The organism is Nonomuraea endophytica, from assembly GCF_014203235.1.
Lineage (GTDB): Bacteria > Actinomycetota > Actinomycetes > Streptosporangiales > Streptosporangiaceae > Nonomuraea > Nonomuraea endophytica.
On sequence record NZ_JACHIN010000003.1, the window covers coordinates 538426 to 651305 of the forward strand.

The following is a 112880-nucleotide window of genomic DNA, read 5'->3' on the forward strand; positions in this document are numbered from 1 at the left end:
TGTGGCTGGCCGTCGTCGTGGCGCTGTCGGCCTCCAGCGAGCAGGCCGTCAGCGGGGCGCTCAACACGCCGGTGACGCTGCTGCTGTTCCTGTCGTCTGGGTTCGTGCCGGTCGAGCAGTTCCCCGGCTGGCTGCAGCCGGTGGTGCGGGCCAATCCGCTGTCGCTGGCCGGTGACGCGCTCGTCGGACTTTCGAGCGGCGGCGCCGTGCTGGTGCCCGTGCTTTTCACCGCGGCTTGGGCGGTGGCGGCGACCGCCATATTGGCGCCGCTCGCCGTCCGCCTTTACCGGTGAATTATCGCTGCTGGAATTCGAGGAGGCGGTATTCGATGTGCCCTTTTTCCGCTGCGCATTTGGCGGCGCGCAGCGGAACGGCCCGCCAGCCGTATTCAGCGGCCAGCGCGCGCACCCGGTTCTCGTCGCCCAGGTCGGTGAAGCCGAGCAGCAGCCGGCCGCCCGGCTCCAGGTGCGCCGCGGCGTCGCGGAAGTAGGCGGCGTGCGCGGCGTAGCCGGGATCGAAGAACGCGCGCTCCAGGGCGTCGGCGGGCTCACCCTCGACGAAGTTGGAGTTCCAGTAGATGAGGTCGAACCGGTCTTCGCTGGTCAGCGGCTCGAACAGGTCGCCCTGGGCCGTGTGGACGACCTCGTCGACGCCGTGCCGTACCGCGTTGAGGCGGGTGTTCTCCACGGCCGCCGCGCTGAGGTCCAGCGCGGTCACCGAGGCGCAGCCGCGCAACGCGGCCAGCACCGAGATGTAGCCGGTGCCGCTGCCGACCTCGCAGAACGAGCCGTGCAGGGGATAGGGCAGCCATTCGGCGTAAAGGGCCGACGACTGGGACAGGTGCGGCGCGTAGACGCCCGGCAGGAGATCCCAGTCGAGACCGAGCAGCTCGAAAGTCCGCGGGCTGGTTATTTCCCGATGGCGGGTGATGAGTTTCGCTGCGACTTCTTGCATGAATGAAATCATAGGCAATAGAGTTTCAACTGACCAGAGAATGGCAGGAGCAGATAATGCTCACCGAAAACGCAGTGGACCCGTTGCGGGAGTTCGCCCGCTGGGAGATGCCCGATTTCGCCGTGCTGGCCACGGCCGACCACCACGGCCGCCCCTCCGCCCGCTGGGTGGACGTGGCCTACGTCGACCACGGCTTCGTCTACTTCACCAACCACGCCAGCCGCAAGGCCGCCGACGTCGCGGTCAACCCCATGGCCGCCCTGTGCTTCGCCCTGCTGGAGAAGGGCCGGCAGGTCCGCGTCGAGGGCCTGGTCGCGCGGCTGGGCGAGGTCGAGTCCGACGCCCACTTCGCCACCCTGCCCCGCACTATGCAACTGCTGGCCTGGAGCAGTGACCAGCGCGCCGAGATCGGCGACCGGCAGGCCGTGCGCACCCGCTTCGACGACCAGCGCGCCCGCTTCACCGGCCAGGAGGTCCCGCGCCCCGTCCACTGGGGCGGCTACCGGCTCATGCCGCGCGAGATGGAGTTCTGGCAGCGCAGGGCCGACGAGATCCAGGACCGCCTGCGCTACCGCCGCGGCTCCGGCGGCTGGAACCTGACGCGGCTGGCCCCCTGAGGAGGACTCGCATGATCCCCGGATGCGTACCGTGGCCGGAGGAGAGCGCCCGCCGCTACCGCGAACTCGGCCTGTGGACAGGCCGGACCCTCGCCTCCCTGCTCCACGCCCACGACGGGCGCACCGCGCTCGTCACCGCCACCGGCGAGCGCCGCACCTACCGCGACCTCGCCGGGCGCGCCGCCCGCCTGGCCACCGGCCTGCACCATCTCGGCGTACGGCCCGGCGAACGCGTCATCGTGCACCTGCCGAACTCCCCGGAGCTCATCGACACCCTGTTCGCCCTGTTCACGCTGGGCGCCGCCCCGGTCCTGGCGCTGCCCCCGCACCGCCACGACGAGATCGGCCACCTCGCCGCCCGCACCGAGCCCGCCGCCTACGTCATCCCCGACCACCACCAGGGCTTCGACCACCGCGAACTGGCCCGCCGGATCCACGGCCCCGGCCAGGTGATCGTGGCCGGGCAGCCGGAGGAGTTCACCCCCCTCGACGCCCTCTACACCGAACCCGCCGACCTCAAGCCGCCCGACCCCGGCGACGTCGCGCTCTTCCTGCTGTCCGGCGGCACCACCGGCCGCGCCAAGCTCATCCCGCGCACCCACGACGACTACCTGTGCAACCTCCGGCTCAGCGCCGCCAACGCCCAGCTGACCGAGGACGACGTCTACCTGGCCGCGCTGCCCATCGCGCACAACTACGCGCTCGGCAGCCCCGGCGTGCTCGGCACCCTGCACGCGGGCGGCGCCGTCGTCCTCACCCCGACACCCAGCCCCGACGACGCCTTCCCGATCATCGAGCGCGAACGCGTCACCGTCACCGGTCTCGTGCCCTCGCTCGGCCTGCTGTGGGCCGAGGCGGCCGCGTGGACCCCGCACCGCCTGGACAGCCTGCGCCTGGTGCAGCTCGGCGGCGCCGCGGCAGGCCCCGAACTGGTCGCCGACGTCGAGGCCCGGCTCGGGCGGGTGCAGCAGTCGTTCGGCATGGCCGAGGGGCTGCTGAGCCAGAGCCCGCCGGACGACGGGCCGGAGCTGCGAGCCGGCGCCCAGGGCAGGCCGCTGTCGGAGCAGGACGAGATCCGGGTCGTGGACGAGTCGGGCGCCGAGGTGCCCGCCGGTCAGGCCGGTGAGCTGCTGGTGCGCGGGCCGTACACGATCAGGGGCTATTTCCGGGCGGACGACCACAACGCGCGGGCCTTCACCCCCGATGGGTTCTTCCGCACCGGCGACCTCGCCCGCGTCACCCCGAGCGGCCACCTCGTCATCTGCGGCCGGGTCAAGGACGTGATCAACCGCGGCGGCGACAAGGTGCCCGCCGACGAGGTCGAGGAACACCTGCTGGCCCACCCGCACGTGCGCGCCGCGGCCGTGGTCGCCGTGCCCGACCACTACCTGGGCGAACGCAGCTGCGCCTACATCGTCGCCGGGGACGAACCACCCACGCTCCCCGCCATCGGCGCCTTCATGCGCGAACGCGGCGCGGCCGCCTACAAGATCCCCGACCGGATGGTCGTCGTGCCCAGCCTGCCGCTCACCCCCGTCGGCAAGGTCGACAAGGCCCGGCTGCGGGGCGAGGCGTCGTGATCGCCGCCGCCCAGCAACCCGACTGGGACGACCCGGCGCTGCTCGGCCGGGTCGTCGAAACCCTGCACACGCTGCCGCCGCTGGTCCGCGCGCGCGAGTGCGACCGGCTCGCCGCCGCCGTCGCCCGCGCGGGCGACGGCGGCGGCTTCGTCCTCCAGGGCGGCGACTGCGCCGAGCGCTTCCGCGAGTCCGGCCCGTCCGACGTGCGCGCGAAACTCGCCCAGCTGTACGGCCTGGCCGCCACGATCACCGCGACCACCGGCGCGCCCACAGCCCCGCTGGGCCGCCTGGCCGGCCAGTACGGCAAACCCCGCTCCGCCCCGCACGAGATCACCGCCGACGGCACCCTCGTCCACTCCTACCGGGGCGACGCCGTCAACAGCCCCACCGGAACCCGCAGCGCCCGCCGCCCCGACCCGGAACGCCTGCTGCGCGCCCACCGCTGCGCCCGCGCGGTGCTGCGCGTGGTGCGCGAGTCCTGGCCCGGCCGCCCGCCGCTCGACCGCGCGTACGTCTCCCACGAGGCGCTGCTGCTCGACTACGAGCGCCCGCTGGTACGCGACGGCTACGCCGCCTCCGCCCACTCGGTGTGGATCGGCGAGCGCACCCGCCAGCCCGACGGCCCGCACGTCGCCTTCGCCCGGTCCGTCCGCAACACCGTCGGCGTCAAGCTCGGCCCCTCCACGACGCCGGCCCAGGCCGCCCACCTCAGCCGCCTGCTCAACCCCGACGCCCGGCCCGGCAGGCTGCTGTTCATCGTCCGCCTGGGCAGCACCCGGGTCCGCAGCCTCCTGCCGGAGATCGTGGATGAAGTCGGCAGGCGGGGTATGCCGGTCGTGTGGCTGTGCGACCCGATGCACGGCAACACGGTCCGCATGGGCACCGGGCCCAAGACCCGGCCCATGGCGGCGATCCTGGAGGAGGTCACGGCATTCGTCAGCGTCCTGCGCGCCCACCACCGCCACCCGGCGGGCCTGCACCTGGAGATGACGCCCGACGACGTCACCGAGTGCATCGCCACACCCGCGCCGTGCGCGCGGGCGCCCCGCCTGCCCCGCTACCGCACGGCCTGCGACCCCCGGCTCAACGCCGCCCAGGCGTTCGAGGTCGTCGAACGGTTCGCGGGACTGCTCTGAAACGGAGGGAACCCACCGTGCCCCTGACCGCCAAGGCCTTCGACTTCTACAAGCAGCTGGAAGCCGACAACACCAAGGAGTTCTGGCACGCCCACAAGGACGTCTACGAGCGGGCCGTACGCGAGCCGCTGGAGGAACTGCTGGAGGGGCTGGAGGACGAGTTCGGCCCCGCCAAGCTGTTCAGGCCCCAGCGCGACACCCGCTTCAGCACCGACAAGTCGCCCTACAAGACCAGCCAGGGCGTCACCGTGGCCGCCGAGGGCCACACCGGCTACTACCTCATGCTCGGCGCCGACGGCATCCACGTCGGCGGCGGCTTCCACGCCTTCGACACCGACGACACCCGCCGCTACCGCGAGGCCGTGGACGGCGAGGCGGGCGAGAAACTCCGCACGATCGTCGACCGGCTGGAGAAGAAGGGCTTCACGCTCGTGGGGGAGCGGGTCAAGACGCAGCCACGCGGCTACTCCGCCGACCACCCGCGCATCGACCTGCTGCGCTACAAGTCGCTGGGGGCCGAGAAACGCCTGCCCAAGTCGAGGACGACCGGCGGCCAGGCGCTCGGCGCGGTCCGCGACGCCTGGCGCGACCTGCGGCCGCTGATGGAGTGGCTGACCGGCCCCCGCGTCCGTTCCTAGACGCGGGGGCCTCTCGCGTCAGTGCCGGTAGATGTTCGGCGGGATCGGGTTGTCCTGCAGGGCACGCTTGTTGCCGTGCTCGTCCCACAGCTCGCGGACGTCCTTGACATGGCGCGGGGTGGCGGAGCCGGGCTGCCGGAAGACGATCCAGGTGACCGGCTTGTCGTACTCCGGCGTGGTGAGTGAGCCGGTGTAGCGGTAGAAGGTACGCCTGCCGGGCGGGGGAACCAGTGCCGCGAGGCTCACGCCGTGGACCCGCTTGGTGGCGCCGACCGTGGACGGCGGCTCGCGCAGGAGGTCGTCGTGCTCCGACCAGTCGTCGCGCCGGGCGTTGATCATCACCGACAGGACCAGGTAGCCCTGGGCGGGCCCGGCGAGCTCGTGGACCAGGTGGGCTTCCAGCGGCGCGAAGTCCTGCCCGGCGAACCTGTGCTCGGCCGGGCCGTGGTAGTGCACGTTCAGCAGGGTGTAGGTCCTGCCGCCGAAGACCACGTGAGAGGCGGAGCCGTTCGGGAGGAAGCGGATGTCGTCGTGTTCGCTCGGGGCGCCGCCCAGCGGTTCCCTGTCCTGGAGGGTGACGGTGCCGTCGACGACCGGCGCGTAGGCGATGGTGAGGCGGGGTAAGGCGGCCGGGCAGGCGGTCGCGGCGTCGATCTCGACGGGGCTGTCCACGGCGGCGTCGGTGCCGGTGCCGGGGCAGGCGGGCGATCGTGCCTGGGCCGAGGTGGTTAAGAGCGCGGGGATCAGGAGGGTGATCGCGGCTGTTAATCGGGCGATGCGCATGTGCGACCTTTCTATGGTTTTCTCCGTCAAAGATGACGTTGCCACCAGTCAAGGATCGCGTCGAATCGGGCAATTCGCCGACTGGGCCGGCCCGAACGGGACATGTCATGGCCTTCATCGGGAAACAGCAACATCTCGGTCACCACGCCGCGTAGCTTCAGCGCCACGAACAGGCGCTGCGCCTGCTCCACCGGTGCCCGCCAGTCGTGCTCGGAGTGGATGATCAGCATGGGGATGGTGATCCGGCCGGCGTGGGTCAGCGGGCTCTGGTGCGCCCAGGTGGACGGCTCGCCGTACAGGTCGAAGGGGAAGGCCCAGCCGATGTCGCTGCTGCCGTGGAAGCTGTCGATCGCGTTGAGCGCCCGCTCGCTGACCGCCGCCCGGAACCGCTCCCCGTGATGCGCCGCCAGCCAGGTGGTCATGAAACCGCCGTGCGAACCGCCCAGCACACCCGCCCTGGAAGCGTCCAGGCCGCCGGTCGCCAGCGCCGCGTCGAACAACGCCAGCAGATCCACCGCCGAGCGCCGCCCGACATCACCCACGATGTACGCGCCATGGGCCCGCCCGTAGCCGGAGGAACCGCGTGGATTGCCCATCACCACCGCGTACCCGGCCGAGGCGTACACCTGCGCCTCGTCGAAGACCCGCCAGCCGTACTGGGCGAAAGGCCCGCCGTGGATCATCAGCAGGACAGGATGCGGCCCCGCACCCTCCGGCCGCACGATCCACCCGTGCACCGGATACCCGTCCGGCGCCGTCGCGTTGACCTCCTCGATCGGCAGCACCTCTAGCCCCGCCCCGAACCCCGTCAGCCGCACCTCCACCCCGTCCCGCACCGCCACCAGCTCCGCCGGACTGCTCACGTCGCACACCACCGCCACGGTCGTCCCGCCCGCGTGCCCCAGCCCCCGCACCTCCCGCGGCCCGCCGACCACCACCACCGGCTCCCCGCCGTCATAGGGCACCCGCAGCAGCTCGACCGCGCCCCTGTTCTCGACCGCGCACAGGACCCCGTCCTTCGCCGGTACGGCCAGGCGCTCGTTGCCGATCGACGGCATGTTGTGCAGCTCGGCATCGGTCAGCCTTCGCGCCGGCACGGAACCATCCACCGGTACCGACCACACCCCGACCTGGGCGATCAACCTGCGCCCTTCGTCACCCGGATCCGCACCCACGAACACGAGCCCGCCGTCCGGCCCGAAACTCGGCTGCGTGGCCGTAAGGGCCGTTCGAGTCACCTTCCTCAGCCCGGTGCCGTCCGGAGCGCACACCCACACATCACTGAAGAAGTCCTCCCCGCGCCCCGGATGCCGTGCCGCACTGAAGGCCAGCAGATCCCCCGCGGGGCTCCAGGCAACCCCACCGTGATCGAAATCCCCCTCCGTCACCTGCAGGGGCGGCTCGTCCCCGAAAGGATCGACCACGAAGACATGCGCGAACCGCTCACCCGTGAACCCAACCCCGTCCCAGCGATACCGCAGAGTCGTAACCCGCCGCGGCCCCCGCTTGGCGTCCTCTTCGTTGCCCCGAGCTTCTTCGACCTGAGCCACAAAGGCCAGCCGCGACGAGTCCGGGCTCCAGACCGGTTCAGCGGCGCCGAACGGCTGCTCAGTGACCCGCCACGACTCCCCACCCGAGATCGGCATCACATGAACCTGAGCCTTGACCCCCGGCCCCGAACGCACGAACGCCAGCCACACCCCGTCAGGCGAGAAGACCGGCGCACTGTCCAGCGGCCCACGGGTGAGCCGCCGAGGCTCCGCCGACCCGTCCGTGGGCACAAGCCAGAGCTCCCCCCGATAGGCGTCCACCTCCAGATCAGGACGGGTAACCGCGACCACCGCACGGAGCCCGTCAGGCGAGACCGCAGGAGTACCAAGCACCGGTATCAAGGAAATATCCGAAGGTTCCATGACTGACTCCTTACCCTCGACCGCAGCCCGGATGACCTTGTTCCCACCCCTCCGGCCTCGCCGGTTAATGGCACAGAGAGGTCCGTCACCCGTGATAGTGTTTTCCACGCAAGGCCGCACGGAACGAGCTTCCAGCAGGGCCTTGGCGGGACGTAGCGCAGCTTGGTAGCGCACTTGACTGGGGGTCAAGGGGTCGCAGGTTCAAATCCTGTCGTCCCGACCACGCTTCGGCTGGTCGAGCAGGGTGTCACTCATCAGGTGACACCCTTTCGCGTTTCCTGAGTGACTACCGGGCGAAGATCTTGTCCATTGCCGCAGTTCCTTGGAGAGGTACGGGGCGGATCTGCTTGCGGTAGACGGCTTCGGTGATGGCCGTGCCACTGTGACCGACGAGGCGGGCGATGTCCTCCAGGGGGACACCCGAGTCGGAGAGCAGCGAGACGAAGCTGTGCCGCATCGCGCGAGGCGTCCAGTAGTAGGCAGGCATCCCGGCATCCTTCACGATCTTCCGGAAAGCTCGCCGTACGTTGTGGGCGTCGAGCGGCGTGCCGACGAGAGAGGCGAAGACCAGCCCGTGCTCCTTCCAGTTCTTGCCTGCCTCCTTGTCCTTGCGCTGCTGCGCTCGATGCGCCCTGAGCGCTTCCACGCAGCGCCGGGGAGCGCCAGAGAGCGTCGTGAGCGTTTGGTCTTGGTGTCGCCTCCTTCGCGGACCAAGCGCCACACGGCGATCCACGGCGGGATCTCCTTCCCGGATCACCGACGAGATTGACTTCGTTCGGTCTCCCTGGCCTTCGACCACCCCACGCCGCTCGCCCTCGCCACCCATCTGCTCGACCGCCTGGGCCTGAGTGAACAGACCGGATCCGCCGCGCTAATGTCCGAACTCGTGAACCTGGAGAAGGCATTCACCGAGCTGACCGTCGACAAGGACGTGCACAAGCAGGTCGCGGCACGTCTGGACACGCTGAGGAACACATGGGCGGCACTGGCACACGATTCCGGCGACACGGACCGCGAGCTCGACACGGTCACCGACACCGAAATGTTCGACATCCTCGACAACGAACTCGGCCTGCAGTGAGGCGAGGGGAGCGGGCCACATCATGAAAGCGGGAAACCTGGTCGCGGTGAGCGACCTGCACGTCGCCTATGCCGAGAACCGGCGCTTCGTCGAAGGGTTCAGGCCGGAGAGCGATGACGACTGGCTGATCATCGCCGGTGACGTCGGCGAGCGCGCCGCCGACATCGAATGGGCGCTCAGCCTGCTGGCACGCCGCTTCGCCCAGGTCATCTGGGCGCCCGGCAACCACGAGCTGTGGACGCCGAAGGACGACCCGGTCCAGCTCCGCGGCGACGACCGATACCGCTATCTCGTGCGGATGTGCCGCCGCCTGGGCATCCGCACCCCCGAGGACCCGTACCTGGTCTGGGACGGAGCCGGCGGCCCGGTCACCATCGCGCCGCTGTTCGTGCTCTACGACTACTCCTTCCGCGTGCCCGGCGTGAACACGAAGGAGGAGTCGCTGGCTCTGGCGTACGAGACCGGCGTGGTGTGCACGGACGAGCTGCTCCTGCATCCCGATCCCTACCCGAGCCGGGAGGAATGGTGCTGGGCCCGCGTGGCGGAGACGGAGCGCCGCCTGGACGCGTGCGACCCCGACGTACCGCTCGTGCTCGTCAACCACTATCCGCTGGTACGCCAGCCCACCCGCGTGCTGCGCTACCCGAAGTTCGCCCAGTGGTGCGGGACCGAACTGACCGCCGACTGGCACCTCAAGTACCGCACGGCCGTGGCCGTCTACGGCCACCTGCACATTCCGCGCACGACGTTCTACGACGGCGTCCGCTTCGAGGAAGTCTCCCTGGGCTATCCACGGGAATGGCGCAGACGGGGTACGGTCCCCAACCCGGCCCGGCAGGTCCTCGTGGCCCACGAGCTCACGCCATGATCGAGGCGCTGCTGCCCATCCCGGCGTCGCAGGCGACGATGAGCTTGCGGATGTCCTTGCTCTCGATGGTGCTCACGCGGCCACCTCGGCGCTCTCGATGGTGCTCACGCGGCCACCCCGGCGCTCTCGATGGTGCCCATGTGGCCGCTCCGGCGCTCTGGATGGTGCTCACTTGGCCGCCTCGGCCTGGGGCTCGGGTTCCTCGGCCTTCTCGCCTCTGCCGAATCCGAGCAGCACGGACGCGACGGCGAAGGTCACCGCCGCGGCGATGACGATGCCGAGCAGCACGCCGAACCAGCCGCCCTTGGGGGTGACGGCGAGGTAGGCGAAGATGCTGCCGGGCGAGGGGGTGGCGACCAGGCCCACGCCGGTGACCAGGAAGGTCGCGACGCTCGCCGCCCCGCCCGCGATCATCGCCAGGGCCACCCACATCAGTCCCTCCAGGTAACAGACACACCACCGTGCGCGACGTACGGTCGTGAGCATGGCCAAGGACGAGAAACCGGTGTGCGGCACCTGCCTCGGCGCGGGCGGGGAGTGGATGGAGCTCAACGGCACGAAGGACCTGGAGCGCAAGTGGGTCTCGTGCACGACCTGCCAGGGCACCGGCAGAGCGTGACCGACCCCATCGAGTGTCCCGAGTGCGGCGGCCGGAAGGGCCAGCGCGTCGGCGGCCTGTTCCTGGGCTGCCAGTTCTGCGGCGGCCTGGGCTGGGTCGGCGGGGACAACGAGCCGGCCGAGCGGGGCGGCGGCCTCACGCCGCCTCCCTTGCCGCCGGCGTGGCAGCACCGGGTGTGGCAGGACCCCTTCGTGTCCGCCGCCTTCCCCTGCAGGCTCTGTTTCGGGTCGGGCAGCCTCACCCACGTGGACGAGCGGCGGGGCACGCTGATCACCATCGCCTGTACGTGCGTAGAAGAGGTAAATGAGGTGTGACGCGGCGCACGTACCTCTATGGTCGAGTTCGTGACCAAGCTCAACCAGATCCTCGCCGTAGAGAAGGGCGTGAAGTCCGACGTCCAGCGCAAGGTGACCGACGCCTACCACCAGATCCAGAAGACGCCGCTGCTGTCCGGCATCTCCCGCACCTACCAGCCGATCGACGACGAGGGCGAGCAACTGCCGCCGGAGTCCACGCGCGTGCAGGTGCAGGCCGACGCGGTGCTGAAGGGCGTCGGCGCCACGCTGACCAGGCTGTTCGATGTCACCGCGACCAAGGACTGGGCCAACTGCCAGGCCAAGGCCAGTGTGCGCGTCGACGGGACGGTGCTGCTCGAGGACGTGCCGGTCACCTACCTGCTGTTCCTGGAGAAGCAGCTGACGGACGTGCACACGTTCATCTCCAAGCTGCCGACCCTCGACCCGGCCGAGACCTGGAACCAGGACGAGCACACCGAGGCGTGGCGGACCGAGCCGGTCAAGACGACCAGGACCAAGAAGGTGCCGCGCAACCACGTGCTGGCCGAGGCCACGGAGAAGCACCCGGCCCAGGTGCAGGTGTTCACCGAGGACATCGTGGTCGGCTACTGGACGAAGGTCGCCTTCTCCGGCGCGCTGCCGCAGCGCCGGGTCAACGAACTGCTGGCGCGCGTGCAGAAGCTGCAGGACGCCGTCAAGTTCGCCCGCGAGGAGGCCAACGGCACCGACATCGTCGACCGGAAGATCGGCGAGAAGGTGTTCTCCTACCTGCTCGGGTAGGACCCATAGACCCCCTCGCCTGCGTGCGAGGGTGCGCCAGGAGCGCAAGCTGAGGCTGAGGCTGAAGCTGACCAAACGGCCACAGTGGAGGTTCGACACCTCCCCGGGGCACTACACGTCCCGGTAGCCCAAGAGGTAGAGGCAGCCGATCACGTTCAGATTCTCGCTCCAGATTCAGCATTGTCCGTCGAGCGCCAGATCGACCGAGGTGGACTGTGATGGTTGAGGTGCCGGTTCAAATCCGGCCCGCGGCTCTTCGTGCCGCGGTGGCTCAATGGCAGAGCACACGTCGTAAGGATTGATCCATCCTCTTAAAAGCAGCTGGCGCCGCACATGGCGGCAACATCTAAGGCCCCCCGGCTTGGGTAGTCCGGGGGGCCGCTCCTTTTTATTGCCTGGCTTCCATACCATACGGTACGGTATGTGCCATGTCGCCATGGCCGCTTCGCCTTTGTTATGCAGGTGCCGCGCTGATCGGGTTGATCGGCGTGGCGCACCTGCTGATGTTCCATTCGCCGCTCACCGGGCCGCTTCCGGCGGGGGAGCGAGCCGTCGCTGATCTGGCCGCGGTCACCGCGAGTCCGATGTTCGAGAACGGGCGTCAGGTCACGGTGCGCGACTTCAACGACGGGACCAGCGCCGAGATGGGGATGCTGGCGATGATGTTCGCCGTCGTGGTGGTTCTCGCCGTCCGTGAAGCGCCGCGGCTGCTGCGGCGCTGGTCGCCTTTCAGCCTGGCGTGCACCGCGGTTTCGGGATTCTCGGTGTGGCTGTGCGTCGCGTACTTTCCCGAGCCGCTCATCGTGCTCACCGGGATGTCCACCGTGTGTTTCGCGCTCGTTTTCGCGGCGCCGTTCCGTCCGGTCGCGCTCAGATCGCCCTCGTATAGTTGACCTGCGGGAAGGGTGTGAATCCGAACGACTCGTAGAGGGCGCGGGCGGGTGCGTGGAAGGCGTCGCCGCCGGTGCCGATCGAGACCATCTCCACTTTCCCGGTGGCCTTGATCTGGGTCATGGCGTGCTCCAGCAGCGCCCGGCCGAGCCCGAGCCGCCGGTGCCCGGGGGTGACCGCCAGAATGTCGATCTCGCCGTGCCGTTCTGACTCCTGGACGACCCAGCCGACGAAACCGGCCAGTTGGTCGTCGACGAACGCGGCGGCGGCGAACTTGCCGTTGGCCGGGTCGTGCACACCGGCCAGGTGGCGGCGATAGTCGCCTTTCCAGTCGCCGTGCCGGTTGGCGAAGACGGTTTCGCCGACCACCGGCCGGAACGAGTCCAGATAGAACGGCCCGAACACCGTGCAGGCCAGATCCACCAGGGCCGGAAGGTCGGCGGGCTCTACGGGGCGAATGTCCATGGGAAGGGCGCCTTTCGCTGGGTCGCGGCATACTAAACGGTATTGTCCGGCGGCTGGGCCGTGAGGGCGAGTGTCGCGTCGAGCAGGGCAGACGTGAGTACCGGGAGCCGGTCCGGGGAGCCGTCCAGCAGGAAAAGCCAGGCGAAGATGGGGCCGACCACCAGGGCGTTGAGTATGGCCGGGTCGGGCCGCCTGGCGAGTTCGCCGCGCAGCGCCGCGCGGTCGAGGATCTCCTCGAAGGTCTGCCGCTGGGCGCCTACGTACCTCGTGACGAAACGCTGGTGGAGTTCGGGGTCGGCCTGGATGTCGGCCAGCAGGCCGGGGACCGTACCGGGTGGGGCGGAGGCGAAGCTGTCCGCGCTTTCGGCCAGCACGGCCGCCAGGTCGGCGCGGAGCGAGCCCCGGTCGGACGGCACCGGCAGGAACTCGCCCTCCACCAGGACATCGAAGATCATCTCCTGCTTGCTGGCGAAGCGCCGGTAGATCGCCGCCTTCCCCGCGCCGGAACGCGCGGCCACCTCGCCCATCGTCAGCCGCGCGTATCCGGTCTCGGAGAGCAGTTCCCGCACGGCGGCGGCGATGGCGTCGTCGACGCGGCTGTCTCTCGGCCGCCCGCCGCGACCCCGGGCTTGCTTTCGATCGGTCATGGATGCATGATACGGGACTAGGAGTTACGGAACTCGCAGTTACGGAACTCAATTCCTCGAAAATCGTCTGGGAAGGAATGGCAGATGCGCATCCCGGCAACCGCCCATCTCGCACAGCCATGGCGGATCCACGAGTTCACCCCCGACTTCAAGGTCGAGGATGTGTGGACCTTCCGCACCCCCGGCGCCGGCCCCGACGACTTCCCCGTGATGCTCGCCGCGCTCCGGGCCGCCTACGACGCCGGCGGACAGCCCGCCGTGGTCCGGTTCATGCTCGCGCTGCGCTGGAAGATCGGCGCCCTGTTCGGGTGGGACACCCCCACAACCGGACTGGGACACCGGGTCGCCTCGCTGCGCGACCGGCTGCCGCGTGACCTGGCCCGGACCGCCGACGACGTGCCCCCGTGCACCGATCCGTTCACGGAGGTGTATCTCCTGGACAACGAGGCCGCCCGCGAGCTGGCGAACAAGACAGTCCACACGATCATGCACCTGAGCTGGCTGCCGACCGGCGACGGCGAATACCACCTGCGGTGCACGGCCCTGGTCAAGCCCAACGGCCTCTTCGGCCGCCTGTACATGGCGGGTATCGCCCCGTTCCGTCACCTGATCGTCTATCCCGCGCTGACCCGTCAGTGGGAACGCGCCTGGCGCGAGCGGGGAGGAGTCAGGTGATCCGGCACATCGTCCCGCTGTTCTCCAGGGTACGGCGAGCCGCCGGCATACCCTAAGGTACGGTCGAGGTACGTACCGCAGAAGGAGCCCCGTGGCGAACCGACAGGACTGGCTGGACGCCGGGCTGGTGATACTCGCCGAGCACGGCGCACCGGGCCTGACCATCGAACGGCTGATGGCCCGGGTGGGACTGACCAAGGGCTCGTTCTACCACCATTTCAAGGGCATGCCCGGGTTCAGGACCGCCCTGCTGGAGCACTACGAGGCGACGATGACCACCCGCTACATCGAGACGGCGGTGGCGGGCGACCCGGCCCCGGAGGAGAAGATCAAACGCCTGCTGGAACTGGTGGTCAAGGAGTCCGCGTCGGACCCGGAGGTCGCGATCCGCGCCTGGGCGATGCAGGACCAGGACGTCGCCGCCATGCTGCGCCGAGTGGACCACACCCGGATCGAGTTCCTGCGTACGGTCTGGCAGGAACGCTCCGGCGACCCGGCCGCGTCCGAGGTGATGGGCAAGCTGCTCTACCTGATCCTGGTCGGCGCCAACCACATGCTGCCGCCGATCGGCGGCCAGGAACTACGCGCGCTGTACGCGGTGGTGCTCGGCGCGGACTTCCGGTGAGACGGCACCTGTCCATCGCTCTGCGGGGGCCGGCGGCCGAGCCGCTGGAGCGGTTGCGGCAGGTCTGGGATCCGCGCATGGCCGACGTGGTGCCGGCGCACGTGACCCTCGTCTATCCCGAGGAGACCCTCGACGAGAGTCTGCTGCTGGAACGCGCCGAGTCGCGTTTCGGCGAGCAACCGCCGTTCCGCCTGAGCCTGGGCGGCGTGTTCGCGATGGACGGCGGCGTGTTCGTCCGTGTTCTGGATGTGGACGGCGCCTGGGCCGGCCTGCGCCGCCTGCTGCTGGCGCCGCCCATGGTTCCCGTGGACTTCCCGCCCCACGTCACCATCGCCCACCCGCGCACGTCCGCGCAGGGTGCGCGGTGCCACGCGGCGCTCGCCGGGCGGGAACTGGCGGGGGAGTTCCGGGTGAAGGAGATTCAGTTCACCGAGACCGGTGCCGGGTCCTTCTCCGTGCTGCGTCAGTTCTGTCTCGGCTCCGCCCGCACGGTGTCAGGCGGCGCGGATCGCCTTCAGGGCCGGTTCCTCCAGTGATCTGACGCCGTCGCCCCTGGTCCAGGCCTCACCGGCCACGATCGTGTCCGCGCGCGGGGACGGCGTGCCGTACAGCCTCTTGGAGATCTTCTCCGAACGGCCCGCTGAACACGCACCTCCGCCTCGGGTGGGGTCGCTGGCCCTGGCGCCGAGGGCGCGCAGCAGGTAGTCGGCGAGTTTGTCGAGGTAGCCGGGTTCGGCGTCGGCCTACGCCGAGATGCTCGCCCGGATGGACGACGACATCAGCAAGGGCTCCGAGGGCCGTCCAGGACGTCACCGGACGTCCAGCCAGGTCGTTCGAGGCGTTCCTCGACGCGGAGGCGGGTTAGGTCGTGCCCGGGTGCTCGGCGCACAGGCAGCCGACCCCGCGTTCGATCCACTCCCGCATCCGCCACTCGGGATGCCGTTCCACCAGGAGGGCGGTGACCTCGCGCGCGATCGTCTCCTCCGGCACGGCCGAGTCCCGGCGCCGCCAGGTCTCCTCGCGCAGTTCCTTGAGGTAGTCCCGTACCTCGGCCAGCAGGCGCGCGTCGCCGACGGCGCCGTGGCCCGGCACCACCACCCGGGGCCGCTCCTCGGTCAGCCGTTCCATGACCTCGATCCAGCGGACGCCGGAGACGTCCGTGTCGTGCGGGGGAAACCACGGGAAGATGGCGAACTGCCCGGTCTCCGCCAGATCGCCGGTGAACATCACCCCCGCGTCGGGGACGGTGATCACCTGGTCGCCCTTGGTGTGCGCGCGACCGGTGGGTCGCAGGTGCACCACCCGGCCGCCGAGGTCGAGCTCGTAGGAGCCGTCGTAGGTGACGTCGGGCGCGGGGACCTGGGCGCCCTTCAGCTCACGTGCGACCGGCTCCCCCAATCCACCGAACATGGCGAGATATCCGGCGCCCTTCACGGCCATGTCGTCGGCCTGCGCCGCGTTGACGAGAAAGGTCGCCTCTTCACCGAACGCGCTCGCGCCGAACGCGTGCTCAGGATGGAAGTGGGTCGTGGTCAGGTACAGGCGGCGGCCCCTCGCGTACTCGGCGGCGAACGCGAGCACCTTCCCGGCGTTGCGCGGGCCCAGTCCCGTCTCGACGACCAGGACCGCCCGCGAGCCGCCGATCACGCCGATGTTCGGCACCAGCTCCACGTCCCGGTTGGGGATCACCACGAGGTCGAGGCCCAACTCCTGAACGTCCGTGACCTCCACGACGGGATCGGGATAAAGGTATTCGGACATGCAGCCGCTCTCCTTGACATATAGGACTGATCACTCCCAGTGCAGCACCGCACCGGGAGCGCCGTCCAAGACCGTCTAGGTGGCGCCGATACCGTGCGGGTATCGTCGCGGGTCATGGAGCTACGCACGCTGCGCTACTTCGTGGCGGTCGCCGAGGAACTCCACGTCGGCCGGGCCGCCGCCCGGCTGCACATGAGCCAGCCGCCGCTGAGCCGGGCCATCAAGCGGCTGGAGTCCGACCTCGGCGCCACGCTGCTGCGCCGGAGCGCCGCGGGCGTCACCCTCACCGCCGCCGGCGCCGCGCTGCTGGACGAGGCGCGCACCCTCCTCGACCAGGCAGAGAGGGTACGCGCCCGCGTGGCCGTGGCCGCAGGGGCGTCGACGATCACCGTCGGCTTCCTGAGCGACAGCGCCGACCGGGGCGCGACACGGCTGGCCACCGAGTACCGCCGGTCGCACCCCGGCGTCGAGGTCCGCATCCGCGACACCGACCTGACCGACCCGACCTGCGGGCTGCGGACCGGACTGGTCGACGTGGCGCTGACCCGCGGGCCGTTCGACGAGAGCGGCCTGACCGTGCACGAACTGCGCGCCGACCCGGTGGGCGCGGTGCTGCGCGCCGACGACCCGCTGGCCGGGCGCGACCACCTGACCCTGGCCGACCTGGCCGACCGGCGCTGGTTCCAGTTCCCCGGCGGGACCGACCCGATCTGGCAGTCGTACTGGAACGGGGGAGTGGCCAGGGAGGGGCCGGTGGTGCGGGCCGTACAGGAGTGCGTGCAGGCCGTGCTCTGGAACGGGACGGTCGGCATGACCCCGCTCGGCCACCACCCACCCGCGGACCTGGCCGTGGTCCCCCTGACCGACATGCCGCCCAGCCGCGTGGTGGTGGCCTGGAAAGAGGGCGATCCGAACCCCCTCATCCGCTCCTTCGTCCACACCGCCGTGTCCAGCTACCGCGACGGTCAGGGCCAGTAGCTGTCGGTGATCTTTTCGCCGCTCAGGAGTTCGCCGAAGAAGTCCTCCCACATCGGCATCACCACCTCGACCGCGTAGCCGGCGGCGGTACGCGCTGCCGCCGCGCCCATCCGGAGGCGTTCCTCGCGGTCGGACATGAGGCGGTCGAGGGCGGCGGCGAAGGCGTCGACGTCTCCGGGCGTGATGATGAGGCCGTCGCGGCCGTCGGTCAGGACGTCGGCCGGGCCGGTCGGGCAGTCGAAGGCGACGACCGGCAGCGCGTGCGTCATGGCCTCGATCATGACCATGGGCAGGCCCTCGAAGCGGGAGCTCAGGGCGAAGACGGAGGCGCCGGCGAGCTTGGCGTCCAGGTTCTGGGTCCGGCCCATCAGGCGGGTCTTGGTCTGGAGGCCGTGGTCGCGGATGAGGGTGGTCAGCTGGGGGTGTTTGGGGCCCGTGCCGTAGATGCGGAGCTTCCACTCGGGGTGCCTGGCCGACACCTGGGCGAAGGCGGGGATGAGCAGGTCGAAGCCCTTCTGGTGGACCAGGCGGCCGGCCGCGATCACCACGGGGTTGTTCTGCGTGGCGGCGGTGGTGTCGGCGGTGTGCACGGCGTTGGGGATGCGGACGACGGGGGTGGCGGGCAGGGCGGTGCGGTATTCGTCCCGGCTGGCGGCGGTCAGGACGGCGATGGCGTCGAGCCTGGCGTAGTGACGCAGGATCTGCGCGCGCACCGGCTCACGGTACGCCGACAGCGGCATGTGCTCCTGCGCGACGCGGACCACCCGGCGCGAACCCCGGCGGGCGGCGATCAGGCTCAGCGCGGGCCGGGTGGTGACCAGGACGCCGCCCCGCACACCGGCCACGTAGTCGATGACGGAGCGTTCCACACGCTCGGTGAAGTAGTCGGCGGCGAACTCACCGAGCGGCACGATCTTGCCGCGTACGCGCCGCCACGCCTTGCGGGCCGTGGAGTCGGCGGCGATCCCGTCACGCTGGTCGACCAGCGTGGACACGCGCAGGCGCGGCTCGAAGGGGAAGTGCGGCTCGTCGCGGCGGCGTACCACGCTGACGACCTCCACCTCGTGCCCGAGGCGGGCCAGCGCCCCGGCCTGGCCGAGTACGGTGCGGACGGTGCCGCCCATGCCATAGGCGTGCAGGAGCAGGTATCGGACTTTCATCGCGTGTATCCCCACGCCTCGCAGATGGGCCTGAGGAGCTCCGGGGTGCCGGCCGGGGCCTCGCGCGCGGGTTGCACGACACCGGAGGCGATCTTGTCCTTCCAGTCACCGAGGCCCTTGCGGATCACCTTGGGCCGGCCGTACTCGATCATGCCGGGCTCCCATGCGAGGCCGAGGAAGTCGCAGACGGCGCGGGTGGCGCGCTCGGGCGCGGCGGTGAGGTCCTCATAGCGGACGGTCGGTCCGGGCAGGGCCTTTCTGGCGCGCTGGACCGCGTTCATGTAGCGCAGCGCGTCGGCCGCCGCCTCCTCGCGGGTACGCCGGTCGGGCGCGGCCTCGTACCAGGAGGCGGCGATCGCGGCCGGATGCCGCACCAGGAACACGAACCGCGCGTCCGGCCAGCAGGTGGCGAGCCGCCGGTAGGCGAAGGCGTTGGCGGGCGTCTTGTCCACAAGGTACGGCTTGCCGCTGCGCACCAGCTCGCGATGCAGCACCCGGTCCCACAGCAGGTGTTCCAGATCGGCACGGTTGTGGCCGAGTTCGGTCATGGCGTGCTCCGCGAGCTTCGTACCGAATCCGACGGTCAGGCGGCGGATGTGCAGCTCGTGCGGGGCGTGCAGCTGGGAGTGCGCGTCGAGCATCGCCCGCAGCAACGTCGAGCCGGAACGCACCGGGCAGATCACGAACACCGGCGCGACGAGCAGCCGATCGGTGCCGGGATGGGCGGGCGGCCGGACGGTCCCGAGCTCAGCGGGAGGGGTTTCTTCCTTTTCCGGGCGCTTGAGTTGGTATCCCGTGTATCTGGCCAGCGCGGCGTTGAATCTGCGCTGCCATGTCATGCCGCCGGACGGTACTCCGCGAATCTGAAGCCCAGCTGGCAGCCATATCCTTTGCCCTTTTTAGGTTGTTTGCCGCGTCCCCATTGTTAAGAATCCTTCGAGAAACCCGGTCAAGGGAGTCAGGACAATGATCGCCTGGATTGTGTTGTTCTACGCAACGCTCACGGTCGTCGGAGTATGGGCGACCGTGCGGCTGACGTGTCCACGTCGCCAGAAGCTCCCCGCCCCGCCCGACCCCTCACGCGTCCCCGCCCGCACCTCCTAGCATCGCCCTGCCACGGGTAGGTGGCAGATCTTGGCTGGTCGTGCTGGTGGGGTGGTCGGGTGGGTGGCGCAACCTCGCCGTTATCCCCATTAACCTACCGGATTGCTAGGTTAAGTCGTGTGGAGACACGGCGACGGGCGGATCGGGCCCGGCAGGTGGCCGATCTGCTGCGCGGGCAGATCGTGGACGGGCAGTACGGGCGTGGCCGGCTGCCCAGGGAGGCGGCGCTGGCCCGCGACTTCCGGATCTCGCGCAACACCGTGAGGGCCGCCCTCGATCTGCTGCGGGAGGAAGGGCTGGTCGAGCGGTGCCCCGGCGTGGGCACGACGGTGGCGGCGGAGAAGTATCCGCACGGGCTGCACCGGCTGCTCGGCCTCGCCGAGACCCTCCACGAACACGGCGAGGTGGTCAACCTCGTCCGGACCATGACGCTCATCGAGCCCCCGGCCGCCGTCAGCCAGCGGCTGCGGGTCCCGCCGGGCGAACAGGTCGTCTATCTCGAACGGCTCCGGCGGCTCAACGGCGTGCCGCTCTCGCTCGACCTCACGTACCTGGTGCGCGAGGTCGGCGAGCCGCTCTTCGACGCCGACCTGGCGCACAACGACATCTTCGTGCTGCTCGAAGCCATCGCCGGGCAGCCGCTCGGCACGGCCGAGCTCAGCCTGGAGGCGGTCAACGCCGACGCCCACACCGCCGCCGCGCTCGAAGCGCCGCGCGGCGCCGCGCTGCTCATGGTGGAGCGGCTCACCCACCTGTCCGACGGCCGCCCGGTCGACCTGGAGTTCATCCGCTTCAGGGGCGACCGGCTGACCATGCGCGGCCACCTGAACCGGGAGTAGCCATGGCTCTGATCACCCAGCGGGTCGAGGTGCCCGTCACCATCGACGAGTCCCTCTGCATCGACGGCTGCACGCTCTGCGTGGAGGCCTGCCCGCTCGACTCGCTCGCGATCAGCGACGAGACCGGCAAGGCGTACATGCACGTCGACGAGTGCTGGTACTGCGGCCCGTGCGCGGCCCGCTGCCCCGTCGACGCCGTCACCATCGACATCCCCTACCTGCTGCGCTGAGCTGAAAGGACGAGCCATGCGCGTGGTACTCGCCGCCGCCCTCCTGCTGGCGCTCGCCGGCTGCTCCCTCTCCGGTACGGCCGCCGCCCCAGGCAAGAAGAAGCTGGTCGTCGGCTACCAGTCCAAGACCATCAACACCGTGACAGCCGGAACCCTGCTGCGCGAGCTCGGCTACCTGGAGAAGCGCCTGGGCGACGGGTACGCCGTCGAGTGGCAGGATCACGACACCGGCGCCCCGATCACCGCCAAGATGGTCGCCGGGAAGATCGACATCGGCTCCATGGGCGACTACCCGCTGCTGATCAACGCCGCCCGCGCCAAGAACACCGAGCTGGTCTCGATCACCGGCTACAACCTGCGCGGCGGCCTCAACATGGTCGTCGTCCCGCCCGCCTCGAAGGTCACCACGCTCGCCGGGCTCAAGGGCGCCAAGGTCTCGGCCAGCGTGGGCTCGGCCGGGCACGGCACGCTGGTCCAGGCGCTGGAGAAGGCCGGGCTCGACCCGGCGGCCGACGTCGAGGTGGTCAACCATCAGCCGCCGGTCGGCGCCTCGCAACTGGAGGCGGGCGGGGTGCAGGCGTACGCGCAGTTCGTGGCCTGGCCGGGGCTGCTGGTCTTCCAGGACAAGGCCAAGCTGATCTACGACGGCTCCGCCCTGGGGGTGCCGACCTTCCACGGGGTGGTGGTCCGCGAGCCGTACGCGAAGGAGAATCCGCAGGTCGTGGACGCCTTCCTGAAGGCGCAGCTGGACGCCACCCGCTACCTGCACGACAACCCGCTGCGCGCGGCCGAGCTGGTGGCGAAGGCGACCGGGCTGCCGCCCGAGGTGGTCTACCTCTACAACGGGCCCGGCGGCATCGCGACGTTCGACGCCACGCTCAAGCCGCAGCTGAAGGCCGCCCACCAGCACGACATTCCCTACCTCAAGCGCATAAGTCAGGACTTCGCCGGAGTGGACCTCTCCCGCTTCGTCAACGACTCCTACCTCCGCAAGGCGTACGGCCCCGCCTACGACGCCGACACCGCCTCGACCGCCAACCCCGCGAAGATCACCGGCACCGACCCGGCCTGCGGCGTCCCGGTCGCCGACCCGCGCACCGCCTCGGAACTCTGGCTGGTGGCCGGCGGCACCCAGCCCGCCGCCACCCCCACCTGCCTGCTGCGCCAGATCGCCGCCGCCGGAGCGGGAAAGGTGCGCGCCGCGTACGTGCCCGACGCCGCCACCGGCACCCGCTGGTTCGCCGACAAGTCGGTCTGGCTCCGGGAGAAGGACTCCTACCTGCCCTTCACCACTCGCGACGGCGCCGACGCCTACCGCGCGGCACACCCGGCCGCCAAGCCCGTCACCTACGCCGAAGCCCTGGAGAAAGAGGCGGCGCGATGAGACAGGCCGCCAGGATCGGCTCGCTGCTGGCCGCCGCCGCTCTCTGGCAGGTGCTCACCGTCACCGACGCCCGCCTGTGGCTGCGCTTCGACCGGCTGCCGTCGCTGGACGAGGTCGCGGTGCGCTTCGCCGCCGAGCTGACCACCTCCCTCTACTACCTCGACCTGCTGCAGAGCCTGCTGCGCATCCTCACCGGCTTCGCCATCGCCGCCGTGGCGGGGGTCGCGGCCGGCGTGCTGGTCACCCGTTCGCGCCGGGCGGGGCCGGTGCTGCTGCCGCTGCTGGAGGTGGTGCGGCCGATCCCGGCCATCGCGCTGGTGCCGATCGCGATCCTGCTGTTCCCCGCCGACGAGCAGGGCATCGTCTTCATCACCTTCGCCGCCGCCTTCTTCCCGATCATGGTGAGCACGCGGCACGCCGTACGCGCGCTGCCGACGCTCTGGGAGGACGCGGTCAGGACGCTCGGCGCCGGCCGCCGCCACGTGCTGTGGCACGTCGTGCTGCCCGGCATCCTGCCCGGCGTGTTCGGCGGGCTGTCGGTCGGCATGGGCGTGGCCTGGATCTGCGTGATCTCCGCCGAGATGATCTCCGGCGAGTTCGGGGTCGGCTACCGCACCTGGAACGCCTACACGCTGGTCGACTACCCGGCCGTGATCGTCGGCATGGCCACCATCGGCCTGCTCGGCTGGCTCACCTCCGCCGGAGTCGAGCTGGTCGGGCGCCGGGTCACCCGCTGGCTGCCGCGCGGGGAAGGGAGCCTCGCGTGACCACGCTGACCGAGCGGGCCCCCGCCGTGCGCGGGCTGGCCTTCGCCGTCGAGGCGCTCACCCTCGGCTACGGCCGCGCCCCCGTGCTGCGCGAGCTGGACCTGGCGATCCGGCCGGGGGAGGTGCTGGCCGTGGCCGGCGCGTCGGGGTCGGGCAAGTCCACGCTGCTGCGCGCGCTGGCCGGGCTGCTGGCCCCCGCCGCCGGCCGGGTCCTGGCCGACGGCGTCGTGGTGGCCGCCACCTCCGCCGACCGGGCCATGGTCTTCCAGGACGACGGCCTGCTGCCCTGGCGTACCGTCCGGCGCAACGTGGAGTTGCCGCTGGCGCTCAGGAAGGTGCCCCGGGCCGAGCGCCGGGCCGCGGCGGCGTCGTGGCTGGACCGCGTGGGGCTCACCGGGTCGGCCGACCTGCTGCCCCGCGAGCTGTCCGGCGGCATGCGGCAGCGGGTGCAGCTCGCCCGCGCGCTGGCCGGGGCGCCGCGGGCCGTACTCATGGACGAGCCCTTCGGCGCGCTGGACGCGCAGACCCGCGCCGAGATGCAGCGGCTCCTGCTCGGAGTGCTGCGTGAGACCCGCGCCACCGTCGTGTTCGTCACCCACGACGTGGACGAGGCGCTGCTGCTCGGCGACCGCGTCGCGGTGATCGGTGGCGGCTCGTTGCGCACGGTGATCGAGGTCACCCGAGAAGAGGTCACCCGAGAAGAGGTCACCCGAGAAGAGGTCACCCGAGAAGAGGTCACCCGAGAAGAGGTCAACGGAGAAGACGACCTGCGCGCCCGCGTGCTGAAGGAGCTGTAGATGGAGATCCCCGAGCTGAGCGAGCGCCTGGAGCTGGAGTGCGAGGTGCTCGTCGTCGGCGGCGGCACCGCCGGCACGATGGCCGCGATCACCGCCGCCGAGCGCGGCGCCCGCGTCCTGCTCCTGGAGAAGGCCCACGTACGGCACAGCGGCGCCCTGGCCATGGGCATGGACGGCGTCAACAACGCGGTCATCCCCGGCAAGGCCACCCCCGAGGACTACGTCGCCGAGATCACCCGCGCCAACGACGGCATCGTCAACCAGAAGACGATCTACCAGACCGCCACGCGCGGCCACGAGATGGTCCGCCGCCTGGAGCGCTACGGCGTGAAGTTCGAGAAGGACGAGTACGGCGAGTACGCCGTGCGGCGCGTGCACCGCTCGGGCAGCTACGTGCTGCCGATGCCGGAGGGCAAGGACGTCAAGAAGGTCCTCTACCGGGTGCTGCGCAGGCGCGACATCCGCGACAAGGTTCGCATCGAGAACCGCGTCATGCCCGTCCGGGTCCTGGTCGAGGACGGCCGGGCGGTGGGGATCGCCGGATTCGACACCCGCTCGGGCGCCTTCGTCACGGTCAGGGCCGGCGCGGTGATCCTGGCCACCGGCGCCTGCGGCCGGCTCGGCCTGCCGGCCAGCGGCTACCTGTACGGCACCTACGAGAACCCGACCAACGCCGGCGACGGCTACGCGATGGCCTACCACGCCGGGGCCGAGCTCAGCGGCATCGAGTGCTTCCAGATCAACCCGCTGATCAAGGACTACAACGGGCCCGCCTGCGCGTACGTGGCCAACCCGTTCGGCGGCTACCAGGTCAACAACCGGGGCGAGCGCTTCGTCGACTCCGACTACTGGTCAGGCCAGATGATGGCGGAGGTGGCGGCCGAGATCGCCTCCGCCCGCGGCCCCATCTACCTGAAGCTGACCCACCTGCCGGACGAGACGATCAGCGCGGTGGAGACGATCCTGCACTCGACCGAGCGGCCGACCAGGGGCACCTTCCACGCCGGGCGCGGGCACGACTACCGCACCCACGACGTCGAGATGCACATCTCCGAGATCGGCCTGTGCGGCGGCCACTCCGCCTCCGGCGTCTGGGTGGACGAGCACGGCCGGACCACCGTGCCCGGCCTGTACGCGGCCGGCGACCTGGCCTGCGTCCCCCACAACTACATGATCGGCGCCTTCGTCTTCGGCGACCTGGCCGGAGCCCACGCCGCCGCCGCTGCCACGCCCGTCCCGGCGACACTGCCCCACGACCAGGTGACCGCCGCCCACGAACTGGTCTACCGCCCGCTGCGCAACCCGGATGGGCCGCCCCAGCAGCAGGTCGAGTACAAGCTGCGCCGCTTCGTCAACGACTATGTCGCCCCGCCCAAGACCGCCGCGAAGCTGGACCTCGCGCTGGAGTCGTTCGAGCGCATGCGCGAGGAGATCGCCGCGATGGGCGCCCGCACCCCGCACGAGCTGATGCGCTGCGCCGAGGTGGACTTCATCCGCGACTGCGCCGAGATGGCCGCCCGCGCCTCCCTGACCCGCACCGAGAGCCGCTGGGGCCTCTACCACGACCGCGCCGACCTGCCCGCCCGCGACGACGGCGAGTGGCTGTACCACCTGAACCTGCGCAAGCGCGCCGACGGCGCGATGGAGTTCCTCAAGCGCCCGGTCGAGCCCTATCTGGTCCCGGTCGAGGAGTTCGCGCCGTCCGCCGCCGCCCCCGCCGTCCTGGCCGCGCACACCTCGGCCCCGGTACGGCGCGCCGCCCCGGTCACCGCCGATCGCACCGGCGTGGGCCGCCGCTCCCCGCGCATCCTCGAACTCCATCGCCTGGCCGAGGAACAGCCCACCACCGGGCAGCTCGCCCCCTACCTGGCCGACCCCGACCCCAAGGTGCGCAGGGCCGCGATCGCCACCCTCACCGAGACCGTCCCCGACGGCGCCGGCCCCGCCCTGGTCGCCGCGCTCGCCGACGACCACGGCACGGTACGGCGGGCCGCCGCCACCGGCCTGCGCGAACTCGCCGAGGTGCTCAGCCCGCCGCTCGCCCTGGACGCGGCGCTGGCAGGCGGCGACGCGCTCGTCCGGGCCACCGCCCTGGACCTGCTGCGCGCGATGCGCCTGGGCGACAGAGAGGTCTTCGCCGCCGCGACCGCCGACGCCGACCACCGGGTGCGCATCGAGGCCATCCGCGGCCTGGTCTCGCTGGACGAATCCGACCTGGTGGCGGCCGCCGCCGATGACCCGTCGCGGGAGGTACGGGTCTGGGTGGCCAAGGGGCTCGGCATCATCGGCAAGCCCGCGCCCGTGCTGGAGACGCTGGCCGCCGACGCCGACCCGCTGGTCAGGGCGGCCGCCCTGGAGTCGTCGGGCAGCGCGGGCGGGCCGCTGGTGGCGCTGGCCGTACGGGCGATGGACGACCCGCGCTGGCAGGTGCGGGTGGGCGCGGCCCGCGCGCTCGCCGCCGCCGACCGCGCCAGTGCGCTGGCGCCGCTCGTGGCGGCGCTGTCGGATGAGAACCTCGACGTGCGCAAGGCGGCCGTGCTGGCGCTGACCCGCTGGGCGGACACGGCCGAAGCGGGTGCGGCGCTGGAGGCGGCGCTGGGCGATCCGGACGCCGACGTGCGTGCTTACGCGCGACGGGCGCTGGCCGGGTAGCGCCGCCACGCCGCCTCTCCATCCCTCAGGTCGGTCAGCCGGTCGACTCGGGCTCGGCCGACGGCGAGACCACGCTGCCGTCGTCCGCGTTGATCTTTACCTTGGCCTTGGTGCCGTCGGCGGCGCTGACGTCGGCCTCCCAGACCACCGTGCCGTTGTCGCGGTCGAGGGACAGCTCGGTGATCTTGCCGTCCGGGTACTCGGCGGCGACCTTCTCGGCGGCGTCGGTGTAGGTGGTCTTGGCCGCCTCGGCGCGCGCCTTGTGCTTGGCCTTCTCCGCCTCGTCGTCGGCCTCCGCCGAGGGCGTGCCGACGACCTTCCAGGTCATGGCGTCGACCCGGACCTTGCTCTCGGCGCCGTCCGCGCCGATGACGGTGACCTTCCACACGCCGTTGTCGGAGTCCAGGCCGGTGACCGTGCCTTCCACGGCGGCCAGCGCGGCCTCGCCCGCCTTCTTGATGTCGTCGGCGCCGACTCCGGCGCTCGGCGAGCCCATGTCGCTGGGATCGGCCGGCGGTGTGGCCGGGCTCTGGACGGCGAGGCCGGCGGTGTTCTGGGCGCCACCGGAACCGCAGGCCGTGATCGTGAACAGCGCGGCGGCGAACGCGGCCGCGCGGATAGCGTGCTTCTTAGTGTTTTCCCCCATGACGTGCACGCTGCCCCGAATATCTCCTAGGCATTCCCGCAGGTCAGTAGATCATGAAGGCATACGGCCGGGCCCGCAGTGCTCCGGATATGCCACGATAGGTCCCGAAATAGGCGACGGCGGACAGAGGAAGCCGGTGTGAATCCGGCGCGGTCCCGCCACTGTGATCGGCGAGCGAGTCCCGACGAAGCCACTGCCCCCGCGGGCGGGAAGGCCGGGGTGAGCGTTGACCCGAGAGCCAGGAGACTCACGCGGTCGCCACCTCACGACCTTGGGGCGGATCTCCCCATGAGAGGAACGGTGGACGGCATGCCCATCCCCGCGAGCCCGCGCGCGCTCGTAGCCCTTCTCGTCACCTCGGCCCTGGTGGCCGGCTGTGCGAGCACCCCCGCGCCCGCCGCCGAGCAGCCGGCCGGAGCCCCCGCCGGATTCCCCCTCACCGTCGTCAGCTGCGGCGTGAGCACCACCTACGAACGGCCGCCCCGCCGGGCCGTCGCGCTCAACCAGCACGCCACCGAGATCATGCTCGCGCTCGGGCTGGAGAAGTCGATGGTGGGCACCGCCTACCTCGATGACGCGATCTTGCCCGAGTACAAAGCCGCGTATGACCGGATCAAGGTGCTGGCCAAGGAGTACCCTTCCTTCGAGGCGCTGCTCTCGGCCGAGCCGGACTTCGTCTACGGCGGCTTCGAGAGCGCCTTCGACGCCAAGGAGGGCCGCGGCAGGGACGTGCTGGCAAGGTCCGGCATCGACACCCACGTCAACTCCGAGGAATGCCCGAACGGCCCGGTCACCGCGGCCCAAGCCGAGGAGGAGATCCGCACCATCGGCCGCGTCTTCGGCGTCGGCGAGCGCGCCGAGCAGCAGGCCGGCGCCATGCGCACCGTCCTGGACGGCGTGAAGAAGAGGCTCGGCGACGTCGACCCGGCCAAGGTGTTCGTCTACGACTCCGGCGACAAGACCGCCTTCACCGCGGGCGGCGCCGGCATCGGCAATGAGATGATCAAGCTGGCCGGCGGCGCCAACCTCTTCGCCGACCTGCCCAAGGCGTGGGGAAACGTCTCCTTCGAGCAGGTCGCCGAACGCGCGCCCGAGATCATCGTCATCTACGACTACGGCCAGACCACGGTCGAAGCCAAGAAGAAGTTCCTGCTGGCCAGCCCGGCGCTCAAGGACGTGCCCGCGATCAAGAAGCAGCGTTTCGCCGTGCTGCCCCTGTCGTCGGCCGTGCTCGGCGTGCGGGTGCCCGCCGGGGTGGAGGCGCTGGCCCGGCAGATCCATCCGGACCGGTTCAAGTGACGCAGGCGGTGCGGCGTGCGCCGTACCCGCTGATCCTCGTCGTGCTCGCCGCGCTGCTGCTGCTGGCCGCGACGGCGGGCGTCGCGGCGGGGTCGGTCGGCCTGCCGTTCGGCGAGGTCTGGTCGATCCTGCTGCACCGGCTCCGGCTGCCGCTCGGCGAGCCCACCTGGCCGGCCGTCCGCGAGACGATCGTCATGGACGTACGGCTGCCGCGCGTGCTGCTCTGCGCGGTCGTGGGCGCCGGGCTGTCGGTCTGCGGCATGGCCCTGCAGGCGCTGGTGCGCAACCCGCTGGCCGACCCGATGCTGCTCGGCGTCTCCTCCGGCGGCACCGTCGGCGCGGTCGCCGTGATGGTGCTCAACCTGTCGGTCTTCGGCGCCCTCACGCTGCCCCTGGCCGCCTTCGCCGGCGCCCTTCTCGCGCTCTTCCTCGTGTACGGCCTGGCCAGGGCCGGCGGCCGGATGACCACGATCCGGCTGGTGCTGGCCGGAGTCGCCACGGCCGAGGTGCTGTCGGCCGTGGCCAGCTTCCTCATCGTCACCTCCAACGACCCGCACAAGGCCGACTCGGCGCTGCGCTGGATGCTGGGCGGCCTGGCCGGCACCACCTGGGACCTGCTCTGGATCCCGGCGGCCGCGGTCCTGCTCGGCACCGCCGTGCTGCTGGGCGTCAGCCGTCCGCTCAACCTGCTGCTGGCGGGGGAGGAGGCCGCCGCCGCCCTCGGCCTCGACGTGCACCGCTTCCGCGGCGCGATGTTCGTGCTGGTGGCGCTGATGATCGGGGCGATCGTCGCGGTCAGCGGGTCGATCGGGTTCGTCGGGCTGATGCTGCCGCACATGGTCAGGCTGCTGGTCGGCGCCGACCACCGGCGGGCGCTGCCGGCCGCCGCGCTGATGGGCGCGGCCTTCCTGATCGCCGCCGACCTCGCCGCCCGCAGCCTCATCGCCCCCGAGGAGATCCCGATCGGCATCCTGACCGCGGTGACGGGCGGCCCGTTCTTCCTGTGGCTCATGCGGAGAAAGGCGGCCCGATGACCCCCGGTGAGCTGCGCGCCGAGAGCGTGAGCGTCGTGGTGAACGGGCGGGCCCTGGTCAGCGAGGTCAGCCTGGGCGCCGCGCCGGGGGAGGTCGTCGCGCTCGTGGGCCCGAACGGCGCGGGCAAGTCCACCCTCCTGCGTACCTTCTACCGGGCCATGCGGCCCACCTCCGGCCGGGTGCTCCTGGACGGGCACGACATCTGGCGCATGCCGGCCAAACGGCTGGCCCGTACGCTGGCCGCCGTGCTGCAGGAGGCGCCGGGTTCCTTCGAGCTGACCGTGCACGACGTGGTCGCCATGGCGCGGACGCCGTACAAGAAGCCCTTCGAGGGCGACGACGACTCCGACCGGCGCATCGTGCTGGGCGCGCTGACCGAGCTGGACGTCGCCGACCTGGCCGAGGCCCCCTTCGACCGGCTGTCGGGCGGGGAGAAGCAGCGCGTGCTCATCGCCCGCGCGCTCGCCCAGCAGCCGGGCACGATGATCCTCGACGAGCCCACCAACCACCTCGACCTGCGCCACCAGCTCGACGCCCTGCGGCTGGTGCGGCGGCTGGGCGTCACCGCCGTGGTCGCGCTGCACGACCTCAACCTCGCCGCCGCCTTCTGCGCGCGCATCTGCGTGATGGACGGCGGGCGGCTCGTCGCCGACGGCCCGCCCGCCGAAGTCCTCACCGAGGACCTGCTGGCCGAGGTCTACCGGGTCAAGGCCGAGATCCGCCCCCACCCACGCACCGGCATCCCACAGGTGAGCGTCCCCGGCGACTAACCCAGACCCTGCCCCGCGCCCTGGCTTGGTGACTGGCCGAGCAGGGCCCTGTGCCCTGGCTCGGTTACCGGCCGAGCAGGGCTCGGGCCCGGGTCGCCAGTGAGGTCATGCCGCTGGGGAGCGCGGTCTTCAGGACCTGCTCCACCAGGGGCGCCGCCTCCTCCGGCCGGCCCTCCAGCACCAGCGCCCTGGCCTGGTCGTAGCGGAGCCTGGCCAGCTGTGGGCCGACGCCGCCGGTGAACTCCCGCGCCGTCCGCAACCGGCTCAGGGCCAGGTCGCGATCGCCCGCGGCCATCGCCGCCACCGCGCCGAACCGGGCCGCCGGGCCCATCAGCACCGTCGGCCACCCGGCCAGCGCGATCTCCCGCTCGTGCGGGGTGAACAGCTCCGACACCCGCGCGGCCAGCGCCGTCAGCTCGCTGCCGCCCGCCCCGGCCTCGTGCAGGTTCCCGCACGACTCGGCCAGCAGGCTCAGCGTCGGCACCCGCCAGCCCTGCGGCGGGAACGCCGCGAAGCCCCGGGTGTCGTCGGCCAGCTCGGTGAACCCGTCCATGGCCTCGCCGTACCGGCCGGTCTCGGTGTGCGCCAGCACCAGCGCGGCCCGCCAGATCGGGAAGTAGCCGTGCTGCTCCACCCGGCCGGCCAGGTCGGAACGCAGCAGCACCTCCAACTCGCCGCGCTCGCGCAGCAGCCAGTAGACCTGGCCGTCCCAGGTCTGGCGCAGCGTGCCGGCGGGCAGCACCCGGGCCTCCTCCAGCTCCTTGACCGAGCGCTCCGCCTCGCCGAACAGCCGGGCCGCCGCCTCGTCGAACCGGCCCCGCCACAGGTCCATCAGCGTGTCGAGCGCGGTCTGCAGCCACTCGCCCAGGACCCGCGGGTGGTCGGCGATATGACCGCGGTGCCGTTCCACCAGGGCGGCGGCGGGCTGCAGCGCGCCCAGCCGCATCTGGTCGATGGCCAGCGCCACCAGGGCCTCGCTGTGGAAGTAGGCCGAGCCCGCACGGATGCCCGCGTCGTGCAGGGACTTGGAGATGCCCAGCAGCTCGGCCGGCGGCGCGAAGTCGTACAGGCCCCAGCGGCACTCGTTGAGCACCTCGCAGCGCACCTCGGGCGGGCAGCCGGGACGGAGTTCGGCCAGAGTACGGCGGGCCAGCTCCGGTCCGTCCAGCCACTCCCCGGCGACCGTGCCGGGGCCGACCGCCATCGTCGCCTTGTGCGCCAGGTGCGCGCTGAGCTGGGAACGCAGGTCGGCGGCCTCCTCCTCGTCGTCGTCAGCCAGCGCCTCCATGGCGTCCTGCAGCAGGCGCAGCAACTGCTCGTCGACCTGTCCCGGGTCCGTCCAGCGCCTGGCCAGCAGGACAGCGGCGGTCGCGCGCAGCCGGGGCAGCTCCACGGCCGTGTCGTGGGCGTCGCGGTAATGGACGCCGGCCGTGTGCATGTCGCCCTGGGCGTTGCGGACGTCGCCCAGCGTCATGAGAAGGCCGAACCTGGTGACCGGGCCGCTGGGCAGGCGTATGCCGTACTCGGCCCAGGAACGCGCGGAGCTGACGCCGAAGGCGGCGAGCTCGGCGCGCGCGGCGGTCAGGCAGGCGGTGGCCACCTGCTCGTCGGGCACGTCGGGGCGGGCTGCGCGGGCGTGCACGGCCATGCGCACGGGAAGGTCGGCGGTCACCCGTTCGGCCGTGCGCAGGTGCTCACCGAGCACCTCGAACGCCCTTTTGTGCAGCCTCCTGGCCAGGGCCGGGTCCTCCTCCAGCGTGGCCAGGACCTCCTCGCGCCACAGCTCGTAGCGGAAGCGCACGCCGCTGTGCGCCTCGACCGCGCGCTGCTTGACGGCCTCGGCCTGCTGCCTGTCGGCCTCGGCCGGCTCCAGCCCGAGCACGGCGGCGACCAGCGCGGTGTCGATCTCGCCGCCGCCGCAGGTGATCGCCGCCGCCGCCAGCCACGGAAGCAGCGAACCCGGCCGCCGGCCGAAGCCGGGTAACACCGACAGCTCGCCCTCGGAGTCGCGTACCTCGCACAACCGCTGCGGCAGCCCGCCCGTCAGCCGGAACGCCTCGGCGACTTCCCGCTCGGACGGCTCGCGCCCCCAGACGGCGGCCAGCCACGCGGCCACGTCCAGCGGGCTCAGCGGACCCACGGTCACCGGCGACGCCGGGGCCTCCCGCCACGGTCCCTCCGGCCGTCCGGCCAGCACGAAGCCCACGGCCGCCTCGCCGAGCCCGCGGCGCACCTCGACCAGCAGGTCGCAGGCCGCGCGGCTGAGCAGCTCCGAGTTGTCGAAGGCGACGATCAGCCCGCCGCCCCTGGCCGCCCAGCGCAGCAGGCCGGACAGGAGCGACAGCAGCCGCTGACGGAAGTCCTCCAGGCCCGTGGGCGCGGCGGAGCCGGGCATGGCCGAGATGAAATCGACGAGCGTGCGGTGGTCGGCGGGGGCCAGCGGGTTGTCGCCCGTGCCCAGGTCACGCTGGAGGCGCGCGTACAACATGCCGGCCAGCGAGCGCCACGGCTGGAGTTCGCCACTGTCCTGGCAGCTCACCACCACCGCGCGCGGACGGCTGGCGGCCGTGCGCGCGGTCAGCTCGGTCAGCAGCCTGCTCTTGCCCGCGCCCGGCACGCCCCGCACGGCCAGCAGCCCCGGCAGGCCGGTTCGCAGCGCGAGCAGGGCGGCGAGATGCTCCTGCCTGCCGACCAGTTCGCCGGGCACCTCGGGCGCCCGGGTCTCGGCGCGGGTGCCGTCCGGCGGCCGGTGCACGTCCACGCCGTGCTCGTGCAGCAACAACAGCGAGAACGCCCGGTCCACGGCCTCGTCGCGCGGGTGCCGATCCTCCAGGAGGCTCTCCGCCGCAGCCGCGCCCTCGTCGCGCAGCGTGCGCATGAAGCGCAGCAGCCAGACCGCGGGCAGGCCGTCGTGTCCCTCACCCACCGGCCCGGCCAGCAGCGCGGCGACCTCGTCGTAGCGGGCCAGGCGCAGCGCGGTCTGGGCGAGGTTGCGCACGAGGTCCAGGCGCAGCCGTTCCAGCCTGCGCGCGTGGCGCGCGCACGCCTCCGGAAGACCTTCCCGCCACGACGCGTACGGCCGGCCGCGCCACTCCCCGGCCGCCTTCGCCAGTACGGCCAGCGCCCGCGCGTCCTGCCCGGCCCCGAGCCCGCGCAGGCCCTCCTTGACCGCGCGCTCGAAGCGGTGGGCGTCGACGACCTCGGACACGTCGCCGTCGAGCACGTACTCGTTGGAGCCCCGCTTGGAGCTGATCACCAGCCCTGCCCGCGCGAGGGTCGGGCGGAACCTGGACACCAGCGGCGCGATGCCCTCGCTCAGCGGCGCCTTGCCCTCCTCCCACAGGGCGTCCGTGAGGATGTCCCGCGAGACGGACCGTCCCGCCGCGATGAGCAGGGTGAGGAGTCTCGCGGTCTTGCCCGGCACTTGCTGCGGGCGCCCGTCCACGATCACTTCTGTACGGCCAAGCACCCGAATCTCAAACGTCACAGCGTCTCCACCCATCAATGCAAGATCATTGCAATGAGCGGCCCGCACAGTAGTAAACACGGCGATCGATGAAGTTTCTACCTATTGCGGGAGGTGTTTGCTGGTGTCACCGCCGACGCATTTCTCGGCAGAGCAACTAGGGCGCATAAAAGCGGATGTTCTGCATAAATACGATAAAGAGGCGGCTAAGCCGCTTTCTGTGGTCATCATGGGGCAGACCGGAGCGGGCAAGTCCTCGCTGCTCAATGTCCTCTTCGGTGCCGACCTCCCGACCGGTGACATCCGTCCGGTCACCAAGGCGCCAGAAGCCATTCATCTTGCCGGAAAATCCGGCCATTCCCTTACTTTCTGGGATATGCCGGGAATAGGGGAATCGGTCGGCGCTGACGTCGATTATATGGCGATGTATAGGGAGAAACTCATCGGGTGTGACGTCGTCATCTGGGCCCTGCACTCCGACAACCGATCCACCACCTACGAAGCGTCCTGTCTGCGCCGCCTCCTGGACGGGACAGAGGGGGCCGCCCTTGCGAACAAGCTCACGTTCGTGATGACCAAGGTGGACATCCTCACGCCGCCGTCCTGGATCTTCGCCCTGCACCGCGACGGCGGCGTCTTCGCCCCCGGCGCCCGGCTGGCCGACAAGCTGGCCGCCAAGGCCCTGCACTACGAGGAAGTGTTCGTCCGGCCGTGGGCGCACGCGCTCGTCTCCACCACCTACAACCCCGGCGGCTTCGCCCTCGGCGACGACCGTCTCAGCTACGACGACTACACCATCCGCTACCGCGGCTACGTCAGCGCCGAGGTGTGCCAGAACTACCAGCGCCGCTACCCGGCCGAGGCCGAGGTGTTCGGCCGGCTGCGCGACAACCACCGCGTACTGGCCTGCTCGGCGCTGTTCCGCTTCAACCTGGCCCAGCTCATGGTGGCCGTGGTCAACAAGCTCGGCCCCGGCGCCACCGCCCGCTTCCGCCGCCTGCTCGGCGAGGCCGAACGGCTGGCGGAAGTGCCCGTCGACACCATGCGCGGCCTCGGCAACTTCCTCATCTGGGACGGCGCCCGCAAACTGCTCGACCTGTCCGACCCGACTCTTCCCCCGAAGCTCTGAGAGGAGCGCCGATCCATGGCGACCATCAGCGACGACGACATCCTGTACGCGGTCAACCAGCGCAGCAGACAGGACTCCGAATACCGCCGCCAGCTCGACAAGGCCATCAAGCGCAAGGACGAGGACGACATCGCACGGCTCGTCCGCAAGGCCGTCAAGAAGATCCTCGGCATCCTCGTGGACGTCACCTTCGACATCATCGAGCGCATCCTGGGGCGGTGGTGACCCGATGCGGAAGCGGCGCAAGAGCGGCGACTCCCGCGTCCTGTCCGCGGTCGTGCTGGTCCTGGGCTGGTTGATCACCACGCCGACGGCGACCTCCGCCCCGACCTCGACCTTCGTAGCGGCCCCCGCCCCCGCGCTGGCCTCCACGCCGCTCTACCGGGTGGGCGGCATCGGCTGTGACGGCCACCCGCACCAGGAGCGGGCCGGGACCGTCACCCTCACCCGCGACGGCGGCTCACTCAAGGTCGACGTCGAGGTCACCGACACCCTCTACCCGTCGCGCACCTTCACCGTCGAGGCATGGGAGGAGGCGCCGGGCTGCTACCCCGACAACGCGCTCCGAGTGCCCGGCGCGGGCCTGAGCACGAACTCCTCCGGCTCCGGCTCGACCTCCTTCACGCTGCCACTGCCCTGGAGCCAGCTCTTCCCCGACGGCAGCACCGTCGTGCTGGGCGACGGCCAGGGCACCGAGAGCCTCGTCATCGTCCTGGACAGGGACAACTCGACCGGTGCCGGTGACAGCTACGCGGCGGGGCCCATCCGGCTCGACCCCGGAGGCAAGGCGCACGCCGACTTCACCACCACGCCGGAGGAGTCGGGCACCGACATCAGGTTCGACGCCTCGGCCAGCACCGTGCCCGACGGCGCCACCGCACGTTATCGCTGGGACTTCGACAACGACGGCGCGTACGACGAGGAAAGCATCACCCCCGTGGTGCGCCACAGCTACCCCGACAGCGCGGAACGGCAGGCCACCCTCACCGTCGTCCCCAGCCAGGGCGCCCCCGACACCGTCACCAAGGCCGTGGCCGTGCCCGCCGACACCGTCGTCGTCCTGTTACGCGGCATCGAGGCGTTCGGCGTCACCCCCAAGGAGAGCGCCTACAAGCTGGTCACCGAGGCCGCCGCCTTCCGCGACCTGCTCAACCGGCTCGGCTGCACCGACCTGGCCGAGGTCGACAACGTCACCAAGCGCTGCAACACCACCAACCGGGCACGGCTGCACTGGTCCCCGTACTCCTACCGCGGCCCGAACGGCCAGGCCGCCCCCCTCACCTACGGCGGCGCCGACACCTGGCCCGCGCTGAGCACCACCTCCGCCCACCTGGACCGCCAGATCAGGGAGATCGACCGCAAGCACCCCGGCGCCAACGTGGTGCTGGTGGGCTTCAGCGAAGGCGGCACCGTCGCGAGCCGCTGGGGCGCCGACACCTCGAACACCTCCACGCCCATCGTGACCATCGACTCCCCGCTCTACGGCTTCTGGCCGGAGGACCGCGGCAGCGTCTGGCCCGAGGACATCCTCAACTACTGCGGCGCCTCCGTCCCCGCCAACAAGGTCGCCGCGCCCGGTCCCGACTGGACGTTCTCCCAGGTCTGCGCCCGCTGGAACCAGTTCGGCTTCCGCAGCCCCGTCTCCTACGACTGGCGGGCCGGCCGCTCGTTCGGCGAGGCCGGTCAACTGTCCAGGGCGGTGCCGTTGCAGCTCTTCAACGCCACCAACCTCAACGACCTGGTCGCCCCGCCGTGGTGGGCCCTTTCCCCGCTCGCCGACGGCAACCGGATCACCACCTGCTCCAGCCTCGCCGACGGCCACCACAGCTGCGCCCTGCACGACGCGGGCGTCCTGACCGCCGCCAAGGGCGTCGTGGACGCCGCCGTCACAGCCGCCAAGCATCGCGAACGGCCCGGCCTCGCCCAGACCAGGGCCGGCTGGGGCGCCGGCCTCGGCCCGCAATGGTTCGACGGCCACACCACCACCGTCACCGCCCTGGGCGGCCTCGGCAGAATCGTCTCCGTAGGCCACTTCGGCACCGGCGACGCCTCCGCTGCCGGCCGCCTGACCTGCACCTGGACCCGCAGCACCCCCGCCCAGACCGCCCAGTTGCCCGTCACAGACTGGTCCGCCCGCTCCTACGTGGTCTTCTGGCACCCGCCGGGCGTCAACATCCTGTTCCGCAGCCGGGTCCGCGTGCTCCCGTACGGCAACGGCGACACCTACACCGCCGACGTCACCGCCAACGACTCCACCCTCCTCCTAACCCCCAACCCCTGCCGCCCCTGACCCGCTCTCACCCCTGCCCCCCAACCTCGACCGCCCTGCAACCCTCTGACCCGCCGACTCCGCCCCTGCCATCCCCTGACCCCGTCCCTGCCACCCCTGACCCGCTCTCACCCCTGCCCCCCAACCTCGACCGCCCTGCAGCCCTCTGACCCGCCGACTCCGCCCCTGCCATCCCCTGACCCCGCCCCTGCCACCCCTGCCCAGGCCACCATCTCCGGGAGTCCCCTGCACCCCCGGCCGAGCCGGGCAACCCCCGACAACCTCGGACACGTCGGGGGTTGCCCGGCTCGGGGGAGACCACCAGGCAGCCCCGCGGCCTCGCCGGGGTGATGTGGGTGCGGGAGCAGTCGGATGGTGGGGTGAAGCGGGCAAACCCGTATGACGTCCCGGATCCGCACCTGGGGGCCCGGGACGTCATAGCCTTGGGCGCACAGCCGAGCGGAGGTGCGGGGTTGGGGCGTAGGCCGACGATCGACCGGGACGAGCTGGCGAGGCTCGTCGCGCAGGGACTCAGCGTGGCGGAGCTGGCCGGGCATTTCGGGGTCAGCGAGTCCGGGGTGTTGCAGGCCAAGCGTTCGGCGGGGCTGGTGAAGGGGCTGCTCGACCACAAGGCGGCCCTGCCGTGGAAGGTGGCGCGCGAGCACACCCAGTCGGGCCCCGCCACGAACCTGCGGAACCTGTCAGCGGCAGCCCAGGGCAGAGCGCCCCAGCCGGAGCGGCTCAACACCGCCCTGCGCTGGGCGCAGCGGCTCGTGGACAACGACCTGGACGTCGCCTATGACCCGGCGGGAGGGTTCAGGGAGGTGCCGGTCGCCGGGGTCTCGCATGTCGCCGCCGTGCTCGCCGCCGCCAGACAGGCTCTGGCCCGGGAATAAACCCTCTCATTCAGGGCAGCCGAAGGTCTCAACCAAAGAGACCGGAGGCGATGAGAGATGACCGCCGAGACGTGGATCTGGGTGGCCGTTGTCGTGATCGTCCTGGCGGCTGTCGCCGTCGTGGGTTACGTGGCACTGCAACAGCAACGGCGGAGCAAGCTCCGCTCGCGGTTCGGCCCGGAATATGAGCGCATCATGTCCGAACACGAGACCCGGCGCGAAGCCGAGCAGGACATGATCGCACGTGAGCAGCGGCATGCCGAGCTGGACATCCGGCCGCTCACCAACGAATCCCGCGACGCCTACGCCAGGCGCTGGACCGAGGTGCAGGAACGCTTCGTGGACGCGCCGGGCTTCGCCGTAACTGAGGCCGACCAGCTGGTCACCGCGGTGATGGCCGAGCGCGGCTACCCGACGGATGACTACGGGCAGCGGCTGGCCGACCTGTCGGTCGCGCACGCCGCGACGCTCGACCACTACCGGCAGGCTCACCAGATCAGCGGACGCGCCGCCCACAAGGAGGCCTCGACCGAGGAGCTCCGCCAGGCGATGGTGCACTACCGCGCGCTGTTCGAGGAGCTGCTGGAGGAGACGACCCGGGAAGGGCGACGAGATGGCTGACCACGACCGCCGCGAGGACGAACTGCTCGTCCCCGCCCCGCGCGACGACGACAAAGCATCCAACGACATCCACAACGACGACATCAAGAACGACCACACCACAACCAACGACATCGCGAACGACCACACCGGAACCGACGACATCGCGAACGACCACACCAGAACCGACGACACCCGCGACGACTACGACACCAGGGCCGTGTACGACACGCAGCCCTCGGCCTCTCCGGTGGAAGCGACCCCGGAACACGAGGCCGACCGGACCCGCGAGCCCTACACCCTGCCGGCCGACGACAGGGTGCCGCCGGCGCCGCCGTACCCCACAGCCGTGGAGACGGCGCCGGGGAGCGGCCAGGAGTTCGGGGACGGCGCGTACACCGGCGGCGGCGAGATCGCCGATCGCTGGCGTGACGTCCAGGCGGGCTTCGTGGACGACCCCAGGGCCGCCGTGGAGCGTGCCGACGACCTGCTGGAAGAGCTCCTGCGGGACGTCACCCGTCAGGCCGGCGAGATGCGCGAGAGCTGGAAGAGCCAGCAGGACACCGAACAGCTCCGCCTGGCTCTGCGCGAGTACCGGTCCGTCATGGAGCGCCTGATGGCGTTCTCAGAGAGGAAGTGACCCCCCATGCTGGCGATCGTCTCAGCGATCATTTTCGGCCTAGGCTTCCTGCTCGACCTGCTGAACACCAGGATCGCGGGCGGAATCTCCGGGACCACGTTCATGCTGCTCGGCCTGTGCCTGCTCGCCCTTCACCAGGCCGGCGTCGGCACGGCCAGCATCCGCAAGAGCTACGGGTCCTGGCGGGGCCGCAGCAGGCGATGACCCTCGAAAGCGACCTCCCGCCGCTACAAGGCGGCGGGAGAACGGCAGGAAGGCGTCACGCTTTCCCGGTGAAGCGGAGAATGACCGTCGTCCCCTCTTCCTCGGGATGAAACTGCACGCCGGCCGACAGAAGCCGCGCCACCCACAGCCCCATGCCGCGGGTGGCGTTCGGTGCCGGACGGGTCCGGCCGTAGTCCTCGTCGGTCCAGGCGCCGTGGTCGTGGATCTCGATGACCAGGTCGCCGCCGTCGCTCCAGGAGCGTATGCGGGCGGTGGCCGAGCCGTGGGTGACGGCGTTGGTGGCGACCTCGTTGACGGCCAGCACCAGGTCGCCCGCCTCGTCGTCGTGCAGTCCTGCCTCGCGGGCCCGCGTCTCCGCGAAGAACCGGACCTCGGGCAGACCGCTGAGGGTGAACTCGAACCCGGACACGGGCGCGCCGGGAGGCGGGCCGGACGCCCTGGTGCGCGGGTCGGTGTCGCCGTTCACCCGATGGCCTGCCAATCAGCTGGTGAGGTCCTGGCGCAACTGGTCGAGGACCTTTCTGAGAATGCGGGAGACGTGCATCTGTGAGATGCCGAACTCCGTCGCGATCTCCGCCTGTGTGAGATTACCGAAGAAGCGCAGCAGCAGGATGTTCTTCTCGCGGTGCGGAAGCGCGTCGATCAGCGGCTTGACGGACTCGCTGTCGATGAGCTTGCTGACCGAGTCGTCCGTCTCGGGGATCACGTCGCCCAGCGAAGCGGCGTCGTCGTCGCTGCCGAGCGGCGCGTCGAGCGAGAGCGTGCTGTAGGCGGCGGAGGCGTCGAGCGTGAGCAGGACGTCCTCCTCGCTGATGTTCATCTTGGCCGCCAGCTCGGCGACCGTGGGCGAGCGCCCCAGGTCCTGGCTGAGTTCGGAGACCAGGCGGTTGAGCTCGGAACGGCGCTCCTGGTAGACGCGCGGGACCCGGATCGCCCAGGTGCGGTCGCGGAAGTGCCGCTTGACCTCGCCGGTCATCGTCACCACCGCGTAGCCCCTGAAGGCGTGGCCCAGCGTGGGATCGAAGCCGTTGACGGCCTTCATGAGGCCGACGTAGGCGGCTTGGAGGAGGTCCTCGATGGGCTCGCCCCGGTAGCGGTAGCGCCGGGCGATCTCCATGGCGAGCGGGCGGTGCATCTCGACGATGCGTTCGCGCAGCCGCTCCCTGACGCTGTCGGGGGTGTCCGGCGCGGTCGCCTCGGCCAAGAGCTGTTCGGTGGTCAGCTCTTCGAGGGCGTATTCCTTCACAGCCATTGCTGCTCCTTGGTCCAAGCCATGGAACGGCCATCCGCCCAAAAAGCAAAAAAGCCCAGGCAGAGGCACGCCTCACAGCGTTGCAGACGGAAGCCCTCTGCTGGACTTCGAGGATCATTATCCCCGCTTTCGCCGGAAGTATTCCACCTTTCTCAGGTGACAGTAAGGTTGCCTCGTGACACTGACCCTGACGTCTTCGCCGCAGGAAGGGCTGACGGTGATCCGGGTGGACGGCGTCCTCGACGCCACCACGCGCGATCAGTTCGCCGACTACCTGTCGGCCGCCGGCCCCGACCTTGTCCTGGACCTTTCCGGCGTCACGTTCATGGACTCGCGCGCGCTGGGCCTGATCGTGCACCAGTGGCAGACCAGCCTTGAGGCCAGTTCCCGCTTCGCGCTGATCGGCGTGCAATACAGCACCGCGAAGGTGATGTGGATCACCGGACTGGCGAGCCGGCTGCCGTTGTACGACACGCTGGAGGACGCCAAGCGCGCCCTCGCCTAGTTGTTGTTGCTGCTGTGCTCCTCCACCAGCAGTTTGGCCAGGTCCGCGACCTTGATCTGGTGGTGCTGGGAGATCCGGCGCAGCTCCTCGAACGCGGCCTCGGCCGAGCAGCCGCTCGACTTCATGATGATCCCCTTGGCCTGGTCGATGATCGCCCGGCCGGCCAGCGCCTCCTGCATCTGCGCGGCGTCGGTGCGGACCTGCTCGAAGTCCCACAGGTTGGCCATGGCCACGCGGACCTGCTCGGTCAGCATGCCGGCCAGGGCGTGGGCGTCGTGGCCCGGCAGGACGCCGGGCCGTACCGCATAGAGGACGACCACCAGCACGACCGGGTCGACCCTTATGGGCAGGGCCAGCACCGAGCGCACCCCCCAGCCGACCGCCAGCCCCGCGTACTCCGGCCAGCGGGGCTCGCGCAGCAGGTCGGGGGCGCTGACCGGGTTGCCGGTGCGCCGCGCCTCGACGCTCGGGCCCACGCCCAGCTCCCGCTCGCCCTCCACGAGGCTGATCAGCTCGCTGTGGGAGCTGGCGACGAGCACACGCTCGCCCTGCCACTGCTCGGCCGACCCGCCGGAGCAGCCGGGCACCCCCGCGGCGACCGCGTTGGTCAGCCCCCGCAGCACGCTCTCGGTGGAGTTCTCGTTGTCCAGACGCCCGAGAGCCGCAAGCTCGCGGGCCAGCACCATGGTGTCCATAACGAGTGGGACCCTTCCCTGTATGGCCGTCTTAATCCCTGATGGCGTAGCGTCGGCGTCATGACGACCCCGCTCGAACGTGCCCTCGACTCGCTGACGGAGCGGGTGTCGTCCCTCCGCACGGCCAGGACCGCCTACCCCGATCAGGCGGGTGAGACACTTGACGCCGCCCTCGCCGAGCTCGACACCGCGCTCGAGCTGCTGGCCGGGGCCCGCAAACAACTCCGCCAGGCGCCCAAGCAGGGGACCAAGGGCGGCGCGCAGCGTGAGCTCAAGCTCCTGCGGCAGGTGTTCCGCGTCTTCCCCGTCCCGGTGTTCGTCCTCGACGGCGGCGCGGTGATCAGGCGGATCAACGCCGAAACCTCCCGGGTGCTCGGCAGCCCCGACGGCTACCTGGTGGGGCGCTCGTTCCCGCTGCTGGTGGAGACCTCGCGCCGGGCGGCGTTCCGCTCGCATCTGACCTCCGTGCTCCAGACCGGGCAGTCTGCCACGTTCGAGACCCGGCTGAGCCACCAGGGCCGCGCGCACACCGTCCAGCTCGTGCTCACCAGGCTCACCCTGGCGGGCGAGCCGCAACCGCTGGTCGCCGCCGTCGCGCTGCCCACCGAGCTGCAGATTCAGGGGTACGGCGCCGCCGTCCCCGCGGCCGCCCGCCCCGACGCCGCCCTGCTCATGGCCGCGGCCCGCAGGCAGGAACTGCTGGCCGAGACCGCCCGCCTCCTGCTGGACGAGGAGAGCCTGAGCCAGCCGGTCGCCCTGGCCCGCGCCGCCAGGCTGCTGGCCGCCGACTGGGCCGACTGGGTGATCGCCGACGTGGTCCGCGACGGCGTGGCCCGCCGTACGACGGTGCTCGCGCCCAGGGACGAGCCCGTCGGCGAGCTGGCCCGCCAGGTGGAACGTGCCGACCCGCTGGCCGGTCCGCTGGTGGCCCAGGTGATGGATCAGGCGACCGGCGTCCTGCACGAGATGGTCGACGACGAGGCCGTGTTCGGCGCGCACGCCGGCGGCCCGCTGCTGACCGCGATGGGCGCCGTGTCGGTGATGTGCGTGCCGATCGGCCCGGGGGAGGGGGCGCTGACGCTGATCAGGACCCACAACCGGGCGCCGTTCACGCTCGGCGACCTCGGCCTGATGGAGCAGATCGGCGTCCAGCTCGGGCTGGCCGTACGGGCCCAGCGGAGCTTCCAGAGCAGCTCGCGGGCGGCCGACGCGCTCACCGCGAGCGTGGTGCCGCGCACGATCCCCGAGACGCCCGGCTTCGAGGCGGCGGCGATCTACCACCAGGGCGCGTCGGTCGGCGCCGAGTTCTACGACGTCTTCCCGGTCTCCACCGGCTGGGGCTTCGCGCTCGGCGGCGCGGCGGGCAAGGGTGAGGAGGCCGCGTCGGTCAGCGCCATGGTCAAGGGCGGGCTGCGCGTGCTCAGCGTGTGGGAGAAGGACCCCGACCAGGTGGTCAGGCGGGTCAACGAGGCCATGGTGGCGCAGGGCGGCGGGATGTTCGTGATGGCGCTGGCCGGCTTCGTGAACGGCCGCCGCCTGACGCTGTCCTCGGCGGGTCACCATCCGGCGGCGCTGGTCTCGGCCGACGGCGCGGTCCGCTTCGTCTCGGGGGGCGGGGTGCCGCTCGGCATCTCGCCGGTGGCCGAGACCGCGAGCGAGGAGCTGACGATGGCCTCGGGGGAGACGCTGGTGCTCTACTCCGACGGGCTGGTCTCCTCCAGGAACGAGCGCGGCGAGCCGTACGGGGAGGAACGGCTGGCCGACGTGCTCGGCCGGCACGCGGGCCGCCCGCCCGCGACGGTGGCCAAGGCGATCGAGGACGACCGGCACGCCTTCTCCGGCGGCCAGGTGTGGGACGAGATCGTGATTCTGGCCTTCCGACCTGCATAGGTTTGCGTTCGGGGCGAAACAGGGTAAACATAGGGACGTAGATCGCGTGCCTAAGACGCAGGCACACCTTTAACGCGCTATCGCTGAGGTGTGCCATGAAACTCGCCATCGTCGCTCCGACCACCGGCAACCAGCGTCGTCATATTCTCGCCGTCGCCCGTGAGCTCGGACACGACCACCAGGTCACCATCTACTCCCGACGCACCAGCGCCGAGCCCAAGCAGCGCACGCGGCTCACGCAGGGCGTCACCATCGAGCACATCGACGCCGGACCGGCCAGGGACCTGCCCGCCGACGAGGTCGTCTCCTATCTGCCCGAGCTGGGCCGCTACCTGATGCGCAGCTGGAGCGCCGAGCGGCCCGACGTCATCCACGCCCACTCCTGGACCACGGGCCTGGCCGCTGTGGCCGGTTCGGAGGGAATGGGCGTGCCGGTGACGCAGACGCTGCGCCCGTCCGGGACCACGCACCTGAAGCTGGAGCAGGCGCTCGGCCGCCGCGCCAGCGCCGTCATCACCGGGTCCGGTGACGAGGAGTCGGCGCTCATACGGCTGGGCGTGCCGCGCCGCAGCATCGCGGTGATCCCCGCGGGTGTCGACGTCAGCAGGTTCCGCCGTCTGGGCGCGGTCGCCGCCCGCGGCACCCGCAAGCGCATCCTGCATGTCGGATCGCTGACGCCCGGCATGGGCGCCCACACCGCCGTGCGCGCGCTGACCGCGCTCCTCGACGTCGAACTCGTCATCGCCGGCGGCCCCGACCCCGCGGACCTGGACACCGACCGCGAGGCGCGCCGCCTGACCGACCTGGCCGCCGGCCTGGGCGTCGGCGACCGGGTGCGCCTGCTCGGCCGGGTGCCTCGCGCGCAGGTGCCGCGCCTGATGCGCAGCGCCGACGCGGTGGTCACGCTGCCGCGCGAGGTGCCCAGCGGCGTCGTCGCCCTGGAGGCCATGGCCTGCGGCGTCCCCGTGATCGCCTCGGCCGTCGGCGCCCACCTCGACTCGGTGGTGGACGGCGTCACCGGCATGCTGGTCCCGCCGGACCGCCCCGCCCGTACCGCGCGGCTGGCCCGCACGCTGCTGACGGACATCACGCTGCGCACGGCGCTCGGCTACGCGGGCGCCGACCGCGTCCGTTCCCGCTACTCGTGGGAACGCATCGCGCAGGAGCTCCTGCGGGTCTACGAGGACGCTCTCGTCCGCTCATGATCACTCAGAGGTACGGCGGCGCCGCCCGGAGATCCCGGCGGCGCCGTCCGCATGTTCCGGGCCGACCGAAATGCGAGCTTAACGGCCCCCGCGATGGCGATTGTCCACGTCAGGTGGGATATCTCCTGTCTAGGGGCTTCACACGTGATTTTTCCGTCGTTGACAGGCTTCGCAACTGATGTTTATTTAGGCTTGCCTTGCCTAAGTTTGGTAAGGCGAGCCTAACCTTTGGAGTGGTAAGCGTGCTGAAGGACCTCATAGGGCCGCCGCCGCTGCCCGTGATGGGCGTGAAATGGCAGGTCACCCTGGTGGATCCACAAGCGGGTGACGCCGAGATCGTCCACACGTGGATGAACGAACCGCACGTGGCCACCGCCTGGGACCAGGCGTGGCCGCTCGAGCGCTGGAGCGCGGAACTCGGCAGGCAGCTCGGCGGCGATCACTCCCGCCCCTGCCTGGCCCACCTCGGCGGCGCCCCGGTCGCCTACCTGGAGATCTACCGGGTCGCGCGCGACCGCCTCGCCCCGCTCTACCCCCACCGCCCCGGCGACCTCGGCGTGCACGTCGCCATCGGCGCCCCGGGCGACATCGGCAGGGGCCTCGGCCGCGACCTGCTGCGAACCGTCGCCGACGGCCTGCTGGCCGCGGACGATTCGTGCACCCGCGTGGTCGCCGAGCCGAACATCCTCAACTCGGCCTCCATCCGCGCCTTCACCGCCGCCGGGTTCCGCCGCGCGGGCGAGGTCACGATGCCGCACAAGATCGCCGCTCTCATGGTACGGCCGCGCGACGAGGGAGACCTCCCCACATGGTGAACACGGTCCACGACCTGGTGGGGATCGGTTTCGGCCCCTCCAACCTGGCCCTGGCCATCGCCCTGAGCGAGCCGGAGGGGGCGGGCCTCGACGCGATCTTCCTCGAGAAACAGGAGTCCTTCGGCTGGCACCGCGGCATGCTCATCGACGGCGCCACCATGCAGGTGGCGTTCCTGAAGGACCTGGTCACGATGCGCAACCCGGCCAGCCCCCACAGCTTCGTCGGCTACCTGCACGACAAGGGCCGGCTGGCCGAGTTCATCAACCAGAAGACCATGTACCCGACCAGGCTCGAGTTCCACGACTACCTGGAGTGGGTGGCGGCCCGCTTCGAGCACGTCGCCCGCTACGGGACCGAGGTCATCACCGTGGACCCGGTCGTCCGCGACGGCGTGGCGAGCTGCCTCGACATCGTCAGCCGGGCCGACGGCGAACTGGTCACCCACCGCGCGCGCAGCGTCGCCATCGCCGCCGGGCTCCGGCCGGCCCTGCCCGAGGGCGTCATCGCCGGTGATCGGGTCTGGCACAGCCAGGAACTGCTGAGCCGGCTGGAAGGGTTCGCGGAGCCGTACCCGCGCAGGTTCGTGGTCGTGGGGGCCGGGCAGAGCGCGGCCGAGGTCGTCGAGCACCTGCACAGCCGCTTCCCGTCCGCGGAGATCTGCGCGGTCTTCTCCCGGTACGGCTACAGCCCCGCCGACGACAGCCCCTTCGCCAACGCGATCTTCGACCCGGCGGCCGTCGACCACTTCTTCGAGGCGCCCGACGACGTCAAGCGCATGCTGCTGGACTACCACGGCAACACGAACTACTCCGTCGTCGACCTCGACCTGCTGCAGGAGCTCTACCGGCGCATCTACCAGGAGAAGGTCGCCGGCAGGCAGCGGCTGCGGATCCTGAACATGTGCCGGGCCGCCGGGCTGGAGACGCATCGCTCAGGGGTGTCGGTCGGCGTGCGCTCCCTGGTCAGCGGCGAGGCCGAGACGCTGCGCGCCGACGCCGTCGTGTACGCCACCGGCTACCGGCCGACCGACCCGCTGGATCTGCTCGGCGCGGCGGGCGAGTACTGCCTGCGCGACGAGGACGGCGGGCTCAAGGTCGGCCGCGACCACCGCGTGGAGACCGCGCCCGAGCTGCGCTGCGGCATCTACCTGCAGGGCGCCACCGAGCACACGCACGGCATCACCTCCACGCTGCTCTCGACCACGGCCGTGCGGTCGGGGGAGATCCTGCGGTCGCTGCGCGCCCACGCCCGGTCCGAGGTGGAGGAGCCGGCCCGGTGACCGACTCGCTGCTGGAACTCATCGAGAGCCGGATCGCGGCCGCTCCCGGCACGGAGGCGGTGCGCCACGGGCCCTCCTCGCTCACCTACGCCGAGCTGGACCGGGCGGCGAGCGCGCTGGCCGCCCGGCTGGCGGCGCGCGGAGCGGGGCCGGAGCGAATCGTCGCGGTGTCGCTGCCGCGCTCGCTCGAACTCGTGGTCGCGCTGGTGGCCGTGCTCAAGACGGGCGCCGCGTATCTGCCGGTCGATCCGGAGTATCCGGCCCCGCGGGTGGAGTTCATGCTCGCCGACGCCGGTCCCGTCGTCACGCTGCAGCCCTCCGACGTGGACCTTTCCGCCGGTACGGCGACGCCCGGCGTGCGGACGGACCCGCGCAACCCCGCTTACGTGATCTACACCTCCGGCTCGACCGGGCGGCCCAAGGGCGCGGTCATCTCGCACGAGGCGATCGTCAACCGGCTCCTCTGGATGCAGGACGAGTACGTGCTGAAGCCGGACGACCGCGTCCTGCAGAAGACGCCGTCCAGCTTCGACGTGTCGGTGTGGGAGTTCTTCTGGCCGCTGATCGCCGGGGCCACGCTGGTCCTGGCCGATCCGGGCGGGCATCGCGATCCGGCGTACCTGGCGGCGCTCATCCGGCGCGAGCTGATCACCACCGTGCATTTCGTGCCGTCCATGCTGCGGGCGTTCCTGGCCGAGCCGGGGGCGCGGGAGTGCGTCTCGCTGCGGCGGGTGATCTGCAGCGGAGAGGAGTTGCCCGCCGACCTGGCGGCCGAGTTCCACCGGGTGCTCGGCGACCGGCTGCACAACCTTTACGGGCCGACCGAGGCGGCGGTGGACGTCACCTCGTGGGCCTGCCGTCCGGGTGCGGCGGGGCCGGTGCCGATCGGGCGGCCGGTGTGGAACACCGCGGTCCGCGTCCTTGATCCGGATCTGCGTCCGGCTTCGGAAGGGGAGCTCTACATCGCCGGTGTGCAGTTGGCCCGTGGCTACCTGGGGCGTCCGGGGCTGACGGCCGAGCGGTTCGTGCCCGATCCGTTCGGGCCCGGCCGGATGTATCGGACCGGTGACCTCGCGCGGGTGCGGGACGACGGGGCGATCGAGTACCTGGGGCGGACCGACGACCAGGTGAAGATCCGGGGGTTCCGGGTGGAGCCCGGCGAGATCGCCGCGGTGCTTTCCGAGTGCCCGGGTGTCCGGCACGCCGTGGTGGTCGCCCGCACGGCTCCTGGTGTTCAGCTGGTCGCCTATGTGGTCCCGGAGGGCGATTTTTCGGGAAATGTCGAGCTTTGGCGGGAGTTTTTGGCGGCGCGGTTGCCCGCTCACCTGGTGCCGTCGGCGTTCGTCGTCATGGCCGAGCTGCCCGTGACCGTGAACGGCAAGCTCGACCGCGCCGCCCTGCCCGAGCCCGAACGCGAGACCGGCGGCGAAGCCCCCGCCACCGCGGCCGAGCACACGCTGGCCAGGCTGTTCGCCGAGGTGCTCGGCCTGCCCGAGGTGGGCGCAGGTGACGACTTCTTCCGGCTGGGCGGGGACAGCATCCTGGCGCTGAGCCTGGTCGGCCGGGCCCGTGCGGAGAACCTGGCGCTGACGGCCGGGCAGGTGCTGGAGCTCGGCACCGTACGCGCGCTGGCCGCCGCGGCCCGTGCGGGCGTCGTCGAGGAACCTCCCGAGCAGGCACTCGGCACCGTCCCGGCCACGCCGATCATGCGCTGGCTCCTCGAGCGCGGCGGGCCCATCGACGGGTTCAGCCAGTCGGTGGCGCTGCGCCTGCCCGCCGACGTGGACGCCGACCGTCTCACCGGCGCTCTGCAGAGCGTCCTCGACCACCACGACCTGCTGCGCGCCCGCCTGGTGGACGATCACCTGGAGGTGCCGCCCCCCGGAACCGTCCAGGCGACCACGATCCTGCGCCGCACGACCGTTAAAGCGGACGACGTGGCCGGGAAAGCGAACGACACCGCCAGGGCAGCGGGCGACCTGGCTGGGGAAGGGGAGGCGGCCAGGAGGCGGCTGGCGCCTCGGGAGGGCGTGATGCTCCAGGCCGTGTGGTCGCCGGAGGCGCGTGTTCTGCGCCTGGTCGCCCACCACCTGGTGATCGACGGCGTCTCCTGGCGCATCCTGGCCGAAGACCTCGCCCGTGCCTACAACGGCGCGACTCTGCCCAGGTCGGGCTCCTTCCGGCGCTGGGCCACCGCCCTGCCCGAGCACGGCCGCGCGGAAGAGCTGCCCCACTGGATCACGACACTGACCGGCGACACTCCCGGCCCGGCACCGGAAGGACCCGGCGCACCGGAAGGACCCGGCGCGCTGGAGGGCTCCGGCGCACTGGAGGGCTCCGGCAAGCGGGGGAGCGCGGGGCGGTTGACGCTCACGCTGGAGGCCGATCTGGGGCGGACGGGTACCGCCGAGCTCCTGCTCACCGGCCTAGCGGCGGCGCTGGCGCGGGACGGCGGGGCCGTACTGCTGGATCTGGAGGGGCATGGGCGTGAGGACGAGCACGCCGACCTCTCGCGCACCGTCGGCTGGTTCACCAGCATGTTCCCGGTCCGGCTCGACCCGGGCCGCCCCGGCTGGGACGACCTGGTCGCGGGCGGGCCCACGGCGGGCCGGACGCTGGCGCGGGTCACCGAGCAGCTGAGCGAGGTGCCGCGGAAGGGCATCGGGTACGGCATCCTGCGCCACCTGGACAGATCCCCCGAGCTGGACGGCCTGCCGTACCCCGCGATCTGCGTCAACTACCTGGGCCGCTTCACCGACTCCACCGCCGACTGGGCCATGATCACCGAACCCGGCGCCCTGGCCGACGCCGCCGACGCGGACCTGCGGCCGTCCCACGAGCTGACGATCGACGCCGCCGTGGTGGAGACGCCCGCGGGCCCGCGCCTGGACGCCACGTTCACCTGGGCGTCCATGGACGAGCGGGCGGTGCGGGAGCTGGCGGCCGGCTGGTTCGCCGCGCTCGGCGGGCTGGCCCGTCCGGAACCCCTGGTCGCCCTCGGCCAGGACGAGCTTCACGACTTCGAGGAGATGCTCCGTTGAGCCGTGTCCAGGATGTCTGGCCACTGACCCCTCTGCAGGAAGGCCTGCTCTTCCACGCCCTCGGCGACGAGGCCGACCCGTACGTCGTGCACACCGCGCTCGACCTGCGCGGCCCGCTCGACGCCGGCGCGCTGCGGGAGGCGGCCGAGGAGCTGGTGCGCAGGCACGACAACCTGCGCGCCGCCTTCACCCACCGCAGGAACGGCGAGCCCGTCCAGGTGATCGCCACCACCGCCGCGGTGCCCTGGCGCGAGGAGGACCTGACCGGCCGGCCGGAGTCGGAGGCGGAGCTGGTCAGCGCCCGCGAGCGGAACACCCGCTTCGACCTGACCGCGCCGCCGCTGCTGCGTTTCGTCCTGCTGCGGCTGGCGCCCGAGCAGCACCGGCTGCTGGTCACCAACCACCACCTGCTGCTCGACGGCTGGTCCCTGACCCTGCTGCTGCGCGAGCTCATCGACCTGTACGGCGGCGCCGAGCCACCGGCGGCGGTGCCGTACCGCGACTATCTGACCTGGCTGGCCGCGCAGGACCGGCAGGCGGCGATCGCGGCCTGGCGCGAGCATCTGGACGGCCTGCCCGGCCCCACCCACCTCGCCGGAGGCACAACAGGCGGGGCCGTGCGCGAGGTCGTCTCCGAGCTGCCGGCGGACCTGACCGCGCGGCTCGGCACGCTGGCCCGCGAACGGGCGAGCACGCTGAGCATGGTCGCGCAGACCGCCTGGGCGCTCGTGCTGGGCACGCTGACCGGCCGTGACGACGTGGTGTTCGGCACCACGGTCTCCGGCCGCCCCGCTGAGCTGCCCGGCGTGGACCGAATGGCCGGACTGTTCATCAACACGGTGCCGGTCCGGGTACGGCTGCGGCCGGACGCCCCGGTCGGCGAGCAACTGTCCGGGCTCAGGGCCGGGCAGGCGGCGCTGAACGGGCTGTTCCACGTGAGCCTCGCCGAGATCCAGGCGGGCGGGCTGTTCGACACGTTGCTGCTGTTCGAGAACCATCCGGTCGGCGGGCTGAGCGGCGCCAGGGGACTCGTGGTCGCGGGCGCCTCCGAGCGCGACGCCACCCACTACCCGCTGACGGTCTGCGTGCGGCCCGGCGAACGGCTGCGCGTGGAGCTGTCCTACCGCGAAGGAGCCTTCGAGCCCGCCGCGATCGAACGGATCATGGGCTACCTCGTCCAGGTCCTGACCCGGATGGCCGACAACCCCGAGCGGCCCGTGGGCGAACTGGACATCCTTCCCGACGCCGAACGCGCCACGATCCTCACCACCTGGGCTGGCACCCGCCCGGCCGCGCCGCCGACGACGCTCGCCGAGGTGTTCCGCGCCCAGGTCCGCGCGACTCCCGACGCGACCGCGGTCGTCGGCCCGGACGGCGCCGCCCTCACCTTCGCCGAACTGGACGCCGCCGCCAACCGGCTGGCCGGGACGCTGGCCGCCCGCGGCATCGGCGCCGAGGACGTGGTCGCGCTCCAACTGCCGCGCGGCATCGGGATGGTCGCGGCCGTGCTGGGCGTCTGGCAGGCGGGCGCCGCGTACCTGCCGCTCGACCCGCGCTATCCCGCCGACCGCCTGGCCCACATGCTGTCCGACGCCCGCCCCGCCCTCGTCCTCACCGACCCGCCAGACCTCACCGCTGGCCCGCCGGACCTCACCGCCGGCCCCGGCCAAAAGCCGGTGGAGCCGGTGACGCCCGTCCGGCCGTGCCTGCCCGCGCATCCGGCCTACGTCATCTACACCTCCGGCTCCACCGGGAAGCCCAAGGGCGTGAGCGTGCCGAACGCCGCCGTCGCCAACCTGCTGGAGTCGCACCGAGGCGACGCCATCGCCCGCGCCGAGGCGGCGGTGGGCGGGCGGCGGCTGCGCGTGGGGCACGCGGCGTCGTTCTCGTTCGACGCCTCCCTCGACCCGCTGCTGTGGATGCTGGCCGGTCACGAACTGCACGTCCTGGACGAGGAGACCTGCCAGGACCCCGAGCTGCTGGCCGCCTACACCGCCCGCGCCCGCCTCGACTACCTCGACGTCACCCCCTCCTACCTGCCGCCGCTGCTGGCCGCCGGGGTGTTCGGCGAGGGACGCCACCGGCCCGCCGTGGTGGCCGTCGGCGGCGAGGCCGTCGCCGAGCCGCTCTGGCGCCGCCTGCGCGCGATCCCCGGCCTCGTCGCCCGGGACCTCTACGGCCCGACCGAGTGCGCGGTCGACGCCTACCAGCGCCGCGAGGACGGCACCGCCGCGCCTATTGCAGGTCACCGTGTGTACGTGCTCGACGCCAGGCTGCGGCCGGTGCCCGCCGGGGTGACGGGCGAGCTGTACGTGGCGGGCGCCGGGCTGGCCCGCGGCTACCTCGGCCGGTCCGGGCTCACCGCGGAGCGCTTCGTGCCCTGCCCGTTCGGGCCGCGAGGCGAGCGCATGTACCGCACGGGCGACCTGGCCCGGTGGCGGGAGGACGGGGTGCTGGAGTTCGCCGGACGGGCCGACGACCAGGTGAAGATCCGCGGGTTCCGGGTGGAGCCCGGCGAGGTGGAGTCCGTGCTGGCCGGGCACCCCAGGCTGGCCCACGCCGTGGTGACGGTCCGAGAGGACCGGCCGGGCGAGCGCCGCCTCGTGGCCTACGGGGTGCCCGCCGGCGACGGCGTGGGCGAGCGGGAGCTGCGCGGTTATCTGGAGGCGCGGCTGCCCGCGTACATGGTGCCCGCCGCCTTCGTGGTCCTGGACGGGCTGCCGCTGCTGCCCAACGGCAAGGTGGACCGGCAGGCGCTCCCGGCGCCCGGCGGGTCCGGGACGGCGGCGGGGCGCGAGCCGAGGGACGCCGTCGAGCGGCGGCTGTGCGAGCTGTTCGCCGACGTGCTCGGCCTCGACCGGGTCGGGGTCGACGAGGACTTCTTCGCGCTGGGCGGGCACTCGCTGCTGGCCGCCCGCCTGGTCAGCAGGGTGCGGGCCGAGCTGGGCGCCACGGTGCGGGTGCGCGCGGTGTTCGACGCGCCGACCGTGGCCGGGCTCGCGGGCCGGCTGGGGCCGTCGGGCGAGCGTCCCGCGCTGGTCGCGCAGGATCGTCCCGAACGGCTGCCGCTGTCCCACGCCCAGCGCCGCCTGTGGTTCCAGCAGCAGTTGGAAGGCCCGTCGGCCACCTACGCCATGCCGACCACCCTGGTGCTGGACGACCTGATCGAGCCCGGTCCCATGCGCTTGGCGCTCGGAGACGTGGTGGCCAGGCACGAGGCGCTGCGCACGGTGATCGGGCAGGCGGACGGCGAGCCGTACCAGGTGATCCTGGACTGCGCCGAGGCGCGGCGGCGGCTGGTCGTGCGGGACGGCGCGGGCGATCCCGCTGCGGCCTTCGACCTGGCGGCCGACCTGCCGATCCGGGCCTGGGCGGACGGGCGGCGGCTGCTGCTGGTGCTGCACCACATCGCCGGGGACGAGTGGTCGATGCGCCCGCTGCTGGACGACCTGACGCTCGCCTACGCGGCGCGGCTGGCCGGAGACGAGCCGGAGTTCACGCCGCTGCCGGTGCAGTACGCCGACTACGCGCTGTGGCAGCGGCGCTGGCTGGGCGCGGCCGGCGATCCGGCCAGCCCGCTCGCGCGGCAGCTCGCCTACTGGCGGCACGCGCTCGACGGCGCCCCGGCGGCGCTCGACCTGCCGGTGGACCGGCCCTGGCCGGAGGAGATGTCGTGGCGGGGCGGGAGCGTGGACCTCCGCCTGGACGCGGACGGGCTGGACGAGCTGGCGCGGCGGGCCGGGGTGACGCCGTTCATGGTGGTGCACGCGGCGGTGGCGGCGCTGCTGACCCGGCTGGGGTCGGGGACGGACATCCCGCTGGGCACGCCGGTCGCGGGCCGCTCGGACGAGGCCCTGGCCGATTTGGTGGGATTTTTCGTGAACACGGTGGTGTTGCGGGCTGACACCAGCGGCGACCCGACCTTCCTGGAACTCCTGGAGCGGGTGCGGGAGGGCGATCTGGCCGCCTTCGACCATGCCGACGTGCCGTTCGACCTGCTCGTCGAGGCCGTCAGACCCGAGCGCGCGCCGGGACGGCACCCGCTCTTCCAGGTCATGATCGCCTATCAGCACGCCGCCGAGACCACCGCCCGTGACGTCGGGCTGGACGTCGCCAAGTTCGACCTCACCTTCGCCTTCACCGAGACCGGCGACGGGCTGGCCGGGCAGGTCGAGTACCGCGCCGACGTGTTCGACGCCGCCACGGCGCACGGGCTGGCCGAGCGGCTGGCGAACGTGCTGGAGCAGGTCGTGGCCGCGCCCGACCGGCCGATCGGCGAGCTCGCGGTCACCGCCATGGACTCCGCCGCGGTGCCCGCGGCCGTCCCCGGCGGCGGCGAGCTGCCGGACACCCCGGAGACGCGGACGCTCTCCCGGCTGTTCGCCGAGGTGCTCGACGTGCCGCACGTCGGCGCGCACGACGACTTCTTCCAGCTCGGCGGCCACTCGCTGCTCGCGGTCAAGCTGGTGAGCCGGATCAGGGCCGCGCTCGGCGCCGAGGTCGCGCTGCGGGAGGTCTTCCGGCATCCGACCGTCGCCGGGCTGGCCGGGCGGCTCGTCCCGGCCCGCGACCCGGGGCCGGTGCCCGCGGTCAGGCCGGAGCGAATACCGCTGTCGCACGCGCAGCGCCGGTTGTGGTTCCTGCACCGGCTGGAAGGGCCCTCCGACACCTACAACATCCCGATCTCGCTGCGCCTGCGCGGGCCGCTCCGGGCCGAAGCGCTCCGGGAGGCGCTGGGCGACGTGGTGGCCAGGCACGAGGCGCTGCGCACGCTGGTCGGCGAGGAGGACGGCCTGCCGTACCAGGTGATCGTCGACGCGGCGCGGGCGCGGCCCGAGGTGCTCGACGGGGCCGGCGATCCCGGCCATGCCTTCGACCTGGCCGGCGAGCTGCCGATCCGGGCCTGGCTGCGCGCGGACGGGCCCGACGAGCACGTGCTGCTGCTGGTGCTGCACCACATCGCCGCCGACGAGTGGTCGATGGGGCCGCTGCTGGACGATCTGTCGCTGGCCTACGCGGCGCGGCTGGCCGGTGACGAGCCGGAGTTCGCGCCGTTGCCGGTGCAGTACGCCGACTACGCGCTCTGGCAGGCGGAGCGCCCCGTCGACCTGGACTTCTGGACACAGACCCTGGCCGGGCTGCCCGACCGCGTCGAACTGCCCACCGACCGGCCGCGTGCCCACGACCACCGGGGCGGCACGGTGGAGTTCGAGGTGCCCGCCGGGGTACGCGACGGGCTGGCCGCCCTGGCGCGCCGGGCCGGCGCCACCGCCTTCATGGTCACGCACGCCGCGGTGGCGGCGCTGCTGGCCAGGCTCGGCGCCGGGACGGACATCCCGCTGGGCACACCGGTCGCGGGCCGCTCGGACGAAGCCCTGACGGACTTGGTCGGATTTTTCGTGAACACGGTAGTTTTGCGGGCCGACCTCGGCGGCGACCCCACGTTCCTCGACCTCCTGCAGCGCGTACGGCAGGCCGACCTGGCCGCCTTCGACCACGCCGACACCCCTTTCGACCAGGTCGTCGAGGCCGTCAACGCCTCCGGCAGAGACCTGTTCGAGGTCATGGTGGCCCACCAGGGCGGCGAGAGCGCGCGGCTGCGCCTGCCCGGGATCACGGTCACCGAGGAGCCGGTCGGGCACGCGAGCGCCAAGTTCGCGCTCACCTTCGCCCTCACCGAGACGGCCGGCGGGCTGGCCGGGCTGATCGAGTACCGCACCGGGCTGTTCCGCGAGGACACCGTGCGCCGCCTGGCCGGATACCTCACCAGGCTGCTCGCCCAGGTCGCCGCCGACCCCGCCACCCGGCTCGGCGACCTGGAGCTCATGTCCGACGACGACCTGCGCGAGGTGCTGGCCGTGGGGGACGGCGAGGCCGCCGACGGCCCGCCCGCCACCGTGCCCGAACTGTTCCGCGCCCAGGCCGCCGCCACCCCGGACGCCGTCGCCGTCGTCTGCGCGGACGAGTCGCTCACCTACGCCGAGCTCGACGCGCTCACCGACCGGCTCGCGGGCGCGCTGGCCGCCCGGGGCGCGGGCCCAGAACGGGTGGTCGCGCTCGCGCTGCCCCGCGGGATCGGCCAGGTCGCCGGGGTGCTGGCCATCGCCAAGGCGGGAGCCGCGTACCTGCCGATCGACACCGCCTATCCGGCCGACCGGATCGCCATGATGCTCCAGGACGCCGCGCCCGTGCTGGTGCTGGCCACCCCGGACAGCCTGCCGGAAGGGCCGGTGCCCGTCGTCCATCCCGGCGACGACGGGTCCGGCACACCCGTGCCGCCGCTGCCGCTCAACCCCGCGTACGTGATCTACACCTCGGGCTCCACCGGGCGGCCCAAGGGCGTCGTCCTGGAGCACGCGGGTGTGCGGCATCTCGTCGCCACCGCCGTCGAACGCTTCGGCGTCGGGCCCGGCAGCCGGGTGCTGCAGTTCGCCTCGATCAGCTTCGACGTGGCGTTCTGGGAGATGACCATGTCGTTGTGCACCGGCGCGACGCTGGTCGTCGTGCCCGCCGAGCGGCGCGTGGCCGGGCCCGAGCTGACCGGCTACATCACCGAGCATGGCGTCACCCACCTGGCGCTGCCGCCCGCGCTGCTGTCGGCGCTCCCCGAGGACCTCCTGCTGCCCGAAGGCTCGACGCTGCTGGTCGGCACCGAGACCGTGACCCCCGAACTCGTCCGCCGCTGGACGGACCGGCACCGCCTCTTCGACGCCTACGGCCCCACCGAGGCCATGGTCAACTCCACCCTCTGGGAGGCCGCAGGCGACCTGGAGAACCTGACCAGCGTGCCCATCGGCCGCCCCGACGTGGGCAAACGCGTCTACATCCTGGACGACCGGCTGCGCCCGGTGCCTCCAGGCGTCACCGGCGAGCTGTACGTGGGCGGCGCCGGGCTCGCCCGCGGCTACCTCGACCGGCCGGGGCTGACCTCCGAGCGGTTCGTCCCCGACCCGTTCGGCAAGCCGGGCGAGCGCATGTACCGCACCGGCGACCTGGCCCGCTGGCGGCACGACGGGGCCGTGGAGTTCGGCGGACGGGCCGACGGCCAGATCAAGATCCGCGGGTTCCGGATCGAGCCGGGCGAGGTGGAGTCGGCGCTGCTGTCCTGCCCCGGCGTTCGCGAGGCCGTCGTCGCCGCGCACGACTACGCCCCCGGCGACACCCGCCTGGTCGCCTACGTCACCGGCGCCCAGGACGACCCGGCGCAGCTGCGTTCCCACGTGGCCGCGCGGCTGCCCGCCCACATGGTTCCCGCCGCCTACGTCACGCTGCCCGCGCTCCCGCTCATGGTCAACGGAAAGGTGGACCGCAAGGCCCTGCCGGCCCCGTCCGGCGGCGCCGCCGTGGCCGCGCGCGCTCCGCGCACGGCCGCCGAGCGGGCGCTGTGCGAGATCTTCGCCGACCTGCTCGGGCTGGAGCGCGTGGGCATCGACGACGACTTCTTCCACCTGGGCGGCCACTCCCTGCTCGCGGTACGGCTGGCCGCCAGGATCCGCGCCCGCTTCGGCACGGAGCTGCCGCTGGGCACGCTGTTCGGCGCGTCCACGCCCGCCGCGCTGGCCGCCACGCTCCAGCACCCCGGCACCGCTGACGCCCGCCCCGCGCTCGTCCCCGCCGCCCGGCCTTCGCCGGTGCCGCTGTCGTCGGCGCAGCGTCGGCTGTGGTTCCTGCAGCGGATGGAATTGGCCTCCTCGGCCTACAACATTCCGATCCGGGTACGACTCGCCGACGCCCCGGCCGCGCTGGAGGCGCTGCGGGATCTGGTGGCCAGGCACGAGGTGCTGCGGACGGTGATCGGGGAGCGGGACGGCGAGCCGTACCAGGTGGTGCTGGGGGTGGAGGAGGCGCTACGGCGGTTCGCCGGGCGGGATGGGGACCCCGGCGCGCCCTTCGACCTGGCCGCCGAGCTGCCGATCCGGGCCTTCTTCCCCGCCGACGGCGAGGTGCTGCTGGTGCTGCACCACATCGCCGCCGACGAGTGGTCGATGGGGCCGCTGCTGCGCGACCTCTCGTTCGCCTATGAGGCGCGGCTGGCCGGGCGGGCGCCGGAGTTCGCGCCGCTGCCGGTGCAGTACGCGGACTACGCGCTCTGGGAACGGCAGGCGCTCGGGGAGGCCGATGACCCGGACGGGGTGCTGGGCCGAGGTCTGGCCTTCTGGCGGAAGGCGCTGGACGGGATGCCCGAGGAGATCGTGTTGCCGCGCTCGGCCGGCGACGGTGGATCTGTCGGCTTCCGGCTCGACGCGGACGGGCTGCGGGGGCTGGCGCGGCGGGCCGGGGTGACCACGTTCATGGTGGTGCACGCGGCGGTGGCTGCCCTGCTGGCGCGGCTCGGGTCCGGGACGGACATCCCGCTGGGCACGCCGGTGGCGGGCCGGTCTGACGAGGCCCTGGCGGATTTGGTCGGATTTTTCGTGAACACGGTGGTTCTGCGGGCCGACCTCGACGGCGATCCCTCGTTCCTGGAGCTGCTGGAGCGGGTGCGGGCGAGCGATCTGGCCGCCTTCGACCATGCCGAGGTGCCGTTCGACCGGGTCGTCGAGGCCGTCAACCCGGAACGCGCGCCGGGACGACACCCCCTCTTCCAGATCATGATCGCCTACCAGCACGCCCTGGAGACCGCGCTCGCCGTGGAGGAGCCGGACACCGGGCAGGAGGCCAAGTTCGACCTCGCCTTCGCCTTCACCGAGACCGCCGAGGGGCTCGACGTGCTGGTCGAGTACGGGGAAGGACTGCCCGGCGACGCCCTGGCCGCGGCGCTGGCCGCGCTGCTGGGACAGGTCGCCGCCGAACCCGCCCTGCGGCTGACCGAACTGGACGTTCCGCTGGGCGAGCCGGACCTTGAGGCGCATGGCTCCGCCTCCCGAGCGCGCTCCGTGGCCGTCCGCCGTGCGGCCACGGAGCTGCGCCGGGAGCCGCGGGGACCGGTCGAGACCCGGATGGCGGAGATCTTCGCCGACGTGCTCGCCGTGCCCGAGGTGGGCGCGCTGGACGACTTCTTCCACCTGGGCGGCCACTCCCTGCTGGCCGTACGCCTGGCCGGGCGCGTCGCCGCCGAGTTCGGCACCGCCACCACGGTCAGGACGGTCTTCGAGGCTCCCACGGTCGCCGCCCTGGCCCGGCACGCGTCCGGCGCCGGTCAGGACGACGGCAGGCCGCCCGCGGTCCCGGCGGAACGGCCGCCCGTGGTGCGGGCGGAACGGCCGGACGTCGTGCCGCTGTCGGCGGCGCAGCGGCGGCTGTGGTTCCTGCAGGCCTTGGAGGGCGCCACGGCCACCTACAACGTGCCGTTCGCGGTCCGGGTACGCGGGCCGCTGGACCACGACGTCCTGCGGGCGGCGCTCGGGGACGTGGTGGCCAGGCACGAGGCGCTCAGGACGCTCATCGGGGAGCGGGACGGCGAGCCGTACCAGCTGGTCCTGGACCCCGGCGAGGCACGGCGGCGGCTGGTCGTGCGCGACGGGGAAGGCGAGCCCGAGCTGCCCTTCGACCTGGCGGCCGAGCTGCCGATCCGGGCCTGGGCGCGGACGGTGGGCGGCGACGCGCACGAACTGTTGCTGGTGCTGCACCACATCGCCAGCGACGAATGGTCCGTCGGCCCGCTGTGGGCGGATCTGTCCGCCGCCTACGCCGCGCGGCTGCGCGGACGGGCGCCGGACACCGAGCCGCTCGTGGCGCAGTACGCCGACTACACGCTGTGGCAGCGCGACCTGCTCGGCGACGAGGACGCCCCCACCTCGCTCGCCGCGCGTCAGCTCGCCTACTGGCGGGCCGCGCTCGACGGCGTCCCGGACTGCCTGCCGCTGCCCCACGACCTGCCGCGTCCGCCCGTCGCCTCGCCGGAGGGGGACTCGGTCACCTTCGGCGTCGACGCGGACGGGCTGCTCGGGCTGGCGCGGGGGAGCGGGGTGACGCCGTTCATGGTGGTGCACGCCGCGGTGGCCGCGCTGCTGACCCGGCTGGGGTCGGGGACGGACATCCCACTGGGTACGCCGGTGGCCGGCCGCCCGGACGAGGCGTTGGCCGATTTGGTGGGATTTTTCGTGAACACAGTGGTGTTGCGGGCCGACACCAGCGGCGACCCGACCTTCCTGGAACTCCTGGAACGGGTCCGCGAGACCGACCTCGCCGCGCTGGACCACGCCGACCTCCCGTTCGACCGCGTCGTCCGGGAAACCGCACCGGCCAGGACGCTCGCCTGGCACCCGCTCTTCCAGGTCATGATCGCCCACCACGCGGCGCGGCCGCCGCTCGAACCGCTGCCCGGCCTGGACGTCGAGCCCATTGGCGCGGGAACGGGCACGGCCAAGTTCGACCTGGCCGTCGCGGTAGGGGAGGGCGGCTCGGGGGTGATCGAGTATCGGACCGACCTGTTCACCCGTCAGCGCGCCGAAGCGCTGGCGGAGGCCCTGTCCGCCCTGCTGACGACCGCCGCGGCCGACCCGGCCACCCGCCTGTCGGCCCTGTTGCCCCACCCGCCCACCTTCGCCCGCCCGGACGGTGGTTTCGCCCGTCAGGACGCGCTCGCGTCCGTTGAGCACGATCCGGCCGTGGCGGAACGGCTGGCCGGGCTGTTCGGCGAGGCGCTGGGCGGAGCCGTCCCTGACCACGCGGCGAACTTCTTCGAGCTCGGCGGCCACTCGCTGCTGGCCGCCAAGCTCGTCAACCGGATCCGCGCCGAACTGGCCACCCGGGTCACGATCCGGGACCTGTTCGAGGCCCCCACCCCGGCCGGTCTGGCCGCGCGGCTCGCCGACCACGGACCCCGGGAGGGCGGGGCGCTCGACGGGATACTGCCGATCCGGACCGGCGGGGACGGGCCGGCGCTGTTCTGCGTGCATCCGCTGTTCGGGCTGGCCTGGTGCTTCATGGGGCTGGCCGGGCTCATGGACGGCCCCGTCTATGGGGTGCAGGCACGGGGTCCGGCGGGGCCGTACCCGCTGCCGGGGACGCTTGAGGCCATGGCGGCCGACTACGTCGAGCGGATCCGCGAGGTCCAGCCCAGCGGCCCCTACCACCTGATGGGCTGGTCGTTCGGCGGTGTGGTCGCCCACGCGATGGCCGCTGAGCTGGTACGGCGCGGCGAGCAGGTCGACCTCCTCGCCATGCTCGACTCCTACCCGCTGGGCCCTGGCGAAGAGCCGGAGACCGGCGACAATGAGCAGGACGCGCTGCGCTTCCTGCTGCGCCTGGCCGGACAGCCCGAACCCGACCGGCGCGTCGACCGGCGCGAGGTCGTCGGCACGCTCAGGAGGCGGGGCGGGCTGCTGGCGGAGCTGGACGAGACCACGGTCGGCGCCATGATCGACGTCGCGGTGAACGCCGAGGACCTCATCAGGCCCGGCGTACACCCGGTGTTCGACGGGGACCTGCTGTTCGTCACCGCGACCGCCGACAAGGCCGGCACCACGCTGGACGCCGCCCGCTGGCGCCCCTTCGTCACCGGCGCGATCGACGAGCACGAGATCGACTGCGAGCACTACGAACTGGCCGACCCGGAGCCCCTGGCCCGGATCGCCGCGATCATGAAGGAGAGACTGCGATGACCAACCCGTTCGAGGACGCCGACGGCGTGTACGTGGTCCTCGTCAACGACGAGAACCAGCACGCCCTGTGGCCGCAGCGGCTGCCCGCCCCCGCCGGGTGGACCCAGAAGTACGGCCCGGCTGGCCGCGACGCCTGCCTGGAGTACGTCGAGGAGACCTGGAAGGACATGCGCCCGGCCAGCCTCATCCGCGCCATGGATTGACGTACCCGTCTGCCATCCTGTCCCGGTCATGGAACGGAGAAGGGATGGCTGATGAGTGCTGACTGGTCGGACATGGGGTGGGACGCCTGGGGCGATCTGGGCACGGTTCGCGCCAGGTTAGCGGCGGGCGCGTCCCCGGACGCCGACATTTTCTACGGCCAGACGGCGCTGCAGCTCGCGGCCGAGAGGGGATCGCCGGAGGTGGTCGCCGCACTGGCCGCCCGCTCCGCCGACGTGGACGCCGTGGCGGAAGGCCGGACCGCGTTGTGGTCCGCGGTCTACGCCAACCGGGCGGACAACGCCCGCGTCCTCGCCGAGGCCGGGGCGAACCCGTGGCTGCCGATGATGAACGGCTGGCCGCCCGGCCGACTCGCGCTGGCCGGTCCCACCCCCGGCCTGTTCCCCAGGCCGGACGGCCAGCCGGGCCTCACCGACGAGGAGAGCGCCTTCGTCACCAGGGCGCGCGGCCTGATCGCCGCCCTGGCCGACATCACCGACGACGGCCACAGCGTCACGTGCGTGGCCGGTATCGACGCGGCGGAAGCCGTCCGCAGGCTGGAGGCCACGCCCGCCACCGACGAGGAGATCGAGGACATCTACGAGGATCCCTTCGACGACATGGACGAAATCCTGAAGGTCCTCGGCGTGACCGACGTGCCCGGCGGCTGCGTCGTGGCCCAGCCGTGGGGGTACGGGGCCGACATGCCAGGCGTCCAGAAGGCGCTGTCGGCCGGCACCCGCTGCTACGGCCTCTACGCCAACCCCAAGAGCGGCAACCAGGGCAGCGCCGCCGTTGACGGCGACATCGTCGAGTGGGACACGCACCCGGGCGGGGGAGACACCGACGAGTCGGAGCCGACAGAGGAGATCCTGCAGGCGTATCTGCTCCAGGGGCACGCGGAAGCCGAACTCTGCTTCCGCGCGGGCCTGTTGCCGGCCGATTCGCGCTCGATCACCGGCACACCCGATCTGTGGGTGAAGCTGCCGGACGGCGATCACTGGTCCTGACGTCGTCAGTCGTCGGCCGTCAGTCGGTGGCGGGCAGTGGGCGGGCGCGGCGTAGGGAGGGGATGGCCAGCGCCAGCACGCCCACGCCCGCCACGCAGGCCAGCCCGCCGATCACCGCCGCGCCGCCCGGTGGCGCGAGGCGGGCCAGGCCGCCGGCGACCACGTTGCCCAGGGCCGGGCCGACGGTCGCCTCGGTCAGCCACAGGCTCGACACCCGCCCGAGCAGCCGGTCGGGCGTGCGTGACTGGATGAGCGCCCCGGCCAGCACCTCGGAGATCACCTGCCCGACTCCGGACAGCGCCAGGAACGCCAATGCCAGCGGCAGGCTCACCGGCAGCCACGCGCTGGCGCCGAACCCGGCCACCGCCAGCCCCCACAGCGCCACCGCGCCGATCAGCACCCGGCCGGGACGGCGTACCCGGCCGATCCAGCCGCTGGCCAGCGCCGCGAGCAGCGCCCCGGCCGCGGGAGCGCTGTAGAGCAGCCCGGCCGTGGCCGCGTCGCCGCCGTAGTGCGCCGCCACGAACGCGGGAAACAGCGCGTACGGCGTGGCCATCAGCGTCCCGCTGAGGTCGAGCAGGATCACCCCGCCGATCACCGGATCGCGCCGGGCGAAACGCACGCCTTCGGCGATCGAGCGCAGCGGATGGGCCTGAGTCTCGCTCCCGTCGGGCCGCAGCGGGCGCAGCATCCACAGCAGCACGGTCGTCACGACGGTGGTGGCGCAGGTGAGCGTGTAACAAGCGGCGAACCCCGGCCCGGCCACCAGCAGCCCGCCCAGCGACGGCCCGGCGATGGTACCGACCTGCGTGGTGATGGAGGTGAGCGCCTCGGCGGCGGCGAGCTTGTCCCGGCCGACCAGCGCGGGCACGGCCGCCATGAGGGCGGTCTCGCTGAGCCCGTCGGCCAGCCCGATCAGCCCGGCGCTCAGATAGATCACCCAGAGCCGCGGCTCGGGCAGGAAGGCGTTGACCGCGAGCACCGCGAACCCCGCCGCCGCCCCCGCCCGCGACCCCACGATGAGCAGCCGCCGGTCCATCCGGTCGGCGAGCACGCCTCCGGCGAGCGTGCCGGCGAGCAACGGCCCGCCCAGCGACAGGCTGATCAGGCTGACGTGGAGTGACGAACCGGTCATCGCGTACACCTGCATGGCCAGCGCCACACCGGTCACACCGATGCCGAGGAGCGAGACCATCCGGGCGGCGAAGACATAGCGGAAGTCGCGGCCGGTCCGTAGCGGAGTGATGTCGATGACCACGTGTCCCAGGCGCACGAGTCTCCCCAGACGGTCAAGATGACGTTAGATTACCCTAAAACAGGGAAGCCTTACCTAACTTCTGAGAAGGGTAGTTTCATGGCATCCGGCATCACTCGTCGTCAGGTCCTCCGCAGCGGTTCTCTGCTCACGCTCGGAGCCCTCGCCGCCGCGTGCGGCACCGCCGACACCGGTGGCCCCGCGGTCGCAGGCGCGGCGTCCAAGGCAGCGAGTACGGCGGGGCCATGGTCGTTCACCGACGACCGGGGCAAGAAGGCGGAGGCGCCCGCCGCCCCCAAGCGGATCGTCGCCTACGTGGGCGTGGCCGCGGCGCTGTGGGACTTCGGCGTCACGTCGGTCGGCCTGTTCGGCTCCACCACGCTCAAGAACGGCTCCAAGGACCCGCTCGCCGGGGACGTCGACCTGGCCAAGGCGACCTCGATCGGCACCGGCTACGGCGAGTTCAACGTGGAGAAGTACGCCTCGCTCCAGCCCGAGCTGCTGGTGACGACGAAGTTCAACGACCTGGTCTGGTACGTGCCGGAGAAGCAGATGGGCGACATCGAGTCGCTGGCCCCGCTGGTCGCGATCGAGACCGTCAAGGGCACCGACCTGAAGAAGGTCCTGGCCCGCTTCGAGGAGCTCGCCCTGTCGCTGGGCGCCGACCCCGCCGCGCCCGCCGTCGTCCAGGGCAAGAAGGCCTTCGACGAGGCCTCGGAGAAGGTGACCAAGACCGCGGAGAAGGGGCTGAAGGTCCTCGCGGTCGCCGGCGGCCCCGACCAGTTCTGGGTGGCCAGGGCCGGGGCGGGCGGCTACACCGACCTCACCTACCTGGCCTCCCTCGGCCTCGCCATGGAGAAGGGCGCCGGCGACGACCCGCTGTACGAGACGCTGAGCTGGGAGCAGGCGGCCAAGTACCAGGCCGACGTGGTCCTCTACGACGCGCGCAGCCAGTGGCTGACGCTGGAGGACATGAAGAAGAAGGCCACCTTCGCCCAGATCCCGGCGGTCAAGGCCGGCCAGGTGATCCCCTGGGTGGTGGAGACCCCCTACAGCTACCAGCGCCAGGCCGCCTGGCTGGACAAGCTCAACGAGCAGCTGTCGGCCTTCAAGCCCCTATGACCTGAAACAGCCCAGCTGCGACCTCAGGCCCCAGCTGCGGCCTCAGGTCGGCCGGCTTCGACCTCAGGCGGTGCGGCGGCGGCCCAGCATCCACAGCAGGTAGCCGCCGCCGATCGCGCCCGTGACCACCCCGGTCGGCAGCTGGGCCTGGCCGAACAGCCGCTGCGCCGCCAGGTCGCTGACCACCATCAGCAGCGCCCCCATCGCCGCGCTCGCCCAGATCGGCGGCCCGGCCACCCCGGTCAGCCGCCTGGCCAGCTGCGGCGCGGTCAGCGCCACGAACAGGATCGGCCCGGCCGTCGCGATGGCCACGCAGGTCAGCGCGCTCGCGCAGGCCAGCGCCGCCAGCCGGGCCCGTTCGGCGCGTACGCCCAGCCCGACGGCGACCTCGTCGCCCATCTCCAGCAGCCGCAGCCGCGAGGACATGGCGGCCAGCACCGGCAGCAGCACCCCGCACGCGATCCAGATCGCCGCGACGTGCCCCCAGCGGCTCCCGGCGACGCTGCCGACCAGCCAGGTCGCCGCCTGGTTGGCCGACCACAGATCGGCCCGGGTGATGAGGTACGCGTTGACCGCGCCGAGCATCGCCGCCACGCAGACCCCGACCAGCACGAACCGGGCGCCGCGCAGCCCGCCGCGGAAGGCCAGCAGGTAGACCGCCACCAGCGCGAGCGCCCCGCCCACCACGGCGGAGCCGGCGATCGCCGCCGAGCCGCCGCCGAGCACCAGGATGCCGAGCAACGCGCCCGTCGCCGCCCCCCGGTCCAGGCCGATGATGTCCGGGCTGCCCAGCGCGTTGCGGGTCAGCGTCTGCAGGACGGCCCCGCCCACCGCCAGCGCCGCCCCGACCCCGAGCGCCACCAGCAGCCGGGGCAGCCGCAGCCGCATCACCACGAACTGCCCGGCCGTGCCGCCGTCGCCGGTCAGCGCCGCGATGACCTGCGCGGGTGAGAGCGGGTAGTCGCCGCTGCCCAGGCTGACCACGCCGACCGCGAGCGTGACCACGACCAGCGCGCAGGTCACGACGGCCGCGCGCAGCGGCAGCAGATACGACCAGCCGCCCGCGCGCAGCGTGAACCGCTTGACCGGGCGTTCCGTCAAGGTCCTGGTCACAGCTCGCCCACCCGCTTCCTGCCGCGCAGCAGCGCGATCAGCACCGGGGCGCCGGCGAACGCCGTGATGATCCCGACCTCCAGCTCGGCCGGCCGTACGATGATCCGGCCGAGGACGTCGCAGGCCAGCAGCAGCGACGGCGCGATCACCATCGAGTACGGCAGCAGCCAGCGCTGGTCGGGGCCGATCAGCGCGCGCACGATGTGCGGCACGGCCAGCCCGAGGAAGAAGATCGGCCCCACCGCCGCCGTCGCCGCCCCGCAGAGCAGCGTCACCGCGGCCACCGCCAGCAGGCGCGCCCGCCCGACGTGGACGCCGAGCGCGCGGGCCGCGTCCTCGCCCAGCGCGAGCGCGTTGAGCGCGGGCCCGAGCGCCAGCGCGAACACCGCCCCGGCCACCAGGAACATCCAGATCTGGCCCAGGGTGGCGGAGTCGACCGCGGCCAGCGAGCCGACCGACCAGAACCGGTAGCGGTGCAGCGTGTCGGAGTCGAGCAGCAGCACCGCCCAGACGATCGACAGGAGCGCGGCGTCGGCCGCGGTGCCGACCAGGGCCAGGCGGATGGGGGTGGCGCCGCCGTACCCGCGCGAACCCAGTGTGTAGACCAGCACGGTGGCTGCCGCGGCGCCCGCGAACGCGAACCACACGGAGCCCCGCAGGTCGGTCAGCCCGAAGACGGCGAAGGCGAGCGCCACGCCCGTGGCCGCGCCCGCGTTGACGCCGAGGATGCCCGGGTCGGCGAGCGGGTTGCGGGTCAGGGACTGCATGATCGCGCCGGCCAGGCCGAGCGCCGCCCCCACCCCCAGGCCGACGAGGGTGCGTGGCACCCGCAACTCCCAGATCGCGGTCACCCCTTCCGCGCCCTCGCGGCGCAGCAGCGCGTCGATGAGGGCGGATGGGGAGAGCTCGGCCGAGCCCAGCGCGACGCTCGCCGCGCAGACGGCCGCCAGCACCGCCAGGGCAAGGGTGAGGTTGCGCGCGTGGGCGGTGCGGCCTTTCCGGACGGTGAGGGACGTCACGTCACCTTAGGTTAGCCAAGCCTTATCCCAATGGCGAGGGATCTGACAGGTGCGCTGCCTTGAGTCCGAGATGGACCACCAGGCGGTCGTCTCCGTCGTCCAGGTCGCGGTTGAGCGCGCGCTCGGCCTTGCCGAGCCGGTAGTAAAGCGTCTGGCGGTGCACGCCCAGCTCCGCCGCCGCCTTCTGGGCGTGCCCGCCCAGGTCGAGGTACGTCTCGACGGTCCTGGCCAGTTCCCCGTCCAGGCCAGCCACCTCCGCGGCCAGCTCCCGCAGGTCGGCCCGGCCCAGGCGGGCCAGCAGCCGGTGCACGCCCAGGTCCTCCCAGCGGGCGACCGGGGCGAACCGGGTGAAGTGCTCGGCGATGCGCAGCGCCTGCTGGGCCTCCCGCCAGCTCTGCCAGGCGTCGGCCGGGTCCTGCCGGGGGGCGCCGATGCCGGCGGCGGTGCCGTACACACTCTGGAGGGTCTGCGCGACCTCGGCGGCCAGGTGCGCGGGGGACAGCAGCGCCACCGGCGAGCCCGCGAGGGCGAGCACGCCGCGCGGGAGGGTCCAGAGGGCGGCCACGCGGTCGGGCGACTCCCTGACGGCCAGCGCGGCCACCGGGCCCGGCATTCCGGTCGAGGCGGTGGCGCGCTCCTCGGGGTCGGCCGAGAGCAGGGCGCGCAGCCCGCGCCCGGCGTCCCGGCGGCTGCGCGACTCGTGCGCCAGCGCGCTCGCGGCCCGCGCGACCAGGCCGCCGGCGCGGGCGAGCACCTCGTCGGACAGGGCGCCGGAGTCGAGCAGCCAGAGGTAGCCGTAGGTCACCTCGCGATGGCGCAGCGGCCAGCAGATGCGCGGCTTCAGGTCGTGGTCGGCGGGGATGCGGACGGGGCCGTGCGCCTTGGCGATGCCGAAGCGCTCGAAGTAGTCGCGCACCTCGCCCGTGGCGCGGCGGCGCAGGATCGACTCCTGGCGGACCGCGTCGATCTCCCCGTGCTGCGCGTTGTAGGCCAGCAGGCGGAACGAACGGTCCTCCAGCGTCGCGGAAGCCCCGAGAACGCGGGCTATCTCGTCGGCGGTCTCCTGAAGATCGGCGGTGTTGTGCATTTGTATGACAGCCTGCCACATCCCGCGTTACGGACGTCGATGGCTGCGGTCTGAACAGGAGTTTTAGGCTGGATGCATGCTCGGTCAACTGCTACTCGCCACGTCGCGGAGCAGGCTCGTACGCCGCTCCGTGTCCGGCTTCCCGCTCACCCGCAAGGTGGTCGACCGCTTCGTCGCCGGCGAGAGCGCCCAAGAGGCGCGCGCGGCGATCGAGCGGCTGGTCGACGGCGGGCTGACCGTCACCGTCGACCATCTCGGCGAGCAGACCCATGACGCGAGCGCCGCCGCGGCCACCGCCAAGGCCTACGTGACACTGCTGGAGACGTTGCGCCCGCTGGAGCTCGGCGAGCGCGGGGAGGTGTCGGTCAAGCTGTCGGCCGTCGGTCAGGAGCTCTCCGACGACCTGGCCCTGGAGCACGTGCGCGACATCTGCGCCGCCGCGGCCGCCAACGGCTCGACCGTGACGCTCGACATGGAGGACCACACCACCGTCGACTCGACGCTGGGCATCCTGCGCAAGCTGCGCGAGGAATACCCGTCGACCGGGGTCGCGATCCAGGCATACCTGTTCCGCAGCGAGGACGACCTGCGCGAGCTTTCCGCCGAGGGCTCGCGGGTGCGGCTGGTCAAGGGCGCGTACAACGAGCCCGCCTCGGTCGCCCACCAGGGCAAGGCCGAGGTGGACAAGGCGTACGTGCGATGCCTGCGGATCCTCATGGCGGGGAAGGGATACCCCATGGTGGCGACGCACGACGACCGCCTGATCTCCATCACCGAGCTGCTGGCCGACCGCTTCGGCCGCGCGATCGGCGACTACGAGTACCAGATGCTCTACGGGATCAGGACCGACAGGCAGGAGGCCCTGGCCGGAGCGGGCCACACGGTCCGCGTCTACGTGCCCTACGGCGACGACTGGTACGGCTACTTCATGCGCCGTCTCGCCGAACGCCCCGCCAACGTCGCCTTCTTCCTTCGTGCCCTTGGAGGCAAGTAAATGGACGCCATCAGCAACGTTCCCGCTCCGGCCAACGAGCCGGTGTACGGCTACGCCCCGGGCAGCGCCGAGCGCACCGCCTTGGAGAACCGGATCAAGGAGCTGGCAGGCAGCTCCATCGACCTGCCCATGACCATCGACGGGAAGTCCCGCATGGGCGGCGGCGCGCCGATCGACGTGGTGCAGCCGCACAACAAGGCCTCCGTCCTGGGGCGTACCAACGACGCTACGGCCCAGGACGTGAAGGACGCGGTGGACGCGGCGCTGCGCGCCGCTCCCGCGTGGCGGGAGCTGTCGTTCGACGAGCGGGCGGCGGTCTTCCTGAAGGCGGCCGACCTGCTGGCCGGGCCGTGGCGGGCGACGCTGAACGCGGCGACCGTGCTGGGGCAGTCGAAGTCGGCGCAGCAGGCGGAGATCGACGCGGCCTGTGAGCTGATCGACTTCCTGCGCTTCAACGTGGCCTACGCCCGGCAGCTCTACGCCGACCAGCCCGTCTCCTCGCCCGGTGTCTGGAACCGGATGGAGTACCGGCCGCTGGAGGGCTTCGTCCTGGCGATCACGCCGTTCAACTTCACCGCCATCGCCGGAAATTTGCCGACTTCTGCCGCTTTGATGGGCAATGTCGTCGTCTGGAAGCCTTCGCCCACGCAGCAGTTCGCCGCGCACTTCACGATGAAGCTGCTGGAGGAGGCCGGTCTGCCGCCGGGCGTCATCAACCTCGTCACCGGCAACGGCGCCGCCGTCTCCGAGGCCGCCCTGACCCACCCCGCGCTCGCCGGCATCCACTTTACCGGCTCCACCGCGACCTTCCAGCACCTGTGGGCGACCATCGGCGCCAACATCACCGGCTACCACGGCTACCCGCGCCTGGTCGGCGAGACCGGCGGCAAGGACTTCGTCCTGGCCCACCCCTCCGCCGACCCCGCCGTGCTCACCACCGCGCTGATCCGCGGCGCGTTCGAGTACCAGGGCCAGAAGTGCTCGGCCGCCTCGCGCACCTACATCCCGCGCTCGGTCTGGAACCACATCAAGGACGACCTGGTGGGCACCGCCGAGTCGCTGACCGTGGGCGACGTGGCCGCCGACCTGTCGACGTTCATGGGCGCCGTCATCGACGAGCGCGCCTTCGCCAAGCACAAGGCGGCGATCGACCGGGCCCGCGCGTCGGCCGGCATCGAGGTGCTGACCGGCTCCTACGACGACTCCACCGGATATTTCGTGAAGCCGACCATCCTGGTGTCGGACGACCCGACCGACGAGATCTTCGTCAAGGAGTACTTCGGCCCGATCCTCGGCGTCCACGTCTACGACGACGCCGCCTACGACAGCGTCCTGGACCAGATGGAGTCCGTCTCGCCGTACGCGCTGACCGGCTCGATCATCGCCCAGGACCGCTACGCCGTCGCCTCGGCCAGCGAGAAGCTCCGCTTCGCCGCCGGGAACTTCTACGTCAACGACAAGCCCACCGGCGCGGTCGTCGGGCAGCAGCCCTTCGGCGGCGCCCGCGCCTCGGGCACCAACGACAAGGCCGGCTCGATCTTCAACCTGATCCGCTGGGTGAACGCCCGCACGATCAAGGAGACGTTCGTCCCGCCGGTCGACCACCGCTATCCCCATATGGGCTGACCTGCCGGCCCATCGACGTACGCCCCCGGTTCCTGTGCTGCTCCGGGGGCGTACGCCGTTTCGTCAGTCGTCGCCGAACAGGGCGAGGAACTCCAGCATCTTGACGATGTCCGCCTTGAGTTCGTCGTCGGGCAGATCGTCTCCGGAGAAGGAATACTTTCCCTTGAATTTCTTGGGCGCCTCGGAGGGCTTGACCTCTGTTTCGTTGATGGTGAAGAAGTAGTTTCCGTTGTTCGTGCCGCCCGTAATGGTGAGATGGGCGCTGTTGAAATAGAAACTCTCGTCCGAGCCGCCCATCGGGCTGAGGCTGATGTGGCCGTTGTACCACTTGCCCTTCATCTTGTACTGGAGTCCCTCCAGGAAGGACTGGTCGCCGCTGCCGCCGTCCGTGCGCGTCTTGCCTTCGGCTATGCGGAGCGAGGGGAAGGACCACGCGTCCCAGTCGAAGGTTTTGAACGTGGTGATCGCCTGCGAGATCGTACGGGTGGAACGTTCCTGTACGCCGTCGGTCACGTCGACTCCTTTGTCGCCACGGGGAAACAAGAAATGCGCTCGACGCATCGTGCGCCGCGCTCACATTCTCGTCAAGAGTCCTTTCTGGACGCCCTGGCGTACCACTCGTGGAGTGGGGCCGGGTCCTCGGGCGGGAGCCAGCCGTTGACGATCGCGAGCAGGGTCAGATAGCGGGTCCAGCGTGGGTCGCCGGCCGCCTCCATGAGCGGGTTGCCCGTCTCCACGAGGTCCTTGGCCTCCGGTGATGCCGGGTCGACTCCGGCCGCCATGGCCTGCCGTACCTGGGAGCGGATGATCACGACCGGACCGGGGCGGGGCACGGACGCGCCCGCTTCGTGGTGTTCGGCCAGAAAGCGCACGGCGGCGCGGAAGCCGGGGTCCTGGGTGAGTTCGGCCAGTTCGACCCAGGCTTCGACCTGCTCGACCTCGGGGTCGTCGGGGAGTTCCGGGGTGAGGTTGCGGCGGACTCCGGCGTGGACGCCGGTGAGCGTCGCGTCGAGGAAGTCGTCGATCAGCCGGCGCCGCTCGTCCTCGGAAAGTCTGGCTAGTTTGTGCATGATATCCGTCTCCTCAGGGGTGGATCCACGTCTGGCGACCGCTCTCAGCACCGCGCGCCGCAGCCGCAGCGTGCGCATCTGGACCTCCAGCGCCTCGGCGTGCGCGGCGGCGACCTCGGGCAGCGACAGCTCCCGGTCCACGACCTTGCGGATCGTGGCCAGGTTCAGGCCGAGTTCGCGCAGCGTGCGCACGAGGTCCAGGCGGGCCAGGGCGTCGAGGTCGTAGAGCCGGTAACCGGCGTGGCTGCGTCCTGACGGCGGCACGATCCCCTTGTCGGAGTAGAACCGCACGGTCTTGACCGTCAGTCCGGTACGGCGCGCGAGGTCGCCGATCGTGTAGCCGTCCATGCCGTTCACCCTCGCGCCTCCCCTTGGTGGAGACTCAAGTTACCCTCGCGGCTATGACGAAAGTCCTGATCACCGGCATGTCCGGCACCGGGAAGTCCGCCGCCCTGCGGCTGCTGGGCGAGCGCGGCCACCGTACGGTCGACACCGACTACGGCCCGTGGAACCACTGGGTGACCGGCGAGGACGGCGAGCGCGAGTGGGTGTGGCGCGAGGACGCCATCGCGGACCTGCTGGCCGGGCACCGCGAGGGCGGGCTGTTCGTGTCGGGCTGCACCTCCAACCAGGTCACCTTTTATCCGGACTTCGACCACATCGTCCTATTGAGCGCGCCCGCCGACGTCATCCTGGCCCGCGTCGCCGCCCGGACGGACAACCCGTACGGCAAGCGCCCCGAGGAGCGCCAGGAGATCCTCGACAACCTGGCCATGATCGAACCACTCCTCCGCACCGGCGCCACGCTGGAGATCGACACCCGTGCCCCGTTGGACGAGGTCGTCGCCCGGCTGGAGGCCCTCACTCGAGCGAAGTAAAGAAAAGTAGACATGATGTCGAGTTTGCTTTACCTTGACAGCATGACGATGAAGGCGATCACGCAGGACCGGTACGGCAGCGCCGACGTCCTGGGCATGACCGAGCTGCCCCGCCCGGTTCCCGGCGACGGGCAGGTGCTGGTGCGGGTGAGGGCGGCCGGGGTCGACGCCGGGGTCGTTCATCTCATGAAGGGCGAGCCGTACCTCATCAGGCCCATGCTCGGGCTGCGCGCGCCCAGGAACCGGGTGCGCGGCAGCGACCTCGCGGGCGTCGTCGAGGCGGTGGGCGCCGGTGTGAGCGGGTTCAAGGCAGGTGACGCGGTGTTCGGCGTCTGCGACGCGGCCTTCGCCGAGTACGCCGTCGCCCGGCAGGACAAGCTCGCCGCGAAGCCCGGCGAGGTGGGGTTCGAGGAGGCGGCCGCCCTGCCGTCCTCCGGGGTCACGGCGCTGCAGGCGGTGCGCGGGCGGGTCACACCCGGGCAGAAGGCGCTGGTCATCGGGGCCGGGGGCGGGGTCGGGAGCTTCGCGGTCCAGCTCGCCAAGGACCTCGGTGCGGACGTCACCGGGGTGTGCGGCCCTGACAAGGCCGAGCTGGTGCGGTCGCTGGGGGCCGGGCACGTGATCGACTACACCCGTCAGGACGTCACCGCCGGTTCGATCCGCTACGACCTCATCGTGGACACCGCGGGCAACCGGTCGCTGTCGCGGCTGCGCCGGGTCCTGGCGCCGCGGGGCCACCTCGTCATCGTCGGCGGGGAGGGCGGCGGGCGGTGGCTGAGCGGTCTGCAGCGGCAGTTGCGGGCGGCGCTGCTCAACCTGGTCACCGGGCAGACCCTCTACGCCCTGTTCGCCGTCACCCGGGCCGAGGACCTGCGTGAGCTGGCCTCGCTTGCCGCCTCCGGACGGGTCAGGCCGGTGATCAGCCGCACGTACCCACTGGAGGAGGCGGCCCGAGCGGTCGGGGAGGTGGCGGGCGGGCACGGACGAGGCAAGATCGTCGTGACCATCGGCACCGCCTGACCAGCGCGGCCCCGGTAACCTTCCTGGCGGAACCCCCTTTCCCGCTGAGGAGAAACACCCGCCCATGGGCGCCAACCACTCGCACGGCCCCGCCGTACCCCCGTCGAAGAGAGCGGTGCTGGCGGCGCTCGCCGTGCTGGTTCCGCTGGCGGTCGCGACCGTCGCCGCGCTCGTGTGGTTGTGGCCCTCACCTCCCGAGGCGCCCGCCTCGCCGGAAAGCGGCCTGGCCCGCTACACCGCCACCATCCAGGCCATCACCCTGACCCCGTGCCCGGAGGAGCCGCCGATCGACGGCGGTCAGAAGCTCCCCCCGCCGGACCCCGCCACCTGCGGCGACGCCGTGGTCAAGCTCACCAGCGGCCCCAACCTCGGCAAGGACACCAAGCTCCAGCTGCCCAGCGGGCCCGGCGCGCAGGTCTTCCACGCCGGCGACGACGTCATCGTGCTCTACGCGCCCGAGCCCACGCTCGACGTGTCGCCGTACCGGCTGTCCGACCATGACCGCTCGACGCCGCTGTGGTTGTTCGGCGCCGCGTTCGCGCTGGCCGTCGTGGCGTTCGGGCGGTGGCGGGGGCTGAGCGCGCTGTTCGGGCTGGGGGTGACGTTCGCGGTGCTGCTGCTGTTCGTCCTGCCCGGCATCCTGGACGGCAAGCCGCCGCTGCTCGTGGCGATCGTGGGGTCGGCGGCCATCATGCTGACGGTGTTGTTCCTGACCCACGGCTTCACGCTGCCGACCGCCATGGCCGTCCTGGGCACCCTGACCAGCCTGGTGATCACCGGCGCCCTGTCGTACGTGTCACTCGACCTGGCCCACCTGGCCGGCATCACCGACGAGGCCGCCTTCAACCTCGGCATGAGCTACAACATCGACACCCAGGGCCTGCTGCTGGCCAGCATCATCATCGGCTCGCTCGGCGTCCTGGACGACGTCACCGTCACCCAGGCCGTGACCGTGGCCGAACTCTCCCACGCCAATCCCGGGTACGGCTTCCGCCGCCTCTACCGCGCCGGCGGCCGGGTCGGCCGGGCCCACATCGCCTCGGTCATCAACACCATCATCCTGGCCTACGCCGGGGCGTCGCTGCCGCTGCTCCTGCTGATCAGCGTGGGACGCGAGCCGCTGGGGCAGGTCCTCACGAACCCGGTGATCGCCCAGGAGATCGTCCGCAGCGTGGTGGGCACGCTGGGGCTGATCTCGGCCGTCCCGATCACCACCGCGCTGGCCGCCCTGGTGGCCCGCCGTACCGCCGGCACCGACCACCCCACCCCGCCCCCGCGCCGCCGACGCCACGCCGCCCACTCCTGACGACCTCTAGAACCCCAGAAGCTGCAGCGCCTCGCTCACCTTGCCGAGGTCGACCCGGGCGCCGAGCAGTCCGAGGATGAATCCGCCGACGAGCCACCGGACCCGCGCCGACACCGTGAGCCTGACGCTGACCTGTAGGAGAGACTCATCACTCGCCTGGGTGGGCCGGGCCATCAGGCACCCGCCTGGAGGTGCTCGGGGCGCTGCTTCGGGGCTGGGCGCAGCCAACGGGCCAGCCGGTACTGGTACATCAGGCTCGAGCCCGTGGGCGACAGCGGCCGGAGTTCGTAGTGTTCGCGACGTTCGAGCAGCCGATGTTCGCGAAGGGCGGTCAGGCCGCGTTGCGCCGTGTCCTCGGACCAGCCATACCAGCGCTGCATCATGCTGCCCGGGAACGTGGACCAGGGCTTCTCGCGGGCTACGGTGAGGAGCATGGCCATGGCCGGGAGGTCGAGCTTGGCGTCCCAGCCACGACGCCAGAAGGCGACCGGGAGTTGAAGATAGCGGTCTTTGTCGGCGATGCCCGGCCGGGTGTACGTATCTCCGCTCCCGTCCTCGCGGAGCAGGGTGACCTGAATGTCGGTGACACGCCGCCCTCTGGCCCGCCGGATGAGGCGACGATCCTCCAATCGGCCGAGCGCGCGCCAAGCCGCCGTCCGCGCGCTCTGCTCGGTGGCCGTCTCGTGCGCGTCGAGCAACCGTGCCCAGACCAGGCTGTCGAGGCTGGTCGTCCATCCGTCGTCGTTCTCGCCGCTGCTGGCGGCCACCACCATCAGGTACGCCCGCAGCCCGCGCAGGTCCTTGTTCTTCACGAAGACGTGCAGGGGGCCGTGCCGGGGTTCTTGCCCCGGCTCCTTCTGCACGAACGTCTTGCGGAGCGGGACCGCGGAGCGGATGGTCCTCTTGAGCAACGCGTCGCGGGTTTCGCGTCCGGTGGGTGCGGCGGGAGGTTTCGTGGTGATGTCCATGCCGACCATTGCGCCAGATGTCAGCCCATCCACGCAACCGACCAGCCTGGCTCAGGCGGACGATCTGGCGGTGGTAATAGAGAGGAAAGTGAAAGGCCTGCATGAGAGAGCCAAGCTGAGAGATCCTCTTGTGGAGGACCGGGCAGGACACCGATGACGCCGTGGCGGGCAGGGCCGGCAGGCGGGGCGGAACGGGGAGTGCGGACTCGCGCTCCGCGCCGACCAGCTCGGCGGAGGCGGCCGAGCCGACTCCTACCGGCCGGTGAGGGCGCGGATCTCCGCGTCGAGCGCCGCCCAACGGGCCGTGTCGAGGGCGGATCGAGCACTGGCCAGGGCGTCGAAGTTGGTTGCGTCACCCTCGGCCGCGCGGGCCGCCGCCCGGATGGCCAGACCCGCGTGCAACTGCTGGGCCTCGCCTGATTCCTGCCATTCGCCGCACAGGTCGTACAGCGCATCCAGTTGCGCCGAGTCGTCGTCCAACCCGGTCGGCATCCGCCCGGCCACGGTCGCGAGGACCGCGCGGCGGACGTCGAGGGGGAGCGACCGCAGGAACGTGTCCCGCTCGGGATCGGTGTGGGCGAACGGCGGTAGCAGCGGCGGTGCTGCGGGGGAGGGGTGGTCGAGGATGAAGGCGCGCCGGGTGTCCTCGAACCAGGCCGCGTCCAGTCGCGCTCCGGTGGCGGCGTCGACGGCCGCCATGGCGGCGGCCCGCACCGTGAACCGATCGTCGGCGCGGCGCGCGTCGTCCAGCGCGGAGAAGTCCGCGGCGGGGGCGGCGTTCTCGTCGAACTCCCGCCACCGGCGGATCACCGCCCCGTCGGCGGCCTGCGTGACCTGGACGCCGGAACGCGGCCCCCAGGACACGCTCCACACCCGCGCGTCGCGCGACAGGCGGGCCAGGACCTCGGGCTCGTCCAGGTAGGCGCTGCCCATGGTCTCCACCAGTGCGTCCCCGTCGGTGAACACCACGGGGAGTGGGGCCAGGTTGGCGGGATCCTCGCGTACGTCCAGGTCACGGACCTCGGGAAGGGCGCCGGGCGACAGGCGCCGGACGAGGTCGGCGTCGTCGCCCGCCTGGACGACGGTCCAGCACAGGCCGTCCGCCTGAAGCCACTGCTGCTCGTGCAGCAGATCCCGATAGTGATCGATGCCGGGCATGGAGGGATCTCCTCGGGTGGGGGACCGGGGAACCGCCTGACGGCGGCTCCCCGGATTCTACTTACGGATCACGCACAGGCACGCCGCACAAAGCGGCCTTTCCGAGTTGAGTGCCCATGCCTGTTTCGTCGAAGCTGATGGTGAACGTGTCTCCCACCAGGATCCGGTCCTTCGAGTAGTAGTGGGTCTCCATCAATCGCCCGGCCGCGCCGTTGTCCCTCTTGTCCACCGGGCAGAGCGACAGCATGCCCGTCCCCTCGGTGCGGGCGTTGGTCCGCTCCCGCGTGGAGGCGAAGGGATACTCGTCGCATTCCTTGTCGTTGCCCGAATAGCCCGGCCACATGCGGTTGCAGGTTCGGTTCGTATTGCCTTGGTTCGTATCTCGGATGTTCTGGTATTCGCGATGAAGCACATTCTCGGCCGGAGGTATCTCGGGATGACCGCAACCGGCTATTTTCTTGTCGGACTTCGTGGGATACGTCTCGGTCCCGGGTCTCTTGCAGGCGTTCCAATAATGGTTGAACGCCTCGTTGTAGCCCTTGTCCCAGTGGAGTTTCACCCACGAGGTGGCCTTGTGGAAGATGCATCCGCCCTTGTAACGCACGTAGCTCGCCGAGTCGCAGCGGACGTAGCCGCCGATGCCCGAACGGTCGGCGTTGGAGACGTACCTGTAGGCCACGCCAGGCCAAGTGGGGAAGTTCGCGTAGGCCTTGAGCGAGCCGAACGTCACCTTCTCCGCGTTGGGAATCGACACCTTGTGGTGGGCGTCGGGACCCCATCGGACCGTTCTGTTGACCGAGTGGGGGTCGCCCGAGCAGCGGAACCGGAACGTGGCCCTTCCGTCGAGCTTCCACCCCGAGACCGTGAGGCTCTTGTGGTTGGAGACCGGAGTGCCGTTCCAGGTGCTGACGTGGGTGCAGTAGGGCTTGTTCCCGATGTCCATGCCCAGCACCATCGTGTGGTTCAACGGCATGGTGCCGTAGGTCCGCTGGTCGTAGACGTAGGCCTCCACCAGGATGTCCCGGGGTTCGACCTTGCTTCTCGCCGCCGCGGTCTTGCCGGTGAAGGTGTAGCCGATCAGCATCACCTTCGCCTTGTAGTAGTCCTGCGTCAGAGGCGGCCCCTGCCCGGAGGTTCCCTGGTAGCGTTCCTGAACCGCCTCGACCTTGCCGATCTGGCACCACGAGAAGTGGTTCTTGATCCAGCCCTTGACCCGGCCGGCCAGGGCCTGGTTGTTGTAGCAGTCCTGGGTGGTGATGCGGTCGTAGATGCCCGCGGCCTTCGGCGGCGGGGTGTCGCCGACGGGAGGTATGGCGGCCGCCGAGGTCGTCTTGGCCACCGGGCTTCGCTGCTTGCCCACGGTCATGTTCTGCCAGGCCGACCACGGGCTCGACGTGCCGTCCACGCTCGCCCGCGCGCGCCAGCGCACCTTCCAGCCGTCGTGCAGCCTGCCTTCCGGTACGCGCACCATGCCCGGTCTGCCCGACGAGACTCCGGTGTCCGTACCTGACCAGATCAGGCCCCTGCCCTGAGCGGGCGCTGACGGGTCGTGGGCCACTTCGAAGCGGACGGCGGGCCGTCGCCGCAGCGGATCGTCCGGCACCGCGATCAGATGAGGCGTCCTGGTCTGGCTGAATCCGGTGCCCGAGGGCTTACCCCATGTCCTGCTCACCTTGGGGCCGTCGGCGCGAGCCGTCGCTCGTGAGTTCGGCGCGGGCGGCGAGAACGTCTCGAAGACCCAGCTGTAGGCGGCCATGGCGTTGCCCGCCGTGTCCTCGGCCTGAGTGATCTCCGCCAGGTAGTACCCGTCCAGCGTGCTCGAGGGTGTGAAGGTGAACTGCTTGCCGTCGGAGCTCATGCCGGCCCGGCCGGTCACGGGCTCTTCCGAGAAGAGGTCGTACAGGCTGAACCGCACGTCCCGCACCGCTTCGCTGAAGGTCGCCTTCACCTGCGCGTCCGCCGGCACGCCTGTGGCGTCGTTCTCGGGATCGGTGGAGAGGACCGTGGGGGGCGTCGTGTCGGGTCCGGGCGGGTCCGTCGGCGTCGGCCCCGACCCGCCGGTGTAGGTCACCTCGAGGATGGGCGGCTCCGCATCCGCGGCGTCCGCTTCGGCGGAGTCGAAGCCGCGATCGTAGAGCGGAGCGGTGGGCGACTCGTCCGCTCCCTGGAGCACGAATCCGTGGTTCGCCTGACCGCCGGCCCAGCTTTGGACGATGGCCGTCACGTCCCACGTCCAGATGGCTCCCGAACTGCTTCCCGTGCAGGTCTCAGGGTCACGTGCCGTCGCCTGGCCTTCCGCGGTCGCGGACGGCTTGTTGCCCCAGGTGAGCGTGGCCGGGCTCCACGAGGAGACCACCCTCTGGGCCACGATTCCGGAGGCGGCCGTCCCGCAGCCGTAGGTGCTGTTGTTGCGCAGTTTCAGCGTGGCGCCGGTGACACGTTTCCCCGTGAGGGCACCGGTGTCGAAGTCGAGGTAGGTGCGTTCGTTGATTTCCTGGTACCGGCCGGTCCAGAGCGTCGCGCCGGTCGGTCCCTGGGAGTTCTCGTCGTCGATCCAGGTGTCGTCGCGCACGGGAAGGGAGACGGTGGTGGGCTGTGACGTCTCGGTTCCCGTGGTGAAGGACCAGGTGTGCGGAGCGGCGATCGTGTTTCCCGCGTTGTCCGCCGCGCCACCGGCCGCGGCCGTGTATCCGGTCTGCGGGCTCAAGGGCGCCGAGGCGGTGAAGGTCCAGGTGTCGCTCTCGGGGCTGGACGTCGTCGTGCCCGCGACCGGGGTGCCGCCGGGCCCCTTCACCTGCAGGACGACATCGTGCACGGGTTCGCTGAACTGCACGCGGACCGGGCTGTCGACGGGTGTGTCCGTCGCGTCCGGCAGCGGCAGGGTGGTGTTCACGACCGGTGGCGTGGTGTCAGGTTCCGGCGTCGGGGTCGGTTCGACGGGGTCGACGTCCGGGTCCTCGCCGGTGAAATCGGGCGGAACCTCGAACTGCTCACCGTCCTGCTCTCGGGCGTCCAATGCCTGTTCGTCGGTAAGGTCCTCGACGGCGGGTTGCGATGACGTGGCCCGCCCGAGTTCAGGATCGTCGATGACGGCCTGGATGTTCTGACGTCCCTCCAGGCCGGGCTCGTCGTCGAAGAACCAGCCCACCGCGTTCAACTCGGTCACGGGCGCCGGGGTGTACTCGATGAACAGGACGGGGCCGCGGGGGGTGAACGGGTAGGTGTCGTAACCGCCGTATTCGTCGGAGCGGTAATAGCGCCAGTTCTGCGGGCTGTCGGGTTCGATGACGGAGTTGAGGCGAACGCCGAGGTCGGGGGTGCCGTTCATCCAGGCCTGGACGATGAGCTCGATGGAGTAGTAGAGCTCGCCTTCGCCTTCGGGGCAGCGGGTGGCGCTGTAGGCGCCGCGGTTGGCGACGTGGCCGGACAGCACGGTGGAGGGCTGGTTGTTCCAGCTGATCGTGCCGGTGCTCCAGGGGCTGGTGACGCGTTGCAGGTCGATGCCGGGGCTGTCGGTGTCACTGCAGGTGTGGGAGTCCTGGTTGTGCAGGCGCAGGTCGGCGTTGTGGACCGTGCCGCCTTCCAGCGGGGTCCCGCTGATGTGGAAGTTGATGTACGTGCGGTGCGTACGGGTGCCGCTGTGTGACTTGCCGGCCAGCAGCCACGGCAGGGTGGCGTTGGCGCTGCCGCTGGGCAGCACGTTCGACACGTGGGTGTCCCCGGCGATGCCGGTGCCCTCCCATGTCTCGGACAGAGTCGTGACGGTGACCGGATAGACCGTGGCCGGGTCGTTCAGGAAGGCCGCGGACGCTGTATGGACGACACTGTCGCCGGCGATCTTGGCCTCCGCCTGCCCGATTGCACCCTGGTCCGGAGCGGCCAGCGCGGCGGCGTCCATCATCGGCGCGGCGGCCAGGTCGGCGACCTCCTTGCCCTTGGCGTCCAGCAGGCCGGGCGTCCTGTCGGACCCGGTGCCGAGCTTGAGCCCCTTCGGCAGTCGAAGCGGCGTCCTCAGTTCGAGGCCCTTGGCCGGCCGCTGCCGGATCACCACGTCGTGCCGGAAACCGCTGGGAGTCACGGTCACGACCAGGTCGGCGCCCGGACCGTAGGCGTCACGATAGGTGGCGGTGTTGTCCTTCAGCACGGGCTCGGCCAGTGTCGCCGGGGCCGCGATCGCCGTCCGTCCGGCCGTGTCCGTGTAGCTGGCGGCGGTGCTGTCACCCCCGGCCGACAGCGTGAGATCCCCGAGGCCAACCTTGGGGCGAACCACTCCGCCTTGCTCGACGAGGGTGGTGTCGATCGGTTGCCAAATTCCGTCCTTCTTGGCCCGGATCGGAGTGCTGGACACCTCGGCCTGGACCGTCTTGCCGTTCGGGTTGGCGAAGTACGTTGAGGTCTCCGATCGCAGGGCTTCGATCTCGACCCGCTGGTCGGTCTTTCTGGCTTGCGCGAACGCGGTGGCGGTCGGATTTTCCGAAGGCGCCGCCGAAGGTGCGGACGGCGGAGGTTCCTGTGCCTGCGCGGGTCCTGTCACCAGCGAGACGGGCAGTATCAGAGCGGCGATCAGATGGGCTCTGCGGCGGGCCCGGCGGGATAAGCCGGACGCTAATCGGTTGGTATTCACACCGGCCCTTCAGTTGATACAGGCAAAACCGGTGCGATGATTACATGAAGGTCAGGCGAAGTAAATATCGATTCCGTATCGGGAACGTTGTTTTCCGTGAGAGTCGCCGGTCGTGACCGTGAAACAGGGTTCCGCCAAATCTTTTGTGTAGAAAGAATGTAGACGACGTGTAGATGGCATTATCTAAACTCTGGAATGGCATTTATTGTTTTTCTGTCCGCTGTGCCACGTGGCCGGTGCGGAGGCCGTCGAGTGTCAGGGTGAGGAGGCGGTCGGCGCGGGCCGGGTCGGGGGCGGACCGGGCGATGCCGGCCGTCAGTTCGACCAGGTCGGTGAAGTCGATGTCGGGGCGCACCCGGCCCTCGCTCTGAGCGGGCAGCAGGAGGCGGTCGGCGGCGGTGCGGAGCATGGTCCAGCAGTCCACGCCGGCCGCCGGGGTGGGCAGCATCATGCGGGCGCCCAGGCCCTGGTCGGTCATGGCGTGAACGGTCAGCAGGCGTAGCCAGGCGATGAGCGCCTCGCCCGGTGGCTTGGACTCGGCCAGTTCCTCCGACTGCTCGCACAACCTCGACAGGCGGCCCTCGAACACGGCGGCCAGCAGCGCGTCGCGGGTGGGGAAGTGCCGGTAGAGGGTGCCGGGGCCGACGCCGGCGCGCCGGGCGATCTCGTTCAGGGACGCGTCGGGCCCCTCCTCGGCGACCACGGCGATGGCCGCCGCCACCAGCAGGTCGCGGTTACGGCGGGCGTCGGCGCGCAACGTCACGGGCACCTCCGGGCGAGTTGAAAACGGAGAACTTCTCCGATTATAGTCCCGCAGTATCCGGAGAGGTTCTCCGGATAGTAGAGGAGCATCATGACCGACCATGGCCTCGGCAGGATCGGCGTCTGGACCTTCGCCTTCGACGGGCGCCCCGCATCGGAGGTACGCGAGGCGGCGGCCGAGATCGAGGAACTGGGATACGGCACGCTGTGGTTCGGCGAGGGGTTCGGGCGCGACTCGGTGAGCCAGTCGTGGCTGCTGCTGTCGGCCACGCGGCGGATCCAGGTCGCGGCGGGGATCGCCAACATCGCGTTGCGCGACCCGATCTCGATGGCCGCCGCGGAGCGGGCGATCAACGAGGCGTATCCCGGCCGGTACGTGCTCGGCCTCGGCGGGCACCGGATCAGCGACGAGCCGATCCAGATGGACGGCTACGCCATCCCCAGCAAGGGCAGGGCGGTGGCCTCCATGGGCGCCTACCTGGACTCCATGGACGCGATCCCGCTGACCTCGGCGGCTTCGCCGTACCCGCCGAGAAGGGCGCTGGCGGCGCTCGGGCCGAAGATGCTGGAGCTGGCGGCCGGGCGCACGCTGGGCGCGCACCCGTACTTCGTGCCGGTGGAGCACACCGCGCGCGCCCGGGAGACGATGGGGCCGGACGCGCTGCTGGCGGTCGAGCAGGCCGTGGTGCTCGACGCGGACGTGAGCAGGGCGCGCGAGGTGGCCAGGGAGCACGTCGGCTTCTACGCCGCGGCCGCCCCGCACCAGATCGCCAGCCTGCGGCGGCTGGGGTTCGGCGAGGAGGAGATCACCCAGGTGAGCGACCGGATGGTGGACGCGATCGTGGCCTACGGCGACATGGGGGCGATCGAGAAGCGGGTGCGCGCGCACGTCGACGCCGGGGCGGACCACGTGTGCCTGCAGGTGCTCACCGCCCGGCCCGACGAGATGCCGCGTGCCGAGTGGCGGGAGCTGGCGGCGCTCTGAGTCCCGGTTCTGTCACCCGGGGGACAGGCCCACGGGCGGCGTACCCTATGTAGATTTCCGGCATGCCCTCCGAAGTCCGTCTGACCACCACGGTGGCCACCGTGCTCCGGATCTTCCTCGAGGACGTCTCCGAGCCCCGCTACGGCTTCGAGCTGATGAAGCACGCCAAGGTGCAGAGCGGGACGCTCTACCCGATTCTTGCCCGGCTGGAGGCGGCCGGGTGGATCGAGGGGCGGCGCGAGGTCGTCGACGCGCGGCACGAGGGAAGGCCGCCACGCCGGCTCTACCTGCTCACCGGCGGCGGCGCCACCGCGGCCAGGCAGGCGCTGGCCGAGCTGAGCGCCCGTCTCACTCCTCCGCCGCCGCGCGGCGCCGTCCGGCCCGAGGGCGGATACGCGTGAACACCTTCATCGCCGTCGCCGCCGCGATCGGGGCGATCCTCGGGACCGCACTGGCCGAACTGGTCAGCGAGGAGATTCGCGGCCGCCTCGACCGCATCCCCGAAGGGCTCCTGCGCCTGGCCAGGCGGCGCCTGCCCGAGGACATGCGGGTGCCGCTGCACGACGAGGAGTGGTATCCGGAGCTGCAGGAGGTGCTCAAGGGCGAGGACGCCAGGCCGATCACCCGGCTGGTGACCGGCGTCAGGTTCAGCCTCGGCCTGATCAGGACCGCCAACGTCGTGGCCTCGATCCGCAACCGGCGGGTCACGCTGCAGGCCGAGCACGACCGGTGGGTGGCGCTGGCCGACATGCTGCGCTTCCCGGCCAACGCCTGCGTGCTGATCACCGGGCTGGCGTTGTCGGCGGCGGCAGGGGTGCTGATCGGCCTGCTCGTACCCCAGATCCTCAGCATCACCCCGGCGCTCGGCGCGGTGCTGACGTGGGCGCTCACGGTCGCGTTCGGCACGATCGTCGGCCTCGCGCTCACCCTGGTCCTGGCCAACGGACTCAGGGGCACCACGCGCAAGATGCTGCTCCTGCGCGCGCCGGTGGTGCGGGCGCCCGAGCAGCGGCGCGAGCCGTTAAGGGCCCGGCTCATGAACCTGCTGCTCGGGCGCGAACGGGACAACGCCCACGGCATGCGCACCGCGGCCTTCCTCGGCTCGTACACGGGCGTGGGGCTCGGCGCGGTGATGGGATACCAGCTGACCTCGTTCTGGCAGCCGCTGCTGCTCACCGCGATCACGATCGCCGCGCTGATGGTGCTGCGCTTCTCGCTGGTGTCGGCGCCGCGCTGGTGGCTCAAGCGCCTGCGCCGGCGCCTTGAGGACGACGCCGGCGCACCCCCGGACGAGGGCCGCGAGCAGATCTAGGAGAACGGCGTCCTGGGGCGGTCCTGGAGCACCTCGTCCACGTAGATGTCGAGCTTCTCGTTGTAGAAGGAGATCAGGCCGGCGACCCGCTCGCTCTCCGGCAGCGGAGTCCGGTAGGACCAGGCCAGGTCCTTGGTCCCGTTGACCGTCCAATACTCGGCCGTGCCCTTGTAGGGGCAGCTCGTGGCCGAGTCCGTGTGTTCCAGCAGGTCGAGGCGGACGTCGGTCTTGGGCAGGTAGTAACGGGCGGGCAGCCCGGTCTCGAACAGGATCATGGCGTGGGTGGAGTCGGCCACCGTGACGCCGTCCACCTCGACCCGGATCCGCCGGGAGCTGGGCAGGATGTCCACCCGGGTGTACGGGTCACGCGGGTGCACGTACACCTCCTCGTCCTCCTCGAACCAGGCGTCCATGGCGGCCCAGTCGATCCTGACGTGCCCGCGCAGCTCCTCGATGGGCGAGTCCGGATAGGTGAGGGCGGCGTCCTCGGCGACCTTGCCGCCCGCGCTCACCGCGTGCACGACCGCCTCGCCCCGGCTCGGCGACCGGCTGGTGGCCCCGGTCGCCTTGAGCGCACCGGACGCCACGTCGTCGAGCGGCAGATAGTAGGTCGGGTAATGCGGGCTCTCCCAGACCAGCAGGGCCCGGGTGGTGTCGGCGACCAGTTGCCCGCCCAGGTAGGCGCGTACCCGCTTGGCCGTCGGCTCGACTTTCAACCGGCTCTTCATAGCTTCGGCAACCGTGCCCGCCGTCCCGCTATTCCGGCTTTCACAGGCCGAAGGCGGTCAGCGTGGCGAGGGTGGTGGTGAGGCCGACGGCGGCCCCGGCGGCCACCTGGGCCGGGGTGTGGTGGGACAGGCGTACCCTCGCCCAGCACACCAGCGCCACCACCGCGCCCCCGACCAGAGCGGTCGGCACGGCGGGCAGCACGTAGGCCAGGACGGCCACGGTGCCCGCGCACACGGCGGCGTGGAACGAGATCTTCCAGCGCAGCGTGATCGGGACCGTCACCGCCAGTGCGGCCAGCATCGCGGTGACGGTCGCGACCAGCAGGGTCGGGGCGCCCAGGGCGATGAGGAGGATCAGCGCGGCCACCACCGCCGCCACGGCGCTGAGCAGCGGGCCGGTACGCCGGGCCCGATCCACGATGTGATGGGAGTCCAGCCGGCCCGATCGCACGCCGGCCGCGATCACCGCCGCCGGGACGCCGCCGCACAGGGCCGCGGCGAGGACGCCCCACGCCGCCCCCTCCCAGCCGGAGGAGACCAGGCCCACCAGCGGCGGCATCGCGATCACCAGGACCTGCGGCGCGAACAGGTCGGTCACCTTCCGGGCGACGAGATCGGCCGTCATGCCAGCGATCATGACATGACGGCCGAATCGGGCTTCGGGCAGGGCGGGGGGTTTCTGGAGACTTGGGGAAACCGATGCCGAGTACGCAGCACAAAGGCCGTTAAATCCGCCCAATGGTATAAAAGGGCCGTGGCCGAGATCCCCCTGCTACAGGCGTTCGCCGAGGTCGGCTACCAGGTGGCGGGCGGAGGCGGCGCCCACGGCGCCATGGCCGCGCTGAGCCGGGTCGTCCCCGTCGACGCCTACGAGTTCGTGGCCTACGACCCCGACACCGGACGCCATCGCAGCGTCGTCTCCAGCGGCCACGAGCGCATCGACCACGACGCCGCCGAGGAATACGCCGCCCTCGACGCCTACAAACGCGCGATGGCCGCCCGCGCGCCGCTGGCCATGCCGGATCCGGGCACCCGCCGCTATTTCCGCCGCCACCTGGAGCCCTACGGCTGGCGCGCCGGCCTGACCGCGCCGCTGTTCCTGGCCGAGGGCCGCTACACCGGCCTGCTCCACCTGGCCTACCGGGAGGCGCCGCCCGAGGGCGCGGACGCGCTGGTCGAGGCGGCCGCGCCGACGCTGGCCCACGTCACGGACCTGTCGCGGTGCGTGGTCGCGCCCACCGCGCCGCCCGCCGGCTACCGCGCCGTCGCCTTCGACCGGGCAGGGGTACGGCGGGCCGTACCGGGAACCGAGCCCTCGCCCGCCCTGTACGGCGAGCCCGGCCTGGCCGCCTTCGCCCGCGCCTTCATCGACTCGCGCGAGCTGAGCAGGCGCGGCCTGTGGCTGGACCCGGCCGGCCAGTGGCGCGACGTGCGCGTGATCAGGGCGGGGGTCGGGTTCCAGGGTTCCTTACAGGGGGCTGTGGTGGCCGAGCGGCCGTGCGGCCTGCCGTACGAGCTGACCGGGCGCGAGGTGGACGTGCTGACCCGCGTGGCCGCGGGGGACTCCAACCCGCAGATCGCCGCGGCGCTGGTGCTCAGCGTCCGGACGGTCACCACGCACCTGGAGCACATCTTCACCAAGCTCGGCTGCGACAGCCGCACCCGGCTGACGACCAAGGCGCTGGCCGAAGGCCTGTGCCGCTTGGACCTGTAAAGCTTTAGACCTGTAAACGCTCAGACCTGCAGCGCCCACCCGGCGGGGACCGTGATCAGCAGCAGCTCGAACCAGACGCAGTTGGCCCCGTTGGAACGTTCGAAACCCCAGCGATGGCTGAGCGCCTCCAGCAGCGGCAGGCCCCGCCCGCTGGTGGTCAGCCCGCCCGCGCGGCAGGCGCACGGCGGCGTGTCGGAGCCGGCGTCCTCGACGCACACGCGCACCAGGTCGCCGGTGGCCCGCACACTGACGGTGAACATGCCCCCGGCGCCCGACTGGGTGTGCAGGACCGCGTTGGTGGCCAGTTCGCTGGTGAGCAGCACGGCCTCGTCGTGTAAAGGGTGGTCGCGCCCGATCGCGGTGGTCACCGCGTTCCTGGCCCGGGCGACCTGGGCAGGTGCCCCCGGTAGCCGGACGACCAATTGGCGGTGAAAGTCCGGCGCTGCCATGGCGACCTCCCCGAATTCGCTGACGTCATGAGACGCGCGAGGAGGGGGTCGCAGATTATCGCGAAAAGGTAGGAATGCCCTTTCCCATGGTCGCCTGCGCGGCCGTTTGCCACGACCAAGTACGCTGCGATCGACGAGTCCGCCGACGGAGGAGAGCACGGGTGAGCAGCCTCGAGGCCGTGTGGGTGCGACCCTACGACCAGCCGGGCGCGGCGTACGTGACAGGTGTGTTCGACATCCTGCACGTCGGCCACGTGCGCTATCTCGACGCCGTGGCCGCCCGAGGGCTGCCGCTGGTCGTCGGCGTCGAGGACGATCCCCGCGTACGCGCCTGGAAGGGACCCACACGCCCGGTCAACCCCGCCACCGAGCGGGCCGAGGTGCTGGCCGCGCTGCGGTGCGTGAGCGGCGTGTTCGTGGTGACGGGACCGCCGGAGGCGCACGGCCCCGAGGACTACATCGACCTCATGGCGCCCATGCGCCCCGGCGCGCTGGCCCACACCGCGGGCGACCCGCACGCGGGCGGCCGGTGCGCGGCGGCGGCGCTGCTCGGCGCCGAGTGCTGGGAGCTGGAGGCCATCCCCGGCCGCTCCACCACCCGGATCGTGAATGCGGCGCAGGGACGCTGATGCTACGGTGAGCCTCATGCAGCGCGTTCACGTCACGACGACGCCGGACCCCGTCCCGGCGCGCTGATTCCTGCTCTCCGGGCGAACGCCCGGAGACGCGCTCGAAGGTCGTTCGCCCCTTTTCACCCAGGGGAACCACCATGAACGATCACCGCAAGCTCGGCCGCGAACTCGCCGTCTTCGGCACCGACCCGCTCATCGGCTCGGGACTGCCCTACCTGCTGCCCGCGGGCGCCGCCATCCGCAAGGCCGTCGAGGACTACGTCCACGAGCTCGAACGCCGCAACGGCTACCAGCACGTCAACTCGCCCGTCCTCGGCAAACAGGAGCTCTACGAGCTGTCGGGCCACTGGTCCCACTACAGCGAGGACATGTTCCCGCCGATGGAGGTGGGCGGCGAGCGCTTCGTGCTGCGGCCGAGCCTGTGTCCCCACCACGCGCTCATCTACCGCTCGCGCCGGCGCAGCCACCGCGAACTGCCGCTGCGCCTGGCCGAGCTGGGCGGGCAGTACCGCTCGGAGATGTCCGGCGTGCTCGGCGGCCTCAACCGGGTGCGCTCCATCCAGCTCAACGACGGCCACGTGTTCTGCCCGCCCGAGCGGGCCGCCGCCGAGGTGTCGGCCGCGCTCGACCTCATCGAGGCCGCCCACGCCCAGCTCGGCATCAAGGCCGCCCGCTACCGGCTGTCGCTGGGCGGCTCCTCGGACAAGTTCGTCGACGACCCCGCGTTGTGGGCGAGCTCGGAGCGGGTGCTGCGCGAGGTGCTGCACGCGCGCGGCCGGTCCTATGACGAGGAGTACGGCGAGGGCGCCTTCTACGGCCCGAAAATCGACATCCAGATAGCCGACCCGGCGGGCCGCGAGTCGACCCTGTCCACCGTCCAGGTCGACCTCTACATGCCCGAGCGCTTCGAGCTGTCCTACGTGGGCGGCGAGCGCCCGGCCATGGTTCATCGCAGCGTCGTCGGCGGCATCGAACGGCTGCTCGCCCACCTGGTCGAGGCGCACGGCGGCGCGCTGCCCGCCTGGCTGGCGCCGGTGCAGGCGGTGGTGGTGCCGCTGTCGGAGGCGGAGCTTCCTGCCGCCCACGACCTGGTACGGCGCTGCGTCGAGGCGGGGTTGCGGGCCGAGCTGGCCCACCCGGACCGCGGCAGCCTCGGGGCGAGGATCCGGGCGCATCGGCTGGTGCCGTACCAGCTGGTGGTGGGGCCGCGCGAGGCGGCGGAAGGATCGTGCGCGGTGCGGCTGCGCGACGGCCGGCAGGAGGGAAACGTGCCCGTCGCCGAGCTCGCCGCGCGTTCCCGCCCGATTTTCTGACCGCTGAATTATCGTCGAGAAATCAATGAGATAACGGACCCTTCCCAGGGACCTAAACAGGCTCGTAAAGTCCCCCCCAACGCCATGTCGGGGAGGCAAGAACGTGACCGAAGTAAGTGACAAGCGTGCGGCCGAGTTGGTCTCGGCCGCGGAGGGGGAACGCCCCGCCCGTGAATTGTCAGGGCCGTTACGGCTCGGCGTCTGGATCATCGGCGGTCTGCTGTCGGCCTACTCCCTCGTCGTGGTCTTCCAGCCGGTGGAGCCGGTGCAGCACCGGATGACGTTCCTGGCGGTGGCGCTGCCGCTGGTCTTCCTGCGCTACCGCTCCGGCCTGGTCTCCCTGGTGCGGCGCCTGCGCAAGCAGGAGCCCCTTGAGCAGCGGCGCGACGAGGCGCCCACGGTCCTCGACTGGGTGCTCGCGGCGCTGTCGCTCGGGGTGCTGCTCTACCCGCTGCTCGACATCGACGCCTTCCGCGACCGCGGCTCCAGTTCCAACCTCAACACCTGGGACATCATCGGCGGGCTGGGCCTGACCGTGCTGCTCCTGGAAGCGGTACGCCGCACGGTAGGCGCCGCCCTCAGCATCATTTGCGGACTTTTCCTGGTATACGCCTACCTCGGATACTATTTGCCGGTCAGCTGGCCGATCGGGCACCGCGGATTCGACCTCGGCCAGATCATCTCCCAGCTCTACACCGGCACAGAAGGATTTTTCGGCGTCCCCATGCAGGTGGCGGCCAGTTACATCATCCTTTTCACCATCTACGGCGCGGTCCTCGACTACTCCGGCGCCAGCAAGTTCTTCATCGACCTGAGCTTCGCCGCCTTCCGCAAGTCGCGGGCGGCCCCCGGCCGCACCGTCACCACCGCGGGATTCCTGCTCGGCACCGTCTCCGGCTCCGGCACCGCCACCACCGTCAGCCTCGGCAGCGTGGCCTGGCCGGTGCTCAAGCGGGCCGGCTACCCCCGCGAGGCCGCGGGCGGCATCCTGGCCGCCAGCGGCATCGGCGCGATCCTGTCACCGCCCACGCTGGGCGCGGCGGCCTTCATCATCGCCGAACAGCTCGGGGTCAGCTACCTGACGGTGCTGCTCTACGCGACGATCCCCACGATCCTGTACTACCTCGGCATCTTCCTGGCCATCGAGATCGACTCGCGGCGCTTCGGCACCCACGCCGTCCAGGTGGACGCGCCCAAGGCCGGCAAGCTCATGCTGCGCTTCGGCTACCACTTCAGCTCGCTCATCCTCATCATCGTGCTGATGGCGCTGGACCGCTCGGCCTTCCAGTCGGTGGTCATCGCCACCTTCGTCGCCTTCGCGCTGTCCTTCCTCGACCCCGCCCACCGCATGGGGCCCAAGCGTGTCGGGCAGGCGCTGGCCAAGGGCACGCTGGAGGTGCTGCCGGTCACCGCGGTCTGCGCGGCGGCGGGCATCATCGTCGGCGTCATCACCCAGACCGGGCTCGGGCTCAACCTCAGCTCGATCATCGTGGACGTGGCCGCGGGCAACCTGATCTTCACCACGATCATGGCGGGCCTGGCGGTCATGCTGCTGGGCCTGGCGGTGCCGGTGACCGCGAGCTACATCATCGCCGCGGTCATCATCGCCCCCGCGCTCATGACGCTCGGCGTCGCCAAGGCCGAGGCGTACATGTTCATCTTCTACTACGCGGTGCTGTCGGAGGTGAGCCCGCCCACGGCGCTGTCGGCCGTCGCGGCGGCGGCCATCACCGGCGGCAACAGCTACCGCACGATGATGATGACCTGGCGTTACACGCTGCCCGCGTTCCTGGTGCCGTTCGCCTTCGTGCTCACGCCGAACGGGCAGGCGCTGCTGGCCCAGGGGCCGATCGGGACCATCCTGGCGCTGACCGCCGTCTCCGGGGTCGCCGTGCTGGCGCTGGCGATGGCCACCGGCGGCTTCACCGGCTGGCCCGAGCGTGTGATCGCGGCGGTCGCCGGAATTCTGCTGCTCTTCCTCGAACCTGTCCCGATCGTCGCCGGTTTTGCGGTTCTGGCCGTGGCGACAGCCGTACATCTCATTCGAAAAAGGAGAACACCAGCGTGAAACGTGTGCTCATCACCCTGGCGGCGGTTGTCGTGGCGCTCGCCGCGGCCGCGGGCTGCGGCGGCGGCAACAGGTTGTCCATCGCCACCGGCGGCACCACGGGCGTCTACTACGTCTACGGCGGCGGCCTTGCCAAGCAGATCCAGTCCAACGTCGCCAACACCCAGGCCACGGCCTCGGTCACCTCGGCATCGGTGGAGAACATCAAGCTGCTGGCCACCGGCAAGGCCGACATCGGCTTCTCCCAGACCGACACCGCGGCCGACGCGGTCAACGGCGTCGGCTCGTTCACCGAGAAGCAGCCGATCCAGGCGATCGCCCGCATCTACGACAACTACGCGCAGGTCGTGGTCGCGCCCGGCGTGGCCGCCACCAAGGTCGCCGACCTGAAGGGCAAGCGCGTCTCGCTCGGCCCGCCCAACTCCGGCACCCAGGTCATGGCCCGCCGCATGATGGAGGCGGCCGGGCTCAACCCCGACAGCGACGTCACCAAGTCGCAGCTGTCGATCAACGAGTCGGTGCAGGCGGTCAAGGACGGCACCATCGACGCCTTCTTCTGGGTCGGCGGCGTGCCCACCGCCGGAATCGTCGACCTGGCCACGAGCAAGCCGGACATGAAGATGCTCGACACCAGCGACGTGCTGAGCGGCATGCAGACCAAGTTCGGCAAGCAGTACGTGACGCTCGACGTGGACCTGGCGGGCTCCTACAAGCTCACCGGCGCGATCAAGACGATGGCCGTCGGCAACGTGCTGCTCGTGCCGGACAAGATGGACGAGCAGCTCGCCTACGACATCACCAAGACCCTGTTCGAGAAGAAGGCCGAGCTGGTCAAGGTGCACTCCGAGGCCAACAAGCTCGACCCCAAGCTCGGCCGGCAGGTCGAGCCGGTCGTGCTGCACCCCGGCGCGGCCCGCTACTTCAAGGAGACCCAGGGCTGATCAGGCTCCTGCTCGCGCTGCTCGCGGCCCTGGCGCTCGGTTCGGGCGCCGCCGCGGGCGGCCCCGCCGTCCACGGCCTGCCCCTGGGCCGGGGCGGCTTCGCCCTGACATATGTGCACTCCATGTACCACGCGCCCTCCGCGGAGATCTTCTCCGTGGAGGGCCGCCGTTTCACCATGCGCGCGGTGATCTCCGAGAGCGCCGGGGTGCTCGACTACTACGCGCTCGACGGCGCCCGCTCGCGCACCGAGGGCGGCCTGTGGGTGCTGCGCCTGGCGGCGCCGGTCACCTACGACAGCCTGGAGCTGATCGCCAGCCCGGTCGGCCGCCGCACGCTCGTGGCGGGCGGCCGCTGCCTGCCGCTCTACCCCGCCTCCGGCTCCACGCAGGTACGGCTGGCCGTGGGCACCATCCAGCCGGGCGGCCCCGTCGCGTCACCGTGCTACAACCAGTCCTTCTTCTTGAACACGGTGTACAGAGCCACCGAGGCCCCCGCCACGACCATGGTCGACATCCAGAAGCCCCACGGCTGGCCCTCGCCCGGATAGGGCACGTTCTGCCCGTAGAAGCCGGTGATCGCGGTCGGCACCGCGATGATCGCCGCCCACCCGGTCAGCCGCTTCATGATCTCGTTGAGCTTGAAGCCCTGCTGGGCCAGGTGGGTCTCGCGCAGGTTGCTGATCAGCTCGCGCAGCGAGTCGACCCAGTCGGTCACGCGCAGCACGTGGTCGTAGACGTCCTGGTAGTAGGGGCCCATCTCGGCGTTGACCAGGACCTGCCGGTCGCGGCGCACCAGCGTCGAGAGCACCTCGCGCATGGGCAGCGTGACCTTGCGGAAGCGCACCATGTTCTTGCGCAGCCGGAACGTGCGCCGCTGCAGCTCCCGGTTGTTGCCGCTCTCGCCGAACAGCGCGTCCTCCAGCTCCTCGACCTGGCCGTCGAGCGTCTGCACCAGGTCGAACTGCCCGTCCACGACGTAGTCGAGCAGTCCGTGCAGCAGGAAGGCCACGCCGTGGCGGGCGGTGTGCTCCCCGCTGGCGTCCCACCGGGCGACCACGTCGTCGATGTTGAAGCGCTCGTTCTCCCGTACGGTCACCAGCGCGTTCTTCGTCACGAAGACGTTCATCTCCACCGGGTCGAGGTCGCCCTCGTCGTCCAGGTAGATCCCGTACACGGTGATGAACAGGTGGCTGTCGTACACGTCGAGCTTGGGCCGCTGGTGGTCGTTGAGCACGTCCTCCACGGCCAGCTCGTGCAGGCCCAGTTCCTCGCTGATCACGCCGAGCTGGTCGGGGGAGGGGGAGCACAGGTCGAACCAGACCACGCAGTCGTCGTCGCAGACGTATTCGGAGACGTCGGCGATGGGGAAACCCTTCTTCACGACGACGCCGTCTTTGTACAACCGGGTGCGCATTTACCGCATTATGGCCTATCGCCTACCTGGCGCTGTTGCGGAACGGCGCCGCGGGCCTGCCCAGATTCGGCGTTCCCAGCAGTTTCCCGGACGAGAGCGCGTAGATGCCGTCGTTGGTGAACACCCACACGATCTTCCTGTCCCATTCGGTGTAGACGGCATGGGTCTGGTTGCCGAGCGCGTAGTCGGGGACGGCGGCGCTGTATCCGGCGGGCACGAACTGGGCGGCTATCTTCGGCCGCCGGACGTCGCGGGTGTCGAAGAACTGCACGCCCGCGTTGTAGAAGGCGTAGGCGAGCAGGCCCTGGGCCGGGTCGCCCGGCGAGGTGTAGGACCCGGAGCGCTTGGGGCCGAAGCTGCCGCCGCGCTGGCAGTAGTCGCCGAACCGGGCGCCGGGCGCGGGCTCCGGGCGGGGAAGCGCGCCGACGATCCTGGGCTTGGCCGGGTCGCGGGCGTCGACCTGGAAGACGTCCTTGTAGGGCTCGTGGCAGTCCTCGCCGAGCGGGTAGCCGGAGACGTAGACCATGCCGGTCTTCTCGTACTGGGAGACGTCCACGTTGTCGGCTTCGGTGCCGCCGGAGGAGACGGGCAGGTCAAGGTGGGCGATCTCCCGCATCTTGGAGGGGTCCGAGATGTCGAGGATCGACAGGCCGTAGCCGCCCATGGCGGCGAAGCCGTACTTTCCGGCGACGAAGAACGGCATCCGGGCGCCCATCCACGACGTGCGGTTGCCGCAGCGCGGGTTCTTGGCGTAGGCGGCCTCCTCGCCCGCCACCTGGCCCTTGCGGTGCCACTCGCCGACCAGGCGCGGCTTGCTCAGATCGGACATGTCGTAGGCCTGGTAGCCGGGAGAGTAGAGGTAGGTGGGGACCTCGGTGTTGCTCCAGCTGTCCAGCGGCGCGACGGCGGCGAACATGTACCTGCCGCCGGTCCAGTAGGGCACGTCGAGGGAGCCGGAGCCCTGCTGCACGCCCGGCTCCGGGCTGCTCAGCGTCGGGTCGGTGGTGACCGTGGACAGCAGCTTCCAGTCCTTCCTGCGCGGGCCGTCCAGGCGGTAGACCTTGAAGCCCTTGAACGTCGTCTGCGCGCGCAGCTTCGCCACGCCCTCCGGGTTGCCGAACTTCGACCGTTCCGGGCTGTCGCCCAGCTCCTCGACCTGCCGCTTCTGCTCGAACGACTGGATCATCACGTAGTGGCCGTCGCGCCACTGGATGGTGGCCGCGCCCCAGTAGTCGGCCTGCTTCCAGTCCTTGCCGGTGAGCCGCTCGACGATCTTCACTTTGCGTACGTCGGTGACGTCGTAGACCCGGGCCTCGGTGCGGTCGTACTGGAACAGGTAGCGGCGCCCGCCGAAGTCGACCACGTTCTGCCAGGTGTGGAAGTAGTCGGGGGTGAAGTCGGGGCCTCGGTAGGCCGCCTCGACCTTGATCGGGCCCTCGGTGTAGGAGCGGGGGTCGTAGCCCTTGGTCGTCGGGAACAGGTCCTTGGCGCCGCCGGGGAAGGAGAAGCGCTCCTCGCCCGGCGGGGTCAGGTCGGGGTGGCGGAAGGAGCCGTCGAGCTGCATGCCGTAGGTGCCGGGGCCCGGGTCGTCGGGGCGGCGGTCGCCACAGACCGTGGGGACGCCGTCGTCTGCGGCCTGCGCGATGGTCTTCGCGTTCATGGTGGCCTGTGCGGTGGCCGGGGGGATGGTCAGCAGGCCGGCCACGCTGGCCGTAGCTAGGGCGTGGTGGAGGAGTCGGCGCATCGGGGGGTGCCTTTCGTGGGGGATGCGCCAAGAGTGCCGATCACCGCTCATGTTCCCAAGAGCCGGTTCCGCCGCACGGAACCGGCCGCGTGTCCCGGGTCAGGTGACGGCGAGGCGGACCGCGTACCTGTCCTCGCGCCACAGCTCCTTCTCCAGCACCTCGGCCACGGTCTGGGCGGCGTTCCAGACGTCCACGTAGCGGGTGTAGAGGGGGGCGAAGCCGAAGCGCAGGATGTCGGGGGCGCGGAAGTCGCCGTGCACGCCGTGGTCGATGAGCGCGCGCATCACCGGGTAGCCGTCGTGGTGGTAGAAGCTCACCTGGCTGCCGCGGCGCTCCGGGTCGCGCGGGGAGGCCAGCTCCAGCCTGTCGCCGACCAGGTCGATGAAGAGCGAGGTCAGCGCCATGCTCTTGGCACGGACCTGGTCGAGGTCGACCCGCTCCCACATGTCCAGCGCCGCCTCCAGCGCGGCGAACGACAGCACGTGCGGGGTGCTGACCGTGAAGCGCCGGATGCCGTCGGCCCGGCGGAAACCGGGCTCGAAGGCGAACGGCTCGGCGTGGCCGTACCAGCCGGACAGGACGTTTTCCGCGGTGGCCTGGTGGCGGGGGTGGACGCGGAGGAAGGCGGGGGCGCCGGGGCCGCCGTTGAGGTACTTGTAGGTGCAGCCGACGGCGAAGTCGGCGGCCGAGACGTCCACGCGCAGGGCGCCGACGCTATGGCAGACGTCCCAGATCATCAGCGCGCCCGCCTCCTGGACGCGGGCGGTGACCTCGGGCACGTCGTAGCGGGCGCCGGTGCGGTAGTCCACCTCCGACAGCAGGACACAGGCGGCGTCGTCGAAGCGGCCCTCGCCGATGTCGCGCAGCTCGCCGAGGCCCTCGATCATGTAGTTGTCGGTGGGGAAGTTGCCTCGGTCCACGACGATCACGTCGCGGCCGGGGCGCAGGCGCATGGCGGCGTTGACGGCCTGGTAGACGGCGATGGAGGTGGTGTTGCCCGCCACGACCTCGCCGGGTCCGGCGCCGATCAGCGGGGCCAGGCGGTCGCCTGTGGTCAGGGGCTGGGCGTACCAGCCGGCCTCGTTCCAGCCGCCGACGAGGTGGCGGCCCCACTCGTCCTCGACGGCCTGCCGTACACGCTCGGCGGCGGTACGCGGCGGCGCGCCCAGCGAGTTGCCGACCAGGTAGATCTCGTCCTCCGGCAGCGCGAACTCCTCCCGGAACGCGCGCAGCGGGTCTTCTTGGTCCATGGCCAGGCAGGCCAGGCGATCAACCACTGGTCAACTCCTCAATAAATGCACATTTAACGCCTATGTTGGTATAGAACCCCTCATGGGCGATAGACAAGAATGCGTTCCGTGACACGGAACCCGGACCGTCTCTCGATGCTGGAGAAATCCTGGCTCGTATTGGACGCCTTCCGCCCCACCGGCGGCCCGCTGCGCCTCATCGAGGTCGCCGAGCGCTGCCAGCTCCCCAAGACCACCGCCTACCGGCTCCTCACCGACCTGACCGCCATCGGCGCCGTCGAGCGCCGCGAGCGCGGCTACGTCCTGGGGCGGCGGCTGTTCGAACTGGGCAGCACGGTTCCGCTGGAGCGCGACCTGCGGCACGCGGCGCTGCCGTTCATGCACGACCTGTACGAGGCCACCCGCGAGACCATCCACCTCGGCGTCCGCGACGGCCTCGACGTCGTCTACGTCGAGAAGCTGCGGGCGCACGAGTCGCTCGCGCTGCCCTCACGGGTCGGCGGCCGGTTGCCCCTGAACTGCACCGGCGTGGGCAAGGCGCTGCTGGCCTACTCCTCGCCCGACCTCATCGACGAAGTGCTCGCCCGGCCGCTGCGCCGGCTCACCGCGCACTCCATCGTGGACGCCAAGCGGCTGGAGGAGGCGATCGGCCAGATCCAGGCGGCCGGGCTGGCCTATGAGCGGGAGGAGGCGCAGATCGGCGGCGCCTGCATCGCCGCGCCCATCTTCCGCGAGGGCACGGTCGTGGCCGCGCTCTCGGTGTCGGTCCCGCTGTCGCGCTTCCACCCGACCCGCCTGGCCCCCGCCGTCAAGACCGCCGCCCTGGGCGTCTCCCGAGCCCTGAACCGCTCCACCCTCCGCTGAAGACGCCCTGACAGAGCTCCCCCTGACAGAGCTCCCCTTGACAGAGCTCCCCCTGACAGTGCTCTCCCGGGCGCTGCGCTAGCGGGTGGCCGGGGCGCCGGTGACGAGGTCCTTGGCGCGGACCAGCACCAGCGCGATGACCGCCGTCACCACCGACAGCGCCGCGGCCGTGTACATGACCAGGGAGGCGCCGCCCGCGGCATAGGGGATGCCGAGCAGGCCCACACCGGCAGCCGCCCCGATGGCCAGCATGGTGTTGACCATGCCGGAGGCCATCCCGGCCCGCTCCTTCTCCACCACGTTGACCGCGAGCGTGGTCTTGGGCGTCGAGGCGAGGCCGCCGCCCACGCCCCACAGGATCAGGCCGGGCAGGAAGTCCCAGGCACCGGCGCCGGGCGCGATGGTCATGGCCATGTGGACGCCGCCGAGCCCCAGGACGGCCGAGCCCCCGGCGATGAGGAACGACGGCGAGAACCGGGCCTGCAGTTTGCCGGCCAGCAGCCCGGTGAGCAGCTGGGGGATGAGGATGGCGGCCATGAGCAGGCCGGTGGCCAGCGGGGTGAGCCCGAGCTCGCGTTCGAAGTACAGGACGTAGTAGACGGAGCTGCCGATCGTGGCCACCCGGGAGACGAACGCCAGCAGCGAGGCGGCCACGAAGGTCGGGATGCGGAACAGCGACAGGTCCAGGACCGGGGCCACGGCCCGGCGTTCCACCAGGAGGAAGGCGGCCAGCAGGAGGACGGCGGCGGCGCCGTACCACCACTGGGCGAGGGTGAGGGTCAGGTTGGCGGCGGTGAGAAGGAGCAGCAGCAGCGTCGCGCCCGGCCAGTCGATCGGCGCGGTGCCGCGCGCGGTGTCGGCGGGTAGGACGCGGCGGCACAGGAACAGGGCCGCGATGCCCACGGGGACGTTGACCAGGAACAACGCGCGCCAGTCCGCGACGGCGAGCAGGATGCCGCCGAGCACCGGCGCGGCGGCCCCCGCGGCGCCGAGCGTGGTGCCCCAGACGGCGATGGCCATGTTGCGGCGCTGGCCCTCGTAGGTCTGGGCGAGCATCGGCAGCGCGTTGGCCATGATCAGCGCGGCGCCGGCGCCCTGGGCGAGCCTTGCCAGGTCCAGGGCGAGCGCCGACTGGGCCAGCCCGCAGGCCAGGGAGGATGCGGTGAACACGGTGATGCCCGCGGTGAACATCGTGCGCCGGCCCAGCCGGTCCGACAGCGAGGCGGCGGGCTGCTGCAGGGCGCCGAAGGTGACGGTGTAGCCGATGATGATCCACTGCGCCGCGGCCAGGCCGCCGCCGAGGTCGGACTGGATGGCCGGCAGCGCGATGGAGACGATCGTGATGTCGATGACGAGCAGCGCGGTCGCGGCGATCGTCATGATCAGGACAGCCAAGAGGGAGCTCCTTAGGGAAGGCTGCCCTCACCTTAAAGTCCACAGGTGTGAACTTCAAGACTGATAAGCTGCGGCGCGATGGAGCGCACCAGGAAGCGGCCCGAGTTCCGCAAGGGGCGGCCGACGCTCACCCGCGAGGCCATCGGGCGCGCGGTGCTCGAACTCGGCGACGCGGAGCTGACCATGCGCGCGCTCGCCGCGCACCTGGAGGTCACGCCGCGGGCGCTGTACAAGTACGTGGCCGACCGCGACGACGCCGTACGTCTGGCCGCCGACCAGCTCCAGAGCCAATGGGCCCCGCCCGAGCTCGACCCGGCCCACTGGCGCGACAGCCTGCGCGAGCTCTGCCTCGGCCTGCTCGACCTCTACCGGCGCCACCCGGCGGCGCTGCGCCTGGCCGAGACCACCGCGCTCGACGTGCACGACGACACCCGGCGCGGCAACGAGGCCATGCTCGCCTTCTTCGCCGCGCTCGGCCTGCCGCCCGGCGACGCCCACCGCGCCTGGCGGCAGACGATCGCCGTCGTGGCCGGGCACAGCGAGATCGAACGCTGGCGGGCCCGGTCCTCGGCCCACCGGGAGATGCCGGAGGACGAGGACTCCTTCGACGACGTCGTGGACATGCTCGCCGCCTGGATCGCCACCCTCGCCGCCACCAGTACGTAAACCTTCCGATGCGCGCCCCGCGGGCCGAAACCACAATGGTGCCGGTGCCCGTCTCCTACACCCGGCTCGCCCAAGGCCGCACCGCCTTCACCGAGCTGGGCTTCGCCGCGACCGAACTGGTCCCCTCGTGGACCGCGAGCGCCCCGGAAGGCTCGTGGATCGAGGTCGCGCTGCAGGCCAGGCTGGCCTCCGGTGAGCCGACCAAGTGGTACGTGATGGGCCGGTGGTCGGAGGAGCCCGGCCGTACGTCGGTGCCAGGACAGGGCGACGAACACGGCGACGTGGCCGTCGACACGTTCGTGGCGAAGGCGCCGGTGACCGCCTGCCGGATACGCGTGGAAACGCACGGCGAAGGCGCGCGGGTCAGGTCGCTGGGAGTGCTGGCCTCGGCCATCCCGCACCGCCCGAGCGTGGCGCCCACCCCGGCGGGTACGGCTGCCGCCGTGGAGCTCGATGTCCCCCGCTACTCCCAGCGCGAGCACACCGGCCACTACCCGGAATGGGACGGCGGCGGCGCCAACTGGTGCAGCCCCGCCTCGGTCGCCATGGTGCTGGCCTACTGGGGCAGCGGCCCGGAACCCGCCGACCTGTCCTGGGTCACCCCAGGCGACCCCTGCCCCGCCGTCGACCACGCCGCCCGCGGCATGTACGACCAGAGCTACCAGGGCACCGGCAACTGGCCCTTCAGCGTCGCCTACGCCGGCCGCTACGGCCTGGACGGCTTCGTCACCAGGCTCCGCTCGGCCCTGGAACTGGAGACGCTCGTCAGGGCGGGCGTCCCGGTGATCACGTCGCTGTCGTTCAAGGAGCACGAGCTGCCCGGCTCGGGCTACTCCACCGGCGGCCACATCCTGGTCGTCGCCGGTTTCACCGCCGCGGGCGACGTCGTCGTCAACGATCCGGCCGTGCCCGAGGTGCGCAAGATCTATCCGAGGGCGGCGTTCGAGAACGTCTGGCTGAGGAGCTCGGGCACCGGCGGCATCGCCTACGTCCTGCACCCGCCCGGGCACGTGCTTCCCCCTTCCGACGGCAATTGGTGAGCAGAACTTCGGTGACGAGAACTTCGGTGATGAGAACTTCGGTGATGAGAACTTCGGTGATGAGAATGAGCATCAGCGCGATCGACGTGGCCAGGACCGACGGCGCGGCCCAGTGGGTCGAGGCCGTCCAGACACCGGACGGCGTCGAGGTGTGGTGGGACGAGCCCCGCCCTCAGGAGGGCGGGCGCCGTTGCGTGGTGCGCCGCCTGCCGGACGGCTCGCGCCGCGACGTCCTGCCGCAGGGATGGAACGCCCGCAACCGGCTCATCGAGTACGGCGGGCGGTCCTGGCGCCCGCTGCCCGGCGGCGCGCTCGTCTTCACCCACTGGGCCGACCAGCGCCTTTACCTGCTCCACCCGGAGAAGGACCCGATCCCGCTGACGCCCGAGGGCCCCCACCACTACGGCGACCTCTACCTGCCGCCCGGCCGCGAGGAGGTCTGGGCGGTCAGGGAGACCAACGGCGTGGCCCGCGACCTGGTGGCGGTCCCGCTGGAGGGCGGCGAGCCGCGGGTGATCGTCAAGGCCCACCACTTCCTCATGAACGCCCGCCTGTCACCGGACGGGCGGCGCCTGTCCTGGATCGGCTGGGACCATCCCAGCATGCCCTGGGACGGCACCGAGCTGTGCGTGGCCGAGCTGGACGACGAGGGGGCGGCTGGGCCGTACCGGGTGATCGCGGGCGGGGAGCGCGAATCGGTCGTGCAGGCCGAATGGCGCGACCCGGACACCCTTTACGCCGTCACCGACCCGACCGGCTGGTGGAACCTGCACGAGATCGCCGGTGACGGCTCGCGCTCGCGCAACCTGACGCCGATGGAGCTGGAGTTCGGCAACGCGGTGTGGAAGCCGGGCGCCGCGTGGTTCGCGGTGACGGGGGAGGGGCTGGTCGTCGTGTACGGCTCGCCCGACGAGCGCCGGCTCGGGCTGCTCGACCCGGCCGACGGCCGGATCCGCGACCTCGGCGGTGACGCCACCCACTGGGCCTCGACGGTGTCGGCCGCGGGCGGGATCGCGGCCGGGGTGGCGGCCTCGCCGTACACGCCGATGGAGGTGACGGCGGTCAGCCTGGCAGACGGCGCGCACACCGTCGTGTCGGCGCCCAAGCCGCTGCCGCCCCGCGAGCTGCTGCCCACGCCCGAGACCGTCGTGATCGAGGGCGTGCACGCCCATCTCTACCCGCCCGCGACCGGCCCCGCCCCCTATGTCGTCTTCGTGCACGGCGGCCCGACCGGCGTGCACCCGCTGATGCTCGACCTGGAGATCGCCTACTTCACCTCGCGCGGGCTGGGCGTGGCCGTGGTCAACTACGGGGGCTCGACCGGGTACGGCAGGGCCTACCGGGAGCGGCTGCGCCACCAGTGGGGCGTCGTGGACGTGCACGACTGCGCCAAGGTCGCGCGCGGCCTGGTCGAGCTGGGACGCGCGGACGCGGCCAGGCTCGCCATCCGCGGCGGCAGCGCGGGCGGCTGGACGACCGTGGCCGCGCTGGTGCACAGCGACGTGTTCGCCGGCGGCGTGGCGCACTACGCGATCACCGACCCGGCGGCCTGGGCGGGCGAGACGCACGACTTCGAGTCGCGCTACCTGGACGGCCTCATCGGCCCGCTGCCCGAGACCGAGGAGCGCTACCGCGAGCGCTCGCCGCTGCTGCACGCCGGCCGCGCCTCGGGCCCGTGCCTGATGATGCACGGCCTGGAAGACAAGATCGTGGACGTGGGCCAGGCCGAGCGCTTCGTCGCCGAACTGGACAGGCACGGCAAAGAGTGGGCCTTGCTCACCTTCCCCGGCGAGCAGCACGGCTGGCGCCGGGAGGAGACTATCGTGGCGGCGCTCGAAGCCGAACTGGCCTTCTACGGCCGTGTTTTCCACTTCGACACGCCGGAAGTGACCGCACTCGACCTTCGGGGGGCCAAGTGAAGAGCGTCGCCGAGATCTGCTCGGACCTGATCAGGTTCGACACCACCAACCCGGGCTCGGGCGAGCGCCCGGCCGCCGAGTACGTGGCCACGCTGCTGGAGGACGCGGGCATCGCCACCGAGGTGTTCGAGTCGGCGCCCAGGCGCACCACGGTCGTGGCCCGCATCGACGGCGACTCGCCCGACGCGCTGCTCATCCACGGCCACCTCGACGTGGTGCCCGCCGACCCCGCCGAATGGCGCATGCACCCGTTCTCCGGCGAGATCACCGACGGCTGCGTCTACGGCCGCGGCGCCGTCGACATGAAGGGCTCCTGCTCGATGACGCTCGCCACCGTCATCGGCATGGCCGCGCGCGGCGAGCGCCCCAAGCGCGATCTGGTCCTGGCCTTCCTCGCCGACGAGGAGGCCACCGGCGAGTACGGCTCGCGCCACGCCGTCACCGAGCACCGCGAGCTGTTCGACGGCGTCACCGAGGCGATCAGCGAGTCCGGCGGCTTCAGCGTCCCGGCCGGCGACGAGCGCGTCTACCCGGTCGCGGTCGGCGAGCGCGGCACCGCCTGGATGAAGCTCACCGCCCACGGCGTGGCCGGCCACGGCTCCCGCCCCGCGATCGACAACCCGGTCGCCACCCTCGTGCACGCCCTGTCGCGCGTGGCCACCCACGAGTGGCCGGTACGCCTGACGCCGGCCGTGAAGGCCCTCATCCAGTCGTTGTCCGAGATCACCGGCAGCCCCATCGACCTCGGCCGCCTGGACGAGGAGGCCGAGCGCCTGGGTGTGCTGGGCACCCTTTTCGAAGGCCAGATCCGCAACTCCGCCAACCCGACGATGCTGGACGCCGGCTACAAGGTCAACGTCGTCCCCTCCACCGCCTCGGCCCACGTGGACGGCCGCTACCTGCCCGGCCTGCAGGAGGAGTTCCTGGCCACCATCGACGACCTGCTCGGCCCCAAGATCACCCGGGAGTTCGTCAACCTGGAGGACGCGCCCGCCGCCCCCTACCCCTCGCCCTTCTTCGACGAGATGGCCGCCGCGCTCCTGGCCGAGGACCCGAAGGCCAGGCCGGTGCCGTACCTGATGAGCGGCGGCACCGACGCCAAGTCGTTCGCCAGGATCGGCATCGAGGGCTACGGCTTCGCGCCGTTGATGCTCCGCCCCGACCTGGACTACTTCGGCATGTTCCACGGCAAGGACGAGCGGGTGCCGGTGGCGGGCCTGGAGTTCGGCACCCGGGTGCTCACCCGGCTCCTCCAGGGAAATTGACCTTTCCCGACAGGACCCTTCACTATTAGGAAACTTTCTTTTTTTATGGAGGAGGAAGCAACCCCCTAGCCACCGTAGAGGAAGCATGACATGCGAAGGTTGATCACCTTCATTGCCATGGCGGTCGTCGCCACAACCACCGTTGTGTACAACGCCTCGCCCGCCTCCGCGCACGGCTTCATCACCAACCCGCCCAGCCGTCAGGCCAACTGCCACGCCGGCAAGGTCCCCAACTGCGGGCAGATCGTCTGGGAGCCGCAGAGCGTCGAAGGTCCCAAGGGCCAGCGCAACTGCCACGCCGGCGACGCCCGCTGGGCCCCGCTCAGCGACGACTCCAAGCCCTGGCCGGTCACCACCGTCAGCAGCGTGGTGAACTTCAAGTGGTACATCCCGGTCCCGCACTCCACCAGCACCTGGGAGTACTACGTGGGCGCCGAGCGGGTCGCGGTGTTCAACGACCGGGGCAGGCAGCCGCCGTCCTCGCTCACCCACACCGTCGACCTCGGCAACCGGACCGGCCGCATCAAGCTGCTGGCCATCTGGAACATCGCCGACACCCAGATGGCCTTCTACAACTGCGTCGACCTCCAGATCGGCAGCGGCCCCGGCGAGCCCACCCCCACGCCCACCCCCACCCCCACCCCGACCGTGACCCCGACGCCCACGCCGACCCCGACGCCCACGGCCACCGGTCCCGCCGGGAGCTGGGCGGCGGGCACCTCCTACACGCCCGGCACCCAGGTGACCTACAACGGCGCCACCTACCAGTGCCTGCAGGCGCACACGGCGATTCCCGGCTGGGAGCCGCCGAACGTCCCCGCCCTCTGGCGCCGGACCTGACCTGATATCCACCGGTGCCCGGCGAACCCGGGCACCGGTGGATGCCATGGTGCAGCGCTCGATCATGCTGCTGTTGCCAGGAAAGAGGGGGCTTCGGGGTTGAATGTGCGGAATGTAAACTGGTGGTCGTGACGATGCCCGGGGCCGGCCGCAACGCCATCTGTCTCGGCGGGCCGTGCCATGGCGTGCTCGCCCACGTCGACCAGGACATCGGCATTCTCGACATCCCCGTCCCACGCGGCCTGCCGGACGAGCCCGAGCGGCGCGCCGGTTACCGGATCACCCGTGAACGGGTGCGCTACTGGGGTCAGGCCGAGCCGTACATCGCCCTGCACTGGGCGGGGATGGACTAGCGGGTGCTGTAGGAGTGGGCTCCGGTCCCGGCCAGGGCGCCGCCCTCGACGATCAGGTACTCCTCGCGGATCGGCGTGCCGTCCAGCCAGCACTCCAGGATCTCCCGGGTGCCGGCGGCGTAGCGGGCCTGGGCCGACAGCGAGGAGCCGGAGATGTGCGGGGTCATGCCGTGGTGCCGCATGCTCCGCCACGGGTGGTCGGCCGGGGCGGGCTGCGGGTACCAGACGTCGCCCGCGTACCCGGCGAGCTGACCGCTGTCCAGCGCGCGCACGATCGCGTCGCGGTCGGCGATGCGCGCCCGTGCGGTGTTGATCAGGTACGCGCCGCGCTTCATGGTGGCGATCAGCTCGTCGCCGAACAGGCCCTCGGTCTCCGGGTGCAGCGGCGCGTTGACCGTCACCACGTCGCAGTGCGGAACCATCGCCGCCGCGTCCGGATGGAAGGTGAGCCCGAGCTCCTCCTCGACCTCGGCCGGCAGCCGGTGCCGGTCGGTGTAGTGCAGGCGCACGTCGAACGGCTTGAGCCGGCGCAGCACCGCCAGCCCGATGCGCCCGGCCGCGACGGTGCCGACGTCCATGCCCTCCAGGTCGTAGGAGCGGGCCACGACGTCGGCGATGTTCCAGCCGCCGTCCAGGACGGTCCGGTGGGCGGGCAGGTAGTTGCGCACCAGCGACAGGATCATCATCACGACGTGCTCGGCGACGCTGATGCTGTTGCAGTAGGTGACCTCGGCGACGGTGACGCCGTGCTCGATGGCCGCGTCCAGGTCGACGTGGTCGGAGCCGATGCCGGCGGTGACGGCGAGCTTGAGCTTGGGCGCCCGCGCGATGCGTTCCGCGGTGAGGTAGGCGGGCCAGAACGGCTGGGAGATGACCACCTCGGCCTCGGCCAGCTCCCGCTCGAACCTGTCGCTGTCCTTGTCGGAGGTGACCACCAGCGTGTGGCCGCGCTCCTCCAGGAAGCGCCGCAGGCCCAGCTCGCCGGAGACGCTGCCCAGCAGGTGCCCGGGGGTGAAGTCGATGCCCTTGGGGCTGGGCAGCGTCTGCCCGCCCGGGTAGCCGGACAGCTCGGGCAGGCCGTCGCGGGCGTAGGAGTCGGGGTGTCCGCCGATCGGGTCGTCGTACAGCACGCACAGCACCTTGGCCATGGGTTCGCTCCTCGTCAGTGGGGTGATCCCACTGTCCGCCGGGGCGTATCCGCTGGTCAAAGCGTTTGTGTCTATGGGGTGATAGGGGGCGTCTATGCCAGGTGGCCGCGTTCCAGCCGGTCGAGCACCTCGCGCAGATCCAGGTCGCGCGCCAGGTCCAGCAGCGCCCGCGCGATCACCGGCTCCGGCCCGCTGCCCGCCGTCACCAGCCCCACCCTCGGATCCCCGGACACCCGCTCAAGACGGACCACCCGCATGCCCTCCGGCACCCCGAACATGTGCAGCCACGCGTGCGCGATCACGCTCGACCACCGGTGCGTGGCCACGTGCGCGAACAGCGCCGACACGGTGTCGGTCTCGATCGCCGGTACGGCTACCGCCCCCGCCTGCCGGAAGTTGGCGTCCAGGATGCGGCGGTTGCGCATCTCCGGAGCCAGCAGGCACAGGGGCAGCGCGGCGACCTCCGCCCAGCGGGCCGTGCGCCGCTCCGCCAGTTCGCCGTCGGACGGGGTGAGCAGCAGGTAGCGCTCCTCATACAACGGGGTGACCCGCACCTCGCCGAGCTCCTCGTCGTCGATGTAGGTCATCGCCATGTCGATCTCGAAGTCGGCCAGCCGCCGGGTGATCTCCCGCGACGACAACGACGTCAGCAGCACCCGCACGTGCGGATACCGCTCACAGAACGGCGTCGTCAGCAGCGGGGCCGCGGTGAGCGCGGTCGGAATGGCGCCCATGCGCAGCGTGCCCGACAGCCCGTCGCGCATCCGCGACAGATCCTGGCGCAGCGCGTCGGCGTCGGCGAGGATGCGGTGCGCCCACAGCAGCACCCGCTCGCCTTCGGGCGTCAGCCCGGCGAAACGCTGCCCGCGCCGCACGAGCGGCACGTCCAGTTCACGCTCCAGCTTGCCGATGGCCGCCGACAGCGACGGCTGGGAGACGTGGCAGGCCGCCGCGGCCCGCGCGAAATGCCGCTCGCGGGCCAAGGCGACGAGATACTCCAACTGGCGTAACAGCACGCCCCAGGATCACTCCGGCGAGGCCGCGGTGTCACGGGAACGCGCCGTGGACAGGTCGGCGGTGATCCGGTCGGCGCTGATCGGCTCGCCGGGCAGCGGGGTCGCCTCCCGCGGGCGCAGGCCGTCGAGGAGCGTGGTCAGCATGCGTTCGCGTACCTCGTCGTTGAGCTGCCCGGAGACCGTCGGCAGCGGCCGGGTCAGCACGGCGAGGAACATCACCAGATCGGCGGCCCCCACGTCGGCCCGCAGCGCCCCCTCCGCGCGGGCCGCCGCGACCAGCGCCTCCAGCGCGTCCAGCAGCTCCGCGCGGGCCTTCGGGAACTGCGGGTCGCTCTCGACGTGACCGCCGAGGATGGGCAGCATCGCCACGACGCCCCGCTCGACGACCCGCGTGGCGAAGACCGTGAGCGCCCGCCGGGCGGTGGGCGCGGCCGCCAGGGTGTCCGAGGCCAGCGCGGCCACCTGCCCCATGTGCTCGAAGGCCACACACCTGATCAGCTCCAGGCGGCTGGGGAAGTGCCGGTAGAGCGTGGCGTTGCCGACGCCGGCCCGTTCGGCGATCTGGTCGAGCGGAGCCTCCGGCCCCTGCTCCAGGAAGGCCAGGTGCGCGGCGCGCAGGATCTGCTCCCTGTTGCGCCTGGCGTCGGCGCGTAGCTCTTTCACGGACCGCTCCCTAACCGTGGACACTCTCCCCGGTTATGTTACAGTCTCAGCTAATTGGGGAGTTTGTCCCCACTTAGTGAAGGAGTGAGATGGGATCCATCGCGAGAACCTCGCTCTCCTGCGTCGTGACCGGCGGCGGCCCGGCCGGCATGGTGCTCGGCCTGCTGCTGGCCCGGTCGGGCGTGGAGGTGGCGGTGCTGGAGAAGTACCCCGACTTCCTGCGCGACTTCCGCGGCGACACGGTGCACGCCTCCACGCTCGGCCTGCTGGACCAGCTCGGCCTGGGCGAGCGGTTCGCACGGCTGCCGCAGCAACGCGAACGGCGGCTGCTCATGCGCTTCGACGACGGCGCCGTCACCGAGGACTTCACCCGCCTGCCCGGCCGCCACCAGCACATCGCGCTGGTGCCCCAGTGGGACTTCCTCAACCTGCTCGCCGAGGCCGCGAGCGCCACACCGTCCTTCCACCTCGCGCAGAACGCCGAGGTGACCGACCTGATCACCACGGCGGGCCGGGTGAGCGGCGTGCGCTACCTGGACAAGGACACCGGCGAGACCCACCGCCTCCACGCGCCGCTGGTCGTGGCGGCCGACGGGCGCCACTCCACCGTGCGCCGCCTGCTCGGGTTGCGCCCGCGCGCCGCCACCGCCCCGCACGACTGCCTGTACGTGCGCGTCCCGCGCGCCGAAGGCGACCCGGACGGCACCATGCTGCGCTTCTCCTCCTCCGGCGGCCTCATCATGATCAACCGAGGTGACTACTGGCAGGCGGCGCTGCTGATCGGCAAGGGTACGGCCGACGCCGCACGGGCCGACGACGCCGCCTGGGTGCGCAGGACCATCGCGCGGCTGGCGCCGTACACGGAGGACCGGATGGCCGCGCTCGACCCGCGGGACATCGCGGCGCTGCAGATCCGCATCGACCGGCTGGACCGCTGGTGGGCGCCCGGCGCGCTGCTGATCGGCGACGCCGCGCACGCCATGTCCCCGATCGCCGGCGTCGGCATCAACCTGGCCATCCAGGACGCGGTCGCGACCGCCCGCATCCTGCTGCCCGCCCTGCGCCGCGGCCACGTCACCGACCGGGACCTGGCCCGCGTGCAACGCCGCCGCCAATGGCCGACCGTGCTCACCCAGCTCGCCCAGCGGCGGGCGCAGGAGAGCTTCGTGGCCGCCGGCATCAACGCCGGCGACACCGGCGGCGCTCCGCTGCGCATCCCGCAGCCCCTGCGCACGCTGCGGCACTGGCGCGGCTTCCCGCACCTGTTCGGGCGGCTCGTCGCGTTCGGCCTGCGTCCCGAGCGGCTGACCGGGCCGCTGGAGCCGCTGAGCCATGCGTAGCCGGGTGTTCGTCACGGTCAACGTGCTCGCGACGCTGGTGACGCTGGCGGTCTCGGTCCTCGTGATCGCCGACCCCGGCCTCGCGCTGCCCGCGGGAACCGAGGTCACGCCGGGGGTGGACACGTTCGCGCGGGCCTGCGCGGTCCGGTCGCTGGCGGTGGGCGGCGCGCTGCTGGTGTCGCTGGCCCGTGGCGCGCGCGGCGCGCTGACCGCGCTGCTGTGGGTGAGCGGGCTGACCCAGCTGGGCGACGCCGCGATCCACGCGCTCAACGGCGGCCCCGCCGCCGCGTCCGCCGGGGTGCTGGCCGTGGTGGCGTTCGGATCGCTGGGGTGGCTACGCCGCGACGAGTAGACCGCCCTTTGTTTGTCATTAATCGGTAAAGAATGGTCGTGAAAACGAAGCCGTCAATGTCACGCGTTTTCGGTCGCCGGGCGATGGTCATATAGCCTCCGACGACAAGGAGCGCTCACATGGCGGATGGGTTGAATACCGGGGACTCCGCGTGGGTGCTGGTGAGTTTCGCGATGGTGCTTCTCATGACGCCGGGACTCGCGCTCTTCTACGGCGGCATGGTCCGTTCGAAGAATGTCATCAGCGTGCTCTACATGAGCTTCGTCTCCATCGCCGTGGTGACGGTGATCTGGTTCCTGTACGGCTACGGCCTCGCGTTCGGCAGGGACCTGGGCGGGGCGGGGCTGATCGGCTGGGGCGACTGGGAGTTCTTCGGCACCACCCCGTCCATCCCCTACGGCCGGATCCCCCTCTACGTCTTCTCCCTCTTCCAGCTCGTCTTCGCGATCATCACGCTCGCCCTGATCAGCGGCGCGGTGGCCAACCGGGTCCGGCTAGGACCATGGATGATCTTCGGGGTCGTCTGGATGACGCTGGTCTACGTGCCGATCGCGCACTGGGTCTTCTCCAAGGGCGGCTGGATCAACCGCTGGGGAGTGCTCGACTTCGCGGGCGGCCTGCTCGTCGAGCTGAACTCGGGGGTGGCCGGGCTGGCGCTGGCGCTGGTGCTCGGCCCGTCGCTGCGCTTTCGCCGGGAAGGTCCGCCGGAGCCGGAGAACGTGCCGATGGTGATGACCGGCATGGGGTTGCTGTGGTTCGGCTGGTTCGGGTTCAACGGCGGCTCGGCGCTGACGGACGGCGCCCTGGCCGCCAACGCCGTGACGAACACGATGATGTGCGCCTGCGTGGCGATGATCGTCTGGATGCTCCTCGAACGCCGTCGTTACGGCAGGTTCTCCCGGCTGGGCGGCACCACAGGCGCGCTCGCCGGCCTGGTCGCGATCACCCCGGCCTGCGGGTACGTCAACCTCCTCGGCGCGACGGTCATCGGGATCGTGGCCGCCGTGGTCTGCGCGTACGCGGTGGAGATCAAGACCACGGTCGGCTACGACGACACCCTGGACGTCGTGGGCATTCACGGAGCGGGCGGTGTCGTCGGCCTCGTTCTGCTCGGTTTCTTCGCCACCGGCCAATACGGGAGCCCGATTTCCGGGCTTTTCTACGGCGGCTCGATCGCCTTGCTCGGAAAGCAGATCGTCGCCATTCTCGCGGTCGGCGCCTACTCCTTCGTGTTGACGTTTCTCATCGGCAAGGTCGTGGACCGCTTTTTCCGGCTCCGCGCCAGCGCGAGCGAGCAGGCCGAAGGCCTCGACAGCGAACTCCGCATCGGCTGAGCGGTCACTGCTTGCGCGGCCTCGGCGCCGGCACGCCCAGCAGCCGGCGGCGCACGGCGTCCCAGACGTCGTGGAAGGCTGCCAGGACCTCGGGGGAGCGATCGCCGAGCAGGCGCGCCCAGGCTCCCCGTTCCCCCGGCAGCACACCCGCCCCGGCCCGCAGCCCGGAGCCGGCCAGCGCCTCGTGCATGGTGTCGGCGATCTCCTGCGCCGGATGGGCGCCGGTGACGACGTACAGAGTGGACATGACGCCGAAACCGGCCATGACCGCCGGGCCGTCCACCGGACTGTCCCCCGGGACCAGGCGCAGGGGGTCGGCGAACATGAGCTCGCCGCCGGGCTCGCGTACCTCCACGTCGGTGCAGTACGCGGTGTACTCGTGCCGCTCGCCCCTGGCCAGCCTGCCCGCCAGCATCGTCTCGCCCAGCACCACGGTCGCGTCGGCCGCCGCGGTGACCGAGGTCCGCTGGTAGTAGCGGCTGCCGGCGAAGGCGATGGTGGGATCGGGCAGGTATTCGAGGTAGCCGCCGGGACCGACGTTCAGCTCGACCAGCTGCGTGGCGTAGTCGTGCTCCATCCGGTACAGCCGGGTCGCGCCCTGCGTGGTCAGATGCACCGACGCGCCCGCCTCGCACGAGACGTCCACACGGTAGCGGTCCCCCTGGAGCACGCCGCCGCCGGACATCATCAGCATCACGTACGGCAGGCCCGGCAGCGCCGGATCGTGGTAGTGCGGCCGGGTGATGTGCAGCGGAGCCTTCTGGAAATGCCCGGTCAGCTCCGTACGCTCACCCACCCGCCGGAACGCCAGATCCAGCACGCCGACCTTGCCGGGAGAGCCGACGGGCAAGGTGTCGAGCCCGCCGGCGTGCCGCCGCACCGGCCGCGGAATCCAGTCCGGCTGATACCGCCCAGGCGCGAGCCGATCGGCTACGGCCCCGCCGCCCAGCATGGTCACGCCGGAGCGGTACACGCGGCCCCCGCCCGGCTCTGGATGAGGTCGGCGACCTCACCGACCCCCGCACCGGTCAGGCAGTCGGTCAGCGTGACCGGGCCGTCGCCGCGCACCATCCTGGCGTCCCGCTCCATGACCCCCAGATCGGTCCGCACGTACTGGGCGATGTCGATCTTGTTGATGACCAGAAGATCCGAGGTCGTGGTGCCCGGACCGCGTTTGCGCGGCATCTTCTCGCCCTCGGCGGTGTCCAGCACGAAGATGAACATGTCGGCCAGCACCGGGCTGAAGGTGAGGGTCAGGTTGTCGCCGCCGCTCTCGAAGAGCAGCAGGTCGATGTCGGGAAACCGGTCGAGCATGTCGGCGCCGGCCGCCAGGTTCATCGTCGGGTCGTCGCGGACCGCCGTGTGCGGGCAGGCGCCCGTCTCGACGCCCACGATCCGCTCGGGGTCGAGGATTCCGGCCAGCGTGCGCCGTACGTGCTCGGCGTCCTCCTGGGTGTAGATGTCGTTCGTGATCACCC

104 protein-coding genes, 1 tRNA gene and 1 riboswitch (2 of these 106 only partly in view) are annotated in these 112880 nt (G+C 71.4%); of the genes, 66 read left to right on the top strand and 39 right to left on the bottom strand.

Annotated features, from left to right (window positions below; genetic code table 11):
- On the top strand, positions 1-293 hold the end of the coding sequence (locus tag HNR40_RS14390) for an ABC transporter permease (RefSeq protein ID WP_184961246.1). 457 nt of this gene lie to the left of the window's left edge; 293 of the gene's 750 nt are visible here — the last part of the coding sequence; its start codon lies beyond the left edge, outside the window; it ends in the stop codon at positions 291-293.
- A 1-nt stretch (position 294) separates the two neighbouring features.
- Here the strand turns inward: HNR40_RS14390 and HNR40_RS14395 are convergent, their stop codons facing one another.
- The gene (locus HNR40_RS14395) at positions 295-954 is read right to left on the bottom strand and encodes a methyltransferase (RefSeq protein ID WP_246509037.1); all 660 of its coding nucleotides are present in this window, start codon (positions 952-954) and stop codon (positions 295-297) included.
- Positions 955-1010: 56 nt separating this feature from the next.
- On the opposite strand from HNR40_RS14395, the gene HNR40_RS14400 reads away from it, so the two are divergent.
- From HNR40_RS14400 to HNR40_RS14415, 4 genes are read left to right on the top strand one after another with little or no spacing between them, the layout of a single operon-like run.
- Positions 1011-1571 carry a pyridoxine/pyridoxamine 5'-phosphate oxidase gene (locus HNR40_RS14400; protein ID WP_184961250.1) on the top strand — a complete coding sequence of 187 codons (561 nt, stop codon included), beginning with the start codon at positions 1011-1013 and terminating at the stop codon, positions 1569-1571.
- Between the two features lie 11 nt (positions 1572-1582).
- Positions 1583-3151, top strand: coding sequence for a (2,3-dihydroxybenzoyl)adenylate synthase (locus HNR40_RS14405; RefSeq protein ID WP_184961252.1), 1569 nt, complete (start codon positions 1583-1585; stop codon positions 3149-3151).
- Positions 3148-4287: a 3-deoxy-7-phosphoheptulonate synthase gene (locus tag HNR40_RS57195; RefSeq protein WP_184961254.1), complete on the top strand. Its 1140-nt coding sequence runs from the start codon at positions 3148-3150 to the stop codon at positions 4285-4287. The genes HNR40_RS14405 and HNR40_RS57195 overlap by 4 nt, the downstream gene beginning before the upstream one ends.
- Positions 4288-4304: 17 nt before the next feature.
- The gene (locus HNR40_RS14415) at positions 4305-4925 is read left to right on the top strand and encodes a DUF2461 domain-containing protein (protein ID WP_184961256.1); all 621 of its coding nucleotides are present in this window, start codon (positions 4305-4307) and stop codon (positions 4923-4925) included.
- Positions 4926-4943: 18 nt separating this feature from the next.
- Here the strand turns inward: HNR40_RS14415 and HNR40_RS14420 are convergent, their stop codons facing one another.
- Together HNR40_RS14420 and HNR40_RS14425 are read right to left on the bottom strand one after the other, a co-directional pair.
- Positions 4944-5708: a carbonic anhydrase family protein gene (locus HNR40_RS14420; protein WP_184961259.1), complete on the bottom strand. Its 765-nt coding sequence runs from the start codon at positions 5706-5708 to the stop codon at positions 4944-4946.
- A gap of 26 nt (positions 5709-5734) precedes the next feature.
- On the bottom strand, positions 5735-7621 hold the full coding sequence (locus HNR40_RS14425) for a S9 family peptidase (protein ID WP_184961708.1): 1887 nt from the start codon (positions 7619-7621) through the stop codon (positions 5735-5737).
- A gap of 146 nt (positions 7622-7767) precedes the next feature.
- Between HNR40_RS14425 and HNR40_RS14430 the strand changes: the two genes are divergently transcribed.
- Positions 7768-7844, top strand: a tRNA-Pro gene (locus tag HNR40_RS14430).
- Positions 7845-7907: 63 nt separating this feature from the next.
- Here HNR40_RS14430 and HNR40_RS14435 read toward each other — a convergent pair.
- A complete protein-coding gene (locus tag HNR40_RS14435) occupies positions 7908-8267 on the bottom strand; it encodes a tyrosine-type recombinase/integrase (protein ID WP_312896344.1) in 360 nt (119 codons plus the stop codon).
- 240 nt (positions 8268-8507) lie between these two features.
- Here HNR40_RS14435 and HNR40_RS14440 point away from each other — a divergent pair, with 240 nt between their 5' ends.
- On the top strand, positions 8508-8702 hold the full coding sequence (locus tag HNR40_RS14440; protein ID WP_184961261.1) for a hypothetical protein: 195 nt from the start codon (positions 8508-8510) through the stop codon (positions 8700-8702).
- A gap of 22 nt (positions 8703-8724) precedes the next feature.
- A complete protein-coding gene (locus HNR40_RS14445; RefSeq protein WP_184961263.1) occupies positions 8725-9570 on the top strand; it encodes a metallophosphoesterase family protein in 846 nt (281 codons plus the stop codon).
- On the opposite strand, the gene HNR40_RS14450 is transcribed toward HNR40_RS14445, so the two are convergent.
- Entirely contained in the window at positions 9560-9742 is a 183-nt protein-coding gene (locus HNR40_RS14450; protein WP_184961265.1) for a hypothetical protein, read from the bottom strand. The two genes, HNR40_RS14445 and HNR40_RS14450, sit on opposite strands and share 11 nt — an antisense overlap.
- Complete coding sequence (locus HNR40_RS14455; RefSeq protein WP_221340310.1) at positions 9739-10002, bottom strand: hypothetical protein; 264 nt, start codon at positions 10000-10002, stop codon at positions 9739-9741. Before HNR40_RS14455 ends, HNR40_RS14450 begins: the two co-directional genes overlap by 4 nt.
- A 52-nt stretch (positions 10003-10054) precedes the next feature.
- Between HNR40_RS14455 and HNR40_RS56255 the strand changes: the two genes are divergently transcribed.
- The 4 genes from HNR40_RS56255 to HNR40_RS14470 all read left to right on the top strand — a co-directional run bounded on the left by HNR40_RS56255 (position 10055) and on the right by HNR40_RS14470 (position 12158).
- On the top strand, positions 10055-10189 hold the full coding sequence (locus tag HNR40_RS56255) for a hypothetical protein (protein ID WP_281395266.1): 135 nt from the start codon (positions 10055-10057) through the stop codon (positions 10187-10189).
- Entirely contained in the window at positions 10186-10503 is a 318-nt protein-coding gene (locus tag HNR40_RS14460; RefSeq protein WP_184961266.1) for a hypothetical protein, read from the top strand. The genes HNR40_RS56255 and HNR40_RS14460 overlap by 4 nt, the downstream gene beginning before the upstream one ends.
- 30 nt (positions 10504-10533) lie before the next feature.
- Complete coding sequence (locus HNR40_RS14465; protein ID WP_184961268.1) at positions 10534-11265, top strand: DUF7873 family protein; 732 nt, start codon at positions 10534-10536, stop codon at positions 11263-11265.
- A 428-nt stretch (positions 11266-11693) separates the two neighbouring features.
- Positions 11694-12158, top strand: a complete 465-nt coding sequence (locus HNR40_RS14470) for an LIC_13387 family protein (RefSeq protein WP_184961270.1) — start codon at positions 11694-11696, stop codon at positions 12156-12158.
- Here HNR40_RS14470 and HNR40_RS14475 read toward each other — a convergent pair.
- Positions 12136-12621: a GNAT family N-acetyltransferase gene (locus HNR40_RS14475; RefSeq protein ID WP_184961271.1), complete on the bottom strand. Its 486-nt coding sequence runs from the start codon at positions 12619-12621 to the stop codon at positions 12136-12138. The genes HNR40_RS14470 and HNR40_RS14475 overlap by 23 nt on opposite strands.
- Positions 12622-12653: 32 nt before the next feature.
- Entirely contained in the window at positions 12654-13268 is a 615-nt protein-coding gene (locus HNR40_RS14480; protein ID WP_184961273.1) for a TetR/AcrR family transcriptional regulator, read from the bottom strand.
- A gap of 84 nt (positions 13269-13352) precedes the next feature.
- Between HNR40_RS14480 and HNR40_RS14485 the strand changes: the two genes are divergently transcribed.
- From HNR40_RS14485 to HNR40_RS14495, 3 genes are all read left to right on the top strand, one after another.
- Entirely contained in the window at positions 13353-13943 is a 591-nt protein-coding gene (locus HNR40_RS14485) for a DUF2867 domain-containing protein (RefSeq protein ID WP_184961275.1), read from the top strand.
- A gap of 91 nt (positions 13944-14034) precedes the next feature.
- A complete protein-coding gene (locus HNR40_RS14490; RefSeq protein ID WP_184961277.1) occupies positions 14035-14568 on the top strand; it encodes a TetR/AcrR family transcriptional regulator in 534 nt (177 codons plus the stop codon).
- On the top strand, positions 14565-15104 hold the full coding sequence (locus HNR40_RS14495; RefSeq protein ID WP_184961279.1) for a 2'-5' RNA ligase family protein: 540 nt from the start codon (positions 14565-14567) through the stop codon (positions 15102-15104). Before HNR40_RS14490 ends, HNR40_RS14495 begins: the two co-directional genes overlap by 4 nt.
- A gap of 325 nt (positions 15105-15429) precedes the next feature.
- Here HNR40_RS14495 and HNR40_RS14500 read toward each other — a convergent pair whose 3' ends face one another.
- Positions 15430-16329, bottom strand: a complete 900-nt coding sequence (locus HNR40_RS14500) for an MBL fold metallo-hydrolase (RefSeq protein WP_184961280.1) — start codon at positions 16327-16329, stop codon at positions 15430-15432.
- 114 nt (positions 16330-16443) lie between these two features.
- Between HNR40_RS14500 and HNR40_RS14505 the strand changes: the two genes are divergently transcribed.
- Positions 16444-17307, top strand: coding sequence for a LysR family transcriptional regulator (locus HNR40_RS14505; protein WP_184961282.1), 864 nt, complete (start codon positions 16444-16446; stop codon positions 17305-17307).
- Here the strand turns inward: HNR40_RS14505 and HNR40_RS14510 are convergent.
- Both HNR40_RS14510 and HNR40_RS14515 read right to left on the bottom strand, forming a co-directional pair.
- The gene (locus tag HNR40_RS14510; RefSeq protein ID WP_184961283.1) at positions 17295-18467 is read right to left on the bottom strand and encodes a glycosyltransferase family 4 protein; all 1173 of its coding nucleotides are present in this window, start codon (positions 18465-18467) and stop codon (positions 17295-17297) included. The two genes, HNR40_RS14505 and HNR40_RS14510, sit on opposite strands and share 13 nt — an antisense overlap.
- Positions 18464-19306, bottom strand: coding sequence for a sulfotransferase family protein (locus HNR40_RS14515; RefSeq protein ID WP_184961285.1), 843 nt, complete (start codon positions 19304-19306; stop codon positions 18464-18466). The genes HNR40_RS14510 and HNR40_RS14515 overlap by 4 nt, the downstream gene beginning before the upstream one ends.
- Positions 19307-19690: 384 nt before the next feature.
- On the opposite strand from HNR40_RS14515, the gene HNR40_RS14520 reads away from it, so the two are divergent.
- The 6 genes from HNR40_RS14520 to HNR40_RS14545 are packed head-to-tail and all read left to right on the top strand — an operon-like array spanning position 19691 to position 26240.
- Positions 19691-20410, top strand: a complete 720-nt coding sequence (locus HNR40_RS14520) for a GntR family transcriptional regulator (protein ID WP_312896345.1) — start codon at positions 19691-19693, stop codon at positions 20408-20410.
- A gap of 2 nt (positions 20411-20412) precedes the next feature.
- Entirely contained in the window at positions 20413-20640 is a 228-nt protein-coding gene (locus tag HNR40_RS14525) for a 4Fe-4S dicluster domain-containing protein (RefSeq protein ID WP_184961290.1), read from the top strand.
- Positions 20641-20656: 16 nt separating this feature from the next.
- Complete coding sequence (locus HNR40_RS14530) at positions 20657-22024, top strand: ABC transporter substrate-binding protein (protein WP_184961292.1); 1368 nt, start codon at positions 20657-20659, stop codon at positions 22022-22024.
- A complete protein-coding gene (locus tag HNR40_RS14535) occupies positions 22021-22791 on the top strand; it encodes an ABC transporter permease (RefSeq protein WP_184961295.1) in 771 nt (256 codons plus the stop codon). Before HNR40_RS14530 ends, HNR40_RS14535 begins: the two co-directional genes overlap by 4 nt.
- Positions 22788-23588: an ABC transporter ATP-binding protein gene (locus tag HNR40_RS14540; RefSeq protein WP_312896346.1), complete on the top strand. Its 801-nt coding sequence runs from the start codon at positions 22788-22790 to the stop codon at positions 23586-23588. The genes HNR40_RS14535 and HNR40_RS14540 overlap by 4 nt, the downstream gene beginning before the upstream one ends.
- A complete protein-coding gene (locus tag HNR40_RS14545; protein WP_184961297.1) occupies positions 23589-26240 on the top strand; it encodes a fumarate reductase/succinate dehydrogenase flavoprotein subunit in 2652 nt (883 codons plus the stop codon).
- 34 nt (positions 26241-26274) lie between these two features.
- On the opposite strand, the gene HNR40_RS14550 is transcribed toward HNR40_RS14545, so the two are convergent.
- Positions 26275-26886, bottom strand: coding sequence for a PepSY domain-containing protein (locus tag HNR40_RS14550; protein WP_184961299.1), 612 nt, complete (start codon positions 26884-26886; stop codon positions 26275-26277).
- Positions 26887-26968: 82 nt separating this feature from the next.
- Positions 26969-27156: riboswitch (cobalamin riboswitch) on the top strand.
- 18 nt (positions 27157-27174) lie between these two features.
- On the opposite strand from HNR40_RS14550, the gene HNR40_RS14555 reads away from it, so the two are divergent.
- From HNR40_RS14555 to HNR40_RS14565, 3 genes are read left to right on the top strand one after another with little or no spacing between them, the layout of a single operon-like run.
- Positions 27175-28185: an ABC transporter substrate-binding protein gene (locus HNR40_RS14555; protein ID WP_246509039.1), complete on the top strand. Its 1011-nt coding sequence runs from the start codon at positions 27175-27177 to the stop codon at positions 28183-28185.
- Positions 28182-29219, top strand: a complete 1038-nt coding sequence (locus HNR40_RS14560; RefSeq protein WP_184961301.1) for a FecCD family ABC transporter permease — start codon at positions 28182-28184, stop codon at positions 29217-29219. Before HNR40_RS14555 ends, HNR40_RS14560 begins: the two co-directional genes overlap by 4 nt.
- The gene (locus HNR40_RS14565; protein ID WP_184961302.1) at positions 29216-29989 is read left to right on the top strand and encodes an ABC transporter ATP-binding protein; all 774 of its coding nucleotides are present in this window, start codon (positions 29216-29218) and stop codon (positions 29987-29989) included. Before HNR40_RS14560 ends, HNR40_RS14565 begins: the two co-directional genes overlap by 4 nt.
- A gap of 64 nt (positions 29990-30053) precedes the next feature.
- On the opposite strand, the gene HNR40_RS14570 is transcribed toward HNR40_RS14565, so the two are convergent.
- Entirely contained in the window at positions 30054-33476 is a 3423-nt protein-coding gene (locus tag HNR40_RS14570) for an AAA family ATPase (RefSeq protein ID WP_184961304.1), read from the bottom strand.
- Between the two features lie 208 nt (positions 33477-33684).
- Between HNR40_RS14570 and HNR40_RS14575 the strand changes: the two genes are divergently transcribed.
- From HNR40_RS14575 to HNR40_RS14605, 7 genes are all read left to right on the top strand, one after another.
- Entirely contained in the window at positions 33685-34584 is a 900-nt protein-coding gene (locus tag HNR40_RS14575) for a GTPase family protein (RefSeq protein WP_184961306.1), read from the top strand.
- Positions 34585-34599: 15 nt separating this feature from the next.
- Entirely contained in the window at positions 34600-34809 is a 210-nt protein-coding gene (locus HNR40_RS14580; RefSeq protein WP_184961307.1) for a hypothetical protein, read from the top strand.
- 4 nt (positions 34810-34813) lie between these two features.
- The gene (locus tag HNR40_RS14585; RefSeq protein WP_184961309.1) at positions 34814-36874 is read left to right on the top strand and encodes a PKD domain-containing protein; all 2061 of its coding nucleotides are present in this window, start codon (positions 34814-34816) and stop codon (positions 36872-36874) included.
- Positions 36875-37326: 452 nt separating this feature from the next.
- On the top strand, positions 37327-37749 hold the full coding sequence (locus HNR40_RS14590; protein WP_184961311.1) for a helix-turn-helix domain-containing protein: 423 nt from the start codon (positions 37327-37329) through the stop codon (positions 37747-37749).
- A gap of 57 nt (positions 37750-37806) precedes the next feature.
- Positions 37807-38370 (top strand): hypothetical protein, encoded by a 564-nt coding sequence (locus tag HNR40_RS14595; protein ID WP_184961313.1) that lies wholly within the window; start codon positions 37807-37809, stop codon positions 38368-38370.
- Positions 38363-38989 (top strand): hypothetical protein, encoded by a 627-nt coding sequence (locus HNR40_RS14600; RefSeq protein WP_184961314.1) that lies wholly within the window; start codon positions 38363-38365, stop codon positions 38987-38989. Before HNR40_RS14595 ends, HNR40_RS14600 begins: the two co-directional genes overlap by 8 nt.
- 6 nt (positions 38990-38995) lie before the next feature.
- On the top strand, positions 38996-39193 hold the full coding sequence (locus HNR40_RS14605) for a hypothetical protein (RefSeq protein WP_184961316.1): 198 nt from the start codon (positions 38996-38998) through the stop codon (positions 39191-39193).
- 55 nt (positions 39194-39248) lie between these two features.
- Here HNR40_RS14605 and HNR40_RS14610 read toward each other — a convergent pair whose 3' ends face one another.
- A complete protein-coding gene (locus HNR40_RS14610) occupies positions 39249-39680 on the bottom strand; it encodes an ATP-binding protein (protein WP_184961318.1) in 432 nt (143 codons plus the stop codon).
- Positions 39681-39695: 15 nt separating this feature from the next.
- The gene (locus HNR40_RS14615; protein ID WP_184961320.1) at positions 39696-40466 is read right to left on the bottom strand and encodes a SigB/SigF/SigG family RNA polymerase sigma factor; all 771 of its coding nucleotides are present in this window, start codon (positions 40464-40466) and stop codon (positions 39696-39698) included.
- Positions 40467-40641: 175 nt separating this feature from the next.
- On the opposite strand from HNR40_RS14615, the gene HNR40_RS14620 reads away from it, so the two are divergent.
- Complete coding sequence (locus tag HNR40_RS14620) at positions 40642-40971, top strand: anti-sigma factor antagonist (RefSeq protein ID WP_184961322.1); 330 nt, start codon at positions 40642-40644, stop codon at positions 40969-40971.
- Here HNR40_RS14620 and HNR40_RS14625 read toward each other — a convergent pair.
- Entirely contained in the window at positions 40968-41666 is a 699-nt protein-coding gene (locus HNR40_RS14625) for an ANTAR domain-containing response regulator (protein WP_184961324.1), read from the bottom strand. The genes HNR40_RS14620 and HNR40_RS14625 overlap by 4 nt on opposite strands.
- 60 nt (positions 41667-41726) lie before the next feature.
- Between HNR40_RS14625 and HNR40_RS14630 the strand changes: the two genes are divergently transcribed.
- From HNR40_RS14630 to HNR40_RS14665, 8 genes are all read left to right on the top strand, one after another.
- A complete protein-coding gene (locus HNR40_RS14630) occupies positions 41727-43556 on the top strand; it encodes a SpoIIE family protein phosphatase (RefSeq protein WP_184961326.1) in 1830 nt (609 codons plus the stop codon).
- A 95-nt stretch (positions 43557-43651) separates the two neighbouring features.
- Positions 43652-44761 (top strand): glycosyltransferase, encoded by a 1110-nt coding sequence (locus tag HNR40_RS14635; RefSeq protein WP_184961328.1) that lies wholly within the window; start codon positions 43652-43654, stop codon positions 44759-44761.
- A gap of 242 nt (positions 44762-45003) precedes the next feature.
- Complete coding sequence (locus HNR40_RS14640; protein WP_221340313.1) at positions 45004-45576, top strand: GNAT family N-acetyltransferase; 573 nt, start codon at positions 45004-45006, stop codon at positions 45574-45576.
- Positions 45570-46856, top strand: a complete 1287-nt coding sequence (locus HNR40_RS14645; protein ID WP_184961329.1) for a lysine N(6)-hydroxylase/L-ornithine N(5)-oxygenase family protein — start codon at positions 45570-45572, stop codon at positions 46854-46856. The genes HNR40_RS14640 and HNR40_RS14645 overlap by 7 nt, the downstream gene beginning before the upstream one ends.
- Positions 46853-49897, top strand: coding sequence for a non-ribosomal peptide synthetase (locus HNR40_RS14650; RefSeq protein WP_184961331.1), 3045 nt, complete (start codon positions 46853-46855; stop codon positions 49895-49897). The genes HNR40_RS14645 and HNR40_RS14650 overlap by 4 nt, the downstream gene beginning before the upstream one ends.
- Entirely contained in the window at positions 49894-61443 is an 11550-nt protein-coding gene (locus HNR40_RS14655; protein ID WP_184961333.1) for a non-ribosomal peptide synthetase, read from the top strand. The genes HNR40_RS14650 and HNR40_RS14655 overlap by 4 nt, the downstream gene beginning before the upstream one ends.
- Complete coding sequence (locus tag HNR40_RS14660) at positions 61440-61646, top strand: MbtH family protein (RefSeq protein ID WP_184961335.1); 207 nt, start codon at positions 61440-61442, stop codon at positions 61644-61646. The genes HNR40_RS14655 and HNR40_RS14660 overlap by 4 nt, the downstream gene beginning before the upstream one ends.
- A 51-nt stretch (positions 61647-61697) precedes the next feature.
- Complete coding sequence (locus HNR40_RS14665; RefSeq protein ID WP_184961337.1) at positions 61698-62654, top strand: ankyrin repeat domain-containing protein; 957 nt, start codon at positions 61698-61700, stop codon at positions 62652-62654.
- Between the two features lie 19 nt (positions 62655-62673).
- Here HNR40_RS14665 and entS read toward each other — a convergent pair whose 3' ends face one another.
- Positions 62674-63927 (bottom strand): enterobactin transporter EntS, encoded by a 1254-nt coding sequence (gene entS / locus HNR40_RS14670; protein WP_184961339.1) that lies wholly within the window; start codon positions 63925-63927, stop codon positions 62674-62676.
- An 81-nt stretch (positions 63928-64008) separates the two neighbouring features.
- Here entS and HNR40_RS14675 point away from each other — a divergent pair, with 81 nt between their 5' ends.
- Positions 64009-65031: an ABC transporter substrate-binding protein gene (locus HNR40_RS14675; protein ID WP_184961341.1), complete on the top strand. Its 1023-nt coding sequence runs from the start codon at positions 64009-64011 to the stop codon at positions 65029-65031.
- 63 nt (positions 65032-65094) lie between these two features.
- On the opposite strand, the gene HNR40_RS14680 is transcribed toward HNR40_RS14675, so the two are convergent.
- From HNR40_RS14680 to HNR40_RS14690, 3 genes are read right to left on the bottom strand one after another with little or no spacing between them, the layout of a single operon-like run.
- Positions 65095-66144: a FecCD family ABC transporter permease gene (locus HNR40_RS14680; protein ID WP_184961343.1), complete on the bottom strand. Its 1050-nt coding sequence runs from the start codon at positions 66142-66144 to the stop codon at positions 65095-65097.
- Complete coding sequence (locus HNR40_RS14685; protein WP_184961344.1) at positions 66141-67163, bottom strand: FecCD family ABC transporter permease; 1023 nt, start codon at positions 67161-67163, stop codon at positions 66141-66143. Before HNR40_RS14685 ends, HNR40_RS14680 begins: the two co-directional genes overlap by 4 nt.
- Before the next feature lie 22 nt (positions 67164-67185).
- On the bottom strand, positions 67186-68250 hold the full coding sequence (locus HNR40_RS14690) for a PucR family transcriptional regulator (RefSeq protein ID WP_184961346.1): 1065 nt from the start codon (positions 68248-68250) through the stop codon (positions 67186-67188).
- A gap of 76 nt (positions 68251-68326) precedes the next feature.
- On the opposite strand from HNR40_RS14690, the gene HNR40_RS14695 reads away from it, so the two are divergent.
- A complete protein-coding gene (locus HNR40_RS14695) occupies positions 68327-69244 on the top strand; it encodes a proline dehydrogenase family protein (RefSeq protein WP_184961348.1) in 918 nt (305 codons plus the stop codon).
- Positions 69245-70870, top strand: a complete 1626-nt coding sequence (gene pruA / locus HNR40_RS14700) for an L-glutamate gamma-semialdehyde dehydrogenase (protein WP_184961351.1) — start codon at positions 69245-69247, stop codon at positions 70868-70870.
- 63 nt (positions 70871-70933) lie between these two features.
- On the opposite strand, the gene HNR40_RS14705 is transcribed toward pruA, so the two are convergent.
- Positions 70934-71383: a hypothetical protein gene (locus HNR40_RS14705; protein ID WP_184961353.1), complete on the bottom strand. Its 450-nt coding sequence runs from the start codon at positions 71381-71383 to the stop codon at positions 70934-70936.
- Between the two features lie 71 nt (positions 71384-71454).
- On the bottom strand, positions 71455-72288 hold the full coding sequence (locus HNR40_RS14710; protein WP_184961355.1) for a MerR family transcriptional regulator: 834 nt from the start codon (positions 72286-72288) through the stop codon (positions 71455-71457).
- Positions 72289-72341: 53 nt separating this feature from the next.
- Here HNR40_RS14710 and HNR40_RS14715 point away from each other — a divergent pair, with 53 nt between their 5' ends.
- The 3 genes from HNR40_RS14715 to HNR40_RS14725 all read left to right on the top strand — a co-directional run bounded on the left by HNR40_RS14715 (position 72342) and on the right by HNR40_RS14725 (position 75144).
- Positions 72342-72818 (top strand): ATP-binding protein, encoded by a 477-nt coding sequence (locus HNR40_RS14715; RefSeq protein ID WP_184961357.1) that lies wholly within the window; start codon positions 72342-72344, stop codon positions 72816-72818.
- A gap of 42 nt (positions 72819-72860) precedes the next feature.
- Complete coding sequence (locus HNR40_RS14720) at positions 72861-73838, top strand: NAD(P)-dependent alcohol dehydrogenase (RefSeq protein ID WP_246509041.1); 978 nt, start codon at positions 72861-72863, stop codon at positions 73836-73838.
- A gap of 64 nt (positions 73839-73902) precedes the next feature.
- Positions 73903-75144 carry a YibE/F family protein gene (locus HNR40_RS14725; RefSeq protein WP_184961359.1) on the top strand — a complete coding sequence of 414 codons (1242 nt, stop codon included), beginning with the start codon at positions 73903-73905 and terminating at the stop codon, positions 75142-75144.
- 6 nt (positions 75145-75150) lie between these two features.
- Here the strand turns inward: HNR40_RS14725 and HNR40_RS14730 are convergent, their stop codons facing one another.
- From HNR40_RS14730 to HNR40_RS14750, 5 genes are all read right to left on the bottom strand, one after another.
- Complete coding sequence (locus tag HNR40_RS14730; protein WP_184961361.1) at positions 75151-75318, bottom strand: hypothetical protein; 168 nt, start codon at positions 75316-75318, stop codon at positions 75151-75153.
- Positions 75318-76112: a hypothetical protein gene (locus tag HNR40_RS14735; RefSeq protein ID WP_246509042.1), complete on the bottom strand. Its 795-nt coding sequence runs from the start codon at positions 76110-76112 to the stop codon at positions 75318-75320. Before HNR40_RS14735 ends, HNR40_RS14730 begins: the two co-directional genes overlap by 1 nt.
- A gap of 252 nt (positions 76113-76364) precedes the next feature.
- Complete coding sequence (locus tag HNR40_RS14740; RefSeq protein ID WP_184961364.1) at positions 76365-77270, bottom strand: hypothetical protein; 906 nt, start codon at positions 77268-77270, stop codon at positions 76365-76367.
- Between the two features lie 61 nt (positions 77271-77331).
- A complete protein-coding gene (locus tag HNR40_RS14745; protein WP_184961365.1) occupies positions 77332-81804 on the bottom strand; it encodes a DNRLRE domain-containing protein in 4473 nt (1490 codons plus the stop codon).
- Between the two features lie 292 nt (positions 81805-82096).
- Complete coding sequence (locus HNR40_RS14750; protein ID WP_312896347.1) at positions 82097-82657, bottom strand: TetR/AcrR family transcriptional regulator; 561 nt, start codon at positions 82655-82657, stop codon at positions 82097-82099.
- Between the two features lie 90 nt (positions 82658-82747).
- Here HNR40_RS14750 and HNR40_RS14755 point away from each other — a divergent pair, with 90 nt between their 5' ends.
- The 3 genes from HNR40_RS14755 to HNR40_RS14765 all read left to right on the top strand — a co-directional run bounded on the left by HNR40_RS14755 (position 82748) and on the right by HNR40_RS14765 (position 84953).
- On the top strand, positions 82748-83641 hold the full coding sequence (locus tag HNR40_RS14755) for a TIGR03620 family F420-dependent LLM class oxidoreductase (RefSeq protein WP_184961367.1): 894 nt from the start codon (positions 82748-82750) through the stop codon (positions 83639-83641).
- A gap of 62 nt (positions 83642-83703) precedes the next feature.
- Entirely contained in the window at positions 83704-84042 is a 339-nt protein-coding gene (locus HNR40_RS14760; protein ID WP_184961369.1) for a PadR family transcriptional regulator, read from the top strand.
- Positions 84039-84953, top strand: a complete 915-nt coding sequence (locus HNR40_RS14765; RefSeq protein ID WP_184961371.1) for a hypothetical protein — start codon at positions 84039-84041, stop codon at positions 84951-84953. Before HNR40_RS14760 ends, HNR40_RS14765 begins: the two co-directional genes overlap by 4 nt.
- Here HNR40_RS14765 and HNR40_RS14770 read toward each other — a convergent pair.
- Together HNR40_RS14770 and HNR40_RS14775 are read right to left on the bottom strand one after the other, a co-directional pair.
- The gene (locus tag HNR40_RS14770; protein ID WP_221340315.1) at positions 84950-85669 is read right to left on the bottom strand and encodes a DUF427 domain-containing protein; all 720 of its coding nucleotides are present in this window, start codon (positions 85667-85669) and stop codon (positions 84950-84952) included. The two genes, HNR40_RS14765 and HNR40_RS14770, sit on opposite strands and share 4 nt — an antisense overlap.
- A 52-nt stretch (positions 85670-85721) precedes the next feature.
- Positions 85722-86306: a hypothetical protein gene (locus HNR40_RS14775; RefSeq protein ID WP_184961375.1), complete on the bottom strand. Its 585-nt coding sequence runs from the start codon at positions 86304-86306 to the stop codon at positions 85722-85724.
- Positions 86307-86435: 129 nt separating this feature from the next.
- Here HNR40_RS14775 and HNR40_RS14780 point away from each other — a divergent pair, with 129 nt between their 5' ends.
- Positions 86436-87395 carry a helix-turn-helix transcriptional regulator gene (locus tag HNR40_RS14780; protein WP_184961377.1) on the top strand — a complete coding sequence of 320 codons (960 nt, stop codon included), beginning with the start codon at positions 86436-86438 and terminating at the stop codon, positions 87393-87395.
- Positions 87396-87415: 20 nt separating this feature from the next.
- Here the strand turns inward: HNR40_RS14780 and HNR40_RS14785 are convergent, their stop codons facing one another.
- Positions 87416-87844 carry an ATP-binding protein gene (locus HNR40_RS14785; protein WP_184961379.1) on the bottom strand — a complete coding sequence of 143 codons (429 nt, stop codon included), beginning with the start codon at positions 87842-87844 and terminating at the stop codon, positions 87416-87418.
- A 161-nt stretch (positions 87845-88005) separates the two neighbouring features.
- On the opposite strand from HNR40_RS14785, the gene HNR40_RS14790 reads away from it, so the two are divergent.
- The 5 genes from HNR40_RS14790 (at position 88006) to HNR40_RS14810 (ending at position 93346) form a co-directional block, all read left to right on the top strand.
- On the top strand, positions 88006-88473 hold the full coding sequence (locus tag HNR40_RS14790; protein ID WP_312896348.1) for an adenylyltransferase/cytidyltransferase family protein: 468 nt from the start codon (positions 88006-88008) through the stop codon (positions 88471-88473).
- A gap of 140 nt (positions 88474-88613) precedes the next feature.
- Positions 88614-89789: a threonine--tRNA ligase gene (thrS, locus tag HNR40_RS14795; protein ID WP_184961380.1), complete on the top strand. Its 1176-nt coding sequence runs from the start codon at positions 88614-88616 to the stop codon at positions 89787-89789.
- Between the two features lie 103 nt (positions 89790-89892).
- On the top strand, positions 89893-91857 hold the full coding sequence (locus HNR40_RS14800; RefSeq protein WP_184961382.1) for a TRAP transporter permease: 1965 nt from the start codon (positions 89893-89895) through the stop codon (positions 91855-91857).
- The gene (locus HNR40_RS14805; RefSeq protein WP_221340317.1) at positions 91854-92798 is read left to right on the top strand and encodes a TAXI family TRAP transporter solute-binding subunit; all 945 of its coding nucleotides are present in this window, start codon (positions 91854-91856) and stop codon (positions 92796-92798) included. Before HNR40_RS14800 ends, HNR40_RS14805 begins: the two co-directional genes overlap by 4 nt.
- A gap of 104 nt (positions 92799-92902) precedes the next feature.
- Positions 92903-93346, top strand: a complete 444-nt coding sequence (locus HNR40_RS14810; protein ID WP_281395328.1) for a DUF1850 domain-containing protein — start codon at positions 92903-92905, stop codon at positions 93344-93346.
- Here HNR40_RS14810 and HNR40_RS14815 read toward each other — a convergent pair.
- The 3 genes from HNR40_RS14815 to HNR40_RS14825 all read right to left on the bottom strand — a co-directional run bounded on the left by HNR40_RS14815 (position 93241) and on the right by HNR40_RS14825 (position 97207).
- Complete coding sequence (locus HNR40_RS14815) at positions 93241-94212, bottom strand: magnesium transporter CorA family protein (protein ID WP_184961386.1); 972 nt, start codon at positions 94210-94212, stop codon at positions 93241-93243. The two genes, HNR40_RS14810 and HNR40_RS14815, sit on opposite strands and share 106 nt — an antisense overlap.
- Before the next feature lie 22 nt (positions 94213-94234).
- Positions 94235-95956, bottom strand: a complete 1722-nt coding sequence (locus HNR40_RS14820) for an LVIVD repeat-containing protein (RefSeq protein WP_184961388.1) — start codon at positions 95954-95956, stop codon at positions 94235-94237.
- 99 nt (positions 95957-96055) lie between these two features.
- Positions 96056-97207 carry a kynureninase gene (locus HNR40_RS14825; RefSeq protein ID WP_184961725.1) on the bottom strand — a complete coding sequence of 384 codons (1152 nt, stop codon included), beginning with the start codon at positions 97205-97207 and terminating at the stop codon, positions 96056-96058.
- A 135-nt stretch (positions 97208-97342) separates the two neighbouring features.
- Between HNR40_RS14825 and HNR40_RS14830 the strand changes: the two genes are divergently transcribed.
- Positions 97343-98071, top strand: coding sequence for an IclR family transcriptional regulator (locus tag HNR40_RS14830; RefSeq protein ID WP_184961389.1), 729 nt, complete (start codon positions 97343-97345; stop codon positions 98069-98071).
- Between the two features lie 78 nt (positions 98072-98149).
- Here HNR40_RS14830 and HNR40_RS14835 read toward each other — a convergent pair whose 3' ends face one another.
- Entirely contained in the window at positions 98150-99466 is a 1317-nt protein-coding gene (locus tag HNR40_RS14835; RefSeq protein ID WP_221340319.1) for an MFS transporter, read from the bottom strand.
- 78 nt (positions 99467-99544) lie between these two features.
- Between HNR40_RS14835 and HNR40_RS14840 the strand changes: the two genes are divergently transcribed.
- The 6 genes from HNR40_RS14840 (at position 99545) to HNR40_RS14865 (ending at position 105549) form a co-directional block, all read left to right on the top strand.
- Positions 99545-100132: a TetR/AcrR family transcriptional regulator gene (locus tag HNR40_RS14840; protein ID WP_184961391.1), complete on the top strand. Its 588-nt coding sequence runs from the start codon at positions 99545-99547 to the stop codon at positions 100130-100132.
- 44 nt (positions 100133-100176) lie between these two features.
- A complete protein-coding gene (locus tag HNR40_RS14845) occupies positions 100177-101172 on the top strand; it encodes a C39 family peptidase (protein WP_312896349.1) in 996 nt (331 codons plus the stop codon).
- 65 nt (positions 101173-101237) lie between these two features.
- Complete coding sequence (locus HNR40_RS14850; RefSeq protein ID WP_246509043.1) at positions 101238-103091, top strand: prolyl oligopeptidase family serine peptidase; 1854 nt, start codon at positions 101238-101240, stop codon at positions 103089-103091.
- Positions 103088-104356 (top strand): M20/M25/M40 family metallo-hydrolase, encoded by a 1269-nt coding sequence (locus HNR40_RS14855; protein WP_184961397.1) that lies wholly within the window; start codon positions 103088-103090, stop codon positions 104354-104356. The genes HNR40_RS14850 and HNR40_RS14855 overlap by 4 nt, the downstream gene beginning before the upstream one ends.
- A gap of 90 nt (positions 104357-104446) precedes the next feature.
- A complete protein-coding gene (locus HNR40_RS14860; RefSeq protein WP_184961399.1) occupies positions 104447-105196 on the top strand; it encodes a lytic polysaccharide monooxygenase in 750 nt (249 codons plus the stop codon).
- Positions 105197-105324: 128 nt separating this feature from the next.
- Positions 105325-105549, top strand: coding sequence for a hypothetical protein (locus HNR40_RS14865; protein ID WP_184961401.1), 225 nt, complete (start codon positions 105325-105327; stop codon positions 105547-105549).
- Here HNR40_RS14865 and HNR40_RS14870 read toward each other — a convergent pair.
- From HNR40_RS14870 to HNR40_RS14880, 3 genes are all read right to left on the bottom strand, one after another.
- Positions 105546-106697: an NAD-dependent formate dehydrogenase gene (locus HNR40_RS14870; RefSeq protein WP_184961403.1), complete on the bottom strand. Its 1152-nt coding sequence runs from the start codon at positions 106695-106697 to the stop codon at positions 105546-105548. The genes HNR40_RS14865 and HNR40_RS14870 overlap by 4 nt on opposite strands.
- Positions 106698-106789: 92 nt before the next feature.
- Positions 106790-107713, bottom strand: coding sequence for a LysR family transcriptional regulator (locus tag HNR40_RS14875; RefSeq protein WP_184961405.1), 924 nt, complete (start codon positions 107711-107713; stop codon positions 106790-106792).
- A 9-nt stretch (positions 107714-107722) separates the two neighbouring features.
- The gene (locus HNR40_RS14880) at positions 107723-108376 is read right to left on the bottom strand and encodes a TetR/AcrR family transcriptional regulator (RefSeq protein WP_184961407.1); all 654 of its coding nucleotides are present in this window, start codon (positions 108374-108376) and stop codon (positions 107723-107725) included.
- 89 nt (positions 108377-108465) lie between these two features.
- On the opposite strand from HNR40_RS14880, the gene HNR40_RS14885 reads away from it, so the two are divergent.
- From HNR40_RS14885 to HNR40_RS14895, 3 genes are all read left to right on the top strand, one after another.
- On the top strand, positions 108466-109716 hold the full coding sequence (locus HNR40_RS14885; protein ID WP_184961409.1) for an FAD-dependent oxidoreductase: 1251 nt from the start codon (positions 108466-108468) through the stop codon (positions 109714-109716).
- On the top strand, positions 109709-110068 hold the full coding sequence (locus HNR40_RS14890; RefSeq protein WP_184961411.1) for a DUF4267 domain-containing protein: 360 nt from the start codon (positions 109709-109711) through the stop codon (positions 110066-110068). Before HNR40_RS14885 ends, HNR40_RS14890 begins: the two co-directional genes overlap by 8 nt.
- 119 nt (positions 110069-110187) lie before the next feature.
- Complete coding sequence (locus HNR40_RS14895) at positions 110188-111402, top strand: ammonium transporter (RefSeq protein ID WP_184961413.1); 1215 nt, start codon at positions 110188-110190, stop codon at positions 111400-111402.
- A gap of 4 nt (positions 111403-111406) precedes the next feature.
- Here the strand turns inward: HNR40_RS14895 and HNR40_RS14900 are convergent, their stop codons facing one another.
- Both HNR40_RS14900 and ureG read right to left on the bottom strand, forming a co-directional pair.
- Positions 111407-112354 carry an urease accessory protein UreD gene (locus HNR40_RS14900; RefSeq protein WP_184961728.1) on the bottom strand — a complete coding sequence of 316 codons (948 nt, stop codon included), beginning with the start codon at positions 112352-112354 and terminating at the stop codon, positions 111407-111409.
- 2 nt (positions 112355-112356) lie between these two features.
- A protein-coding gene (gene ureG / locus HNR40_RS14905) for an urease accessory protein UreG (protein WP_184961415.1) crosses the window boundary here: on the bottom strand, positions 112357-112880 show its 3' portion. It continues 112 nt past the right edge of the window; only the last 524 of its 636 coding nucleotides appear in the window; its start codon lies off the right edge, out of view — the gene reads right to left on this strand; its stop codon occupies positions 112357-112359.

Excerpts from the sequence above, each read along its gene's own strand:
- HNR40_RS14825 (WP_184961725.1), bottom strand. The coding sequence starts at position 97,207 with ATGGACCAAGAAGACCCGCTGCGCGCGTTCCGGGAGGAGTTCGCGCTG.
- HNR40_RS14550 (WP_184961299.1), bottom strand. The coding sequence starts at position 26,886 with ATGGGGGAAAACACTAAGAAGCACGCTATCCGCGCGGCCGCGTTCGCC.
- HNR40_RS14820 (WP_184961388.1), bottom strand. The coding sequence starts at position 95,956 with ATGCGCCGACTCCTCCACCACGCCCTAGCTACGGCCAGCGTGGCCGGC.
- HNR40_RS14690 (WP_184961346.1), bottom strand. The coding sequence starts at position 68,250 with ATGCACAACACCGCCGATCTTCAGGAGACCGCCGACGAGATAGCCCGC.
- HNR40_RS14600 (WP_184961314.1), top strand. The coding sequence starts at position 38,363 with ATGGCTGACCACGACCGCCGCGAGGACGAACTGCTCGTCCCCGCCCCG.
- HNR40_RS14660 (WP_184961335.1), top strand. The coding sequence starts at position 61,440 with ATGACCAACCCGTTCGAGGACGCCGACGGCGTGTACGTGGTCCTCGTC.
- HNR40_RS14485 (WP_184961275.1), top strand. The coding sequence starts at position 13,353 with ATGCGCATCCCGGCAACCGCCCATCTCGCACAGCCATGGCGGATCCAC.
- HNR40_RS14480 (WP_184961273.1), bottom strand. The coding sequence starts at position 13,268 with ATGACCGATCGAAAGCAAGCCCGGGGTCGCGGCGGGCGGCCGAGAGAC.
- HNR40_RS56255 (WP_281395266.1), top strand. The coding sequence starts at position 10,055 with ATGGCCAAGGACGAGAAACCGGTGTGCGGCACCTGCCTCGGCGCGGGC.
- HNR40_RS14860 (WP_184961399.1), top strand. The coding sequence starts at position 104,447 with ATGCGAAGGTTGATCACCTTCATTGCCATGGCGGTCGTCGCCACAACC.
- HNR40_RS14405 (WP_184961252.1), top strand. The coding sequence starts at position 1,583 with ATGATCCCCGGATGCGTACCGTGGCCGGAGGAGAGCGCCCGCCGCTAC.
- HNR40_RS14575 (WP_184961306.1), top strand. The coding sequence starts at position 33,685 with ATGGGGCAGACCGGAGCGGGCAAGTCCTCGCTGCTCAATGTCCTCTTC.
- pruA (WP_184961351.1), top strand. The coding sequence starts at position 69,245 with ATGGACGCCATCAGCAACGTTCCCGCTCCGGCCAACGAGCCGGTGTAC.
- HNR40_RS14505 (WP_184961282.1), top strand. The coding sequence starts at position 16,444 with ATGGAGCTACGCACGCTGCGCTACTTCGTGGCGGTCGCCGAGGAACTC.
- HNR40_RS14555 (WP_246509039.1), top strand. The coding sequence starts at position 27,175 with ATGAGAGGAACGGTGGACGGCATGCCCATCCCCGCGAGCCCGCGCGCG.
- HNR40_RS14470 (WP_184961270.1), top strand. The coding sequence starts at position 11,694 with ATGTCGCCATGGCCGCTTCGCCTTTGTTATGCAGGTGCCGCGCTGATC.
- HNR40_RS14475 (WP_184961271.1), bottom strand. The coding sequence starts at position 12,621 with ATGGACATTCGCCCCGTAGAGCCCGCCGACCTTCCGGCCCTGGTGGAT.
- HNR40_RS14545 (WP_184961297.1), top strand. The coding sequence starts at position 23,589 with ATGGAGATCCCCGAGCTGAGCGAGCGCCTGGAGCTGGAGTGCGAGGTG.
- HNR40_RS14695 (WP_184961348.1), top strand. The coding sequence starts at position 68,327 with ATGCTCGGTCAACTGCTACTCGCCACGTCGCGGAGCAGGCTCGTACGC.
- HNR40_RS14615 (WP_184961320.1), bottom strand. The coding sequence starts at position 40,466 with ATGGCTGTGAAGGAATACGCCCTCGAAGAGCTGACCACCGAACAGCTC.
- HNR40_RS14830 (WP_184961389.1), top strand. The coding sequence starts at position 97,343 with ATGCTGGAGAAATCCTGGCTCGTATTGGACGCCTTCCGCCCCACCGGC.
- HNR40_RS14400 (WP_184961250.1), top strand. The coding sequence starts at position 1,011 with ATGCTCACCGAAAACGCAGTGGACCCGTTGCGGGAGTTCGCCCGCTGG.
- HNR40_RS14630 (WP_184961326.1), top strand. The coding sequence starts at position 41,727 with ATGACGACCCCGCTCGAACGTGCCCTCGACTCGCTGACGGAGCGGGTG.
- HNR40_RS14885 (WP_184961409.1), top strand. The coding sequence starts at position 108,466 with ATGGGATCCATCGCGAGAACCTCGCTCTCCTGCGTCGTGACCGGCGGC.
- HNR40_RS14890 (WP_184961411.1), top strand. The coding sequence starts at position 109,709 with ATGCGTAGCCGGGTGTTCGTCACGGTCAACGTGCTCGCGACGCTGGTG.
- HNR40_RS14395 (WP_246509037.1), bottom strand. The coding sequence starts at position 954 with ATGCAAGAAGTCGCAGCGAAACTCATCACCCGCCATCGGGAAATAACC.
- HNR40_RS14760 (WP_184961369.1), top strand. The coding sequence starts at position 83,704 with ATGCCCTCCGAAGTCCGTCTGACCACCACGGTGGCCACCGTGCTCCGG.
- HNR40_RS14785 (WP_184961379.1), bottom strand. The coding sequence starts at position 87,844 with ATGGCAGCGCCGGACTTTCACCGCCAATTGGTCGTCCGGCTACCGGGG.
- HNR40_RS14625 (WP_184961324.1), bottom strand. The coding sequence starts at position 41,666 with ATGGACACCATGGTGCTGGCCCGCGAGCTTGCGGCTCTCGGGCGTCTG.
- HNR40_RS14455 (WP_221340310.1), bottom strand. The coding sequence starts at position 10,002 with ATGTGGGTGGCCCTGGCGATGATCGCGGGCGGGGCGGCGAGCGTCGCG.
- HNR40_RS14730 (WP_184961361.1), bottom strand. The coding sequence starts at position 75,318 with ATGGCCCGGCCCACCCAGGCGAGTGATGAGTCTCTCCTACAGGTCAGC.
- HNR40_RS14870 (WP_184961403.1), bottom strand. The coding sequence starts at position 106,697 with ATGGCCAAGGTGCTGTGCGTGCTGTACGACGACCCGATCGGCGGACAC.
- HNR40_RS14445 (WP_184961263.1), top strand. The coding sequence starts at position 8,725 with ATGAAAGCGGGAAACCTGGTCGCGGTGAGCGACCTGCACGTCGCCTAT.
- HNR40_RS14720 (WP_246509041.1), top strand. The coding sequence starts at position 72,861 with ATGACGATGAAGGCGATCACGCAGGACCGGTACGGCAGCGCCGACGTC.
- HNR40_RS14740 (WP_184961364.1), bottom strand. The coding sequence starts at position 77,270 with ATGCCCGGCATCGATCACTATCGGGATCTGCTGCACGAGCAGCAGTGG.
- HNR40_RS14755 (WP_184961367.1), top strand. The coding sequence starts at position 82,748 with ATGACCGACCATGGCCTCGGCAGGATCGGCGTCTGGACCTTCGCCTTC.
- HNR40_RS14840 (WP_184961391.1), top strand. The coding sequence starts at position 99,545 with ATGGAGCGCACCAGGAAGCGGCCCGAGTTCCGCAAGGGGCGGCCGACG.
- HNR40_RS14535 (WP_184961295.1), top strand. The coding sequence starts at position 22,021 with ATGAGACAGGCCGCCAGGATCGGCTCGCTGCTGGCCGCCGCCGCTCTC.
- HNR40_RS14500 (WP_184961280.1), bottom strand. The coding sequence starts at position 16,329 with ATGTCCGAATACCTTTATCCCGATCCCGTCGTGGAGGTCACGGACGTT.
- HNR40_RS14775 (WP_184961375.1), bottom strand. The coding sequence starts at position 86,306 with ATGACGGCCGATCTCGTCGCCCGGAAGGTGACCGACCTGTTCGCGCCG.
- HNR40_RS14735 (WP_246509042.1), bottom strand. The coding sequence starts at position 76,112 with ATGGACATCACCACGAAACCTCCCGCCGCACCCACCGGACGCGAAACC.
- HNR40_RS14645 (WP_184961329.1), top strand. The coding sequence starts at position 45,570 with ATGGTGAACACGGTCCACGACCTGGTGGGGATCGGTTTCGGCCCCTCC.
- HNR40_RS14900 (WP_184961728.1), bottom strand. The coding sequence starts at position 112,354 with ATGCTGGGCGGCGGGGCCGTAGCCGATCGGCTCGCGCCTGGGCGGTAT.
- HNR40_RS14425 (WP_184961708.1), bottom strand. The coding sequence starts at position 7,621 with ATGGAACCTTCGGATATTTCCTTGATACCGGTGCTTGGTACTCCTGCG.
- HNR40_RS14635 (WP_184961328.1), top strand. The coding sequence starts at position 43,652 with ATGAAACTCGCCATCGTCGCTCCGACCACCGGCAACCAGCGTCGTCAT.
- HNR40_RS14895 (WP_184961413.1), top strand. The coding sequence starts at position 110,188 with ATGGCGGATGGGTTGAATACCGGGGACTCCGCGTGGGTGCTGGTGAGT.
- thrS (WP_184961380.1), top strand. The coding sequence starts at position 88,614 with ATGAACGATCACCGCAAGCTCGGCCGCGAACTCGCCGTCTTCGGCACC.
- HNR40_RS14710 (WP_184961355.1), bottom strand. The coding sequence starts at position 72,288 with ATGGACGGCTACACGATCGGCGACCTCGCGCGCCGTACCGGACTGACG.
- HNR40_RS14850 (WP_246509043.1), top strand. The coding sequence starts at position 101,238 with ATGAGCATCAGCGCGATCGACGTGGCCAGGACCGACGGCGCGGCCCAG.
- HNR40_RS14515 (WP_184961285.1), bottom strand. The coding sequence starts at position 19,306 with ATGACATGGCAGCGCAGATTCAACGCCGCGCTGGCCAGATACACGGGA.
- HNR40_RS14725 (WP_184961359.1), top strand. The coding sequence starts at position 73,903 with ATGGGCGCCAACCACTCGCACGGCCCCGCCGTACCCCCGTCGAAGAGA.
- HNR40_RS14585 (WP_184961309.1), top strand. The coding sequence starts at position 34,814 with ATGCGGAAGCGGCGCAAGAGCGGCGACTCCCGCGTCCTGTCCGCGGTC.
- HNR40_RS14715 (WP_184961357.1), top strand. The coding sequence starts at position 72,342 with ATGACGAAAGTCCTGATCACCGGCATGTCCGGCACCGGGAAGTCCGCC.
- HNR40_RS14530 (WP_184961292.1), top strand. The coding sequence starts at position 20,657 with ATGCGCGTGGTACTCGCCGCCGCCCTCCTGCTGGCGCTCGCCGGCTGC.
- HNR40_RS14665 (WP_184961337.1), top strand. The coding sequence starts at position 61,698 with ATGAGTGCTGACTGGTCGGACATGGGGTGGGACGCCTGGGGCGATCTG.
- HNR40_RS14565 (WP_184961302.1), top strand. The coding sequence starts at position 29,216 with ATGACCCCCGGTGAGCTGCGCGCCGAGAGCGTGAGCGTCGTGGTGAAC.
- HNR40_RS14675 (WP_184961341.1), top strand. The coding sequence starts at position 64,009 with ATGGCATCCGGCATCACTCGTCGTCAGGTCCTCCGCAGCGGTTCTCTG.
- HNR40_RS14510 (WP_184961283.1), bottom strand. The coding sequence starts at position 18,467 with ATGAAAGTCCGATACCTGCTCCTGCACGCCTATGGCATGGGCGGCACC.
- HNR40_RS14605 (WP_184961316.1), top strand. The coding sequence starts at position 38,996 with ATGCTGGCGATCGTCTCAGCGATCATTTTCGGCCTAGGCTTCCTGCTC.
- HNR40_RS14815 (WP_184961386.1), bottom strand. The coding sequence starts at position 94,212 with ATGCGCACCCGGTTGTACAAAGACGGCGTCGTCGTGAAGAAGGGTTTC.
- HNR40_RS14595 (WP_184961313.1), top strand. The coding sequence starts at position 37,807 with ATGACCGCCGAGACGTGGATCTGGGTGGCCGTTGTCGTGATCGTCCTG.
- HNR40_RS14525 (WP_184961290.1), top strand. The coding sequence starts at position 20,413 with ATGGCTCTGATCACCCAGCGGGTCGAGGTGCCCGTCACCATCGACGAG.
- HNR40_RS14420 (WP_184961259.1), bottom strand. The coding sequence starts at position 5,708 with ATGCGCATCGCCCGATTAACAGCCGCGATCACCCTCCTGATCCCCGCG.
- HNR40_RS14580 (WP_184961307.1), top strand. The coding sequence starts at position 34,600 with ATGGCGACCATCAGCGACGACGACATCCTGTACGCGGTCAACCAGCGC.